This is a genomic window from Halapricum desulfuricans (assembly GCF_017094465.1).
Lineage (GTDB): Archaea > Halobacteriota > Halobacteria > Halobacteriales > Haloarculaceae > Halapricum.
In genome coordinates, this window is record NZ_CP064791.1 from 54,863 (window position 1) to 168,051 (window position 113,189).

General features: G+C 58.8%; 108 protein-coding genes, 4 tRNA genes and 3 rRNA genes (2 of these 115 running past the window's edge). 67 read left to right on the plus strand and 48 right to left on the minus strand.

Going from position 1 to position 113,189, the window contains the following annotated elements:
* Together HSEST_RS00300 and HSEST_RS00305 are read right to left on the minus strand one after the other, a co-directional pair.
* Positions 1–715 carry the 5' portion of an aldo/keto reductase gene (locus HSEST_RS00300; protein ID WP_229121583.1) on the minus strand. Its footprint begins 254 nt before the window's first position, so only the first 715 of its 969 coding nucleotides appear in the window; the start codon lies at positions 713–715; its stop codon lies off the left edge, out of view.
* Positions 716–773: 58 nt separating this feature from the next.
* Complete coding sequence (locus tag HSEST_RS00305) at positions 774–1,097, minus strand: hypothetical protein (RefSeq protein WP_229121584.1); 324 nt, start codon at positions 1,095–1,097, stop codon at positions 774–776.
* Positions 1,098–1,187: 90 nt separating this feature from the next.
* Here HSEST_RS00305 and HSEST_RS00310 point away from each other — a divergent pair, with 90 nt between their 5' ends.
* Positions 1,188–3,170, plus strand: coding sequence for a DUF460 domain-containing protein (locus HSEST_RS00310; protein WP_229121585.1), 1,983 nt, complete (start codon positions 1,188–1,190; stop codon positions 3,168–3,170).
* 4 nt (positions 3,171–3,174) lie between these two features.
* Here HSEST_RS00310 and uvrA read toward each other — a convergent pair whose 3' ends face one another.
* Positions 3,175–6,144 (minus strand): excinuclease ABC subunit UvrA, encoded by a 2,970-nt coding sequence (gene uvrA, locus HSEST_RS00315; protein ID WP_229121586.1) that lies wholly within the window; start codon positions 6,142–6,144, stop codon positions 3,175–3,177.
* A gap of 181 nt (positions 6,145–6,325) precedes the next feature.
* Here uvrA and HSEST_RS00320 point away from each other — a divergent pair, with 181 nt between their 5' ends.
* Complete coding sequence (locus HSEST_RS00320; protein ID WP_229121587.1) at positions 6,326–6,649, plus strand: transcription factor S; 324 nt, start codon at positions 6,326–6,328, stop codon at positions 6,647–6,649.
* Positions 6,650–6,790: 141 nt separating this feature from the next.
* Here the strand turns inward: HSEST_RS00320 and HSEST_RS00325 are convergent, their stop codons facing one another.
* Positions 6,791–7,408 (minus strand): YIP1 family protein, encoded by a 618-nt coding sequence (locus tag HSEST_RS00325; protein WP_229121588.1) that lies wholly within the window; start codon positions 7,406–7,408, stop codon positions 6,791–6,793.
* A 96-nt stretch (positions 7,409–7,504) separates the two neighbouring features.
* Between HSEST_RS00325 and HSEST_RS00330 the strand changes: the two genes are divergently transcribed.
* From HSEST_RS00330 to HSEST_RS00340, 3 genes are all read left to right on the plus strand, one after another.
* Positions 7,505–7,783 carry a hypothetical protein gene (locus HSEST_RS00330; protein ID WP_229121589.1) on the plus strand — a complete coding sequence of 93 codons (279 nt, stop codon included), beginning with the start codon at positions 7,505–7,507 and terminating at the stop codon, positions 7,781–7,783.
* Between the two features lie 66 nt (positions 7,784–7,849).
* Positions 7,850–8,095, plus strand: a complete 246-nt coding sequence (locus tag HSEST_RS00335; RefSeq protein ID WP_229121590.1) for a hypothetical protein — start codon at positions 7,850–7,852, stop codon at positions 8,093–8,095.
* Positions 8,092–8,682 (plus strand): stage II sporulation protein M, encoded by a 591-nt coding sequence (locus HSEST_RS00340; RefSeq protein WP_229121591.1) that lies wholly within the window; start codon positions 8,092–8,094, stop codon positions 8,680–8,682. The genes HSEST_RS00335 and HSEST_RS00340 overlap by 4 nt, the downstream gene beginning before the upstream one ends.
* A gap of 134 nt (positions 8,683–8,816) precedes the next feature.
* Here the strand turns inward: HSEST_RS00340 and HSEST_RS00345 are convergent, their stop codons facing one another.
* On the minus strand, positions 8,817–9,440 hold the full coding sequence (locus tag HSEST_RS00345) for a Yip1 family protein (protein WP_229121592.1): 624 nt from the start codon (positions 9,438–9,440) through the stop codon (positions 8,817–8,819).
* Between the two features lie 467 nt (positions 9,441–9,907).
* Between HSEST_RS00345 and HSEST_RS00350 the strand changes: the two genes are divergently transcribed.
* Positions 9,908–10,225, plus strand: a complete 318-nt coding sequence (locus HSEST_RS00350) for a hypothetical protein (protein ID WP_229121593.1) — start codon at positions 9,908–9,910, stop codon at positions 10,223–10,225.
* The gene (locus HSEST_RS00355; protein ID WP_229121594.1) at positions 10,226–10,741 is read left to right on the plus strand and encodes a stage II sporulation protein M; all 516 of its coding nucleotides are present in this window, start codon (positions 10,226–10,228) and stop codon (positions 10,739–10,741) included.
* Between the two features lie 213 nt (positions 10,742–10,954).
* On the opposite strand, the gene HSEST_RS00360 is transcribed toward HSEST_RS00355, so the two are convergent.
* Positions 10,955–11,431, minus strand: coding sequence for an FKBP-type peptidyl-prolyl cis-trans isomerase (locus HSEST_RS00360; RefSeq protein WP_229121595.1), 477 nt, complete (start codon positions 11,429–11,431; stop codon positions 10,955–10,957).
* Between the two features lie 151 nt (positions 11,432–11,582).
* Here HSEST_RS00360 and HSEST_RS00365 point away from each other — a divergent pair, with 151 nt between their 5' ends.
* Positions 11,583–13,934, plus strand: a complete 2,352-nt coding sequence (locus tag HSEST_RS00365; RefSeq protein WP_229123012.1) for a DEAD/DEAH box helicase — start codon at positions 11,583–11,585, stop codon at positions 13,932–13,934.
* Between the two features lie 336 nt (positions 13,935–14,270).
* Positions 14,271–14,507, plus strand: a complete 237-nt coding sequence (locus HSEST_RS00370) for a hypothetical protein (RefSeq protein ID WP_229121596.1) — start codon at positions 14,271–14,273, stop codon at positions 14,505–14,507.
* Between the two features lie 35 nt (positions 14,508–14,542).
* Here HSEST_RS00370 and HSEST_RS00375 read toward each other — a convergent pair whose 3' ends face one another.
* Positions 14,543–15,187 (minus strand): HAD family hydrolase, encoded by a 645-nt coding sequence (locus HSEST_RS00375; RefSeq protein ID WP_229121597.1) that lies wholly within the window; start codon positions 15,185–15,187, stop codon positions 14,543–14,545.
* 78 nt (positions 15,188–15,265) lie between these two features.
* On the opposite strand from HSEST_RS00375, the gene HSEST_RS00380 reads away from it, so the two are divergent.
* A complete protein-coding gene (locus HSEST_RS00380) occupies positions 15,266–16,009 on the plus strand; it encodes a topoisomerase DNA-binding C4 zinc finger domain-containing protein (RefSeq protein WP_229121598.1) in 744 nt (247 codons plus the stop codon).
* Positions 16,010–16,040: 31 nt separating this feature from the next.
* The gene (gene endA / locus HSEST_RS00385; protein ID WP_229121599.1) at positions 16,041–17,039 is read left to right on the plus strand and encodes a tRNA-intron lyase; all 999 of its coding nucleotides are present in this window, start codon (positions 16,041–16,043) and stop codon (positions 17,037–17,039) included.
* On the opposite strand, the gene HSEST_RS00390 is transcribed toward endA, so the two are convergent.
* The 3 genes from HSEST_RS00390 to HSEST_RS00400 are packed head-to-tail and all read right to left on the minus strand — an operon-like array spanning position 17,020 to position 19,098.
* On the minus strand, positions 17,020–17,802 hold the full coding sequence (locus HSEST_RS00390; protein WP_229121600.1) for an alpha/beta fold hydrolase: 783 nt from the start codon (positions 17,800–17,802) through the stop codon (positions 17,020–17,022). The two genes, endA and HSEST_RS00390, sit on opposite strands and share 20 nt — an antisense overlap.
* Before the next feature lie 39 nt (positions 17,803–17,841).
* A complete protein-coding gene (locus HSEST_RS00395; protein WP_229121601.1) occupies positions 17,842–18,894 on the minus strand; it encodes a quinone-dependent dihydroorotate dehydrogenase in 1,053 nt (350 codons plus the stop codon).
* 6 nt (positions 18,895–18,900) lie between these two features.
* Complete coding sequence (locus tag HSEST_RS00400) at positions 18,901–19,098, minus strand: hypothetical protein (protein WP_229121602.1); 198 nt, start codon at positions 19,096–19,098, stop codon at positions 18,901–18,903.
* Positions 19,099–19,335: 237 nt separating this feature from the next.
* Here HSEST_RS00400 and HSEST_RS00405 point away from each other — a divergent pair, with 237 nt between their 5' ends.
* From HSEST_RS00405 to HSEST_RS00435, 7 genes are all read left to right on the plus strand, one after another.
* Positions 19,336–19,647 (plus strand): non-histone chromosomal MC1 family protein, encoded by a 312-nt coding sequence (locus HSEST_RS00405; protein WP_229121603.1) that lies wholly within the window; start codon positions 19,336–19,338, stop codon positions 19,645–19,647.
* Between the two features lie 598 nt (positions 19,648–20,245).
* Positions 20,246–21,717 (plus strand): 16S ribosomal RNA (locus tag HSEST_RS00410).
* 94 nt (positions 21,718–21,811) lie between these two features.
* Positions 21,812–21,883, plus strand: a tRNA-Ala gene (locus tag HSEST_RS00415).
* Between the two features lie 306 nt (positions 21,884–22,189).
* Positions 22,190–25,109, plus strand: a 23S ribosomal RNA gene (locus HSEST_RS00420).
* A gap of 113 nt (positions 25,110–25,222) precedes the next feature.
* Positions 25,223–25,344: ribosomal RNA gene (gene rrf, locus HSEST_RS00425) — 5S ribosomal RNA — on the plus strand.
* The 16S, 23S and 5S rRNA genes sit together here with 2 tRNA genes alongside, the layout of an rRNA operon.
* Positions 25,345–25,450: 106 nt before the next feature.
* A tRNA-Cys gene (locus HSEST_RS00430) sits at positions 25,451–25,526 on the plus strand.
* A gap of 195 nt (positions 25,527–25,721) precedes the next feature.
* Positions 25,722–26,795: a hypothetical protein gene (locus HSEST_RS00435; protein WP_229121604.1), complete on the plus strand. Its 1,074-nt coding sequence runs from the start codon at positions 25,722–25,724 to the stop codon at positions 26,793–26,795.
* Positions 26,796–26,803: 8 nt separating this feature from the next.
* On the opposite strand, the gene HSEST_RS00440 is transcribed toward HSEST_RS00435, so the two are convergent.
* The 3 genes from HSEST_RS00440 to HSEST_RS00450 all read right to left on the minus strand — a co-directional run bounded on the left by HSEST_RS00440 (position 26,804) and on the right by HSEST_RS00450 (position 27,681).
* Positions 26,804–27,028 carry a hypothetical protein gene (locus tag HSEST_RS00440; RefSeq protein ID WP_229121605.1) on the minus strand — a complete coding sequence of 75 codons (225 nt, stop codon included), beginning with the start codon at positions 27,026–27,028 and terminating at the stop codon, positions 26,804–26,806.
* A 111-nt stretch (positions 27,029–27,139) separates the two neighbouring features.
* On the minus strand, positions 27,140–27,415 hold the full coding sequence (locus tag HSEST_RS00445; protein ID WP_418886522.1) for a hypothetical protein: 276 nt from the start codon (positions 27,413–27,415) through the stop codon (positions 27,140–27,142).
* 14 nt (positions 27,416–27,429) lie between these two features.
* Positions 27,430–27,681: a DUF7120 family protein gene (locus HSEST_RS00450; protein ID WP_229121606.1), complete on the minus strand. Its 252-nt coding sequence runs from the start codon at positions 27,679–27,681 to the stop codon at positions 27,430–27,432.
* A 112-nt stretch (positions 27,682–27,793) separates the two neighbouring features.
* On the opposite strand from HSEST_RS00450, the gene HSEST_RS00455 reads away from it, so the two are divergent.
* From HSEST_RS00455 to HSEST_RS00485, 7 genes are all read left to right on the plus strand, one after another.
* Positions 27,794–28,252 (plus strand): DUF5791 family protein, encoded by a 459-nt coding sequence (locus HSEST_RS00455; RefSeq protein ID WP_229121607.1) that lies wholly within the window; start codon positions 27,794–27,796, stop codon positions 28,250–28,252.
* The gene (locus HSEST_RS00460; RefSeq protein ID WP_229121608.1) at positions 28,249–29,133 is read left to right on the plus strand and encodes an SDR family oxidoreductase; all 885 of its coding nucleotides are present in this window, start codon (positions 28,249–28,251) and stop codon (positions 29,131–29,133) included. The genes HSEST_RS00455 and HSEST_RS00460 overlap by 4 nt, the downstream gene beginning before the upstream one ends.
* A 38-nt stretch (positions 29,134–29,171) precedes the next feature.
* Positions 29,172–30,155: an NAD-dependent epimerase/dehydratase family protein gene (locus HSEST_RS00465; RefSeq protein ID WP_229121609.1), complete on the plus strand. Its 984-nt coding sequence runs from the start codon at positions 29,172–29,174 to the stop codon at positions 30,153–30,155.
* A 152-nt stretch (positions 30,156–30,307) separates the two neighbouring features.
* Entirely contained in the window at positions 30,308–32,932 is a 2,625-nt protein-coding gene (locus tag HSEST_RS00470) for a glycoside hydrolase family 3 protein (protein ID WP_229121610.1), read from the plus strand.
* A 41-nt stretch (positions 32,933–32,973) separates the two neighbouring features.
* Entirely contained in the window at positions 32,974–34,032 is a 1,059-nt protein-coding gene (locus tag HSEST_RS00475; protein ID WP_229121611.1) for an NAD(P)-dependent glycerol-1-phosphate dehydrogenase, read from the plus strand.
* 187 nt (positions 34,033–34,219) lie between these two features.
* A complete protein-coding gene (locus tag HSEST_RS00480; protein ID WP_229121612.1) occupies positions 34,220–34,738 on the plus strand; it encodes a CNNM domain-containing protein in 519 nt (172 codons plus the stop codon).
* A 160-nt stretch (positions 34,739–34,898) separates the two neighbouring features.
* Positions 34,899–37,088, plus strand: a complete 2,190-nt coding sequence (locus HSEST_RS00485) for a CDC48 family AAA ATPase (protein ID WP_229121613.1) — start codon at positions 34,899–34,901, stop codon at positions 37,086–37,088.
* Positions 37,089–37,330: 242 nt separating this feature from the next.
* On the opposite strand, the gene HSEST_RS00490 is transcribed toward HSEST_RS00485, so the two are convergent.
* The 4 genes from HSEST_RS00490 to HSEST_RS00505 all read right to left on the minus strand — a co-directional run bounded on the left by HSEST_RS00490 (position 37,331) and on the right by HSEST_RS00505 (position 42,112).
* A tRNA-Leu gene (locus tag HSEST_RS00490) sits at positions 37,331–37,415 on the minus strand.
* A 285-nt stretch (positions 37,416–37,700) separates the two neighbouring features.
* Positions 37,701–39,551 carry a PAS domain S-box protein gene (locus tag HSEST_RS00495; protein ID WP_229121614.1) on the minus strand — a complete coding sequence of 617 codons (1,851 nt, stop codon included), beginning with the start codon at positions 39,549–39,551 and terminating at the stop codon, positions 37,701–37,703.
* Position 39,552: 1 nt separating this feature from the next.
* Positions 39,553–40,656: a sensor histidine kinase gene (locus tag HSEST_RS00500; RefSeq protein ID WP_229121615.1), complete on the minus strand. Its 1,104-nt coding sequence runs from the start codon at positions 40,654–40,656 to the stop codon at positions 39,553–39,555.
* Positions 40,649–42,112 carry an ATPase domain-containing protein gene (locus tag HSEST_RS00505; protein WP_229121616.1) on the minus strand — a complete coding sequence of 488 codons (1,464 nt, stop codon included), beginning with the start codon at positions 42,110–42,112 and terminating at the stop codon, positions 40,649–40,651. Before HSEST_RS00505 ends, HSEST_RS00500 begins: the two co-directional genes overlap by 8 nt.
* 139 nt (positions 42,113–42,251) lie before the next feature.
* On the opposite strand from HSEST_RS00505, the gene HSEST_RS00510 reads away from it, so the two are divergent.
* Positions 42,252–42,560, plus strand: a complete 309-nt coding sequence (locus HSEST_RS00510; RefSeq protein WP_229121617.1) for a transcription initiation factor IIB family protein — start codon at positions 42,252–42,254, stop codon at positions 42,558–42,560.
* Here HSEST_RS00510 and HSEST_RS00515 read toward each other — a convergent pair whose 3' ends face one another.
* On the minus strand, positions 42,561–43,052 hold the full coding sequence (locus HSEST_RS00515) for a phosphopantetheine adenylyltransferase (protein WP_229121618.1): 492 nt from the start codon (positions 43,050–43,052) through the stop codon (positions 42,561–42,563).
* Positions 43,053–43,176: 124 nt separating this feature from the next.
* On the opposite strand from HSEST_RS00515, the gene HSEST_RS00520 reads away from it, so the two are divergent.
* Positions 43,177–43,845, plus strand: coding sequence for a DUF7095 family protein (locus HSEST_RS00520; RefSeq protein ID WP_229121619.1), 669 nt, complete (start codon positions 43,177–43,179; stop codon positions 43,843–43,845).
* Here the strand turns inward: HSEST_RS00520 and HSEST_RS00525 are convergent, their stop codons facing one another.
* Positions 43,846–44,631: a class I SAM-dependent methyltransferase gene (locus HSEST_RS00525; RefSeq protein WP_418886523.1), complete on the minus strand. Its 786-nt coding sequence runs from the start codon at positions 44,629–44,631 to the stop codon at positions 43,846–43,848.
* Positions 44,632–44,682: 51 nt separating this feature from the next.
* Positions 44,683–45,516, minus strand: coding sequence for a deoxyribonuclease IV (locus HSEST_RS00530; RefSeq protein ID WP_229121620.1), 834 nt, complete (start codon positions 45,514–45,516; stop codon positions 44,683–44,685).
* An 87-nt stretch (positions 45,517–45,603) separates the two neighbouring features.
* On the opposite strand from HSEST_RS00530, the gene HSEST_RS00535 reads away from it, so the two are divergent.
* Together HSEST_RS00535 and HSEST_RS00540 are read left to right on the plus strand one after the other, a co-directional pair.
* Positions 45,604–46,008 (plus strand): DUF192 domain-containing protein, encoded by a 405-nt coding sequence (locus HSEST_RS00535; RefSeq protein WP_229121621.1) that lies wholly within the window; start codon positions 45,604–45,606, stop codon positions 46,006–46,008.
* Positions 46,009–46,138: 130 nt separating this feature from the next.
* On the plus strand, positions 46,139–47,695 hold the full coding sequence (locus HSEST_RS00540) for a (R)-citramalate synthase (RefSeq protein WP_229121622.1): 1,557 nt from the start codon (positions 46,139–46,141) through the stop codon (positions 47,693–47,695).
* A gap of 228 nt (positions 47,696–47,923) precedes the next feature.
* Here the strand turns inward: HSEST_RS00540 and HSEST_RS00545 are convergent, their stop codons facing one another.
* The 4 genes from HSEST_RS00545 to HSEST_RS00560 form a co-directional block, all read right to left on the minus strand.
* Positions 47,924–48,589 (minus strand): MBL fold metallo-hydrolase, encoded by a 666-nt coding sequence (locus HSEST_RS00545; RefSeq protein WP_229121623.1) that lies wholly within the window; start codon positions 48,587–48,589, stop codon positions 47,924–47,926.
* A 31-nt stretch (positions 48,590–48,620) separates the two neighbouring features.
* A complete protein-coding gene (locus tag HSEST_RS00550; protein WP_229121624.1) occupies positions 48,621–49,439 on the minus strand; it encodes an aldo/keto reductase in 819 nt (272 codons plus the stop codon).
* 69 nt (positions 49,440–49,508) lie between these two features.
* Positions 49,509–50,135: a MogA/MoaB family molybdenum cofactor biosynthesis protein gene (locus HSEST_RS00555; protein WP_229121625.1), complete on the minus strand. Its 627-nt coding sequence runs from the start codon at positions 50,133–50,135 to the stop codon at positions 49,509–49,511.
* Positions 50,136–50,178: 43 nt separating this feature from the next.
* Positions 50,179–50,997, minus strand: a complete 819-nt coding sequence (locus HSEST_RS00560) for an amidohydrolase family protein (RefSeq protein ID WP_229121626.1) — start codon at positions 50,995–50,997, stop codon at positions 50,179–50,181.
* A 191-nt stretch (positions 50,998–51,188) separates the two neighbouring features.
* Between HSEST_RS00560 and thsA the strand changes: the two genes are divergently transcribed.
* Both thsA and HSEST_RS00570 read left to right on the plus strand, forming a co-directional pair.
* Complete coding sequence (thsA, locus tag HSEST_RS00565) at positions 51,189–52,742, plus strand: thermosome subunit alpha (RefSeq protein ID WP_229122955.1); 1,554 nt, start codon at positions 51,189–51,191, stop codon at positions 52,740–52,742.
* Between the two features lie 156 nt (positions 52,743–52,898).
* On the plus strand, positions 52,899–55,028 hold the full coding sequence (locus HSEST_RS00570; RefSeq protein ID WP_229121627.1) for a CHAT domain-containing protein: 2,130 nt from the start codon (positions 52,899–52,901) through the stop codon (positions 55,026–55,028).
* Here HSEST_RS00570 and HSEST_RS00575 read toward each other — a convergent pair.
* A complete protein-coding gene (locus tag HSEST_RS00575) occupies positions 55,025–55,165 on the minus strand; it encodes a DUF7503 family protein (protein WP_229121628.1) in 141 nt (46 codons plus the stop codon). The genes HSEST_RS00570 and HSEST_RS00575 overlap by 4 nt on opposite strands.
* A 252-nt stretch (positions 55,166–55,417) precedes the next feature.
* Here HSEST_RS00575 and HSEST_RS00580 point away from each other — a divergent pair, with 252 nt between their 5' ends.
* Together HSEST_RS00580 and HSEST_RS00585 are read left to right on the plus strand one after the other, a co-directional pair.
* Complete coding sequence (locus tag HSEST_RS00580) at positions 55,418–56,014, plus strand: DUF7504 family protein (protein ID WP_229121629.1); 597 nt, start codon at positions 55,418–55,420, stop codon at positions 56,012–56,014.
* An 85-nt stretch (positions 56,015–56,099) separates the two neighbouring features.
* A complete protein-coding gene (locus HSEST_RS00585; RefSeq protein ID WP_229121630.1) occupies positions 56,100–56,621 on the plus strand; it encodes a hypothetical protein in 522 nt (173 codons plus the stop codon).
* A 45-nt stretch (positions 56,622–56,666) separates the two neighbouring features.
* Here HSEST_RS00585 and HSEST_RS00590 read toward each other — a convergent pair whose 3' ends face one another.
* Entirely contained in the window at positions 56,667–57,437 is a 771-nt protein-coding gene (locus HSEST_RS00590) for an SAM hydrolase/SAM-dependent halogenase family protein (RefSeq protein ID WP_229121631.1), read from the minus strand.
* 72 nt (positions 57,438–57,509) lie between these two features.
* The gene (locus HSEST_RS00595) at positions 57,510–58,067 is read right to left on the minus strand and encodes a nicotinamide-nucleotide adenylyltransferase (protein ID WP_229122956.1); all 558 of its coding nucleotides are present in this window, start codon (positions 58,065–58,067) and stop codon (positions 57,510–57,512) included.
* A gap of 206 nt (positions 58,068–58,273) precedes the next feature.
* Between HSEST_RS00595 and lonB the strand changes: the two genes are divergently transcribed.
* On the plus strand, positions 58,274–60,454 hold the full coding sequence (lonB, locus tag HSEST_RS00600) for an ATP-dependent protease LonB (protein ID WP_229121632.1): 2,181 nt from the start codon (positions 58,274–58,276) through the stop codon (positions 60,452–60,454).
* A complete protein-coding gene (locus tag HSEST_RS00605) occupies positions 60,455–61,231 on the plus strand; it encodes a CPBP family intramembrane glutamic endopeptidase (RefSeq protein ID WP_229121633.1) in 777 nt (258 codons plus the stop codon).
* Positions 61,232–61,246: 15 nt separating this feature from the next.
* Here the strand turns inward: HSEST_RS00605 and HSEST_RS00610 are convergent, their stop codons facing one another.
* On the minus strand, positions 61,247–61,708 hold the full coding sequence (locus HSEST_RS00610; protein ID WP_229121634.1) for an MGMT family protein: 462 nt from the start codon (positions 61,706–61,708) through the stop codon (positions 61,247–61,249).
* A 48-nt stretch (positions 61,709–61,756) separates the two neighbouring features.
* Positions 61,757–61,978 carry a DUF4260 family protein gene (locus tag HSEST_RS00615; protein ID WP_229121635.1) on the minus strand — a complete coding sequence of 74 codons (222 nt, stop codon included), beginning with the start codon at positions 61,976–61,978 and terminating at the stop codon, positions 61,757–61,759.
* A 78-nt stretch (positions 61,979–62,056) separates the two neighbouring features.
* Here HSEST_RS00615 and hmgA point away from each other — a divergent pair, with 78 nt between their 5' ends.
* Positions 62,057–63,268: a hydroxymethylglutaryl-CoA reductase (NADPH) gene (gene hmgA, locus HSEST_RS00620; protein WP_229121636.1), complete on the plus strand. Its 1,212-nt coding sequence runs from the start codon at positions 62,057–62,059 to the stop codon at positions 63,266–63,268.
* A gap of 22 nt (positions 63,269–63,290) precedes the next feature.
* Complete coding sequence (locus HSEST_RS14485; protein WP_267491898.1) at positions 63,291–63,422, plus strand: hypothetical protein; 132 nt, start codon at positions 63,291–63,293, stop codon at positions 63,420–63,422.
* A gap of 26 nt (positions 63,423–63,448) precedes the next feature.
* Here the strand turns inward: HSEST_RS14485 and HSEST_RS00625 are convergent, their stop codons facing one another.
* Positions 63,449–65,254 (minus strand): ABC1 kinase family protein, encoded by a 1,806-nt coding sequence (locus HSEST_RS00625; protein WP_229121637.1) that lies wholly within the window; start codon positions 65,252–65,254, stop codon positions 63,449–63,451.
* 238 nt (positions 65,255–65,492) lie between these two features.
* On the opposite strand from HSEST_RS00625, the gene HSEST_RS00630 reads away from it, so the two are divergent.
* The 11 genes from HSEST_RS00630 to HSEST_RS00680 all read left to right on the plus strand — a co-directional run bounded on the left by HSEST_RS00630 (position 65,493) and on the right by HSEST_RS00680 (position 75,653).
* Complete coding sequence (locus HSEST_RS00630; RefSeq protein WP_229121638.1) at positions 65,493–66,827, plus strand: FG-GAP repeat protein; 1,335 nt, start codon at positions 65,493–65,495, stop codon at positions 66,825–66,827.
* A gap of 159 nt (positions 66,828–66,986) precedes the next feature.
* Positions 66,987–67,511: an amino acid-binding protein gene (locus HSEST_RS00635; RefSeq protein WP_229121639.1), complete on the plus strand. Its 525-nt coding sequence runs from the start codon at positions 66,987–66,989 to the stop codon at positions 67,509–67,511.
* Positions 67,511–68,467, plus strand: coding sequence for a homoserine dehydrogenase (locus tag HSEST_RS00640; RefSeq protein WP_229121640.1), 957 nt, complete (start codon positions 67,511–67,513; stop codon positions 68,465–68,467). The genes HSEST_RS00635 and HSEST_RS00640 overlap by 1 nt, the downstream gene beginning before the upstream one ends.
* A gap of 101 nt (positions 68,468–68,568) precedes the next feature.
* Complete coding sequence (locus HSEST_RS00645) at positions 68,569–69,096, plus strand: amino acid-binding protein (protein WP_229121641.1); 528 nt, start codon at positions 68,569–68,571, stop codon at positions 69,094–69,096.
* Complete coding sequence (locus HSEST_RS00650; RefSeq protein ID WP_229121642.1) at positions 69,096–70,055, plus strand: homoserine dehydrogenase; 960 nt, start codon at positions 69,096–69,098, stop codon at positions 70,053–70,055. Before HSEST_RS00645 ends, HSEST_RS00650 begins: the two co-directional genes overlap by 1 nt.
* A 114-nt stretch (positions 70,056–70,169) precedes the next feature.
* Positions 70,170–71,441: a translation elongation factor EF-1 subunit alpha gene (gene tuf, locus HSEST_RS00655; RefSeq protein WP_229121643.1), complete on the plus strand. Its 1,272-nt coding sequence runs from the start codon at positions 70,170–70,172 to the stop codon at positions 71,439–71,441.
* Complete coding sequence (gene rpsJ, locus HSEST_RS00660) at positions 71,438–71,749, plus strand: 30S ribosomal protein S10 (protein WP_229122957.1); 312 nt, start codon at positions 71,438–71,440, stop codon at positions 71,747–71,749. Before tuf ends, rpsJ begins: the two co-directional genes overlap by 4 nt.
* A gap of 99 nt (positions 71,750–71,848) precedes the next feature.
* Positions 71,849–71,920: transfer RNA gene (locus HSEST_RS00665), tRNA-Ala, on the plus strand.
* A gap of 732 nt (positions 71,921–72,652) precedes the next feature.
* Positions 72,653–73,087, plus strand: a complete 435-nt coding sequence (locus tag HSEST_RS00670) for a type IV pilin (RefSeq protein WP_229121644.1) — start codon at positions 72,653–72,655, stop codon at positions 73,085–73,087.
* 319 nt (positions 73,088–73,406) lie between these two features.
* Complete coding sequence (locus HSEST_RS00675; RefSeq protein WP_229121645.1) at positions 73,407–74,273, plus strand: amidohydrolase family protein; 867 nt, start codon at positions 73,407–73,409, stop codon at positions 74,271–74,273.
* A 366-nt stretch (positions 74,274–74,639) separates the two neighbouring features.
* On the plus strand, positions 74,640–75,653 hold the full coding sequence (locus HSEST_RS00680; protein ID WP_418886524.1) for a tyrosine-type recombinase/integrase: 1,014 nt from the start codon (positions 74,640–74,642) through the stop codon (positions 75,651–75,653).
* Positions 75,654–76,186: 533 nt separating this feature from the next.
* Here HSEST_RS00680 and HSEST_RS00685 read toward each other — a convergent pair.
* Positions 76,187–77,191 carry a beta-ribofuranosylaminobenzene 5'-phosphate synthase family protein gene (locus HSEST_RS00685; RefSeq protein WP_229121647.1) on the minus strand — a complete coding sequence of 335 codons (1,005 nt, stop codon included), beginning with the start codon at positions 77,189–77,191 and terminating at the stop codon, positions 76,187–76,189.
* Here HSEST_RS00685 and HSEST_RS00690 point away from each other — a divergent pair, their 5' ends adjacent.
* Entirely contained in the window at positions 77,192–77,950 is a 759-nt protein-coding gene (locus HSEST_RS00690) for a non-canonical purine NTP pyrophosphatase (RefSeq protein WP_229121648.1), read from the plus strand. It begins immediately after the preceding gene.
* Positions 77,947–78,498 (plus strand): AAA family ATPase, encoded by a 552-nt coding sequence (locus HSEST_RS00695; protein ID WP_229121649.1) that lies wholly within the window; start codon positions 77,947–77,949, stop codon positions 78,496–78,498. The genes HSEST_RS00690 and HSEST_RS00695 overlap by 4 nt, the downstream gene beginning before the upstream one ends.
* On the opposite strand, the gene HSEST_RS00700 is transcribed toward HSEST_RS00695, so the two are convergent.
* The 6 genes from HSEST_RS00700 to HSEST_RS00720 all read right to left on the minus strand — a co-directional run bounded on the left by HSEST_RS00700 (position 78,495) and on the right by HSEST_RS00720 (position 85,277).
* Positions 78,495–80,282, minus strand: coding sequence for an Eco57I restriction-modification methylase domain-containing protein (locus tag HSEST_RS00700; RefSeq protein WP_229121650.1), 1,788 nt, complete (start codon positions 80,280–80,282; stop codon positions 78,495–78,497). The genes HSEST_RS00695 and HSEST_RS00700 overlap by 4 nt on opposite strands.
* 10 nt (positions 80,283–80,292) lie before the next feature.
* Positions 80,293–81,018, minus strand: coding sequence for a hypothetical protein (locus HSEST_RS00705; RefSeq protein WP_229121651.1), 726 nt, complete (start codon positions 81,016–81,018; stop codon positions 80,293–80,295).
* Positions 81,019–81,341: 323 nt separating this feature from the next.
* Positions 81,342–82,466, minus strand: a complete 1,125-nt coding sequence (locus HSEST_RS00710) for a tyrosine-type recombinase/integrase (protein WP_229121652.1) — start codon at positions 82,464–82,466, stop codon at positions 81,342–81,344.
* 5 nt (positions 82,467–82,471) lie between these two features.
* Positions 82,472–83,374: a hypothetical protein gene (locus tag HSEST_RS00715; protein ID WP_229121653.1), complete on the minus strand. Its 903-nt coding sequence runs from the start codon at positions 83,372–83,374 to the stop codon at positions 82,472–82,474.
* 198 nt (positions 83,375–83,572) lie between these two features.
* The gene (locus tag HSEST_RS14610; protein ID WP_418886525.1) at positions 83,573–83,884 is read right to left on the minus strand and encodes a HalOD1 output domain-containing protein; all 312 of its coding nucleotides are present in this window, start codon (positions 83,882–83,884) and stop codon (positions 83,573–83,575) included.
* Positions 83,885–84,071: 187 nt separating this feature from the next.
* The gene (locus HSEST_RS00720) at positions 84,072–85,277 is read right to left on the minus strand and encodes a hypothetical protein (RefSeq protein WP_229121654.1); all 1,206 of its coding nucleotides are present in this window, start codon (positions 85,275–85,277) and stop codon (positions 84,072–84,074) included.
* Between the two features lie 359 nt (positions 85,278–85,636).
* Between HSEST_RS00720 and HSEST_RS00725 the strand changes: the two genes are divergently transcribed.
* Positions 85,637–87,079, plus strand: a complete 1,443-nt coding sequence (locus HSEST_RS00725) for a recombinase family protein (protein ID WP_229121655.1) — start codon at positions 85,637–85,639, stop codon at positions 87,077–87,079.
* Here the strand turns inward: HSEST_RS00725 and HSEST_RS00730 are convergent.
* From HSEST_RS00730 to HSEST_RS00745, 4 genes are all read right to left on the minus strand, one after another.
* Positions 87,059–87,817, minus strand: coding sequence for a hypothetical protein (locus tag HSEST_RS00730; protein ID WP_229121656.1), 759 nt, complete (start codon positions 87,815–87,817; stop codon positions 87,059–87,061). The two genes, HSEST_RS00725 and HSEST_RS00730, sit on opposite strands and share 21 nt — an antisense overlap.
* Complete coding sequence (locus HSEST_RS00735) at positions 87,804–88,112, minus strand: recombinase family protein (RefSeq protein WP_229121657.1); 309 nt, start codon at positions 88,110–88,112, stop codon at positions 87,804–87,806. Before HSEST_RS00735 ends, HSEST_RS00730 begins: the two co-directional genes overlap by 14 nt.
* Positions 88,113–88,200: 88 nt before the next feature.
* Entirely contained in the window at positions 88,201–88,749 is a 549-nt protein-coding gene (locus HSEST_RS00740; protein WP_229121658.1) for a recombinase family protein, read from the minus strand.
* The gene (locus tag HSEST_RS00745) at positions 88,746–89,918 is read right to left on the minus strand and encodes a CRISPR-associated protein Cas4 (protein WP_229121659.1); all 1,173 of its coding nucleotides are present in this window, start codon (positions 89,916–89,918) and stop codon (positions 88,746–88,748) included. The genes HSEST_RS00740 and HSEST_RS00745 overlap by 4 nt, the downstream gene beginning before the upstream one ends.
* Positions 89,919–90,080: 162 nt before the next feature.
* Here HSEST_RS00745 and HSEST_RS00750 point away from each other — a divergent pair, with 162 nt between their 5' ends.
* Genes HSEST_RS00750 through queC form a run of 4 tightly spaced genes read left to right on the plus strand, consistent with a single transcriptional unit; the run spans position 90,081 to position 92,657 of the window.
* Complete coding sequence (locus tag HSEST_RS00750; RefSeq protein ID WP_229121660.1) at positions 90,081–90,545, plus strand: 6-pyruvoyl trahydropterin synthase family protein; 465 nt, start codon at positions 90,081–90,083, stop codon at positions 90,543–90,545.
* Positions 90,545–91,321 carry a 7-carboxy-7-deazaguanine synthase QueE gene (locus HSEST_RS00755; RefSeq protein WP_229121661.1) on the plus strand — a complete coding sequence of 259 codons (777 nt, stop codon included), beginning with the start codon at positions 90,545–90,547 and terminating at the stop codon, positions 91,319–91,321. Before HSEST_RS00750 ends, HSEST_RS00755 begins: the two co-directional genes overlap by 1 nt.
* 2 nt (positions 91,322–91,323) lie before the next feature.
* The gene (gene folE / locus HSEST_RS00760) at positions 91,324–91,965 is read left to right on the plus strand and encodes a GTP cyclohydrolase I (protein WP_229121662.1); all 642 of its coding nucleotides are present in this window, start codon (positions 91,324–91,326) and stop codon (positions 91,963–91,965) included.
* On the plus strand, positions 91,962–92,657 hold the full coding sequence (gene queC / locus HSEST_RS00765; protein ID WP_229121663.1) for a 7-cyano-7-deazaguanine synthase QueC: 696 nt from the start codon (positions 91,962–91,964) through the stop codon (positions 92,655–92,657). Before folE ends, queC begins: the two co-directional genes overlap by 4 nt.
* 36 nt (positions 92,658–92,693) lie before the next feature.
* On the opposite strand, the gene HSEST_RS00770 is transcribed toward queC, so the two are convergent.
* Positions 92,694–93,077, minus strand: a complete 384-nt coding sequence (locus tag HSEST_RS00770; protein WP_229121664.1) for a DUF7344 domain-containing protein — start codon at positions 93,075–93,077, stop codon at positions 92,694–92,696.
* A 184-nt stretch (positions 93,078–93,261) separates the two neighbouring features.
* Here HSEST_RS00770 and HSEST_RS00775 point away from each other — a divergent pair, with 184 nt between their 5' ends.
* The 4 genes from HSEST_RS00775 to HSEST_RS00790 are packed head-to-tail and all read left to right on the plus strand — an operon-like array spanning position 93,262 to position 96,830.
* Positions 93,262–93,525: a winged-helix domain-containing protein gene (locus HSEST_RS00775; protein ID WP_418886526.1), complete on the plus strand. Its 264-nt coding sequence runs from the start codon at positions 93,262–93,264 to the stop codon at positions 93,523–93,525.
* Between the two features lie 52 nt (positions 93,526–93,577).
* Positions 93,578–94,033 carry a DUF6884 domain-containing protein gene (locus tag HSEST_RS00780; protein ID WP_229121666.1) on the plus strand — a complete coding sequence of 152 codons (456 nt, stop codon included), beginning with the start codon at positions 93,578–93,580 and terminating at the stop codon, positions 94,031–94,033.
* Complete coding sequence (locus HSEST_RS00785) at positions 94,033–95,271, plus strand: tRNA-guanine transglycosylase (protein ID WP_229121667.1); 1,239 nt, start codon at positions 94,033–94,035, stop codon at positions 95,269–95,271. Before HSEST_RS00780 ends, HSEST_RS00785 begins: the two co-directional genes overlap by 1 nt.
* A complete protein-coding gene (locus tag HSEST_RS00790; RefSeq protein WP_229121668.1) occupies positions 95,268–96,830 on the plus strand; it encodes an ATP-binding protein in 1,563 nt (520 codons plus the stop codon). Before HSEST_RS00785 ends, HSEST_RS00790 begins: the two co-directional genes overlap by 4 nt.
* A gap of 134 nt (positions 96,831–96,964) precedes the next feature.
* Here HSEST_RS00790 and HSEST_RS00795 read toward each other — a convergent pair whose 3' ends face one another.
* Both HSEST_RS00795 and HSEST_RS00800 read right to left on the minus strand, forming a co-directional pair.
* A complete protein-coding gene (locus tag HSEST_RS00795; RefSeq protein ID WP_229121669.1) occupies positions 96,965–98,086 on the minus strand; it encodes an endonuclease/exonuclease/phosphatase family protein in 1,122 nt (373 codons plus the stop codon).
* 90 nt (positions 98,087–98,176) lie between these two features.
* Positions 98,177–100,189 (minus strand): DUF5591 domain-containing protein, encoded by a 2,013-nt coding sequence (locus HSEST_RS00800; protein WP_267491899.1) that lies wholly within the window; start codon positions 100,187–100,189, stop codon positions 98,177–98,179.
* A 532-nt stretch (positions 100,190–100,721) separates the two neighbouring features.
* Here HSEST_RS00800 and HSEST_RS14615 point away from each other — a divergent pair.
* Together HSEST_RS14615 and HSEST_RS00805 are read left to right on the plus strand one after the other, a co-directional pair.
* Positions 100,722–101,477 carry a transcription initiation factor IIB gene (locus tag HSEST_RS14615; protein WP_418886527.1) on the plus strand — a complete coding sequence of 252 codons (756 nt, stop codon included), beginning with the start codon at positions 100,722–100,724 and terminating at the stop codon, positions 101,475–101,477.
* A gap of 373 nt (positions 101,478–101,850) precedes the next feature.
* The gene (locus tag HSEST_RS00805; protein WP_229121671.1) at positions 101,851–102,894 is read left to right on the plus strand and encodes a homing endonuclease associated repeat-containing protein; all 1,044 of its coding nucleotides are present in this window, start codon (positions 101,851–101,853) and stop codon (positions 102,892–102,894) included.
* Between the two features lie 200 nt (positions 102,895–103,094).
* Here HSEST_RS00805 and HSEST_RS00810 read toward each other — a convergent pair whose 3' ends face one another.
* The gene (locus tag HSEST_RS00810; protein WP_229121672.1) at positions 103,095–104,378 is read right to left on the minus strand and encodes a PD-(D/E)XK nuclease family protein; all 1,284 of its coding nucleotides are present in this window, start codon (positions 104,376–104,378) and stop codon (positions 103,095–103,097) included.
* 156 nt (positions 104,379–104,534) lie between these two features.
* Here HSEST_RS00810 and HSEST_RS00815 point away from each other — a divergent pair, with 156 nt between their 5' ends.
* Complete coding sequence (locus HSEST_RS00815) at positions 104,535–105,209, plus strand: hypothetical protein (RefSeq protein WP_229121673.1); 675 nt, start codon at positions 104,535–104,537, stop codon at positions 105,207–105,209.
* A gap of 49 nt (positions 105,210–105,258) precedes the next feature.
* Here the strand turns inward: HSEST_RS00815 and HSEST_RS00820 are convergent, their stop codons facing one another.
* Together HSEST_RS00820 and HSEST_RS00825 are read right to left on the minus strand one after the other, a co-directional pair.
* Positions 105,259–105,657: a hypothetical protein gene (locus HSEST_RS00820; RefSeq protein WP_229121674.1), complete on the minus strand. Its 399-nt coding sequence runs from the start codon at positions 105,655–105,657 to the stop codon at positions 105,259–105,261.
* 61 nt (positions 105,658–105,718) lie between these two features.
* Positions 105,719–106,288 carry a hypothetical protein gene (locus HSEST_RS00825; RefSeq protein WP_229121675.1) on the minus strand — a complete coding sequence of 190 codons (570 nt, stop codon included), beginning with the start codon at positions 106,286–106,288 and terminating at the stop codon, positions 105,719–105,721.
* Between the two features lie 231 nt (positions 106,289–106,519).
* Here HSEST_RS00825 and HSEST_RS00830 point away from each other — a divergent pair, with 231 nt between their 5' ends.
* The gene (locus HSEST_RS00830; protein WP_229121676.1) at positions 106,520–107,536 is read left to right on the plus strand and encodes a hypothetical protein; all 1,017 of its coding nucleotides are present in this window, start codon (positions 106,520–106,522) and stop codon (positions 107,534–107,536) included.
* Between the two features lie 2 nt (positions 107,537–107,538).
* Positions 107,539–108,042: a hypothetical protein gene (locus HSEST_RS00835; protein WP_229121677.1), complete on the plus strand. Its 504-nt coding sequence runs from the start codon at positions 107,539–107,541 to the stop codon at positions 108,040–108,042.
* Positions 108,043–108,298: 256 nt separating this feature from the next.
* Here the strand turns inward: HSEST_RS00835 and HSEST_RS00840 are convergent, their stop codons facing one another.
* Positions 108,299–108,778 carry a hypothetical protein gene (locus HSEST_RS00840; RefSeq protein WP_229121678.1) on the minus strand — a complete coding sequence of 160 codons (480 nt, stop codon included), beginning with the start codon at positions 108,776–108,778 and terminating at the stop codon, positions 108,299–108,301.
* 124 nt (positions 108,779–108,902) lie between these two features.
* Here HSEST_RS00840 and HSEST_RS00845 point away from each other — a divergent pair, with 124 nt between their 5' ends.
* The 3 genes from HSEST_RS00845 to HSEST_RS00850 all read left to right on the plus strand — a co-directional run.
* Positions 108,903–109,538: a vWA domain-containing protein gene (locus tag HSEST_RS00845; protein ID WP_229121679.1), complete on the plus strand. Its 636-nt coding sequence runs from the start codon at positions 108,903–108,905 to the stop codon at positions 109,536–109,538.
* Positions 109,539–109,646: 108 nt separating this feature from the next.
* A complete protein-coding gene (locus HSEST_RS14620) occupies positions 109,647–110,621 on the plus strand; it encodes a transcription initiation factor IIB (protein ID WP_418886528.1) in 975 nt (324 codons plus the stop codon).
* Positions 110,622–110,855: 234 nt separating this feature from the next.
* Positions 110,856–113,189, plus strand: the beginning of a protein-coding gene (locus HSEST_RS00850) for a DEAD/DEAH box helicase (protein WP_229121680.1). It continues 2,370 nt past the right edge of the window; only the first 2,334 of its 4,704 coding nucleotides appear in the window; its start codon is at positions 110,856–110,858; the stop codon falls past the right edge of the window.

A 113,189-nucleotide genomic window follows, 5' to 3' on the forward strand; every position in this document is an offset into this window, starting at 1 on the left:
GACGACCGATCGAACTCTCGTGTTCGCCCCGCGTGGTCTCCTCGAACTCCTCGTGTGGCCGGGTCAGAAAGCCCGCTCCGAGCGGACTCCAGGGCATGACGCCGATCCCCTCGCGGTCGCAGAGCGGGAGCATCTCGCGTTCCTCCTCCCGGTAGACGAGGTTGTAGAGGTTCTGCATCGTGGCGAACCGCTCCAGGCCGAGCCGATCGCTGGTGTGTAGCGCCTCGGCGAACTGGTAGGCCCACATCGACGAGGCCCCGACGTGTCGGACCTGCCCGCGGCGGACGGTATCGTCGAGCGTTCGTAGCGTCTGCTCGATGGGCGTGTCGTAGTCCCAGCGGTGGATCTGATAGAGATCGATCGTCTCCATCCCCAGGCGGTCCAGCGAGTTCGACAGCTCCTGTTCGATCGCCTTCCGGGAGAGCCCCTGTGAGTTCGGGTTGCCCTCGTCCATCTCGCCGAAGACCTTCGTGGCCACGACCTGTTCGTCGCGGTCGTACTCCGCAAGCACGTCCCCGAGAATCTCCTCGCTCTCACCGTTCGAGTAGACGTTTGCGGTATCGAAGAAGTTGATTCCCAGATCGATCGCGCGCTCGATGAGTTCGCGGCTTTCCTCGTCGTCGAGCATCCACTCGTCGCTCGACCCGAAACTCATGCACCCGAGGGCGATTTGACTCACTGTGATTCCGGTCGATCCGAGCGTGGTGTACTCCATGACCCGTCGTTGTTCTCCCCGTAGCCACTAAGCGTTACTGGCGCCGGGACGATCCACGTTACCGCTGACGCTGCCAGCCGTCGGCGGCCTCGAGCTGTGGCTCAACGGACTCGATGTCGGTCTGTATTGCACCGTAAAACCGCTGGCGGCCCACCGGCGTCCGAACGCGCAGTACCACGGTGTAGTCGGTCACCTCGAAGACCGACAGCGACCAGGTGCCGTCGACGTAGGTCCACTCGCCCCGACGTATTGATTCGTCCTCGGACACGATTCGCTCGCCGAGCTGGCAACTCAGTCGAGTCAGCGGTGAGAGATCGAACGGGACGACCGCCGGCAGCTCCGCACCGGCCGTGGTGTCGTCCGGTGTGCTGCGAAGGGACATACCGAATTGTTCGCCGTCGACTCCCAAAAACCGTGCTGGTTTCCGGCACGCGCAAGGGGTTTATGTCGATTCAGGCCCCTACGAACAGCCGTGAGCACGCGAACAGGTGCCCTCGACGCGCTCGTGTTCGGGGTGGACGTCCAGAGCGGCGATATCCGCGGGGACGCCCCTTCCTATGCGCTCGTGATCTTCGACGGCGAGTCCATCGAGCGCGACGTCGTCTCCCACCGGAAGCTCCGGCGGCTGATCGACGACGAGCGGCCGGGGATCGTCGCCACGGACAACATGTACGAACTGGCCAGCGACAAGGACGCGCTGATCCGGTTTCTGGGACAGCTCCCCTCTGAGACGAAACTCGTGCAGGTCACCGGTGACGAACAGCCCGAACCCCTCTCGCGTGTCGCCAAGCGCCACGGCGTCCCCTACGACAAGCAGCCGATGGCCGAGGCCGAGGCCGCCGCCCGGCTGGCGGCTTCGAACGTCGGCTACGAGGTCTCGGCGTTCACCGACACGACCGAGGTCAAGGTCGCCCGGGGGCGCTCGACCGGCGGCGGTGGCGGCTTCTCGGAAGACCGCTACACCCGCCGGATCCACGGCGCGGTCAAGACGACTGCCCGCGAGGTCGAGTCCGAACTCGATTCGGCGGGGCTCGAGTACGAGAAGGACGTCACCGAGAAGTACGGCGGCTACGCCAACGCCGTCTTCGAGGTCGAGGGACGGCCGGCCGAGATCCCCGTTTCCGAGCACCGTAGCGGCGACACCCGGATCGAGATCGAACGGATGCGACGCGACGGCATCGAGTTCCGGCCGCTGGCAAAGCGCCGCGATCACGTGCTGGTCGGCGTCGATCCCGGCACGACGACGGCCGTCGCGATCGTCGGCCTCGACGGCTCGGTGCTGGACGTCTACTCGACGCGGACCGACGATACCGCCGCCGTCACGGAGTGGATCGTCGAGCGCGGCCGCCCGGTCGTCGTCGCCGCGGACGTGACGCCGATGCCAAACACCGTCGAGAAACTGCGACGGAGCTTCGACGCTGCGGCCTGGGTCCCGGATTCCGATCTGCCGGTCGACGAGAAACAGCACCGCACTCGCGAACTCGCCTACGACAACGACCACGAACGCGACGCGCTGGCGGCGGCCCTGTCGGCCTACGACGACCACGAGGACCAGATCGACCGGATCGCGACGAAAGTCCCGCCCGAACGGGAGGTCGGCCCGGTCGTCGCCGACGTCGTCGCCGGCGACCACTCCGTCGAGAGCGCGCTGGCCGCCCGCGAGGACGACGAGGGCGACGACGCCGACACCGAATCGAGTCACGATCCACGCGAACTGACTGCCGAGGAAAAGAAGATCAAGCGGCTCGAGGCACGCGTCGAACGACTCGAATCCCACACCGAGGACCTCAAAGACACGATCGCCACGAAAGACGAGCAACTCGACGAATACGAGCGGAAACTGAAAGCGGCCCGCAGCGAGCAGCGGACCGAGGCGCGCAAGCGGCGGGAAGTCACCCGGCTCGAACGGGAGAACGACCGCCTGGAGCGAGAACTCGGCGACGAGCGCGAGCGCGTCGAGGAACTGGAGGGGAAACTCGAACGGCTGAAGGCCCTCTGGAAGCTCGATCACTCGAACTTCGCGGATGTCTCCGAGAAACGGGAAGGGCTGGTCCCGGTCAAGATCGTCGAGAAGTTCACTACGGAGGCGATCGTCGACGCCGACGAGCGGTTCGGCCTCGCGAGCGGCGACGTGATCATGTTCCGGGACGCAACCGGTGCGGGCCGCTCGACCGCCGAGCGTCTCGCCGAGATCGAACCCCGGCTGGTGTTGCGCCAGGGCGGGCTCTCCGATGCGTCCGACGAGGTACTGTTCAACGAGCGGGTTCCGGTCGCTGACGCCGAGAAGGTGACTGTCCAGGAGGTGGACGAACTCGCCGTCGCTCGCGAGCGCGAGGTCGAGGCCGCGATCGAGCAGTGGGACGACTGGGTCGACGACCGCAAGCGCGAGCGCAACCAGCAGATGGTCGACCGCCTCATCAGCGAACACCGGGCGTCCGACCGCGGCGAGAGTTGAGGTGTCAGTCGTCGTCGGCGACTGGCTGTGCGATCTCCCGATCCGCGCGCGGTCCCTGCAACTCGATGTCCGGCAGTAGATCACGCAGGTACTCGCCGGTGTATGAGTCCTCATCGCGGGCCACCTCTTCGGGCGTGCCGGTCGTGACGACCTCGCCGCCGTTCTCGCCGCCCTCGGGGCCGAGGTCGATGATGTGGTCGGCGTTCTTCACCAGATCGAGTTCGTGCTCGATCACGACGACGGTGTTGCCGTCCTCGGCAAGCCGATGCAACACGTCGATGAGCTTGCGCTCGTCCTCGGGATGCAGGCCAGTCGTCGGTTCGTCGAGCAGGTACAGCGTCTCACCGGAGTCTTTCTTGCCGAGTTCTTCGGCGAGCTTGATCCGCTGGGCCTCGCCGCCTGAGAGGGTCGTCGAGGGCTGACCCAGCCGCATGTAGCCCAGCCCGACGTCCTTCAGCAGCTTCAGCCGCCGTCGGATGCCCGAGTGACTCTCGAAGAACTCGTGGGCCTCCTCGACGCTCATCTCCAGCACGTCCGAGATGGTCTTGTCCTTGTAGGTCACGTCGAGGGTCTCGTCGTTGTAGCGGTCGCCGCCACACTCCTCGCAGGGTACGTAGACGTCGCTGAGGAAGTTCATGTCGATCTTGACCTGCCCCTGTCCGCCGCAGGCCTCACATCTGCCCCCCTTGACGTTGAAGGAGAACCGACCCTTCTCGTAGCCCCGCTGTTTCGAGAGCTTGGTCTCGGCGAACAGCTCGCGGATGTGATCGAAGACGTTCGTGTAGGTCGCGGGGTTCGAGCGGGGCGTGCGCCCGATGGGCGACTGGTCGATCAGTCGGACGGTCTCGATCTCGTCGAGCCCCTCGATGTCGTCGTGCTCGCCGGGGTTGACGTCGGTGTCGTTCATCCGCCGGACGAGGCCCTTGTAGAGGATCTCGTGCATCAGCGTGGACTTGCCCGATCCGGAGACGCCCGTGATTGCGGTGAAGGTTCCGAGCGGGATCTCCACGTCCAGGTCCGTGAGATTGTGCTGGCGAGCGCCGCGAATCGTGACCGTCTCGTCGCCCTCCCGGCGGGTCTCGGGCACCGGGATCGACCGCTCGCCGGCGATGTACTCGCCGGTGACGCTCTCGGCTGTGTCGATCACGTCCTCGACCGAGCCGTTGGCGACGACCTCGCCGCCGCGCTTGCCCGGGCCGGGGCCCATATCGATGATGTTGTCCGCCCGGTGCCAGGTCTCCTCGTCGTGCTCGACGACGAGCAGGGTGTTTCCGAGATCCCGAAGTTCCTCCAGCGTGTCCAGCAGGCGGTCGTTGTCCCGCTGGTGCAGGCCGATCGACGGCTCGTCCAGCACGTACAGCACACCCACCAGTCCCGATCCGATCTGGGTGGCCAGCCGGATGCGCTGGCTCTCGCCTCCGGAGAGCGTCGCGGCCTCCCGGTCGAGGGTGAGATAGTCCAACCCGACCTCCTCCATGAACCCCAGCCGAGCGCGGATCTCCTTGAGGATCTCCTCGGCGATCTTCGTGTCGCGCTCGTCGAGATCGGCTTCCAGGCCCTCGAAGTGCGCTACGGCGTCGCCGATCGACATCTGATTCACTTCGGTGATGGAGACCCCGTTCACGAGCACCGCCCGGGATTCGGCTTTCAGTCGCGTCCCCTCACACGCCGGGCACGTGGTGGTCGCCATGTACTCCTCGATGTGCTCGCGGGCCCGGTCGGAGTCGGTCTCGACGTGGCGACGCTCCAGATTGGGGATGACGCCCTCGAAGCGCTCGGTCTTCTCGCGGGTGCCGTTCTTGGTCGTCCACTGGAAGTGGACCCGGTCGTCGGTGCCCCAGAGGAACTGCCGGCGAACCGACTCGTCCAGTTCCTCGAAGGGCGTCTCGACGGAGACGCCGAAGTGCTCGGCGACGTTGTCGATCTGTCGCGAATAGTAGGTCCGGTTGTAGCTCCAGGGCTCGAAGACGTCTTTGAGTGGCTTTTCGGGATCGGTCACGACCAGATCGGGGTCGACCTCCTTGGTCTCGCCGATCCCCTCACACTCCGGGCAGGCCCCGTGCGGGGAGTTGAACGAGAAGCTCCGGGTCTCGATCTCGGAGATGTCGATCCCGCAGTGCGTGCACGCCAGATCCTCCGAAAATTCGACTTCGAGGCGATCGCGATCGCTGTGGTCGGGGCTGTCGCCGGCACCGGCTAGATCTCCGGTCGATCTCGCCGTCGCTCCACCCAGCTCCACGTCTTCGGGCGGATCCGGCAGGATGACCTTGAGGATGCCGCCGCTCTCTTCGAGGGCGGTCTCGACGGAGTCGGTGATCCGCGAGCGGGCGTCGGGCGCGACTTTCACCCGGTCGACGATCACGTCGATCGTGTGGTCGTAGTTCTCGTCCAGTTCTGGCCTGTTCATCGTGAGGTCGTACTCCTCGCCGTCGACCTCGACGCGGGCGTATCCCTCGCCCACGAGGTCGTCGAACCGATCCTCGAAGGCCCCCTTCTGGTCGCGGACGATCGGCGCGGCCAGTTTGGCCTTCGTCCCTTCGGGGAGTTCGAGGATCCGACTGACCATGTTCTGGGCCGATTGCTCGCCGACCTCCCGGCCACACTCCGGACAGTGGGGCACGCCGACTCGTGCATAGAGGAGTCGCAGATAATCGTGTAGTTCAGTGACGGTCCCCACGGTCGAACGGGGGTTGTTGGCGGCGTTCTTCTGGTCGATGCTGATCGCCGGCGAGAGCCCTTCGACGTTTTCGACCTGCGGTTTGTCCATCTGGCCCAGGAAGTTCCGGGCGTAGGCCGACAGCGATTCGATATATCGACGCTGGCCCTCGGCGTAGACTGTCTCGAAGGCGAGCGAGGACTTGCCCGACCCAGAGAGGCCGGTGACGACTGTCAACTCCTCGCGCGGGATCTCGACGTCGACGTCCTTGAGGTTGTGTTCCTCGGCGCCGCGGACCTCGATGACGTCCTTGCTCATTCATCCCGTCTCACGGGAGCGACCACTGAAACCCTGTCGGTCCCGTTGGCGCCGCGGCTCGCGGGATCGACGGCACCGCCACTCGCAGGTCGACTCTGGCCGCACACACCCATGTCGGCTCTCCCGAAACGGACTGACCAGTAGCACTTAACATATCGCCGGCGCCAACAGTTCGGCACGGATGCAGTTCTGTGACGAATGCGGCTCGATGATGCACGCCGATGGCGACGTGATGGTCTGTTCGTCCTGCGGGCACGAACAGCGACGCGACGAGGGCGCCGCCGAACAGTTCGTCTCGACGGAGTCCCAGAGCACCGACGACGTCATCGAAACCGAGGAGGGCGCGAATTTCGAGGGCAAGCCCACCGCCGAGGACGTCGTCTGCGAGGAGTGTGGCCACACGAAAGCCTGGTACACGATCAAACAGACCGGCTCCGCGGACGAGCCGCCGACGCGATTCTTCAAATGCCAGGAGTGTGGCCACCGCTGGCGCGAATACAATTGAGCTCGCAATCGTCATTTTCGGGGATGCGGCTATGGAATCCGATCCTTGGCATCGAAAGTTTTCGCGTTATCGAGCCGCATGCGCCGCCATATGCCTATTCTCACACCGCTAATACAGGAATGCGGGTATCTAGGCGGCGTACTACACGAGATGAGTGAGTTCCCAAACGACCGATGCGAGCGTCGGGATGGCGGCGACCAGCGCGCTCCGTCGCAGGCCCACGTCCGTCGCGTGTTTCAGGGCAAACGCCCAGAGGAAGCCGCGCCAGCAGATGAAACCGACGCTGACGACTCGTATGACCTGGATGGCTGGATGCTGGTTCATTGCCTTTATCTGGGCACGGAGCGCGCCGGATGTCACCGCCTCGGGCACGGTGAAGACGGCGTAGATGGCGAGGAAGCTCGCGACGCCCGCAAACGCAAGCGGGAGGAAGCCGAATCCGGTGAGGAAGAAAATCGTGCGGAACTCGCTGTCGCTGCCGAGCCGCCGAGTGAGCGTGAAAAAGAGGATACTGAAGAGGATCCAGATTACGAAAATCGTGAGTGCAGACGTGAACACGCCGAATGCGCCGCCGATCGCGTAAAACACGGTGAGTGGGCCGTCAGTGCCCGATATGAGTTGGAGGAATACGTATGCGGGGCCGAGGACCGTCGCGAACGCGGTGGCCAACACGACGAGCGTCGCCCGCCGCATTTCGAGCTCGTTCGCCTGTCGTTCGAAGAAGGTATCGGGATCACGGAGGAGGTGCGTCACCCACATATAATGCAATTCTCTCTAAGCAATATAAAATAATTCTGATTTTGAGGATATAGTCAGATTTAACTAATAGTACTATATATAGTTTAGTGTAGCAGTATGACAAAGACTACTACCGAGTACGACAACCGTACCGTCCTCACGGCATTTGCCGTTGGAACCACGCTGTTGGCGCTCTTCGCGACTGCCACGCCTATGAGCGCCGGCGCGTACCTCATCTACCAGGGGAGCACCGCTAGCGGTGCTGCTGCTGCCGGTGGCGGCCTTGCGTCTATCGGTGGCGCAGTTACCGCCTACGGGACGGCGGGATCCGTTAGCACGACTGCCGCTATCGGATTGGGTATGACCGGCGCCGGCGGCGCCGTGGCCCTCGCGTAACCGCCTGCTTTCGCGTCCCGAGCCGTCGGGGCGTCGAACCACTACCAACTCGATTTACATACACGTATGCTCTCAAAACTCGTCGTTGCCTGTGCCGGAGCGCTCCCCCTGGTTGTGTTTTTCTCCGGGGTCTACGAAGAACCAACGCAGCGCATCGCAATTGTAACTGCGAACGTCGGCTTGCTTGTCGGCGTCTTTGTCGCCTATACGAGCGAGGCGGGCGTGCCGTTGCCGTTACGCGTCGCGCTCTACAGCATCGTGGTGCTGTCGCTCGTGTACCATCTCGGGGCCGCCGTCGCGTTGCGGCGATGAGTCACCGTGTCCGGTCGGCGCTCGCTGCACACCGCGACGAATTGGTCGCAGCGACGGCGGTCTACGCGGGGACGTTCCTGCTCGGGTTCGTGGCGTACGTCGCGTTCGGGACGCGAGTCGATGTCGCGGGCTACGAGTCGTCGGTCGCGTCGGCGTCCGCGGCTGCGGGTGTGGGACAGTTCACGTTCCTGCACATACTTGGGAACAACGCAGTCGTCGTCGGCGTGTCCGCGGCTGGCGGTCTCGCGCTCGGTGTTCCGACGCTCGTAAACACGCTTTTCAATGGCTTCGTAATGGGCGTGCTTGGGGGCGTCGTCGCCACCGCGGCGTCACCGGACGTGGCGCTCGCGGCGGTGTTGCCTCACGTCATCGTCGAGGTTCCGGCGTTCCTGCTGGCTGCTGCAGCGGGGTTCAAGCTCCCGCGGGCACTCGGCTCGTACCTAGTTGGGAACACCGAGTACATACTTGACCGGCGGACGGTGCGAGACTCGGCTGTGGTCGCGGTGACTGCCGTCGCGCTCGTGGTCGTCGCCGCCGTGGTGGAGGTCGTCATCACTCCCTGGGTGGTCAATCTCGTCGTGTCCTGACACCCGAACCCGGACCGTCGTGGACTAACACTTCACTACTGTTTTTGAAGTCTGAACGCCCACCAACAGGCTTCTTTGCGACCACGCGCAAACGCGGGGTGGCGCTAGTACTCTTCGAGTGGTCAGCGGCCATTTCAAACGATGTTCCAGAGTGACCAACTAATTGAGACAGCTACTGGGCCAGCGACGGTGATAATTGCTTCTCTGGAGGACAGGCCGCGAATACTCTTTACCGCGTAGAACCAGAGGAATCCCTGCCACACCGCGAAGGGCACTCCAAGGACGTTGGCGAGTACCAGCCAGGGGTTACTTTCTGTCGCCTGAATCGCTTGGGTAAGACCTTCTCCAACTGGTCGTAGTGGGACTTGCGAGAATACGTAGATCGCTGATACGGAACCGATGAAGGCGCCAATACCCGATGGGATGAATCCCCAGCCAATGGCTGCCAAAAGGTCACGGAAGTCCCCATTGCCGCCAAATGGCATCGAATGGAAATAGAATGTCCCTGCAAATGCGAACCAGACCAGGAATGTACCGAAGATCCCCTCAAACAACGTCACTAACCCACCGAGGATAGCGAAGGCTCTCACGGCACCTGGAAACGTATCAATGAATTGTGTGAACGCATAGACGGATCCGAGTATACTTGCGAGAGCAGTCGCCAAGACTATGCCGAACGACCACTTGAGATCCGTCGCCCGTTGATCGTTCTTATAAAACTTACTAGGTGATACTATTACTAACTGAGTACTTCTCATATATTCAGTAACTACTAAAAGATTCTTACTTAACTTCTACGGTATATAGTATATCAATACTTTTTTTAATGCCTTGTCTATTAGAATTCGATGCGGTCAACACAACTATGAACGTGAGCGCACGATTCGAACAGGATTGGGGTATCGCCCTTCTGACAGCCCTCTCTGTCCTAGCAATCCTTCTGTCGGCAGTAGCGGGGCCTCCCGCAGCATACGCTTACAATGAGTATGTCGGTGACGGAGGCGATACTCAGACACGTAATGACGGTGGTGCTTTTATGGGCGGCGCCGCCGCCCTCGGTACCAGTGGGACTGCGATGATCGCAGCCGGTAAGTTCACGGGTTCAACTGCCCTCGCATACGGTGGGGCTACTATCGCCACCGGTGGCGCCGGTTTTGCCCTCTTTGGTGGCGGACTCCTTGCATAGCAATATAACCATCTAAAAATTTATTTATAATTATAAATAATGAATAACAGCACAAATAATATTGGCATCGTGCGGGAAATCACCGCTATTGCAGTGACGATAGTCTATATCGCTGGTGCATACATTTGGTACAAGGATCTTGTCGTGGCCGCGTCACTGGCTGGTGCTGGTGCGGTTATGTCTGGTATTGCCGGCGGATTCATTGCGCTTCTCGTACTACGGCCCGGATTATTTGATGATATCTCAGACGAAAACAACACACGCTTCAGCCCTACCTTAGAAAGGGTTGGTCTTACGATGGGTCTTCTCACTGGTCTGGTCGGTTTCGGCGGTATTATCATCGCGTCCTTCATATAGATGAAGGATAGACTTCGACTCTTGGCCGCCTCTTCCAGTACGACGGTTTTCGGTGTGATTGCCGGTCTTCTCGCAACGAGCGTCTCACGATTGACTGGGATGGAGACATTCGACTACTCGCTATACTTTCTCCCTTCGGATCCGTCCTTTTTTGGTATTCTCTCGAACAATCTTGTTGTCTACGCGACGACTGTTTTGGGTTTTGGGCTCGTAACGCTCGCCAATCTATTTCTGGCTGGGATACCGCTCGGTGTCGAACTTGTCCACAATGATTTCGTCTGGTTGATTATTCCACACGGTATCTTCGAGTTTCCTGCACTCTGGTTTGCCGGTGCGGCTGGACTTCGCATACCCTCCGACCTGGCTCGGTATCTCCAACGCGAGACGGATCGCGTCCTCACCCCGTCGGGTATTCGAATGGTCGTCCGCTATGCCCTTCTCTCGTTGGTTCTATTCGGCGTGGCTGGCCTCGTTGAAACCACCGTTACACGATGGCTCGCTGAATGGGCTACCTGACCGTCCTGACATCCGACCTACGACACGATCGTTTAGCTACTGAGCTTTGCACATTCCACGCCAGAACAGAGCACCATACAGGGCGAATTGCTCGCTGATATTTTCCTTTCGTTTGTTGGTTTACTCATTGATCATGTCTCTGCTGCGCTCTATTCATTTCCATCTCCGAAATACCCTCACCTATTGTCACTTCTCAACCACACATTGCACCGTTCACCCACGAACCTCGACGATTTCGACCTCGAAGGTCAGCGTCTCGCCCGCGAGCTGGTGGTTGAAATCGATCTCGACACTGTCTTCTTTGACGGCAGTCACGTCGCCGTGCAGTCCGTTCTGGGCCTGGACGTGCAATCCGACTGCCGGCTGCTGGCCGACCATCCCCTTGAACGTCTCGGCGTCGTACTCTCTGACGCGGTCTGACTGGTGTTCGCCGTAGGCCTCCTCTGGCGGAACGGTCACGGTCTCGGTGTCGCCTTCGCTCATCCCGATCAGCGCTTCGTCTAACCCCTCGATTATCTCACCCTCGCCGGCGGTAAACGACAGCGCTGCGTATTCTTCGGGCTCGATGTCGGCGGGCTGAGCCAGCCCTGCCTCGATAGCGACCTCGCGTCGGGACGTGTCGAAGATCGTTCCGTCGTCGAGGCGACCGACGTACTCGATGGTCACGCCGTCGCCGGGCTCGATTGGCATACCCGTGGGTGGGAGAGTCCCGAATATAAATCCTGCCGGTCGTTCCCGGTTTTCGCCGTCCGCGTTCCCGCTGGGCCGGTCGCTCCGTAAGCACTATGCCGTCAGACACCCCGGTTCCGGTGTGGCCTCCTACGTAGATGGCGAGACGGAAATCCCCGTTTCGGATGTGCTTCCGGACTTTGCCGACGCCTTCCCCTTCGAGCGGTTCAACCGGATGCAGACCGAGACGCTTCCGGCCCTGCTGGAGCGCGATGACAACGTCGTCGTGAGCGCGCCGACCGCCAGCGGCAAGACGGCCGTCGCCGAGGTCGCGATCTCCGAGACGCTCCGGACGGGCGGTACCGCGCTGTTTATCGCCCCGCTCCGTGCGCTCACCAACGAGAAGGAGCGCGAGTGGGAACGCTTCGAGGAGTTGGGCTACTCGGTGTACGTCGTCACCGGCGAGCGCGATCTCAACCCCCGACGGGCCGAGCGCGCGGACGTGCTCGTGATGACTCCCGAGAAGGCCGATTCCGCCACGCGCAAGCACGACACCCCGCGGTACTCCTTCGTGACCGACATCGACACCTGCGTCATCGACGAGGTGCACCTGCTGGATTCCGAGCGACGCGGGTCGGTCCTGGAGGTGACGATCTCGCGATTCCGGCGGCTCTGTGACCCCCGGATCGTCGCGCTGTCGGCGACGATGCCCAACATCGAGGACGTGGCTGACTGGCTCGACGCCCCGCCGGAGACGACCTTCGAGTTCGGCGAGGAGTACCGCCCGGTCCCGCTCAACGCCGACGTCAAGACCTACACGCACGGCGACAACGCCTTTGCCGACAAGTACCGGCGGCTCTATCGTGCGATGGACCTCGTCGAACCGCATCTCGACGACGAGGGCCAGGCGCTGGTTTTTGTCTCTTCCCGCCAGGACACCGTCCAGGCCGCGAAGAAAGCACGCGACGAGCTGGTCGAACGCGATATTCCGATGGGCGCTCGCGGCGACTACGACTTTCACAACGACGCCGCCGAGTTGAGCAACGACACGCTTCGCCAGTCCGTTCTAGACGGCGTTGCGTTCCATCACGCCGGTCTCTCCCGGGCGGACAAGAATCGCGTCGAGCGGTGGTTCCGCGAGGGGAAGATCCAGTTGCTCTTCTCGACGTCGACGCTCGCCTGGGGCGTGAACCTGCCCGCACGGTGTGTCGTGATCCGAGACACCAAGTATCACGACCCGCTCGAAGGCGAGGTCGATATGAGTCCCCTTGACGTCCTCCAGATGCTCGGGCGAGCGGGCCGGCCCGGCTACGACGACACGGGGTACGCCTGGGTCGTCGCCGATCGGAGCGAGGCCGACAAGTACCGACGCTTGCTCCGGGACGGCAAGGACATCGAATCCCGGCTGGCTGAGGACCTCCCCTCCCATCTCAACGCCGAGATCGCGATGGGAACGATCGACGATCTCGATGACGTACTCTCGTGGCTGGAGACGACCTTCTATCACGTTCGAGCCGAGAGCGCTCCGGCACAATACGACGACGCCGCGAACCTCCGGGAACACGCCTCGACGACGCTGCGCGGCCTGGTCGATCGTGGCTTCGTCGAGATGGACGACGACCTGACCGTCGACGCGACGGCGCTGGGTCGGCTCGCATCGAAGTTCTACCTCCGGCTCGACACCGCTCGATCGTTCGCAGATCTCGCCGAGGACGCCGACGATCTGACCGACGACGGTGTTCTCAGGGCTGTCGCACAGGCTGATGCCTTCGATAGCGTCTCGGCCCGCCAGGACGAGGAAGACGCCGTCGATGCGGTGCTGGGCGGCCGCGCCGACGCGCTCGACCCCGGCCCGCGGAAGGTGTACGCGATCCTCCGTTCGGGCATGAACGGGACGGTCCCTTCGAAACTGAAAAGCGATTCCTGGATCATTCGCCAGAACGCGCTTCGCCTGCTGGCGGCGCTTCGCGCGTTCCTCGATCGGTTCGCGGACGCCAGCGCGGCGAACCTGGCCCGCCGGGTCGAGGCCCGCGTCGAACACGGCCTCAGCGAGGATGCGGTCGCGCTCACGGCGATCGACGGAGTCGGCTCCGGCCGGGCGAAGACGCTTGCGGCCGCCGGTTTCGCGACACCGGTAGACGTACTCGACGCCGACCGCGGGACCCTCACCGCTGCCGGATTGAGTGAGAGCGTCGCCGAACGGGTCCAGGAGCGCGCCCGGGATCTCCCGAAGGTTGTCGTCGAGTGGGGGTCGTTCCCGGAGACGATCGCCCGCGGCGAGAACAGTATGCAGGAGGTGACGGTTCGAAACGTCGCCGGCGGCGCTCGTGCCGGCGTCCGGGTCACGGTCAACGGTGTCGAGATGACCGCGACGGACTGCTATCTCGGCGAGACGACGCTCCCCGTCGGGGTCTTCGGTGGCGACGCCGACGAACTCACGTTCCGGGTCGAGATTGCCCACCCCGAACTCCCGCTGGAACCGGTCGTCGAGACTCGATCCGTTACAGTAATGAACCGCGTATAGTTCTGGTTCGATCTCTCTGTCTGGACTGGTGCTCCCGTTCCTGGCCGATGTCTGTGCCTCCCTGCGACCGCTCACAGCGGACGACCGACGTGGAATTACTTACAACGGCCAATAGCAGGCGGCTTTCGAACGCATTCCTCATCGACTTTTGCTGAAACGCTCTCAGATACCTCGATAAAATGTCTCGGCCGATTTAATAGCATTTTGGCCCTTTGTCAACCTATGACATACCGTCAAGGGCGCCTGAGAAGGCCGATTTTACTCGCGTAAAATGGCGCTAACGGTCGGCTCCCTATATGTGGTGGTGGCACGTATGGATCGACAGGTGTCCCCGCGATGTCAAACGCGTCCCCTAGCAGTCGTCGAGAATCGCTCGGATTGGGTCTGGCGACCGTCAGAGCAACGATCGCCCCGACGGTCCGGTTCGTCGGCTTCTGGACAGCTGTCGTCTTACCGTTCGTGTATATCCCCCTCCTGTTCGCTGGTCTGGACGGTGCGACGATGAACGCGTTCGTTGCCCTCCTCGTCGCACACGTCGTCTCGCTGCTGGTCGGCCGCGAGTACGGCCAATGACGCTTCCGTCTTCTCGGTCTGATTGATCTGACTGGTCACTCGAACTGGTCGAACAGGACCCGCCGCAAGTGCTCGGGGTCCGAGACGACGGTGTCCACGATCTCGGGGTCGATCCCGTCGTGGACGCCGGTGTAGCCGATACATCTGAGCCCGGCAGCCTTCGCGGCTTTCCCCCCGGTCGTCGAGTCCTCGACGGCGACGCTCGTATCCGGGTCCGCGTCGAGCGCTTCGAGCGCCCGCAGGTAGACATCCGGTGCTGGTTTCCCGCTGTCGACGTCTTCGGCACTGGCGACCGCATCGAAGCGCCCCCCGAGTTCGAAGCGATCGAGTACGATATCGATCCACGCGTGCGGTGACGAGGTCACGAGTCCGACGCTGATACCGTCCGCCTGTAGCTCCGACACCAGCGACTCGAACCCGTCCATGAGGGTCACGCGCTCCCCGTAGAGTTCCGCTGCGAGCGTCTCGAACAGCTCGGCGTGACGATCGCTGTCGACGGCCACCTCGTAGTTGTCCGCCAGGTATCCGTAGATCTCCCTGTAGTTCATGCCCATGACTTCCTCCGGATCGACGTCCTGCCCCGGGACAACTTCCGGGAAGAGGTGCTCGGATTCGAGTTGCGGCCAGTACCGCTCCGAGTCGACGACGACCCCGTCCATGTCGAACAGCACTGCGTTCATACTTCCTGTTGAGTGGCCGGCGAGAAATCGATGGCGATCCCCCGAGGGTTTAAATTCGAAGTCGACGCCACCCGCGGTATGCACGACGCGATCACCGTCACGACCGGAGAGTGTACGAGCACGTTCGATGGCAACCGCGTTCGCGCCCACCGCCAGCGCGGTCGGATGACCGTGCTGGTCAAACCCGATAACACCGTGCTGGTCCACGACGCCGACGGCTACCAGCCGGTCGCGTGGCTCACTCGCGCGGAATCGGTCACTATCGAGACCGACCGGATCGAGGCCCGCGACGGCGACCAACACCTCCGGGTCGACGTTCACGAGGAGTACGCACGCGGCCAGTACCCCGCCAGCGCGGCCGGGCGGCCGGTCGGGGACTGTCCGGACTGTGCGGGGACGCTCGTCCGCACTGCGGACGGCGTGTCCTGTACCGGCTGTTCGGTACGATTCGGCCTGCCCGGCGACGCGACCGTCATCGACGAGCGGTGTGACTGTGGACTTCCGCTCATGCGCGTCGAACGCGGGCACGTGTTCGAGATTTGCCTCGATCGGGAGTGTGAATCGATGGACGCGGTCGTCAAGCGTGCCTTCGACCGCGAGTGGGAGTGTCCGAACTGCGGTGGTGACCTCCGTATCCTCCGGCGCAGCGGTCTGCTGGTCGGCTGTGAGAACTACCCCGACTGCGACACCGGCTTTGCGTTCCCGTCCGGAACGGTCGTCGGCGAGTGTGCCTGCGGACTGCCGCTTTTCGACACCGACGGTGGACGGCGCTGTCTGGATGCGACGTGCGATACTGCCGAATTGACCCCGGGCGGACCGTAGCCTCTTTGCGCGTGAGCGGGCTGGATTGCACATGGAACTCACTCTCGACGGATCGACCGTTCGGGGCGGCCGACAGGCGCGCGAGCGGTTCTACGACTCGCGCGGGTACGGGCGCGTCGTCGACGGCGACCTGGCGCTCGCCCCGGTTGAGGCCGCGCACATCCTCTACCGCGGCGATATCGAGGCGATCCGGGACGCCGACTCGGGCGACCGGCTGGACTTTCGGGACCTCCTGTCTTCGGATCTCGTCTCCGAGATCGACGTGCTCGTCTACAAGGACCTGCGCGATCGCGGCTTCTACCTCTCTCCGACCGACGAGGCCGGCGTCGACTTTCTCGTCTATCCTCGCGGCAACGGCCCCTGGGACGATACTGTCGCCTACCGGGTTCGGGCGATCGGCGAACGAACCGACGTTCCCGCTCGGTCGCTGGGCGAGGTCGTCCTCGCCGTCGTCGACGAGGAGTCCGCTATCACCTATCTCGATACCGAACGTCCCGATATCGGGGGTTCGACGCGCGTCGATCCCCCCCGCGATGTCCCAGGCGATCTGCTTGAGGACCGCGTGCTCGTCTGGGACCCGCCGACGGCGCTGTACGAGCGCGGGTTCTACGGCCAACCGCTCGGCGAAGACGGAGCGCCGTTGCAGCTGTCGCTGCTCGAGGCCGCCTTCCTCGCCGGCCGGGGCGTGTTGACGATCGACGAGCGGACGCTCCTCGAACGTGGACGCGAGGTCGAAGGAGACCGCTTCGATCGCCGTCTCGCCGTCTATCGCGCGCTCCGCGATCGGAACGTCGTTCCGAAGACCGGCTACAAGTTCGGCGCCGACTTCCGGACGTACGCCGACGTCGAACACGTCGATGAACTCGGGCACTCGGAGTTGCTCGTTCGTGTCCTCCCGGCCGATCACGCGTTCTCCCCGCGTGATCTCGCGCTCGACGTCCGGCTGGCTCACGGCGTCCGCAAGCGGATGGTGTTCGCACTTGTCGGTGACGACATCGAGTGGCTCTCTGTCACCCGGCTGACGCCCTGAGTGGTGTTTTCGCCTGCCTGAACCACGGGACAGTCACGTTCGCCAGCCGTCGGTGGGCAACGGCGTACGTCGTCCCCGAGGGTTCGTCGCCAGGTTGGCCCGTGTAGCTCCCGAACTGCGTGTGGTTCACCCCCTCTAACTCCCTGATCGTCGCGCTGGCCGGCAGGTTCCCCTTGCTGTTCTCGTAGCTGTTCCAGTCGAGCACCGTATCCTGTTTCCCGACTACGCTTAACGCTCGGAGACCGCTATCGCTGATCGACCGGTCACAGTACGACCCGAACAGGACGACTCCCGTGACCTGCTCCGGGTTTTCGTCCGCATATCGACAGGCCATCGCGCCACCCAGCGAGTGGCCCCCGACGTACCACTGTTCGACGTCGTGCTGTCCGATGACGTCCGCCGCTGCACCCTGCTCGAGGACCGCGAGGTTCAGCGGCATCTTCGTGATCACGACCGTGACGTTTGCCTCGGTAACTAGTGGTGATAGCGACGAGAGATACGCGTCGGGATGGACGCGTGCGCCCGGATAGAACACCAGTCCAACCTCCGACGTTCCGCTTGCGGGACTGAGAACGTAGTCGCCACCCCGCTGTTCGAAGTCGATCCGGTCGTCCGCCTGGGCGGCCTGGATGCTTGCCTCGCTCCCGTGAAACGGCGTCCCGAAATACAGTAAGACGCCAAGTATTGCCAGCAACACGACGACGAGCGTCCAGACAGCCAGGCGTTCGCGGTTCCGCGCCAGCCACGTGCGTACCCGTCCCATCGTCTCTAGGTGGTGGCGATACCGACCTAACGGTACTGGTTACAGATCAGCTCCGACAGCTTCGCTGACACTGTCGAACCCGTCACGTTCGAGCAGCGTCGCCAGACCCTGGTTTATCTCCCGGGCGACAGTCGGGCCACGGAAGATGAACGCCGTGTACAATTGCACCATACTCGCGCCCGCGCGTATCTTCCGGTAGGCGTCCGCAGCGGTGAACACCCCACCCACGCCGATGACCGGTACGTCGGTCCGCTCGGCGACGAACCGAACCGCCTCCGTCGCGGTCTCCTCGATCGGCTTCCCTGACAGTCCCCCCTCTTCGACGCGACCCGGACTGTTGAGACTGTCCGGCCGCTCCGTTGAGGTGTTCGTCGCGATCACGCCCTCGAGGTCGTACTGCGCGACGAGCTCCAGCGTCTCTTCGAGTGCGGGCTCGGGAAGGTCCGGCGAGAGTTTCACTAACAGCGGACTCGCTCCGGCATCCCGGAGCTCGTCGAGAATCGCCTCTAGCGTGTCACGGTTCTGCAGATCCCGGAACCCTTCGGAGTTCGGGCAGGAGACGTTCACGACGAAAAAGTCCCCGCCCTCCGCGACCTGCTCGTAGGCGTACCGATAGTCCGCGGGTGCCTCTTCGGCCGGCGTCCGCTCGTTTTTCGCGAGGTTCACACCGACCGGGCATCCCACGTTGGCCGATCGAAGACGCTTGCCGACGACATCGGCCCCTTCGTTGTTCAATCCCATCCGGTTGACGATCCCTTCGTCTTCGACCAGCCGAAACACCCGGGGACGCGGGTTCCCGGACTGTGGCTCAGCGGTCACTCCACCGACTTCGACGTGTCCGAACCCCAGCCCCCGAAGCGTCCGTGGCACTTCCGCGTTCTTGTCGAAGCCCGCGGCGACTCCGACCGGGTTGGGGAACTCCTGCCCGAACGCCTCGACCCGTAGCCGCTCGTCCTCGACGGCGAATCCCCGCTTTAACAGTCCCGGTAGCGGCGTTCGCTCCGCCATCGCCATCCCCCTGTGGGCGACCGAGTGAGCCGTCTCCGGGGGCAATCGAAACAACAGCGGTCTGACGCGTTCATAGAGGCTCATTTCGACTCAGAAATCGTGTTCGACATCCTCCTGATCGGCTTTCTGGATGATAATCTTGTTGTCCCGCACTCTGACGAAGACCTCGTCGCCGATCTCCATACCTGCGACGGCGAGCTCGTCCTCGTGGAGGTTGATGTGGACGTTGTGATACTCCCCGTCCTCGTCTTTTGCACCACTCGGGCTGAGCTTCTTCTTTCGCACCATCGCGCTATCTTGTCTCGTCCATCGCCGCAGGACATACTTAAGTCTACCGTGCCCCGATTCCGGTGCGTCTCGCAGTTCAACTGCGCGCGAGGTATAACTCCACTCTCTCATACCGCTTTTCCGGCAGATTTCACCACCACGTCCGCGATCGCTTATAAATGAACCGAGAGACGGGACCGGATTTTGGGGTATATTTATAATGAGTCATGTGCTGATTCCACACGGAGTGGTCAAACCATGGCACCCGACCAAGACAAGCGAAACTTCGCACTCCGAGAATCGGACGGGACAGAATCCAGCGTCTTCTCAGGGAGCACACCTCGACAGGCTGCGCTGAAGGCAGCTCGACGGCTCGACCCTGCCTCCAGCGAAGAGGTAGCCGATCCCACGGAACTGCGACTGCGAGAAAAGGGGACCAAGAAAGTCCACATCTATGAAGGCTGGGCCTGGGACGAACAGGCACCCGAGGACAAGCCCGACTGGATGCCAAGCGAGATCACGAAGGGGAACGTCTCGAAGCAGGGCGTCGAACACCTCGACGAGATCTAGACTGCAAACACTCTTTCGTGCGTTCGTGCGTGCAGACGACCCCTGTCGTTGGTGAGTGCCATCTGCCATCCCCCGTTGGAAATTAACACGGGGGTTCTTCATCTCGTTGTCCTGTGTAATCGCATGACGAAGTGGCTCCGCTTCGACGGCCTTAAGTAAAACCCTCTCTTCGAATCGAATGCACAGTGGCGCAGGGCAGACGCCCGCCCCGCTGGGCCACTCATCGCTCGCTCCCCGGCTGATCCGGGTGGCGAGTTGAGTTCGCCGCCCCTCCGGGGGCGATCCGACGCCCTTAAGTGTAACAGGGTGCTCGGATGTGACGCGAACGTGGCCTGGCCGGGGCCGTCGATGTCCGGCCACACTGGACCCTGACCGAACCTGGTTCGAAGGGCTTAATACCCTTCCCGGGTAACGTACGGGTCCGAAGGAAATGAGGATCTCACCCCTGCGGTCCGCCGTACAGATGGGATCTGATGTTAGCCTTGGTAGTTCGGTGACACCCGATCGGGGTGTCGTCGAACGTGACTCAATGCGATAGCAACACACCCCATCTGGGTGTGTTTCCCGCCTAACCCCCTGGCCCTCTGGGCCAGGATACATTCCGGTTGATCCTGCCGGAGGCCATTGCTATCGGAGTCCGATTTAGCCATGCTAGTCGCACGGGTTTAGACCCGTGGCAGATAGCTCAGTAACACGTGGCCAAACTACCCTATGGACCGGAATAACCTCGGGAAACTGAGGCTAATTCCGGATACAGCTCTCATGCTGGAGTGCAGAGAGCTCGAAACGTCCCGGCGCCATAGGATGTGGCTGCGGCCGATTAGGTAGACGGTGGGGTAACGGCCCACCGTGCCAATAATCGGTACGGGTTGTGAGAGCAAGAGCCCGGAGACGGTATCTGAGACAAGATACCGGGCCCTACGGGGCGCAGCAGGCGCGAAACCTTTACACTGCACGACAGTGCGATAAGGGGACTCCGAGTGCGAGGGCATATAGTCCTCGCTTTTCTGTACCGTAGGGAGGTACAGGAACAAGTGCTGGGCAAGACCGGTGCCAGCCGCCGCGGTAATACCGGCAGCACGAGTGATGGCCGATCTTATTGGGCCTAAAGCGTCCGTAGCTGGCCAGACAAGTCCGTTGGGAAATCGACGTGCCTAACGCGTCGGCGTCCAGCGGAAACTGTCTGGCTTGGGACCGGAAGACCCGAGGGGTACGTCCAGGGTAGGAGTGAAATCCCGTAATCCTGGACGGACCACCGGTGGCGAAAGCGCCTCGGGAAGACGGATCCGACAGTGAGGGACGAAAGCTGGGGTCTCGAACCGGATTAGATACCCGGGTAGTCCCAGCTGTAAACGATGTCCGCTAGGTGTGGCGCAGGCTACGAGCCTGCGCTGTGCCGTAGGGAAGCCGTGAAGCGGACCGCCTGGGAAGTACGTCTGCAAGGATGAAACTTAAAGGAATTGGCGGGGGAGCACTACAACCGGAGGAGCCTGCGGTTTAATTGGACTCAACGCCGGACATCTCACCGGCACCGACAGTGTGCAGTGAAGGTCAGTTTGATGAGCTTACTGGAGCCACTGAGAGGAGGTGCATGGCCGCCGTCAGCTCGTACCGTGAGGCGTCCTGTTAAGTCAGGCAACGAGCGAGACCCGCACCCTTAGTTGCCAGCAGCATCTTGCGATGGCTGGGTACACTAGGGGGACTGCCGCTGCCAAAGCGGAGGAAGGAACGGGCAACGGTAGGTCAGTATGCCCCGAATGTGCCGGGCGACACGCGGGCTACAATGGCCGAGACAGTGGGATGCCATCCCGAGAGGGAGCGCTAATCCCCTAAACTCGGTCGTAGTTCGGATTGAGGGCTGAAACCCGCCCTCATGAAGCTGGATTCGGTAGTAATCGCGTGTCAGAAGCGCGCGGTGAATACGTCCCTGCTCCTTGCACACACCGCCCGTCAAAGCACCCGAGTGGGGTCCGGATGAGGCCATCATGCGATGGTCAAATCTGGGCTCCGCAAGGGGGCTTAAGTCGTAACAAGGTAGCCGTAGGGGAATCTGCGGCTGGATCACCTCCTAACGATCGGGACTGGGGCGTCGCCCCAGCCCACCTCGAGTCCGTTCGCGACAGGCCGATCGGGCACCTACGAACTACCAAGGCTAACATTCGCCGGGCCCATAGCTCAGCGGCAGAGCGCCGCCTTTGCAAGGCGGAGGCCCTGGGTTCAAATCCCAGTGGGTCCATATCTCGTGGCCAATCCGAACCGTTCCCCTTAAGTGGGTGACGGTGTTCGGACTGGTCACGGACGACCGATGCACCACCCCGCGGCAAGCGTGGGTGGGAAGGGTTGATGCACGCACCGTCTTACCACCTCGGGCGTGTATATGACACCGTGTGTACGTGCGATCCAGGCGTCCACTGGACTCGTTTCATCGAGTTACAGTGACGTTGCAACTGCTCTGCAGTTGCAAACGTTGTAGTCGTTGACTCGACTACACACCGTCGCAACTGCTTTGCAGTTGCACACATCGCAACTCATTCGAGTTGCACACAAGTTGGCTACTATGCCAGCTGGTGGATAGCTCGGCTCGGAAGCCGATGAAGGACGTGCCAAGCTGCGATAAGCCTGAGGGAGCCGCACGGAGGCGAAGAACTCAGGATTTCCGAATGGGAACTCCTCACCGCAATTGCTTCGCGCAATGGGGAACGCCGGGAACTGAAACATCTCAGTACCGGCAGGAAGAGAAAACGAACGTGATGTCGTTAGTAACCGCGAGTGAACGCGACGCAGTCCAAACCGAATCCTTCGGGATATGTGGTGTTTTGGGCTGGTCATCATCGACCGAACGTCTTCGAGAAGTCTCCTGGAATGGAGCGTGATACAGGGTGACAACCCCGTATCGAAGTCAAGTACGTCGTGCGCCAGTTCCTGAGTATCGGGGGTTGGAAATCCCTCGTGAATTTGGCAGGCATCGTCTGTCAAGACTAAATACTCTCCGAGACCGATAGTGAACAAGTAGCGTGAGCGAACGCTGAAAAGCACCCTCAGAAGGGAGGTGCAATAGGGCTTGAAATCAGTTGGCGATGGAGCGACGGGGCATACAAGGTCCCGTGACGAATGACCCGGGTGCGAACCCGCAGTAAGACTCACGGGAAGCCGATGTTCCGTCGTGCGTTTTGAAAAACGAGCCAGGGAGTGTGTTTGTTTGGCGAGCCTAACCGGTGTATCCGGGGAGGCATAGGGAAACCAACATGGCCGCAGCATTGCCAGGGCCGCCGTCTTCAAGGGCGGGGAGTCAAACGAACACGACCCGAATCCGGACGATCTACTCCTGGGCAAGGTGAAGCGTGCCGAAAGGTACGTGGAAGCCTGTTAGCGTTGGTGTCCTACAATACCCTCGCGTGATCTAGGAGTAGGGGTGAAAGGCCCATCGAGTCCGGCAACAGCTGGTTCCAACCGAAACATGTCGAAGCATGACCTCCGCTGAGGTAGTCCGTGGGGTAGAGCGACCGATTGCCGTGTCCGCCCTCGAGAGAGGTCGGCTCGGCTGTCAAACTCCGAACCTACGGACGCCGTCGACGCGGGGAGTCCGGTGCGCGGGGTAAGCCTGTGTACCATAAGGGGAACAACCCAGCGTTTGGTTAAGGTCCCCAAGTGTGGATTAAGTGTAATCCTCTGAAGGTGGTCTCAAGCCCTAGACAGCCGGGAGGTGAGCTTAGAAGCAGCTACCCTCTAAGAAAAGCGTAACAGCTTACCGGCCGAGGTTTGAGGCGCCCAAAATGATCGGGACTCAAATCCACCACCGAGACCAAACCACGCCCGTCACAGGGCGATTGCGTAGGTTGGCGCTCCGATTGGATGGAAGCAGGGGTGAGAACTCCTGTGGACCGATCGGTGACGAAAATCCTGGCCATAGTAGCAGCGAAAGTCGGGTGAGAATCCTGACGGCCGAAAGGGCAAGGGTTCCTCGGCACTGTTCGTCAGCCGAGGGTTAGCCGATCCTAAGATCCGTCGCAATTCGAGCGGATCGAACGGGAAACTGGTTAATATTCCAGTGCCACTATACACTCAAAGCCGACGCCTCGGGGTAGACCGAACCGGGCTTTCGCCCGGTCGAATCGTCCAAGCTCGTGGAAGCCGTAACGGCACGAAGCGGGCGAACGGCGAGATAGGGAAACTCGGTTCAACCTGGGGCCCGTGAAAAGGCAAGTATAGTGTTCGTACCCAGCACCGACACAGGTGCCCTGGCGGAGAAAGCCCAGGCCTGTCGGGAGCAACCGGCGTTAGGGAATTCGGCAATTTGGCCCCGTAAGTTCGCGATAAGGGGTACCTGCCTCGGGAAGAGGCAGGTCGCAGTGACTTGGAGGCTCGGACTGTCTAGTAACAACATAGGTGACCGCAAATCCGTAAGGACTCGTACGGTCACTGAATCCTGCCCAGTGCGGGTATCTGAACACCTAGTACAATAGGACGAAGGACCCGTCAACGGCGGGGGTAACTATGACCCTCTTAAGGTAGCGTAGTACCTTGTCGCTTCAGTAGCGACTCGCATGAATGGATTAACCAGAGCCTCGCTGTCCCAACGCTGGGCCCGGTGAACTGTACATTCCAGTGCGGAGTCTGGAGACCCCCAAGGGGAAGCGAAGACCCTATGGAGCTTTACTGCAGGCTGTCGCTGAGACGTGGCCGCTAGTGTGCAGGATAGGTAGGAGCCGTGACGCAGGCACCCGCGCTAGCGGGCCGCCGAGGCAACACTGAAATACTACCCACTAGTGGCTGCGACTCTCACTCCTGGCGGAGGACACCGGTAGCCGGGCAGTTTGACTGGGGCGGTACGCGCTCGAAAAGATATCGAGCGCGCCCTAAGACCATCTCATCCGGGTCGGAGATCCGGAGAAGAGCGCAAGAGCATAAGATGGTTTGACAGTGTTCTTCCCAACGAGGAACGCTGACGTGAAAGCGTGGTCTAGCGAACTCATTAGCCCGCCCGATGCGGGCAATGAATGACAGAAAAGCTACCCTAGGGATAACAGAGTCGTCACTCGCAAGAGCACATATCGACCGAGTGGCTTGCTACCTCGATGTCGGTTCCCTCCATCCTGCCCGTGCAGAAGCGGGCAAGGGTGAGGTTGTTCGCCTATTAAAGGAGGTCGTGAGCTGGGTTTAGACCGTCGTGAGACAGGTCGGCTGCTATCTATTGGGGGTGTCATGGTATCTGACGGGAACGCCCGTATAGTACGAGAGGAACTACGGGTGGTCGCCACTGGTGTACCGGTCGTTCGAGAGAGCGCTGCCGGGCAGCCACGCGACATGGGGTAAGAGCTGAACGCATCTAAGCTCGAAACCCACCTGGAAAAGAGATACCGCCGAGGCTGCTCGTAGAAGACGAGATCGATAGACTCGGGGTGTGCGCGTCGAGGCAACGAGACGTTGAGCCCGCGAGCACTAACAGCCAAAGCCACCATTCATACGCACTGTGGCTCGACGAAACGAGTCCAGGCGCAATCTGGATCGCACGTACACACGGTGGAAACCAACCGACTATGGTACGATGTCGCGGTTCGAGTCCGCGAGTCGGCGTTAAGGCGGCCACAGCGGCGGGGCAACTCCCGTACCCATCCCGAACACGGAAGATAAGCCCGCCTGCGTTCCGGGGAGTACTGGAGTGCGCGAGCCTCTGGGAAATCCGGTTCGCCGCCTGCCATTCATACTTCTTCACCCTCACACAGCACCCGCTGTGTGGGGGTTCCGTATTTTGTACGATCGAAAGCGCTACGCTTAAGCGGAACAGTCGGCAACAGTCACTTGCGCCAAGGTGGCAGAGTCTGGCCGAACGCGTCCGCCTGCAGAGCGGATCATCGCCGGTTCAAATCCGGCCCTTGGCTTATTTTGTGAACAGATCGAGTTCGGCTCTTTGACTTCGATTCGTAGATCGATGCATCGACTCCGACTACTGTGTTCCATTGGCGGCTAACGAAGAAGAAATAATTGCCGGTAACGGCTAAGACTGTCGTTTTCGGCGAAATTGCCGATCGGAAGAACGGCAACGATTATACGTCATCCCGTCCCATCGACACGGTATGCAACGACGCGCCGCAGCGGCGTATTTTGTCCTCTTCGTAGTCGTTAGTGCAGGTGCCTATGCATACGTCGGGATGGCGGATCGGCCGCAGGTCCATCTCGCTGGCGAGAGCTACACGGAGGGAGATACATTCACAGCAGGGGATCGCACGTACACAGTTTCGTCGTTGAGCGATGCGTCAGGGGAGCTGACATGGACGGATCCGGACGCGACCGAGACGGCGACGCTTGAACACAACTCGACGGTTTCCTGGCGTACCGTCGCGTGGGCTGACCAGTCCATCGAAACGGTAACGCTGCTCAATGGATCGACAGTCACGTTCAATGACCGTGCGTCTCAGGTCGTACTGAACGCCTCGACCGATCCGCCGACACTTCGTGTCGAGGCGGTCGACAACCGCTCGGTCAATACGACGTTCGAGCGAGGTGGGGCGATCACGATTGAACACGACGATCAGTATGTTCCCGGTGGAACGATAACTGAAATCACCGCGACGGAGGCAACGGTTTCCTGGGGGCCGGAGTATCGTGTCGTCATTCCCAACGAGACAGATCCAACGTCAGCAGCACTCGTCCAGCAGCAAAACGTCACCCGCCTACTGCTGACCGACAGCACTGTCGCTGACTCGCTGGGCGCATACCCGAACGGGACGCAGTACGTGCAGTATCGCAACAATACGCGGCAATCACTCGATGCGTATCTCCCGACGCCGGAGACGAAGTCGCTGGTCGAAGGTGAGACGCTTCAGTACATGGGGAACGAGACGACGATTGGAAATATCACGTCGTCGGGTGTCCCCTTGAATAGGACGGTATCTCAGACGATCAGCGTCGGACTCACGGAGGGTGAGCCGGTCAATCTCAACGGGGAGTCGTACTTCATCCATTTCCCCGACTCGGGGACTGTCCAGCTCGCGCCGAACACGACCGAGACACACGAGTCATATCGGAGTGCACAGTCGGAGATCGACAACTACGAGCAGCGCAAGGCAGGGCTGTGGGGGGTCGTTCTCGTCAGTGCCTTCGCTGCGGTCCTGCTAGTCGGGCTAGCGTATCTCCCGAACAAGGACTAACTCGCGGCTCACTGGCGAGTCAACCAGACCAGTCCGACGCCAATGGCCATCGTTCCCAGGACGCCGAGGAGTTGCAGGACCGATACCGCTATATCGCCGTTCGTTTGCCAGGGCATGCCGGCAATCGTTCCCAGCCCCATCAATACGAGTAACACGCCCGTGAGCGTGCCGAACAGCTCGAGTCTGTCAGACGGCCGCTTGAGTAATCCGCTGAACCGTTCGTCGGTGCTCATACGTCACTTCTCACGGCTCAGCGTGGTAAAGTATCCGGTTTGAAACGGGACCCGGATCCGGCTTGGCGGATCGTATGGTGTCCTGGATCGCTGCATGTGGTCCTGTTGCGATCAGACTGCGTCGGGTCGGATCCGAAACCGCTCGTAGCCGCCGTGGGACAGCTCGAGCGCCCCGAGCCACCAGTTCCAGCGCTCGACGAGCGAATACTCCGACGGCGCATCGCGAAGGTTCGCGACGATACGGTCAGCTGTTAACTCGTGATCGAGGTCTGATTCGATCTGCCCGGCATCGGCCAGATCACGCGCCTGCCTGGCGACGACGTGTGCTGGCCGGTCGCCGGCGTCGAACTCCGCTTTCAGTTGCGTTTCGAGCGTATCCGGGTCCACGCGTGTCACGTCCGTCAGAAGGTGTAGCCGTCGTCGCGAGGTTCGTCCTGCATTGCCGGATCCTGTTGGTCCTCGACAGTCTGAGAGAACATGTCCTCCTCGGCGGCCCCTGGGGTCGTCTCTTCCTCTTCGACGTCGTAGGCGGAGACGCCCATCGTCAACAACTCCTCGACGGCCTGATCGCGGTTGACGAACTCCCCCTGCTCGATGAGTCGCTCGATGTCGTTCTCGATCCGATCCGGTAACGACACTTCGATTTTTGGCATACGTGTCGGTCTAGTTCGGATATGTATAAATCCACGGGGGGATGGGGGCTCCGTGACATCTTCTCACTTGTCAATAGCTACCGACTTGTATCTTCACTTCGTAGGTCGGTGCATGTTGACCGGACACTTCCCGGATGCCGGCGAGCGCGCGCCCGAGGAGTTGCTCGCGGCGTACCTGGAGATCGTCGGCGACGTGATCGAGGAGCGAGGCAAGAACACTGTCATAACTGAGACGGCCCTCTCAGGAGACACAGTCGATGCGATCGCTAGGTCTCCACCGGCGGGCGCTGGGACGACTGTTCCTGACGGCACCGGCGAACTTACCCTCACGGACGCGGCGTCGGTGCTCGCACTGTCCCCGGAGTTCCCTGATGCCGAGACCATCGCTGCCGAAGCCAGGGACATCCTGCTGATGGGGATGACGACTGCCGTGATGGATGTCGACGCTATCGCAGCGCGGCTCGGCGGCGATCTCGATCCGAAGACGATCCAGCAGAAAGTCGAAGGTCGCCATTCGATCACCCTCGAAGAGTACGCGCGTATCCAGCAGCTGCTGGAGGCCAACACGTGACTCGCGTCGTGATTCTCGGATGCGGCTACGTCGGTTGTGAACTGGCCCGGCAGCTGCAACCCGATTATGAGGTCGTTGGCGTTCGCCGCTCGGAGGCGGGACTCCGGACCGTCGAGGACACCGGGGCGACGGCCGTGAAAGCCGACGTTACCGAAGCGGAGACGCTCGCTGCCGTCCCGGATGCCGACTGGGTGGTCTTCGCAGCCTCCAGCGGCGGCCGCGACGCCGACGCCGCCCGCGAAACGTACGTCGAGGGGCTCCGAACGGCGGTCGATCACTTCTGTGACCGGGGGACAGTCCCGGATCGGATCGTCTACACATCCAGTACCGGTGTTTATGGCGACCGTGACGGCGACTGGGTCGACGAGGGGACGCCGATCGATCCCGAAACGGAGCGCGGGCAGGTCCTGATGGAGGCCGAACAGATCGCTCGCCAGCGTCCGATCGACGACACGGACGGCACGGTCGCTCGGTTCGCCGGCCTGTACGGCCCTGACCGATACCGCCTCGATCGGTATCTCGACGGCCCGGTCACTGAAGGCCATTTGAACATGGTCCATCGCGACGACGCCGCCGGTGCCGTCCGGTTCCTGCTGGACGGCGATCACGCTCGCCGTGACGTGGTCAACGTCGTCGACGACGAACCCGTCTCGAAGTGGGACTTCGCCGACTGGCTGGCCCGACAGTGTGACGAACCGGCTCCGGCCAAACAGACCATCGCGGAGCGACTGGACGACCCAGACCTTTCGGATGCGGCCCGCAACTGGATCGGCGCGGACAAGCGAGTCAGTAACACGAAACTGCGGGAACTGGGATACGACTTCGAGTACTCCACCTATCGGGCGGGGTATCGCGACGCGATCGAGACGCAGTGTGGATAGCGCCCAACAGTTTTGGGCCCTCGCCCGCACGTGCGGGTATGCCAACGGTGCTGTGTATCGGCGGGACGCGCTTTATCGGCCGGGCGACCGTTTCCGAGTTTCGGGAGCACGGATACGATGTGATACTCTGCAATCGCGGTCGCCATTCGAACCCGTTTGTCGACGACCCTGCGATCGAACACGTCACGTGCGATCGCCGTAACGACGAGCAGTTGCGGGTCGTCGCAGACAGCGTCGATCCCGACGTTGTCCTGGATTTGGTCGCGTATTATCCCCGCGATGTCCGGGTCGCGACTGACGTCTTCGACACTGTCGACGCGTACGTCTTCGTTTCCAGTGGCGATGCCTACGGCGAACATCGGGTCCCCAAACGCGAGGGCGAGGCCGCCCTGGAACCGTGCACGACGGAGGAGGCGACCGACGACACGCCAGAGACCTACGGCAAGCGCAAGGCGGAGGGCGATCGGGAGGTCTTCGCCGCCGCCGAGGGGGGCGTCCGGGCGATGAGCGTCCGTCCGACGATCGTCTATGGGCCCCACGACTACACCGGACGACTGGATTACTGGCTCGCTCGAGTCGACAATCATGACCGGGTCGTCGTCCCCGGTGACGGCACGTCGTTGCACCAGCTTGCGTACGTCGGTGACGTGGCCAGCGCGCTCCGGGTCGTCGCCGAGGAGGGGCAGGCCGGCGAGGCCTACAACGTCGGCGATCGCCACGCCCCCGCGATGGCGGAACTGCTGGAACTGCTCGCGGCAGCCTGTGATAGGGATGTCGAGACGGTCTACGCCGGAGCTCGCGAGCTCGCACCCGATCTCCGTCTCGACGACTTTCCGCTGTACAACGACCAGCCACACCTCCTCTCGACCGAGAAGCTCCGCGGTCTGGGCTGGGAGTGGACGCCACATGCGACGGCGCTGGAGGCGACCGTGGCCGAACACCGCGAGAGCGACCGGAACGGGAGCGATCGCGGCCCCCGTCGGGACGTCGAGGAGGACATCATCGACCGACTGGGCATGTGAACCGCACGGAACTCCGGGACAGTGTCAGACCGGGACGACTCACAACTCCCGCATAGAACCGTCGAAGGAGGATCCTAAGATCGATCCCAGGCGATGAGATCCCCAGAAAACACCAATTAATTAATAGGAATCCGTCCGCGCTCACATTTGCGATGCACGAATCCGACGACACGGTCCGAGACGACAGCGGACAGTCACGACGGACGTTCATGAAAGCGACAGGCGCGGCGACCGTTGCAGGGGCGATCGGTGTTGGCGCGGACAGCGTTGTCGCGCAGGGGCAGACGATCAACGAGCTACTCTCGGAGATGACCGTCGCCGAGAAGGCCGGCCAGATGATGCAGCCCGCGATCGGCTCGTTCGATACGACCACGGAGGATCCGTTCGCCCAGGTCGATACGATCGGTGACCTCTTCTCGGAACTCGGGACGGGGTCAGTACTCGCCGGGGGATCGAGTCCGCCGACACTCTACCCGGAAGAACTCGTCGCGTCGATCAACGACCTCCAAGAGTACAACATCGAGAACTCGCCGCACGGCATCCCGTTTTTCTTCGGGATCGACGGCGTTCACGGCGCTGCGTACGTCGACGGCGCGACAGCCCTCCCGCAGCGGATCAACATGGGTGCGACGCGAGATCCGGAACTGATCGAGGATGCCGAAGAGCACACCTCGGACGTGATCGCAGCGACCGGCTGCCACGAGACGTTCGCCCCGACGATCGAACTCCAGCGTGATCCGCGGTGGGGGCGGTTCTTCGAGGGTATTAGCGAGTCGTCGAAGGTCCTCGCCGACATCTCACGTGCGCGAAACCGGGCGCTGGAAACCAACGACCGCGTGACTGCGACGCCGAAACACTTCGCCGGCTACGAGGTTCCCGCCAACGGTAACGACCGAGCGGCTGCCAACACGTCGATGCGTGACCTCCGGGAGACGCTGCTCCCGCCGTTCGAGGTCACCCTCGAGGAGGGCGGCGGCATGGTCATGGTCAACAGTGGCTCCGTCAACGGCGTTCCGGCCCACGCGTCACACTGGCTGCTGACTACCTTCCTCCGGGAGGAGTACGGTTTCGAGGGCGTGACACTCTCCGACTGGAACGATCTCTACCGGATGATCGACATCCACGAGATGTTCCCCGACAACGAGGACGGCAAGCGGATGGCGGTCGAGACGGCCATCGAAGCCGGCGTCGACATGGTGATGCTCGGAGGCGGCGGCGTCTCGCCGGCCCAGTTCGTCACCTTCGTCGAAGAGTTGGTCGAGGGCGGCGACCTCTCGGAGGACCGCATCGACGAGGCCGTTCGCCGGATCCTCGAGCTCAAGCGCGATTTGGGTCTGTTCGAAGACCCCTACACGGACGAGTCCCGGGTCACCGACCTGGTCGGCAACGACGAGTCGGTTCGGACCTCCACGCAGCTCGCTCGCGAGTCGATGGTGCTGCTCAAAAACGAATCCGTGACTGAGGGCGGCGAGCCGGCGTTGCCGCTCTCGGGCGACGAGAACCTGCTGGTTACCGGCCCCGGAGTCAATCCCAACGGACTCGAGAACCGGATCCTGATGCAACACGGCGGCTGGACGCTCGGCTGGCAAGGCATCGAGGGCGGTGGACTCTCCGAGGATGGACCTCGGCCGGCCGGGAAAACGATGATGGACGTCCTGGAGGAGCGTCTCTCCTCGGAGCAGCTCACCCACGTCCCGACGACCTTCGACCGCTCGCAGTGGTGGGCACAACCCAGCCTCACCGACCACGAGCAGGCCGAACCGACGGAAGACTGGCGGTATCCGGCCTACCAGTTCACCGACGAGCAACGGAGCGCCGTCGAGGACGCGGCCCCGGACGCCGACGCCGTGGTCGTCGTCGTCGGCGAGGCTCCGCACAACGAGGGCTTCGGCGACCGTGATTACCTCCGCCTCCCGGAAACACAGCGAGAGATCGTCCGGACGGTCGTCGAGAACACGAGCGACGATACCCCGATTATCGGGGTCGAGTACGCGGGCAGCCCCCGCGGTGGACAGCGGACCTTCCAGCACATGGACGCGGTACTGTTCGCCGGTCAGCCGGCTACCGGCGGCGGTACCGCTGTCGTCGAGACGCTGCTGGGCGAGCACAACCCCTCGGGGAGACTCAGCTTTTCCTGGCCCCGGGAGGTCGGCGACATCTCGGTCGCTCACAATTCCTGGCCCGGGAACCTCGACGACCCGCTCTACCCGTACGGACACGGACTCTCGTACACTACCTTCGAGTACTCGAGTCTCTCGGTGACGCCCCCGACCGTCGGCAAGCCCACTCCCGAGAGCGACCGGCCGGTCCGGGTCTCCGTCGACGTGACCAACACCGGCGACGTGGCAGGCGATCACATCGTCGAGGTGTACAACACCCAGTCCTACGGATCGGTCATGCACCGCGATCGCCGGGTGGTCGGCTACGAACGCGCCGCCACGATCGAGCCGGGGGAAACAAGGACTGTCGAGGTCGACATCGATCTGGCCGCGCTGGAAGTCATCCCAGGCGACGTCCCCGGGTTCGGCCCCCGGGCCATCGAGGCCGGCGAGTACGAATTGACCGTCGGCGACCTGACGACCACGCTGACCGTCGAGAACGCTGGCAGGGTTACGAGCGCCCGTCACGTCCCCGGGCGGTTCGACATCGACGGCGACGGCGAACTCACAGTCTCCGACGTGATGGATATCTACCGGCTCATCGAGGGCCGGGAGAGAGGCCGCGGCAACGCTTCCGAAAAGAGCCGTGGTACGGGCCGCGAGGGGCGCAGTCGCTGAACGGGCGGCAAGGTTTTTACGCGGGCCGTTGATTCTCCGATATGTTTCAGAAGTCGATCTGGATTCGGCTGCCCCGGAACGTCCTCGTGGGTCACGGCGTTCTCGAGGACACCGTCAAAGCGGTCGAGGAGCTACACCTGGCCGGACGGCCACTGATCGTCACCGGCCCGACGCCGAAAGAGGTCGCCGGCGATCGCGTCATCGAACTGTTCGAGGCGGCCGGACGCGACCCCGAGACCGTCATCGTCGAGGACGCTAGCTTCGCGGCGGTCGAACGCGTCATCGACGCGGCCGACGACGCGGACGCGGGCTTTCTGGTCGGGGTCGGCGGCGGCAAACCGATCGACATCGCGAAGATGGCCGCCGACCACCGCAACCAGGGGTTCGTCTCGGTGCCGACCGCCGCCAGCCACGACGGGATCGTCTCCGGTCGCGGCTCGGTCCCCGAAAAGGACACCCGCCACAGCGTCGCCGCCGAACCGCCGCTGGCGGTCGTCGCCGACACCGAAATCATCGCCGACGCCCCCTGGCGACTCACAACTGCTGGCTGTGCCGACATCATCTCGAACTACACGGCCGTCCGCGACTGGCATCTCGCACGCCGGCTGCAGAACGTGGAGTACTCCGAGTACGCGGGTGCGCTGTCACAGATGACCGCCGAGATGCTCGTCGAGAACGCCGACTCGATCAAGCCCGGACTCGAGGAATCCGCCTGGGTCGTGGTCAAGGCGCTGGTCTCTTCGGGTGTCGCTATGTCGATCGCGGGCACGTCCCGGCCGGCGTCCGGGGCCGAACACCTCTTTTCCCATCGGCTCGATCGACTCGTCCCGGACGCGGCACTGCACGGTCATCAGGTCGGTGTCGGCTCGATCATCACCGCGTATCTCCAGGACGGCGAGCAGGGTATGTGGCGTGACATCCGGGACGCCCTCGAACGGATCGGCGCGCCGACGACCGCCGAGGGACTCGGCATCGACGAGGCGACCGTGATCGAAGCGCTGACGAGTGCTCACGAGATTCGCGATCGGTACACGATCCTCGGCAACGGCATGAACGAGGAAGCCGCGCGGGAAGCCGCGCGTGTGACCGGCGTGATCTGATACTGTCGTCCGCCTGGACTGAGCATCCCGACGAGACGCCGTCCAGTGAATTTCTTCCGGATCAGCCTTTTCAGCGCGCACGACGCTTGCTCCTCTTCGCTGACGACGCTGTGAACCCGTCGCTCAGTGAAACTGTTGGCTGTCGGCCGGCGCCGACATTCTTACGCTTGCCGACCAACGATGTCGTATGAGCACGTATTCGATCTTGGTGCCGTCGCTCCTCGCAGTCGGAATCCTGTTGTTGTTGAGTGCGTTTTTTTCAAGCAGTGAGTCGGCGATCTTCTCGCTTCCCGACGACTGGATGCGGACCGCTGATACGGGCGGTTTGGAGGAAAGCCACACACTTCAACAGCTCCGCGCGGACCCGCATCGACTCCTCGTCACACTTCTGGTCGGAAACAACCTTGTCAACGTCGCTATCACCAGCATCGTCACACTCCTCGTCGCACGGTTCGTCCCTCCCGGCTTCACCGTCGTGATAGCAACCCTCTGCGTGAGCGTTCTCATTCTTGTCTTCGGGGAAATCGTGCCCAAGTCCTACGGGCTCGGCCACGCACAGTCGTGGAGCCTCCGCGTTGCCCGCCCAATCTCCTACGTCGAGCGCGTACTCGGTCCGTTGGTTGCGCTGTTTGATATCGTCACGCGGTGGCTGACGACATTCGTCGGTGGCGATCAACACATCGAGAAACCCTACGTCGACGATTGATTTCGAATCACGGCGAGCGACGAGACGGCCGATCCCCGTCTCGCCACAGTGCTCTCTCCCGCTAGACGGCTGTTTCCCGTCCGTGACTCGTGTAATCACAACCCATCTCACGATAAAAAATGATGCTTTGAAACAATAGCGTGTCCCATCTCTTCGGGAGATGAGACTGATTGTCAAACCCCTCGACAGACAAAGCGCGGGTCAGGGTATCGCAGTGCTCGATCACGAGGCGATGACGGAGTTAGGCGTTGAAAGTGGTGATTTCGTCACGATCCGAGGCGAGACGGGAACTGCGGTCGTTCGTGTCCGACCGGGGCGTGCGGGCAAGCAGCAACGCGGTATCGTTGGCATCGACGGCCAGACGAGAAAGTCTACCGGCGCGCGGATCGATCAGCTTGCACGGGTCGAACAGGCCGACGTGGCGCCTGCAGACGCGCTCTCGATCGCACTCCCCCAGGGGCTTCAGATCCGCGGAGACATGGCGTCGTATCTACGCGACAAGATCGTCAACCGTGCAGTCCAGGCCGGACAGACCATCCCGCTTGCGCTCGGGTTCGGATCGCTCATGAGCCGTTCCGGACGCCAGATTCCGATCCGAATCGTGGATACGAACCCCGACGGCACTGTCATCATCACACAGTCGACAGATATTACGATCGTCGAACAGTCCGTCGAGGAAACTGATATTGGCCAGAGTGGCGACGTGGCCGACAGTTCCGAACCCCTCGGAATCACTTACGAGGACGTCGGCGGGCTCGACGACGAACTGGATCAGGTTCGGGAGATGATCGAGTTACCGATGTCCCATCCCGAACTGTTCCAGGCACTCGGCATCGAGCCACCACAGGGCGTATTGCTCCATGGTCCGCCCGGCACTGGGAAGACACTGATCGCCAAGGCGGTCGCCAACGAAATCGACGCCAACTTCCAGAATATCTCCGGGCCGGAGATCATGTCGAAGTACCACGGTGAAAGCGAAGAGCGCCTGCGTGAGGTCTTCGACGAGGCCGGGGAAAACGAACCCGCGATCATCTTCATCGACGAGATCGACTCCATCGCCCCCAAGCGAGACGAGACGCAGGGCGACGTCGAGCGACGCGTCGTTGCACAGTTGCTCTCGCTGATGGACGGTCTCGAAGATCGGGGGCAGGTGACCGTCATTGGGACGACGAATCGTGTGGATGCAGTCGATACCGCACTCCGGCGAGGGGGTCGGTTCGACCGCGAGATCGAAATCGGCGTGCCGGACACCCGTGGTCGGACGGAAATCCTCCAGATCCACACCCGTGAGATGCCTATCGGCGAGTCGGTCGATCTCGAACAGTACGCCGATAACACCCACGGCTTCGTTGGCGCGGATCTCGAAAGCCTGGTCCGCGAGGCGGCGATGAATGCACTCCGACGCGTCCGCCCCGATCTCGATCTCGAAGGCGACGAAATCGATGCCGAAACGCTCGAAACGCTCGAAGTAACCGAGACAGACTTTCGGGCGGCGCTCCGGGAGATCGAACCGAGCGCACTCCGCGAGGTCTTCGTCGAGACGCCCGACGTTACCTGGGAGGACGTCGGCGGACTCTCAGAAACCAAAGCCCGACTGCAGGAAGCCGTCCAATGGCCACTCGCGTATCCCGACGCGTACAGACAGGTCGATCTCCAGTCGACGAAGGGGATTCTACTGCACGGACCGCCCGGCACCGGGAAGACATTGCTCGCGAAGGCTGTCGCGAACGAGTCCCAGTCCAATTTTATTTCGGTGAAAGGGCCCGAACTGTTCGACAAGTACGTCGGGGAAAGCGAGAAGGGGGTCCGCGAGGTCTTCGAGAAGGCCCGCTCGAACGCGCCGACGGTGATCTTCTTCGACGAGATCGACGCCATCGCAAGCAAGCGCGGTAGCAGTGGTGACAATCAGGTCGGCGAACGCGTTGTCTCACAGCTGTTGACGGAACTCGACGGGCTGGAGGAGCTAGAGGACGTGGTCGTGATCGCAGCGACGAACCGCCCCGACCTCATCGACGACGCCCTGACTCGCGCGGGCCGGATCGAGCGCAAAATAGAGGTCGGGGCGCCCGACGAGGAAACGAGGCGTGAAATACTGGACATCCACACCCGAAACCGGCCGCTGGCCGACGACGTCGATCTCGATGGATTCGCGGCCGAAACGGACGGACTCGTGGGTGCAGATCTGGCAGCGTTGTGTCGGGAGGCGGCGACGGCGGCCGTTCGCGAGCACGTCCGGGCTCTGTCCGGGGATGAACCGACGGATGTCGAAGACATCGTCCTCACACAGGCACACTTTGCGGCAGCACTCGAAGAGATCAACCCCGGGGCGAACGCCGAAGTAGCGGAGTAGAACCACGGGCCGACTGCCGGATCGGCGTACTCGGCACATGTTCTCCCTGCACCGTACCGTGCGATCAGGCCCGAGCTACATATCACGACCCTCGCTCAGTCGCTACGCTCCTTCGCTCAGTGCGCGGGACCGGATTCGAACCTCGCCGAGACGGTCGGTCTCGCTTCGCTCGACCGCTGCGACTCGTCTGGTTCGAATCCGTATTGCGCCATACACGGCTCTCACGTTCGTTCGAGCCGGTATGCGCGGGACCGGATTCGAACCGGCGGACCCCTACGGGACAGCGTCCTAAGCGCTGCGCCTTTGGCCTGGCTCGGCAACCCGCGCGCACCTCTTACTTCCGGAGAACCGATTAAGAACGTATCGCTTCGAACCTGGTCAGGAGATGACCAGCGGCTTCTTGTTCGATCCTGCGAGCGGATCGTCTCCCGTACCGCGGCAGGCTCCGCAGGTCGTACCGTTTCGCGTTCCGGTCCCACCACACTCCGGACAATTGCCGGTTTCCCCAGACATCACTGGCATATACGTTCTGATTTTGCTTTAATCACGCGGTATCTAGATAATCTTTCAAAATGAGGGTGGCTTGTCCTATCTCATCGCGTGCTTCCGGCGTTACGCTTTCGAGAGTTGCATGGTGACGATTGATCCGCGTGGCTCGTTGTCTTCGACTGTCAGGGTCCCGACGGAGTGTTCGACCAGCAGGTGGACGAGCCAGAGCCCGAACCCTCGCCCGTGATACAGGGGTTGCATTTCTTCTCCTTCAGTCAGGATCCGCTGTTCGATCTCCGGGATTCCGGGGCCGTCGTCTGCCACGCGTATCCGAACCGTTTCTCCGTCGCATTCGAGTCGGACTGTCACGGACGGCACGTCCTGGTCTGAGTGCACGATGGCGTTCTTGACGAGTTCTTCGATGACCCTCTCGAACGGGTTGACCGCGAACGCGGTCCGTTCGTCGGGAACGTCGACCGAGATATCCGCATCTGGATACTGCTCGCGAAGTTCCGCCACGGTCGTGGTAACGAGCGGGACGATATCGCGCGATCTCGGCTGGGGATTGTCAGCCAGAAACTTCGTGACGTCCCGTTCCTTGTCCGTCGTCTGGATGAGTCGGTTCCCACTCTCGACGATCGTCGTTGCGTGCTCGATCGGTTCGCCGTTGGCTGTCGCCTGTATTTGCTCGGCACGTCCCAGGATGACGTTCATCTCGTTGTGCAGGTTGTGTCGGAGGACGCGGTCGATCATTTTGAGTTGCTGCAACCGGTCCTGGCGCTCCGAGATATCCCTGATGACTCCGATATGACCGATCAAATTTCCCTCCGCATCGCTGAGATCGGAGACGTTCGTCTCTCCGGGGAAGGTGTATCCGAACTTCGTCTCGTAGGTCACCGTCTTGGTGAACTTCCGACCGTCGGTGTGGTGGTTGATCTCCGTCCCCATCTCGTCGAATTCGGCTTCGTCTGCATAGAGGAAGCTCGTCGGCTTGCCTTCGATCTCTTCCAGGGTGTACCCGAAGGTCTCGACGAAGCCGGCATTACACTCGATGATCCGGCGGTCCGTGTCTGCGACCAGGATAGCGTCCTGGATGCTGGCGAACAGCGATTCGTAGCGTTCGCGACTCGCCTGCAACTGCTGTTGGCGTTCCTTGTGCTCGGTGATGTCTGTCTGGATCGCGACGAACTCCTCGATGTCGCCGTCCGGACCGGGCACCGGTGCGATCGTCTGGTTTGCGTGGTATCGCTCGCCGTTCTTGCGCTCGTTGGTCACTTCCTCTTCCCAGACGCCGCCTGATTGGATCGTCTCCCACAGCTCCTCGAAGTACTCCTCGGGCATCTCCCCCGAGTTGAGAATCCTCGGCGTCTCACCGACGGCCTCGTCTTCGGTGTAGCCCGTGATGCGCTCGAACGCGGGGTTGACGTACGTGATCGTGCCGTCAGTATCGGTCATGTAGATGGCGTGGCCGGCGGCGGTAACCGCGCGCCTGAACCGGCGAAGCTTTCGCTCTCGATTCGCCAGCGTGCGCGTCTGGCCCCGCATTCGAAGCAGCGACTCGATGCGCCAGCGCAACTCGAACTGGCGAACCGGTAGCGACAACATCTCGTCGAAGGTCTGTTGGACCAGCGTATCCGGCAACTGCCCGGACTCGTCTTGAAGAAACTCGGGGTCATCCTCCGGCAACAAGAGGAGATACGGCAACAACACCGGCTGTTCGGACTGCTTGCGTTCTCTGAGTGCCTCGTAGTTCTGCCTGAGGCCACCTCGATCGACGATACAGAGATCGAACGCTCCCTCTCCGATCGATGTCGGCTGGCGGACGATTTCGAACTCCTCGACAGAGTCGAGCCACTCGGCGAGCAACTGCTCGTTGCCCGCGTCGGCGACCAGCGGATAGACCCGAGCCGGATCGTGATATTTGGGATCATCGCCGAAGAGCTCCCCCGTCGTGTCCGGGTTGTGTTCGACCATCTCACTCACCTGTCCCGACCGTCGAGTGATCTATCGTTTCGAGTTCGACACAGAATACCGATCCCCTCGGGTCGTTGTCCTCGACCCAGACCTCACCGCCGTACAGATCTATTAGCGTCGAGACCAGATACAGTCCCATCCCAGTCCCCGAACTCTCCATCCCCTTCATTTCGTCGTCGAAGATGTCATCTCCGAGTGTCTCCGGCACCCCCGGACCGTTGTCTTCGATTCGGACCTGGACGTGACTGTCGAGTTCGCGTACCGTTATCGACACGACTGGTTCGTCTGCATCGTTGTGCTGGACTGCGTTGTTGATGAGGTTCCGGAACACAGACGAGAGCAACTCGTTTGCGGCGACAGTCGCATACGGTGGCGACTCCGGGGGTTCGATGGTCGCTTCGTCGAACGCGTTCTGTCGCTTCTCGGCTTCGTCGACAAGTACCCGGGTGAGTGCTGTCGGTTCGAGTTCGGGCTCCGCGTCGGAACTCATGGTCTTGGCGATGTCGCCGGCGGCAGTCGTCAACTCGACGATGTGCTCGGCGGACGACTCGATCCGGTCGAACTCCGGGGTCAGTTCTTCACTTGCCTGTCCGGCGACGTACTCGAGCCACCCGAGCACGACCGTCATATCGTTGCGAATGTCGTGTCGAAGCACTCGATTTAGGATTTCGAGCTGTTCTCGCTGGCGGGTAAGCGTCTCGGATTGGCTGCGCAGTTCCAACAGGGTGTCGACCTGATCCGCCAGTTCGTACTCTTCAACGGGCATCCGAAGCGTCCCGTCGACGAGATCCCACAACGCCGGACGTTCCTGACGCAGCTCTTTGTGAACCGATGCAGCCTGCCCGTCAGGGACAACCAGGAGGACGGGCACGATCGTCGATGTCTCCTCTTTCCGTGCCGTCAGCGTCGCGGCTTCCCGTTCGAGCATCTCGCTGTCGAGAATACAGAGATCGAACGTCGCCGTGTCCGGCCCCCCTTCGGCCAACTCGTACCGGTCGTGATCGCTAATCCAGTCGGTGAGTACGCGGCGATTCCCGCTGTCGGCCACGAGCGCGAGCAGGCTCGTTCTGTCGCCGCGCTGGCGTCCCGGACTCTGATCAACCATCTGTCTCGCCGGTCGATTCCGGATCGGCCCATTCGGGCGTGCCCGTGAGCACACCTTGCAGGTTCTCGAGCGGATCACCGACGCTGATACCGTATTCGGTAAACTCCAGCCGGCGGAGCGTGCGCTCGAAGTCGCTCGTCCGCATCTTGAGCACGCCGATGACCTTCTCCAATCTCCCACGCGACTCGACGTGCCGTATGAACACGATGTTGTCCGCGAGATTGCTCATCTGCTCTTCGGTCGCCCGGAACTGTCCGGTGATGTCGTGGACCTCGTTGGTCACGATCGTAGTGACTCCCATCTGGCGCAGGTAGCGACCGATCTCGATCAGGTTCGTTGTCGGCTTTTCGCCGTGCCCGCGAAGGCTCTGTTTGAACCCCTGAGCCCCGTCGATGAGGACGACTTCCACGCCGTCCTCTTCGACCCCTTTCTGGACCTTGTTTGTGAGTTCGTTCACGGTATACTCTCGGGGTTGGACCTCGACGATGTCGAGCACGTCCTGTTCGATCATCTCGGCGATCGGCATGTTCAGGGCCTCTGCGCGCTGGAGTAGCGTTCGCCGGGACTCCTCGAAGGAGAAGATGATTGACTGTGTCCCACGTCCAGCGGCTTCCTGGATGAACTGCATACTGGTGGTCGTCTTCCCCGCACCAGTGGGACCGCTGAAGAACGTGACTGTCCCCCGATCGAGACCACCGTCGAGCAGCTGGTCCAGTTCGGGCACCCCCGAGGAGACCGTCTCCTGTGGGAAGTCGATCTGCGTCTTCGGCACTTCGAGCCGCGGCCACACGTCGACGCCCGACTCGGTGATCTCGTAGGCATGTGGTCCCCGCTGGGAGGTGGGCCCTCTGAATTTCGTTATTTCGACCGTCCACAGTTCCGAGGTTCGTTCGAGATTGATAACGGCGTCCGTCAGAAACTGCAGGTCCGTGTCCGAGAGGTCGTCTGCCGCCTGTGAGGTCATCAGAACGGTTGCACCGGTCGATTTGAGGAAGTCGAGCAATCCCAGTATCTGGGTCCGGAACTGGTGGTCGTCGGTCGTGAGGAACCGAAATTCGGTGATCGGGTCGATGAGTACCCGGTCCGGCTGCAACTCCTCGACGGTTTCGCGGACTTCACTGACTAGCGACGGCTGCTCGGCTTCCGCCGAGGAAAACAGGGAATAGGTCCCGTCCTCCGTGAACCGCGTTTCGTCCGGTGAGAGTTCGAGAAATCGGAGCGTCTCCGAGTTCAGCCCGAAGTGCTCGGCCGTTCGCTTCACGTACTCGGTGGGTTCTCCGAGGTTGATGTACAGGCTGTCTTCGTCGTCGCCCGCTGCCAGAAAGTGCAGTCCGAAGATCGTCTTGCCGGCACCTGGCGGCCCCCGCACGATCACGTTCTGTCGCTTCAGGAGACCCCCGTCGAGGATCGCATCGAGCCCCCCGATCCCCGTCGACAGTCGATCTTCTGTTGTCATACTGTATATTGGGCCTCCGCAAATAAAGCGTTGTGCACATATTATTCAATCTAATGAATCCGGAAAGAATAGTCGATCGGCGCGGTTGAGATAGCTCTTCAGGGATGGGTTTTTGCGCGTCCCGTCCCAACGACGGTGCGTGTATCGCGCCCGCGACGCCGTCGAGAACGAGGAGTGGATCGCCGCCATCGAGGAGGCCAGCGAGCGGCTGGATCTCGGCACGGAAGCGCGCTCCCGGGCGGCCGATCTGTTCCTGACTAACACGCCGGATTCGGAGCGATCGAAGCGAGCCGTCCTCGCGGCCAGCGTGTACGTCGCGGCGCTGACCACGGGCGAACAGCGCTCGCAGAGTTCGGTCGCGGACGCGACTGGCGTCTCCCGACTGGCGATTCAGACCCGCTGGAAGGAGATCCTCGAATCGGCCGGCTTCGACGCGCCGGAGTGGTAGCTACTCCTCGATCGGCTTGCGTCCGTCGCGATCGGGCGTGCGGTTCCCGTGTTCGTCGATCTCCCCGCGGACGATCCGCGTGCTGGAGATGACGTCGCCGTCCTCGGCGTAGACGTGGTCGACGACCTCGATCTCAAGTGGCTCGTGGCCGCGCTCGCGGCGGATCTCGTTGATCCGGCGACCGCCGGTCTCGGTCTCGGGCGAGACGACGAGCGCGTCGAACTGCGGTTCCGTCGCGATGCCAGTCGGCTCGGCCAGCTCCCGAATCTCGAACTCCCGGTCGTACGATTCGGCGTAGGACTGTAGTTCCGCCCGGAGATCGTCCCGTCGTCGATCGAAACTGCGGACGTACCGATCCTCTTGGCGGGTGCGCGGCGCCAGTTCGTCGCTCGTGAGTCCGACGGTGACATCGCCCAGCTCGAACGCGCGTTCGAACAACGCCCGGTGGCCGTCGTGGATCGGATCGAACGTCCCGCCCAGCGCGACCTTCATATCACGGTCCAGGTTTGCTCCCGGTAAAGTGGCTTCGCTTCCGTCGATCCGTCCGCATCGTCGATCATGAGGGACTGTCACGATCGCGGCAACTGTTTTGCGTTTCGCGCCCTGAGCACAGTCGATGTCGGAGTTCGCACGCGAGGCGGCTATCGACCGCGTCGAGGCGATCGTCGAGACGGTCGCCTCCGAGACGATGCCCGTTCCGGTCCGGGAGGTGTGGGTCTACGGCGATATCGCGCTGGGGCTCGATCCCGTCGATCGACTCGACGTCTACGTCACGAAGGATCTGCTGTTCGGCCGGGACGAGGCGGCCGCTGAGCGCTTCCGAGACGCTCATGGCGTCGAGGGCATCGGCCGGACGGTCCGGGCCGAGTGGGCCGAGCAACACCCCGAGTACGTCCGAGCCAACTCCAGCGGTCACGTCGCCCCCGAGAAGTGTCTGGCCGCCCACTTGCTCGAGGCCGACGAACCGGTCCACCTGGAGGTGTGCAACGCCTCGTTCGAGGACAACGTTACCCAGCGCCTGGAGGGTGCGACGGCCCGCGGCGAGTACGAGCAGATCCTCGATCCGCGCGGGGTCTGCCTCTGGGTTAGCGACGGCGAGGGCAACAGCCGGCGGAGCGACGACGCCCTCGAGAAACTTTGCGGCGGCGAACTGGCCTTCCCGACGCTGTCGGAGTCGCTGTCGATGCTCGGACTCGACGACGGGGAGGCCACTGAAGCCGCCGAGGCCGTCCGGGCCTACCGCCAGCGCCAGGACGGCCGCTCGGTCCGTGGCGACGTGGTGTGATCAGACGCGACCCACAGTCACGTAGAACGGGACGACCTCCCGGCGGCGATACGCGCGCTCGCCCATCTGCTCGATGACGTCTCGCCCCATCGCACGCCATTCCTCGCGGAGCCGTTCGTAGGCCTCGGGTGAGTCGCCGGCGACGATCTCGGCGCGGTCGTCCGCGAGCCCGTCGCCGGTCGCCTTTCGCCGGGCGTCTTCCAGGGCCTGCTCGGAGTAGGGCGGCTCGACCGTCCGCTCGTGGTCGTACCGGCTCGTTCTGACACCCTCGAGTCCCGCGCTCTCGAAGTGCTCGCTGACGGCCGCCCCGAGCGTGACGTCGGTGTCGACGCCGTCGAGATACTGTTCGCGGGCGCGGCGGGCCAGCGACGGTTCGGCCGCGACTGTCGATTCGACCGTGACGGCCCCGTTGTCGGGTTCGATGGCGGCGACGCGATCCGAGGAGACCCGCGCGAGCTCTTCGACCGCGGCCGCGGGGTCGGGCAGGTTGATCAACAGCGCCTGACAGACGACCAGATCGAAGCTATCGTCCTCGAAGGGGAGTCGCGTGGCGTCACCGAGGACGGCCGGCGGTTCGAGATGAGCGAGGAGCCCGATATCGGCGTCACAGCCGACGACGGTGCCTGGGGTCTCCTCCCGGAGGACGCGCGTGAGTTCGCCGGTCCCACAGCCGACGTCGAGCACCCGCTCGCGGGTCTGTAGGGCCAGATCCGCAAGCGCCTCGCGGCTGTCGGCCCACATCCCCTCGCGGGTGGCTTCGAGGTACTCGGCGCTGAACTGGCGCACGGCCACGCTTGCGGGTCCGGAACAAAAAGCCGGCCGATCCGTCGGGACGGTCTATTTCTCCCCGCGCAGTTCGCGGGCACGCTCGACGTTCCAGGCGAAGCCCCGCCCGTCCTCGGTCGGGGTCTCCAGCACGAACGGGATGTCCCCGAGGGCGTCGTGAGAGACGACCGCCTCGATCCCGTCCTCGCCGATTGCACCTTCTCCAAGGTGGGCGTGTTCGTCCTTGTTCGTGCCACAGGCGTGTTTGGAGTCGTTGAGGTGGATACAGGCGAGGTTCTCCAGCCCGACCGCGCCGTCGAACTCCGTGATCGTCTCCCTGACGGCCTCGGGCGTCGAGAGGTCATAGCCCGCGGCGAACATGTGGGCGGTGTCCAGACAGACCTCCAGATCCTGCTCGGAGCGTTCGAGGACGGCCGCGAGATGTTCGAACTCCCCCCCGAGTTTCGTCCCGCTGCCGGCGTCGCTCTCGATCAGGACCGTCACGTCGTCGGGGATATCCAGTTCGTCCAGTGCGCTGGCGGCGTTGTCCAGCCCGCCCTCGACGCCCGCGCCCGTGTGCGCACCGAGGTGGACGTTGACGTACTCGATCCCCAACTTCGCGGCGGCTTCGACCTCTTTCTGCATCGAGTCGATCGATTTCGCCCGGAGGTCGTCTTTGGGCGTACAGAGGTTGACCAGATACGAGGAGTGGATGACCCACGGACCGACGCCTTCCTCGTCGGTTCGCTCGCGGAATGTCCGGGCCTCCTCGTCGCCGACGTTGGGGTCCTGCCAGACCTGCGGGGAGTGGCTGAAGATCTGCCCGCAGTTGCCGCCGTATTCGAGTTGCTCCTCGACGGCGTTGTCGACGCCGCCAGCGATAGAGGTGTGGGCTCCGATAAGCATACACTACCGGAGGGCGGGATCGACCAAAGGGGCTTCGAAGCCGGCGACGCCGACAGCGTTTTGCCCCCGGTCGTCGATACCCCTGCCATGCGTCTGGTCCACGAGGGCGACGAGGAGTCGGCCGTTCTCGCCAGTGACGTCGAGATCGCCGAGGGCTTCGTTCAGACCTCCAAGGGGCTGATGTTCCGGTCGTCGATCCCTGAGGAGTACGCGCTGGTCTTCGAGTTCGACGAGCCCGAGGGACTGTTCCCGGCTCTCGTCGAGGCGCTGCCGTACCTGGAGAACAGTGCCGTCGCGCGGCGATTCGTCCACATGCTGTTCGTCCGGATGCCGCTGGACGTGCTCTGGCTGCAGGGCCAGGAAGTCGTTCACGTCAAGACCCTGCGGCCCTGGATCGGGATCGGGATGGGCAACGCCGACCGGATCGTCGAACTCCCGGCCGGAACGGTCGACGAGATTGAGGTGGGCGATACGGTTCGACTGGAAACGTAGGTGACGACTCTGTCGAACCCAACAGCTTAATGAACGATCACCGCATACGGAGCGAGTACGATGTCGGATTCCCACGACACGGAGGATAGAGGAAGTCGCCACACGGCGGCTGGCCGCGAAATTCTACCCCATGACTGACGGCTCCGGTGACAGATCGAGGCTGTTTGGCACCAGCCTCGGTTCGTCGTCCGGACGACTCGAAGACGTACAGCTTCTCGATACGACGCTGCGTGACGGCGAGCAAGCCCCGGGTGTCTCGCTCACGCCCGAGGAAAAAGCCCGGATCGCCCAGTCGCTGGACGCGGCGGGCATTGACGTAATCGAGGCCGGCAGTGCGGTCACCGGGCCGGGCGAGCGCGAGACCATCTCCCGGGTGACCGATCTCGACCTGGACGCGACGGTCACCAGCTTCGCCCGCGGCGTCGAGAGCGACATCGACCTCGCGCTGGACTGTGGGGTCGACGGGATCAATCTCGTCGTGCCAGCCAGCGATCAGCACATCGAGGACAAGGTCGGAACCAGCCATCAGGCAAACGTCGATCAGACCGTCCAGCTGGTCGAGTACGCCAACGACCACGGGCTGTGGGTCGAGGTGATCGGCGAGGACGGTTCCCGCGCGGATCTGGAGTACCTCGAAGCGCTGATGGGTGCGGCGCTCGACGCCGGTGCGGACCGGGTCTGTTACGCCGACACCGTCGGCCACGCGACGCCGGACCGGACGATCGAGGCCGTCTCCCGCCTCGCCGAACTGGGCCCGACGAGCACGCACACTCACGACGACCTGGGCCTGGCGGTCACGAACGTCATGGCCTCACTGGCGGCCGGTGCGGATCTCGTCCATGGGACGATCAACGGCATCGGCGAACGTGCCGGCAACGTCGCCCTCGAAGAGGTGGCCATCGCCCTGGATCACGGCTACGGGATCGAGACGATGGACCTCACGCAGGTCTACGACCTGGCGCAGTTGATCGCCTCCAAGACCGGCATTCCGCTCGCACCGAACAAGGCCGTCGTCGGCGAGAACGCCTTCACTCACGAGAGCGGCATCCACACCGACGGCACCCTGAAAGACGAATCGATGTACGAGCCGTACCCGCCGGAGAAGGTCGGTCGGGAGCGTCGCCTGGCGCTTGGCAAACACGCCGGTCGCGCGGGCGTCGAGGCGACTCTGAACGAGCACGGGATCGACGTCTCGGAGGACGAACTGAACGAGATCGTCACCAGAGTCAAGGAGATCGGCGACCGCGGCAAGCGCGTCACCGACGCCGATCTGCTGACGATCACCGAAGACGTCCAGGACCGCGAGCGCGAGCGCCGCGTCGAGTTGCTCGATCTCACTGCCGTCTCCGGGTCGTCGGTACCGACCGCGAGCATCCGGCTGCAGGTCGACGGCGAGGTACGCGAGGAGGCTGCGACCGGGACCGGCCCGGTCGACGCCGCGATGAAGGCCGCCGAGGCCGCGCTCAGCCACACCGCCGACGCGCAACTGGAGTCCTATCACGTCGACGCGATCACTGGCGGTCACGATGCGGTCGTCACCGTCGAGGTCGAGATGTCCCGCGGTGACGACCACGTCACCGTCACCGCGAGCGAGGCCGACATCACTCGGGCCTCGATCGAGGCGATGGTCAATGCGATGGACAGACTGGTGGCCGGTGAAGACGACACCGTCATCGCTGACGACTAGCTACCACTTTTTCCCGCTCGGGTGCGCTCACTACGTTCGCACACCACTCGCGGCAAAAACTTGGGGAAAAACCCTGCTGGCTCGGCCCTCTGCCTCGCCAGCAGTGAAACGGCTCGCTCAGCAAGACTCGCCTCGCTCGACTTCGAAAACCCTCGTTATCGCTGCTCACTTTCCGAGGTTGCCGCAGATCTCTCGACACCCGCTGCATATCCGCACGGAAACCGTCTCTCACAACCGACCGGCCAGTTCCCGCAGTCGGTCGTGTCCCGCCCGGTTGAACGGGATGCCGTGTCCCATCGCGAGTGCCTCGACCGCCGGAAGTTCGCTGGCCAGTTCCTCGATGCTCGATCGGACCTGCCCGACGTCATCGCTCACCAGCCAGGGTGAGGCCACCAGATTGCCGTCCGATTCCCGGACCAGATCACCGACGAACGCGACCGACAGCGCTTCGCTGACGTAGGCGACGTGACCAGGCGTGTGGCCGGGAGTGTGGTGGATCGTGAACGACCCGATCGTATCGCCGTCGCCGACCGACTGGACCGGGCCGTCGGGTGTGGGGCAGAACGGGGCCGCGAGCCGCTGGGTGAACCCTTTTCGGGTGCGCCAGTTCGGTGTCCGGTCACCGGCGACCAGCGGGGCGTCGATCGCGCCGGCGTAGACGGGCGCGTCGATCCGGTTCAACGTGCCGACGTGGTCGACGTCGTAATGCGTCACCAGCACGCGATCGATGTCCTCGAAGACGTATCCGAGTTCCCTGAGCTCGCGCGCGAGCGGCCGGCGGGAGATGGGTGTCCCGGCGTCGATCAGTGTCACCGTCCCGTCGTCTTCGGCCAGGTAGGCGTTGACACCGCGGAGATCGAACCACCAGACGTCGTCGAGAAGCTCCGTCACCATACGCGGGCGTACTCGTGCCAGCCCCGAAAAGTCACACCATCGAGCGCAGGTAGGCCGCAGCCGTCCGGAGTTTCGACGGCTGGCGGATCTCGCGCATCTCGGCGTCGGTCAACTCGAAGTCGAACACGTCGAGATTCGCCTCGATGTGTTCGCGGCTGGTCGCCTTGGGGATCGTGACGACGCCGTCCTGCTGGAGCAACCACCGCAACGCGACCTGTGCCGGGGACTTGTCGTAGGCCGTCCCGATCCGTTCGAGAATCGGATCGTTCAGCACGCTCCCCCGAGCGAGCGGACTGTATGCCGTCAGGAGCACGTCGTGGACGCGACAGTAGTCCAGCAGTTTCCGCTGGTCCCAGTAGGGGTGATACTGCACCTGATCGGTGAGAATCGGCACGTCGCTGACCTCGCGGGCGCGTTTGAGTTTCTCGACGCCGAAGTTGCTCACGCCGACGTGGCGGACCAGCCCCTCCTCAACGAGGTCGGCCATCGCCCGCAGCGTCTGCTCGTGGTCGGCCCGCGTGAGGTAGTTCGGCTGGTGAATCAACAGCAGGTCGACGTAGCCGGTCCCCAGCTTGTCGAGACTCTCGCGGGTCGAATCGACCACGCGCTGGTAGGTCCGGTTGCGGGTGTCCAGTTTCGTCGTCAGGAAGATTTCCTCGCGATCGACGTCGGCGGCGGCGATGCCCTCGCCGACTTCCGCCTCGTTGCCGTAGGCCTGTGCGGTGTCGATGTGTCGATACCCCACTTCCAGGGCCGTCTCGACAGCGGTGGTGCAGTCCCGGCCGGTGAGTTGCCACGTCCCCAGGCCGAGCGCCGGTACCTCGACACCCCGGGCTGTCTCGTATTTCATGCGCTGATGTACGGTCCCGGGGGTCAAAATCCCCGGGTCTTCGGTACCTCCCGATGGTATTCGAAGCTGTCACGCCTGTCCGGCCAGTCCCGAGAGATGGCCGACGACCTCGACGATGATCTCCTCGGTCCCCAGCCGGACGGCGCTCTCGCTCCCGGGCAGACAGAACACGGGGACGCCGTCGGCGATGCCGGCGGTCGCGCGCGTCGCGATCGCTCGCGTCCCGATCTCCTCGTAGGAGAGCCGTCGGAACAGCTCGCCGAAGCCCGGCAGGCGCTTCTCGAAGAGTGGCTCGACCGCCTCAACGGTCACGTCGTCGGGCGTGACGCCCGTCCCGCCGGTCGTCACGACGGCGTCGACGTCCGAGCGGCCGACGAACCGGTCGACCGTCCCCTGGACGTTGTCGTAGGCGTCCTGCACCACGTCCCGCGTGACGATCTCGTGGCCCTCGCTTTCGAGGACGGCGACGATCACGTCTCCGGCCGTGTCCTCGGCTCGCGTCCGCGTCGAAGAGACAGTCAGCACCGCGACCCCAAGTGTATCCAGGTCGTGCGCGTGATGATCGTGATGGCCGTGGCCGTCGTCCCCAGACTGCTCGTGCGCGTGGCCGAGGTCGTTGTGCTCGGCACCTCCGGACTGGTCGTGTGTGTGCTGATCGTGGTCGCCTTCGGCGACAGTGTCGTCGTTGCCGGTCATACCCACGCTTCGAACGCGCGAGAGAAAAGCTTCCGCGAAAGCGTCAGAACGATCGCGGCGCGAGCTCTTCGAGGACCCGCCCGGCGTTGTTCGAGAAGGCCTTCCGCATCGCGTCTTCGGGCACGTCGAGCGTCAGGATCTCCATAATCGCGACGTTTGGATGCGAATCGGGCGCGCCGCTGCCGAAGAGGACGCGGTCCGGGTGCTCCATCAACGCCCGCTCCAGCGGCTCCCGAAAGCGGACGAAACTCGTATCGAGGTAACACCGATCGTACGCTTCGAGCAGGTCGATCGTCCGCTCCATCGACTCCCGATCGAGGGGGTAGCCCCCGAAACTCGCGACGATCGTCGTGATGTCCTCGGAAAGCAGCGTCTCGGCGAGCGCGTCCGGCGGAAACGCAGTGCCGGCGTGGACGAGTACGGGGAGTTCGACCTCCGCGAGCGCTTCGAGGACCTCCCCGTCCGGGAGCCCGTCGCGGGCCGGATGGACGACGAACCCCGCGAAACGATCGTCGTAGGCGTACTGCTCGATGTCCGCCGGAGCGGTGTGTTCTTCCGCCCGGGACGCCGTGAGGTTCCGCAGCTTTGAGCCGGCCCCGGTCCCGGGATCGAGCGCACCACTGATCCGCGCCAGCGGCACGAGCGGGCGCTCGACGCTCATCCGGGCGACGGCGTTGTTGGCCTTGAGATAGTCCCTGTCTCGCTCCGGGGGGTAGACGACCGACCGTACGATCCCCGCCTGATGCATCTCCCGTTCGAGCCGCTCGGGACCGCCGATCCCTCCTCGTGGCCGACGCTCCGCGTCCGGCTCCAGACGGGCGTTGACGTCTACGATCCGAAACCCGTGCTCCAGCTCGAGCATCTCTTCAGTGATGGAACGCACGAAGTATTAATACCCCTGTCCGTCGGCCCCATCTCGTCGTTCTACCCCCATCCAGTCCCCGTTGGTCGGCCGCGCCGTCGCCTCTGTATCACCGAACTCGATAGATTTATATAGAACCGCTAACGACCAATTAACCGAGGAATACAATCATGTCTAGTGGCCAGCGACGCATGGGCGGACAGCCCCTTTTCATCCTTGAGGAAGATACGGAGCGGACAAAAGGGGAAGACGCACAGAGTTCGAACATCTCGGCCGGGAAGGCCGTCAGCGAAGCCGTCCGGACCACGCTCGGTCCGCGCGGGATGGACAAGATGCTCGTCTCCGACGACGGCGACGTCGTCATCACCAACGACGGCGCGACCATCCTGGGCGAGATGGACATCGAGCACCCGGCGGCCCAGATGATCGTCGAGGTCGCCGAGAGCCAGGAAGAGGACGTCGGCGACGGGACGACCACGGCCTCGGTACTCGCGGGCGAACTGCTCTCGAAGGCGGAAAGCCTGCTTGACGACGACGTTCACCCGACGACGATTGTCGAGGGCTATCACGAGGCGGCCGGCCTCGCCCAGGACGCCATCGACGACGAGGTCATCGCGACGGATCTCGACGACGACCAGCTGCTGAAAGTCGCAAAATCCAGTATGACCGGCAAGGGGACCGGCGACATCGCCGGCGACGTGCTGGCCGAGATTGTCGTCGATGCGGTTCGTGCCGTCGACGGTGACGACGGCGTCGACCGCGACGCGATCTCGCTGCAGACCCATATCGGCGCCGCCTCTTCGGCGACGGAACTCGTCGAGGGCGTCGTCGTCGACGAGGAGCCGGCCCACGAGAACATGCCGCGCACCGTCGAGGACGGCGCCGTCGCCATCATCGACGGGGCCATCGAACTGCAGGACAGCAACGTCGACGCCGAGTACAACGTCACCAACGTCGACCAGCTCAACGCCGCGCTCGACGCCGAAGAAGAGGAGCTGCGCGGCTACGCCGAGACGATCGTCGATCTCGGCGCCGAGATCGTCTTCACGACCGACGACATCGACGACCGCGTGCAGGCCTACCTCGCAAAGGAAGGTATCCTCGCCTTCGAGGGCCTCTCCAGCGACGATCTGGCGTCGATCCGCTCCACGAGCGGCGCGACCCGGGTTAGCGGCGTCAACGCGCTCGAATCCGACGACCTGGGGACGGCCTCCGTCAGCGTCGAGTCCTACGGCGAGGACGAACTCGCCTTCGTTGAGGGGCCGGAAGCCGAGACCGTGACGGTCTTCGCTCGCGGCAGCACCGAGCACGTCCTTGATGAGGTCGAGCGCTCGCTGATGGACGCGCTGGACGTCGTGACGGCCGCGCTCGACAAGGGCGGCGTCGTCCCCGGTGCCGGCGCGACTGAAATCGCCGTCGCGGCACACCTCCGCGATCACGCCGCGTCTATCGAGGGCCGCAAGCAGCTCGCCGTCGAGGCCTTTGCCGACGCCGTCGACGTCCTGCCGCGCACCCTCGCGGAGAACACCGGCATGGATCCGATCGACGCGCTGGTCGATCTCCGCGCGGCCTACGACGGTGGCGACACCGCCGGCGTCATCTCCGAGGGCCAGACCGGTTCGGTCAAAGACCCGCTTGAGTACGGCGTGCTGGACCCCGCTGCGGTCAAACACGAGGCCGTCCACAGCGCGACCGAGGCCGCGACGATGATCGTCCGCATCGACGACGTCATCTCCTCGAGCTAATCCTCGGGCGTCTCTTTCTTGCAGCGATCGACTGAGTAGTCGGTCCCCGTTCCGGACCTGCTGCCGTACAGGCAGAACGTTTTTATCTGTGAATCTAGATATTTACAACGAGTTACCGCCCGCTGTACAGTCCCAGCAGCGCGAGCGAACAAATGTATGGGTTCTAATGAACCGCCGTTTCAGCCGCAGTTCGAACCCCTCAGAGCACCGCCGGGTATCCGACTCGTCGATCGGATCGACGGCGGCGAATTCACACTACTCACGCCGGACGCGTTCGATCCGATCCCCCGCGAGACGGATGTTTTCCCCGTTCCCGTCGACGGTGCGGTCGAAGCGAGCGTCGAGGAGTTGCGGACGCCGTATCTCGTCGGTGTGTGGGTCCGTGACGAGGACTTCGACCTCGTCGAGCAGGTGACTGGCGGCGAACAAGCGTCGCTGGGGCCGGGTCGATACGTCGTCGAGTTCTCGTCCGTCCAGTTGAAGGTGTATCTGTACGTCGAGGGGCGGTTCGACATCGACACGACGGACGACGCGGTGACGTTCTCGATGGGGAGCGCGACGGACGTACTGATCGGTGTTCGATCGTACCACGAGCGGCCGGCCCGAACGATCACGACGACCGAGAAGCCGCGCGATGTCATGCGCGCGATCTCACAGTTTCGGGCTGCCCTGAAGACGACGAGCCCGGAGCGATCGTTCCCGACGCTACGGGGACATCCACCGCTGGTCGAACTGGGCGAAGAGCTGTCGGTCCCAGCCAGCGCGGACGTTGCTCCGCCGTCGATGTCCATCGAACTTCCACTGCGGTGGGATCGGATACTCCCCGTCGGATCGCTCGCGTACTACCTCGACGCCGAGGTCGTTCCGGGGACGGAACCGCGCCTCGTCGCCGGTGGCGACCACGTCCCCCTGCTCGGCGAACACGGGTTCGAAGCGCGCGTCGCACGGATTCTCAAGCACGTCTTCACGCTGGACGCGATCACGCGGACCGAGGGACTGTACGACGTCGAGCTTCACGAGCGGTCCCTGGTCGAGGATCGGATCAGCCACGATTTCGGCGAGCTGTACGAGATGCCGCTCGCGGATCGCGTTCGGGCGTATCTCGATATTCCGTTCGAGGTCGTCGAACCGGCGACGCCCGAGTGGAAGCTCACGGCCGACATCGAGCCGGACGCGTCGAACGTCCCGGTGCTCCCGTTCGTGGCGCAGGACCTGGCCGTCGTCAGGGTGCCCACGAACGACGACATCGAGTCGCGGATCGTGGAGGAACCGTCACCCGACGTCGAGCGGTTCTTCCGGGACGAGCCGGTGCTGGTGCGTGGCAGTACCCGCCCGGTCCGATCGAGCGAAGAGCCGGAGCATAGCGCAGCGTCCGACCGGGTCTTCCGCCCGGAGTCGACTGACAGCCTGATGCAGACGTTCGTCGGCGACGGGATTCCGATGGGCGCGACGAAGATGACGCCCGAAGCGTTCCGCCGGCGGCTCGACTACGAACCCGCGGAGTCCGGCCGGATCCGCGTCGACATCGTGAACAACGAGGCGACGATGAGCGACGAGTCGAGCGTCTCGGACGTCTACGGGGCCCGCGAGTGGGTCGAGTTCGACGTCACGATCCACGAGGAATTGACCAAGGCCGAACTCGCCGACGTACTCCAACAGGAGACCGACTTCTTCCACTACATCGGCCACGTCGAAGACGACGGCTTCCGGTGCTCGGACGGGCTCCTCGACGCCCGGAACCTCGCTTCGGTCGATGTCGGCGCGTTCCTGCTTAACGCCTGCAACTCCTACGAGCAGGGTCGGGCGCTCGTCGACAGCGGAGCGCTCGGCGGCATCGTCACCCTGGCGACGATCCCGAACCCGACGGCGACGCGGATCGGCAAGCACCTCGCGCGAATGCTGAACACCGGATTCTCGATCGCAACTGCGCGGTCACTGCTGGAGAAAGACGAACAACTCGCAAGTCGATATATGGTGGTCGGTGACGGGCACTCGAACGTCGTGGAGAGTAAATCTGGGGGACCTCTATTATATGAAATAACTTTTGTATCTGATAGCGGAATGAAGATGGACATCAGAGGATATCCTTCATCTCAACACTCAGTGGGCGGTCTTAGAAATTGGAATATTAAAATTCCTGTCACAAGCTGTATTAGCCCGATATATCTTAAAGATATTAAAATCGGAAAGGATATATTTGAAAAAATATCTGACCTAGACCAGTATCCGATTTTATATGAGGATAACCTACTGTGGAGCGATGAAATCGATCTCAGTCGATTTTAGGGGCCGTACGTGACGTTTGCAGCACCGGCCGCTGCTGCCCCAGCCTGCGTCAGCAACAGGAGCGTGGTGAACAGGACGCCGATCATTTTCGGATGCTCTGCGAGGAACGCCTTGACCTCCGATTCTGGGTGGCTCATAGCCACCTGCAAATTTTTTCCAGGGATGAAAGTAGATTTCTAAATACATCTTATAACTACATATTTAATGTAACTATTTTTAATGTCAAACATATAATCGCACTACTATAAATAGCCGCGAACCCGGGGAAACGGACCGATCACGCTGCTCATCTATTCGTCCTCCCGTAACTTACTTAATTGTTAGTATTGTAATGGATAGTAGATTGGAAATGAGAGGTCGCAACCGGTCTTATGAGGAGGGATGCTACTGTGAGCGATAACTCCTCTTCGGAGGTCGCGAGTCACGAATCGCCGTCGAACGTCCTCTGTGCGTGTCCTGCCGTCAGTTCGTCGAGAGGCGCTCACTGCCGGAATCTGTTGACCCGGGAGGGGACACCCGGAACGGTCATCGGCGTCACAGTCGCGACGTCGCCCGGCGAACGCCTGGCCGAATGGCGCGACGCGATCGACCCCTCGGCCACGCAGTTGTCCTTCGTCGACGTCACTCACGGCGGTCGCTCCGCGGCGATGTCGTCCGACGGTCTCGGCGACTGGGACCGGACGCCCGCTGATGTCGTCGAAATCGAGGAGATGGACCTCCGTCGACTCGGGACCGAAATCACGTCGCAACTGCAACAGGCGTCCGAGACTCCTGTCGTCCTCTGTTTCGACTCGCTGACTGACGTTCTCCAGTTCGAGTCCCAGGAACGGATCCATCGATTCCTGAACGTTCTCACGGCCCGTGTCGAGGAAACTGGTGCGTACGCACACTACCACATCGACTCGGACGGGCACGCCGATCGAACGTTCGAAACGCTGGCACCGGTTTTCGACGAGACCGTCTCGGCTGGGGCCGAATGGGGATAAGGCAGTTCGTCCCCGCCGCTCTCGCTCTCCTATCCCTGACTTTTCCCGGTCGATTTTTCACCCTGCCGTCGGTACCACGGATACGATGACTGCCGCGCCCGATGTCGTGTTGGTCAGTTCCTCCGACGAGAAACAGCGGCGCCTGATCACGAACGCGCTCAGAGATCGGCTGCCGGTTCGAACCGCCACGGGTGCCGAAACGACCGCCGCGAGTCTCGACGCCTCGATCGCTGTCGTCGTCGTCGACGCCACCACCGTCGACCTCTCCGTGGGTGCGCTCGATACGGACGACGAGCGTACGTTCCATCAGGTGCTGTGGCTTGACCGCTCCGCGGAGACGACTGCCGAGCAGGTCGATGCTGTTCTCGACCGGGATGCGTCGGGCGAAGCGATTCGGACCACCGTCGAGCGGTTACAGCTTCGCGCTCGGTACGACTGGCTACTCACCACGTTCTACGAACTCGCCGCTGTCGGGGAGAGCACGGACACTGCATCGGACACCGCACACGACCGCGAACAGGAACTCGAAGCGATCAAACGCGAACTCGACCGGGTCGCGGCGCAACTCGACGACAGCGATGCGTTCGACATCGCACTCGACGAGTGACCAACGACTCCATGCGGTTTTGCTGCGAGCGCGCTTTCGTGACAGCTACTGACCGCCGCCCGTCCAGCGCAGTCGAACCCGCGATCCGGGGCTGACCGAGAACCGTTCGTCCCCTCGACCCCGATTGACGGCCAGTTCGACGTTGCCGTGGCTGCCGACCGTCACGAGACGGCTCCCCGCTTCGACTGCGGCGTAGGTCTGACGAGCCGGTGCCCATACGCCGTTGACAGTCACGTCCGAGCCGAACCGCTCGGCGAGGTACTCGCCGGGCACGTTCGTGATCGCGTTCCCGAAGCCGTCAACGACCAGCACTTCGCCGGCGACTCCGTCCGCACGCTCGGTCGGTTCCGGGAATCGCAAGTCGACGTATTCCGAGACGTGTGCGAATCGCTCGCCGGTCTCGAAGGCGTCGACGCCCATCTCGTGGATGGTCGCCGCCGCCGGCGCGAACACGTCCCGGCCGTGGAAGGTCGTGCTACCGGGGTCGTCGTAGTCGATCTCGAAGACCGAAACGTCATCTGCGAGTTGCCGGGCGGCCGGCAGGAGCACGCCGTTGTCCGGGCCGACGAGGACGTGCTCGCCGGCGCGAACCGCGACCGCAGCCCGTTCGGTCCCGACACCGGGGTCGACCACGACGCAGTGTACCGCCGGCGGGAAGTACGGCAGGACCTCCCGGAGCCAGAAGGCCGCGGCCTCGACGTCCTGCCGCGGGAAGTCGTGGGCGATATCGACGATCCGGGCGTCGCTGTGCCGGAGGATCGTGCCTTTCATCGCCGCCGGATACGGCGATCCGAAGTCGGAACTCAGTGTGATCATTGCCAGTCCGTAGGAACGCTCGCGGCTTAGCTGTGCAGGTGCCGTGTCGCCCGGACGCGTGGGGCGTCGTGATCACTCGCTGTCGACGTGTGCGGCTTCCCAGCGCTCGGCGACGTCGTCCTGTGCGACGGTGTTGAGCCGCTGGACGCCGTTGATCTCTTCGATCACGTCGACGACGGGGTCGGGCACGCGGCCGCGCCAGGGGTCGCCGCCGATAATGCTCTCGCGGATGTCGGTCCCCTCCAGGCGCTCGCGGTCGAACATCGGGGACTGGTTGACCTCGATGCCGCTCTCCTCGAACAACTGGATGACTAGCGGGTTGTTCGAGTAGACGACGTCGAAGTCGGGGCACATGCTCTCGACGTGGCTGACCCAGACGGCGTTGCGTTCGATGTCTTCGATCGGGACGACGTAGGTGACCAGGCCGTGCTCTCGCTCGAACTCTCTGACTGCCTTGGTGAGCATCATGATCCGTTCGCCCGCCGTGAACGGGTTCTTGACCGTATGCGAGACGTCCGCGCTCCCGATGCCGAGCACGAGTTCGTCGACTTTCTCGGCGATGTGCTCGATCATCGTGTGGTGGCCGTTGTGGTACGGCTGGAAGCGACCGATATAGAACCCGCGAGTCATGACTTTGCTGAATACGTCGGTGCGACGTTTCATAAACTCCCCGAGTCGCTCGGACGGCCCGCAAACACTTTCATCCGGTGATGAGATGGGAGAATATTGGCGTTTCGGCCGCTCTTCTCTGTCGGCGTTGGAGACGGCTCGTTCGTCCGAGGGGAGAAAGTATATCAGTCGACAGACCTTGACCATTGGTGACAGCAACGACTAGAATGAACGAACACACAGACACTGACGACGTCCCCGACGAAGACGGCGCGGCGGCCGACAGCGAGTCGGAACGTGCCGTCGACGACGAGGCCGAGGAGTCGCCCCCTCGGACGGGACGCGACGAGACCGTCGAATCGACCGCCGACGAGGTCGAGACAGGCGAGGAGACGGCGGCGGATCCGACTGCCGATGCTGCCGACGGCGACGCCGAATCCGATCCCCGCTCGGATGGTGACGACTCCGTGACCGATCTCGGCAGCGACGTCACCGTCGAGGGCGAGGAGGCGACAGTCGCGGAGGACGACGAGAACCTGCTGGGTGGTCTCGACGTCGAGACGACAGAGGAGATCGAGGTGCCCGACCGCCTGGTCGATCAGGTCATCGGGCAGGACCACGCCCGGGATATCGTCAAGAAGGCGGCCAAGCAGCGCCGTCACGTGATGATGATCGGCTCGCCCGGGACGGGCAAGTCGATGCTCGCGAAGGCGATGAGCCAGCTGTTGCCCAAGGAGGATCTGCAGGACGTTCTCGTCTATCACAATCCTGACGACGGCAACGAGCCGAAGGTTCGGACGGTGCCCGCCGGCAAGGGTGAACAGATCGTCGACGCCCACAAGGAGGAAGCCCGCAAGCGCAACCAGATGCGGTCGTTCCTGATGTGGATCATCATCATCGCCATCTTCGGCTACGCGCTGTTTTTCGCCCGGAGCATCCTGCTGGGCATTCTCGCGGCCGGGATCGTCTTCCTCGTCTTCCGCTATATGAACCGCGGATCCGACGCGATGATTCCGAACCTGCTGGTCAACAACGCCAACCAGCAGATCGCCCCCTTCGAGGACGCGACCGGCGCTCACGCCGGGGCACTGCTGGGCGATGTCCGCCACGACCCCTTCCAGTCCGGTGGCATGGAGACGCCCAGTCACGACCGCGTCGAGGCCGGTGCGATCCACAAGGCCAACAAAGGCGTGCTGTTCATCGACGAGATGAACACGCTCGACATCCGGTCCCAGCAGAAGCTGATGACCGCGATCCAGGAGGGCGAGTTCTCGATCACGGGCCAGTCCGAGCGCTCCTCGGGTGCGATGGTCCAGACCGAGCCCGTCCCGACGGACTTCATCATGGTTGCAGCGGGCAACCTCGACGCCATGGAGAACATGCACCCCGCCCTGCGCTCTCGGATCAAAGGCTACGGGTACGAGGTGTACATGGACGACACCATCGAGGACGAACCGGAGATGCGCCGCAAGTACGCTCGGTTCGTCGCCCAGGAAGTCGAGAAGGACGGCCGCCTGCCCCACTTCACACAGGAGGCCGTCGAGGAGATCATCCTCGAAGCCCGCCGGCGCGCCGGCCGGAAGGGTCATCTCACTCTCAAGCTGCGTGACCTCGGCGGGTTGGTCCGCGTTGCGGGCGACATTGCCCGCGCAGAGGACAAGGACTTCACCGAGCGCGGGGACGTGCTGCAGGCGAAACGCCGCTCCCGTTCGATCGAACAGCAGTTGGCGGACAACTACATCGAACGCCGCAAGGACTACGAGTTGACCGTCAACAAAGGCGACGTGGTCGGTCGCGTCAACGGCCTCGCGGTTATGGGCGAGGACAGCGGGATCGTGATGCCCGTCATGGCCGAAGTGACGCCCAGCCAGGGCCCCGGCGAAGTGATCGCGACCGGGAAACTCCAGGAGATCGCGGAGGAGGCCGTCCAGAACGTTTCGGCGATCATCAAGAAGTTCTCCGACGAGGACATCTCCCAGAAGGACATCCACATCCAGTTCGTCCAGTCCTACGAGGGCGTCGAAGGCGACTCCGCATCGGTCACCGTGGCGACGGCCGTGATTTCGGCGCTGGAGGACATTCCCATCGAACAGGACGTGGCCATGACCGGGTCGCTCTCCGTGCGCGGGGACGTGCTGCCGGTCGGCGGCGTCACCCACAAGATCGAGGCCGCGGCCAAGTCCGGGATCGACCGGGTGATCATCCCCGCGGCCAACGAGCAGGACGTGATGATCGAGGACGAGTACAAGGACCAGATCGAGATCATCCCCGTCCAGCACCTCTCGGAGGTCCTGGAGGTCGCGCTGGCGGGCGAACCCGAGAAGGACTCGCTGGTCGATCGCCTGCGTTCGATCACCGGCCAGGCGCTGGATCGCCAGGTCGGTCCCGGATCGCCCAGCCCCCAGTAGATGGCTGCACCCCAGTGGGCCGCCTTCGTCGGGCTCACTGGACTCGTTGTGACGGCGTTTCTCGTTCTCGCGTGGCTCTCCGCCGGAGCGGTTCGTGACCCGCCGACGATCGACTGGCGGTTCACGCCGGTCGGCGTCGATCCGGGCGTCCAGTCGCGACCCGTGGTCCACACGAGGATGCTCCATCCCCAGCTGGAGAGTATCTCGACGGCGTCGCTACTGGCCAACGTCGCGGTCACGCAGGGACTGTTCGCCGTCGTACTCGTCGGTGGTGCTGTTGCCTTTTCGATTCCGCCCCGAGCCTTCGGCCTCGGTGCCGGGGTCACGAGCGGGCGGGCCCTGCTGTTGGGACTCGCACTCGGGGCCGGACTCTGGGTGGCAAACGAGGCCAGCGCCCGCGCGCTCGACGTGGCGGGTATCGAGTACGACGAACGTCTCAGGGCGATGCTCGCCCCCGACTCGCTCGCCGGCTGGGTCGTCCTGCTCGGCGTCGCGCTGCCGACGATCGCCGCTGTCGAAGAGTTACTCTTTCGGGCGGCGGCGATCGGCGTCGTCGCGGCCGGCTTCGACCTGTCACCGTGGCCCCTGGTCGTCGGCTCCTCGGTCGCCTTCGGGTTGGGGCACGGCGCGCAGGGCCGGGCCGGAATCGCCGTGACCGCCATGCTCGGAACTGTTCTTGCGAGCGCGTTCGTCCTCTCGGGGAGTCTCCTGGTAGTCGTCGTCGCGCACTACCTGGTCAACGCGCTGGAACTCGTCGTTCACGAGGGACTCGCGTGACTCCGGCAACCCACCTCACAGCCCCTCGATCCGCCGGAGCTGATCGACGACGCCGCTCGGGGCAGCCGACGGCCCGTCGCGCACCCGGTGGTCCGGGAGCAACAGCGGCGCTGGATTCTCCCCGAGGGCCGTGCGGACGGTCTCCCGGTCGTTCGCCTCCTCCGGATCGAGTCCCGGCGTCATCCGCGCCAGTTGCTCGACACTCACGTCCTCGCCGTAGGGGACCTCTCGGAGCGTCTCTAGCACTGATCGACGATCGGTCGGGACGGTGAGTGCGACCGTGACGTCCGCGAAGTCGTCGCGCTCGCCTCCCAGGTAGGCCTCGATCCGATCCAGCAGCGGGTGGTCGCTCCCGGCCTGCTCGTCCGGCGATTCGGGGAACGAGAGCGCGAGGATGCGCTCCCCCGCGACGCCGATCTGGACGTGGCGGTCGAGAACGTCCGATTCGCGTGCGTAGATCCCGGCAGCGTCGTTCATGTCGGAACTGTCGGTCGTCACCGACTTGAAGGCTCCGCGCTCGCACTCTCACTCGTGGTCGACGAACGCGGAGACTGGCGCGGGCTGGATCGAGAGGTGGGTATCTTTGAATCCGCTCGAATACTTCAGCCCGTAGCCGACCATCGCCAGATCGGGAGCGAGCGCGAGGACGACGAGCAGCCACAGTGGCCCGTCGAGAACGAAGAACGCGGCGAGTGCACTGACGAAGACGGTCACGCCCTCCAGTCGCAGGTAGGTTCGCGGCTCCATGGCGAAACGTCGGCGCTCTCCCGGAAAGATCCATCGCCGAAAGCAACGTTTAGGGTCGCGGGACTGCCATCTGTTGGCATGCCAAGCGCAGCAGACCTCGCCGAGCGCGTCAGGGAGGGCGACCTCCGGCTGTACGAACTCGAAGATCATGCCGACGCCGACACGGCGGCCGCGGCCCGCCGACAGCTCCTCGCGGAGGAAGTCGGGGCCGACCTGGAGACGGTCGGGGACTACTCGTTCCCGGGCGAACGCGCCGAGCCCAACATCGAGAACATGATCGGCGCGGCCCAGATCCCGATGGGCGTCGCCGGTCCACTCCCCATCGACGGCTCGGCGGCCGCGGACGACTTCTACGTTCCGCTCGCGACGACGGAAGGGGCACTCGTCGCCAGCGTCAACCGCGGGATGGGCGCCATCCGCAACGCCGGCGGTGCCAACGCCGAGGTCCTGAAGTACGGGATCACCCGCGCGCCCGTCTTCTCGGTCGCGGACGTCACAGAGGCCGCCGAGGTTGTCGAGTGGGTCGAGGACAACGAGGACCTCATCGAAGAGGTCGCTGAGGAGACCGACCCACACATCGAGTACCAGGACGTCACGCCCTACGTCGTCGGCGACAACGTCTTCCTCCGGTTCGATTTCGACACCGGCGACGCGATGGGGATGAACATGGTGACCATCGCCAGCCGGTCGGTCGCCGAGACGATCGAGGCAGAGACGCCGGCCTCGCTGGTCGCGGTCTCGGGCAACCTCTGTACCGACAAAAAGCCCGCCGCGATCAACGCCGTCGAGGGCCGCGGGTACACGGTCGCCGCCGACGTCGTCATCCCGAGAGCCGTCGTCGAGGACCGCTTCGGGACCACGCCCGAAGCCATCGCCGAGGTCAACACCCGAAAGAATCTGGTCGGCAGCGCCAAGGCCGCCAGTCTGGGGTTCAACGCTCACGTCGCTAACGTCGTCGGCGCGGCCTTCCTCGCGCTGGGTCAGGACGAAGCCCACGTCGTCGACGGCTCGAACGCGATCACGAGCGTCGAGGCCCGCGAGGACGGCCTTTACGCCTCTGTGACTTTCTCCTCGCTGCCGGTCGGCACCGTCGGCGGCGGAACCGGCCTGCCGACCCAGTCCGAGGCGCTCGAGGTGCTCGGCCTCGCCGGCGGTGGCGACCCCGTCGGGACGAACGGCGACGCGCTGGCGGAGGTCATCGCCGCGGCGGGACTCGCCGGCGAACTCTCGCTGCTCGGCGCGCTCGCCGGCCGACACCTCGCCAGCGCCCACGAGGAACACGGACGGTAGGCGAGGGCCAGGATAGCCCGCCATGACTCACGACACGCCCGGCGACGACACCGACGACTTGCGGTGGTGCGAGCACTGCCAGCTTTCGGTCGAGCCGGTTGCGGGTGATTCAGGGCCCGAGTGTCCGGCCTGTGGTGCCAGTCTCAACGAGTAATCTCGGCTCAAATCCGATGACCCCAGTCACTTACCGCGTCCCTGCTCGCCTTTGCCCTGTCTTCGTCCCTGGAGGCTGCGCTGGGCCATCGCGGTCCCAGCCTGGACGTCCCGGTGCGGTCCCGTCGTCCGAAACGAGCGCTTCGTGAGCACGCCGAGCAGCAACGCCGCGCCGCCGGCCACGACCGCCCACAATCCGCTGCCGACGCCGTACAGCCCTGCGGTGGCGACGACGGCGGCGCCGGTCGCGCTCCCGAACACGACCTGGCGGGCCAGGCGACTGAACACGCCGTTCTCTGACTCGATGTCCATCGACGTGCGGAGCGCGCCGCGCTCTGCTCGATCCAGTGCTGCGTCGAGCTGTCCCGGAACCCGGCGCACGCCCCGTTCGAACTCGACTACGCGCGAGCGTACTTCCCCGCGAACCCGGTCCGCGGTCCCGGTCTCGGTCGCCCGATCGGCGACGTACTCCTTGAGGACGTCGATGAAATCGAAATCGGGATCGAGCGTCCGACAGACCCCTTCGAGGACGCTCGAAACCCGGACGACGAGCGCGAGGTCCTGGGGGAGACGCATCGGCATCTCCTGCATCCTCCCCTGGAACTGCTCGAAGAGCTCGGCCACCCGATACTGGCTGATGTCCTCGCCGCGGAAACTGTCCAGCACGAGCTCGAACCCCTCGGCCATCAGCTGTCGGTCTGCAGCTGGATCGAGTGCACCCATCGCGACGAACGCGTCGATCATCCGATCGACGTCGTCCTCGGCGACGGCGACGTAGAACTCGAACAACTGCTCGCGAGTCTGCTCGCCCAGTCGCCCCGCCATCCCGAAGTCGTAGAAGACGATCGTTCCGTCCTCCTGGACGGCGAGGTTGCCCGGATGAGGGTCGGCGTGAAAGAGCCCGTGCTCGACGATCATTCGCATGTATGCGTTTTCCAGCCGTTCGACCAGCGCCGACCGGTCGATCCCCCTTCGATCGAGCGCGTCCAGGTCGGTGATCTTGACGCCCTCGACGTACTCCATGACGAGCACGCGATCGGTCGAATACTCGCTTTCCACGTCCGGCAGGCGGATCTTCGGATCGTCGGCGAAGTTCTCGGCGATCCGTTCGAGCGTCTGGGCCTCCAGTTGGTAATTCATCTCCCGGCGGATCGAGGTCGCAAATTCCTCAGTGATGTTCTCTAGGGTGAACTGCTGGGACGGGGACGAAAACCGGGCCAGTATGGGAACGAGTACCGACAGCACCCGGATGTCGGCTTCGACCCGCCGCCTGATTCCCGGCCGCAGGACCTTCACTGCCACCCGGTCGCCATCGAGTCGCGCGGTGTAGACTTGCCCGAGACTCGCGCCGCTGATCGGCTCGCGGTCGAACGACTCGAACACGGATTCGACGTCGCCGATTTCCTCGTCCAGCAGCGGTTCGATGTCGTCCCAGGGATCGGGCGGGACCCGGTCCTGCAGTCGGGACAGCACGTCCACGTACGCCCCCGGGAGCACGTCCGGGCGCGTCGAGAGCAACTGTCCGAGCTTGATGAACGTCGGGCCCAGCGAGACGAACGCCGAAAGCAGGAACTCGGCGCGTTCGCGGCGCTGGTCCTCGGTGACATCGCGCCCGCCACCGAACAGTAGGAAGCGCCGACGGTCGCGCCACCACTTGATCGCCAGCGGCAGGAACGTCTTGACGACGATCAGCAGCCGCCACAGCGCGCGCAACCGAACCCCGAATCCGACGGACTTGCCGTCGCTCGCGGGCGGCCCCTGCCCGCTGGTACGGGCCGCCCGAGAGCCGGCCACTGATTCCGGACCGGATCCGTCTGGTGAGCCGTTGTCCATCGCTTTGGAGGTTACACGGGCCCGCCGGCCTTGTAGGTTGGCTCTGGCGGTTGATCGACTGATACGACTATTAGTCCGTCTCACTGTCGCCAGTAGCTGATTGTCGCCGGACTCCCGCTGTAGACCAGGTCGTTGCTCGGAACGCTGTGCGAGCATCTCGGCTGAGACCGCAAGCCCTACTCTCGCTTGAGATCTTATTTATCGGTGGATTCTTATATTTTATTCCCAATATAATATCATGGATCAGAAGAGACGGCGAGTCCTTCGGATCGCGGGAATGACGGGTGCTTTCGCTATTGCTGGCTGTAGTTCCAACGGATCTGACGACGATCTTGATAGCGGTGGAACCACGCCTCTCGCGTCGTCCGAGACATCGACGGAAACGCCGTCTCCAACTAGACATCCAACGCGAGAGTGGAAACTCGTCGTTAGCGACGGAGATTACGGTGACTTTATCGGGCAGTCCGTTGCGGTGGATGGCGATACTGCTGTCGTTGGGGCCCCAGAGGATAACAACCAGAACGGGGATACTGCCGGCTCGGCGTACGTGTTCTCCCGTGATAGCGACGGGTGGACTCAGCAGGTAAAACTCATCGCTGACGATGGCAACAGCCAAGATCGGTTCGGGAAGTCTGTCGCAATGGATGGCGACACAGCCGTTGTTGGGGCCATCGGGGATGAGGATCCGAATGGGCCGGGTGGGGGTTCGGCGTACGTGTTCACTCGTGATGGCGATAGGTGGATTCAGCAGGCGAAACTCGTTCCTGATGACGGCGGCAAGACAGACTATTTCGGATTTTCCATCGCCATAGACGGTGACACCGTCGTTCTCGGGGCCTTTGCAGATAACGATCCGAACGGTTCCAGGGCTGGCTCGGCGTACGTGTTCACCCGTGATGGTGGTAAGTGGGCCCAGCAGGCGAAGCTCGTCGCTAACGACGGTGACAGTGGTGACGGATTTGGGTGGTCTGTCGCGGTGGACGGCGACACTATCGTTGTCGGAGGCAATCAAATCCAGATTTCGCCCGAGCCTGGTGCGAACTCGGCGTACGTGTTTGCCCGTGATGGTGACACATGGACCCAGCGGGCGAAACTCACTGCCGACGACAGTGACGACGGAGATCGGTTTGGGGAATCCGTCGCGGTGGATGGCGACCTTGCCATTGTTGGGGAAAGTCAAACTAATCGTGCAAATGAGCCTGGATCCGGCTCTGCGTACGTGTTCGCTCGTGATGGCAGCAGGTGGACTCAGCAGGCGAAACTCACTGCTGACGACGGTGCTAGTGGTGATGGATTCGGGTGGTCCGTCGCAATGGACGCCGGGACGGCTGTTATCGGGGCCATCCGGGACGACTTGAAAATGAAAAGAGACGTTTCTGGCTCTGCGTACGTGTTCGCCCGTGATGGCGGCAAGTGGACCCAGCAGGCGAAACTTACTGCTGATGACGGTGACACCGGTAAAGGATTCGGGTGGTCTGTCGCAATTGATGACAATATGGCTGTTGTCGGGACTAACCAGGTCTTGAGCGAGGGATTGGATTGGCACGTATCAGCATATATCTTTGATTTATAATCCGTCTGTCATTCAGTGGTGAAAGGCATTTATTTCACCGGTAAGTCACGAGGCCCCGAAGTCGCTGCTCTCCCAGCGCTGCAGAGACGAAATTGACTTACAACCGCCGCTATCACACGAAACCAGTATGAGCGTTTCCGATATCGGGGTGAGCGGTCGATGAGCGATTCGCGAACCCAGTCGTATACGGTTCGGCTGGAACTCGCCGACGAACCCGGCGAGCTACTGGCCGCGCTGGAACCGATCGCCGACAACGGCGGTAATCTATTGTCGATCTTCCACGAGCGCGGGAACGTCTCCCCGCGCGGCCGCATTCCGGTCGAGGTGGACCTGGAGGCGACGCCGGAGCGCTTCGAGACGATCGTCGAAGCGCTGCGCGAGGCCGGCGTCAACGTCGTCCAGGCGGGCCAGGAACGGTACAGCGAGGAACTGACGGTGGTTCTCGTGGGTCATCTCGTCGATACTGATCTTTCGGACACACTCTCGCAGCTACGGGATGAGAACGGTGCCGTTGCGGATGTGTCACTGTCCGCGCCGGAGGGCGCAGAGGGTGAATCGAGCGCCCGGGTTCGACTGAAGACCGATCAGGGGGCCGTCGAGGAGACGCTTCAGGCCGTCCGATCGGTCGCCGACCAGAAGGACTTGCGCGTGATCGAGCCGCTGGCAGCGGGAGGTGGTGTCTGATGCGTCTGGCGATCGTCGGGACCGGCACCGTCGGGAGTTCCGTCGCGGAACTCGCCGGAGAGTACGGACACACGGTGACCGCGATGGCGAACGTCGAGGCGGCGACGATCGACCCTGACGGGATCGACGTCGAAGCCGCGCTTGAGCGCCAGCACGAGGGTGAGCGCCACCTTGGCGAGGCCGACCCCGAGGATGCTCTCGACGCCGAATACGACGTGCTCGTGGAGGCGACGCCGGTCACGCTCGGCGACGCCCAGCCCGGGTTCGGCCACGTGACGGTCGCACTCGAACGGGACCGTCACGTCGTGCTGGCCAACAAGGGACCGGTCGCGGAACGCTACGGCGAGGTGATGGCCCTGGCCGAAGAGAGTGCTGGCGAGGTCCGGTTCGAGGCGACGGTCGGCGGCGCGATTCCGGTGCTGTCGACGATCGAAGACTACGGTCCGGGGACGATCACCGCGGCCCGGGGCGTGCTCAACGGGACCGCGAACTTCATCCTCTCACGGATGGCCAGTGCCGGGCTGGGCTACGAACACGTGCTGGCCGAGGCGCAGGATCTCGGCGTCGCGGAAACGGATCCCGCGTTCGACGTGGAAGGGACCGACGCGGCCCTGAAGTGTGTCATCCTGGCGAACGTCCTCACTGGGAGCGACCGCGAGTACACCCTCGAAGATGCGACCGTCGAGGGCATCAAAGACATTCCCGAGAGCGCGCTGGAGCTAGCCCAGGAAGACGGCCGAACGATCCGACTGATCGGCGAGGTCTCGGGCGGCGAGATCCGCGTCGGCCCGCGACTGGTGCCCGAACACAGTGAGCTCGCAGTCACCGGGACGACCAATATCGTCCAGCTGGAGACCGAAAACGCGGGGCGACTCAACCTCTCGGGTCGCGGCGCTGGCGGTCCGGAGACCGCGACAGCGATGCTGGCCGATGTCGGCCGACTCGACCCGCTGTAACGCCGATTGCGGCTCGCGCTGCCGCCCCGTCCCAACTTTCTTAGCACCGTCCGGCGTACGCCTGATACCATGAACCCGATCGCGAGCGCGGTGAGCGACCGATGAGCGAGACCCGAACCCAGGCGTACACGGTCCGGCTGGAACTGGATGACGAACCCGGCGAGCTGCTGGCCGCGCTGGAACCGATCGCCGACAACGGCGGTAATCTATTATCTATCTTTCACGAACGGGGCAACCTCACACCGCGGGGCCGCATCCCGGTCGAGGTGGATCTCGAGGCGACGCCCGAACGCTTCGAGACGATCGTCGAGGCACTGCGCGAAGCCGGCGTCAACGTCGTCCAGGCGGGCCAGGAACGGTACAGCGAGGAACTGACGGTAGTTCTCGTGGGTCACCTCGTTGATACTGACCTTTCGGATACGCTCTCACAATTGCGGGCGGAGACGGATAGCCGCGTCGCGGACCTGTCGCTGTCCGCCCCGCAAGGGGTCGACGACGAATCGAGCGCCCGGGTTCGACTGAAGACCGATCAGGGGGCCGTCGAGGAGACGCTTCAGGCCGTCCGATCGGTCGCCGATCAGAAAGACCTGCGCGTGATCGAACCGCTGGCGACCGGGGGTGGCGTCTGATGCGCCTCGCGATCGCAGGCGCGGGCGCAGTCGGGAGTTCCGTCGCGGAACTGGCCGGCGAATACGGACACACGGTGACCGCGATAACCGACTCGACGTCGGCCGCGACCGATCCCGACGGTCTCGATGTCGACGCTGTCCTCGAACGCAAGAACACTGAGGGGATCGTCGGGACGGCGGACCCAGTGGATGCCCTCGACGCCGACTACGACGTGCTCGTGGAAGCGACGCCGACGACGCTCGGCGACGCCCAGCCCGGGTTCGGCCACGTGACGGTCGCACTCGAACGGGACCGTCACGTCGTGCTGGCCAACAAGGGACCGGTCGCGGAACGCTACGGCGAGGTGATGGCCCTGGCCGAAGAGAGTGCTGGCGAGGTCCGGTTCGAGGCGACGGTCGGCGGCGCGATCCCGGTGCTGTCGACGATCGAGAACTACGGTCCGGGGACGATCACCGCGGCCCGGGGCGTGCTCAACGGGACCGCGAACTTCATCCTCTCGCGGATGGCCGGGGAGGGGCTGGATTACGAACACGTGCTGGCCGAGGCGCAGGATCTGGGTGTCGCGGAAGCCGATCCTGCCTTCGACGTGGAAGGCACCGACGCGGCGCTGAAATTCGTCATCCTGGCGAACGTCCTCGCGGCGGGCGACCGCGAGTACACCCTCGACGATGCGACCGTCGAGGGGATCGAGGCGATCCCGCCCAGTGCGCTGGAACTGGCCCGCGAAGACGGCCGGACCATTCGCCTGATCGGCGAGGTTTCGGGCGGCGAGATCCGTGTCGGACCACGGCTGGTGTCCGAACAGGCCGATCTCGCCCCGAGTGGCACCCGCAACATCGTTCAGCTGGAGACCGAAAACGCGGGACGGCTTAATCTCTCGGGCCGCGGCGCGGGCGGTCCGGAGACCGCGACGGCGGTACTGTCGGACGTTACGCAACTTGCCCCCCGCGCCCCGTGACAGCAGTTGCCAAAACGCAAGACGGCGACGGGACCGCTCCTGTGCCGTATCGAAACCGTTTTAATTGCTTCTGCCGAAGGTTTCCGATACAGCGCCTCTGCGCGTGAGATACCAATGAGCGACGACAAACCGCACCAGAACTTGGCCATCATCGGCCACGTTGACCACGGGAAGAGTACGATGGTTGGTCGGCTCCTGTACGAGACAGGATCCGTACCCGAGCACGTCATCGAACAGCACAAGGAAGAAGCAGAAGAGAAGGGCAAGGGCGGCTTCGAGTTCGCCTACGTCATGGACAACCTCGCCGAGGAGCGCGAGCGCGGGGTCACCATCGACATCGCCCACCAGGAGTTCGACACCGACGAGTACTACTTCACGATCGTCGACTGTCCGGGTCACCGCGACTTCGTGAAGAACATGATCACGGGCGCGAGCCAGGCCGACAACGCCGTGCTCGTGGTCGCCGCCGACGACGGCGTCCAGCCCCAGACTCAGGAGCACGTCTTCCTCTCGAAGACGCTGGGTATCGACGAGCTCATCGTCGCCGTGAACAAGATGGACCTCGTCGACTACAAGGAATCCTCCTACGACGAGGTCGTCGAAGAAGTCAAACAGCTCCTCAAGCAGGTCGCGTTCGACGCCGAGAAGGCGAAGTTCATCCCGACCTCCGCCTTCGAGGGCGACAACGTCTCCGAGACCTCGGACAACACGGACTGGTACGACGGCGAGACCCTGCTGGAGGCGCTCAACGCGCTGCCTGAGCCCCAGCCGCCGACGGACGCGCCGCTGCGACTGCCGATCCAGGACGTCTACACCATCTCCGGTATCGGGACCGTCCCCGTCGGACGGATCGAGACCGGGACGATGCAGCCCGGCGACAACGTTAGCTTCCAGCCCAGCGACGTCGGCGGCGAGGTCAAGACCGTCGAAATGCACCACGAGGAAGTCCCGAGCGCGGGCCCAGGTGACAACGTCGGGTTCAACGTTCGCGGCATCGGCAAGGACGACATCCGACGCGGTGACGTCTGTGGTCCGGCCGACGACCCGCCGACGGTCGCCGAGACCTTCCAGGCGCAGATTGTCGTCATGCAGCACCCGAGCGTGATCACTGCGGGTTACACGCCGGTCTTCCACGCCCACACCGCACAGGTCGCCTGTACGATCGAATCGATCGATCAGAAGATCGACCCCTCGTCCGGCGAGGTCGCCGAGGAGAACCCCGACTTCATCCAGTCGGGCGACGCGGCGGTCGTCACCGTCCGTCCGCAGAAACCGCTCAGCATCGAGCCGTCCAGCGAGATCCCCGAGCTCGGCTCCTTCGCCATCCGTGACATGGGTCAGACCATCGCGGCCGGCAAGGTCCTGAGCGTCGACGAGCGCGAATAATGCAGCAAGCACGCGTTCGGCTCGCGGGCACCAGTCCGGACGATCTGGACGACATCTGCGACGACGTCCGCGAGATCGCGAACAAGACCGGCGTCAAACTCAGCGGTCCCGTTCCGCTGCCGACCAAGACGCTGGAAGTGCCGGCCCGGAAGTCCCCTGACGGAGAGGGGACGGCCACCTGGGAGCACTGGGAGATGCGCGTCCACAAGCGGCTGATCGACATCGACGCCGACGAACGGGCGCTGCGCCAGCTGATGCGCATCCAGGTCCCCAACGACGTCTCCATCGAGATCGTCCTCGAGGACTGATCCGCGTCGACGGTTCACGCCTGGCACTGCCCGATCAGGGTCTCACGCGCAGGGGAATCGCATCATTCAAACACCTGCGCTTCGTGGGACGATATACGCGGGCCGGTAGATCAGTGGCAGATCGCTTCCTTCGCAAGGAAGAGGCCCGGGGTTCAAATCCCCGCCGGTCCACTCACCCTTTCGCTTCTCCTCGAATAAACGGTAATAGCGGCACAAGAGATCCGCCAGCACCGATCTTCTCTGGAGTCGAAATCGGGGTATCCGGGCCACGGCCCAAATCGATGCATTCGCATAGCCGTGTGCATCTCTTGGCGGTTTGCTTGCTGCTGTCTGCTTTGCGTCTGCGGGCATCGCCGGTTCACGTTCATTCGCTGCTTTTCGTCCCGGCAACTGGCCCCGGGTACTGTCGTATTGCCACGCTCACGCCGGACTCGCGCCCGGAGTACTGCACTCGCTCGCGAGCGCCCGGCTGCACGTCCGGGAGGATCACCCGCGTGACACGGAGTCCAGTTCTGTCGTCGCAGCTGAACGGCGGCAGATGTGTTTCGCGCAATCACTGGGCTCCAAACGGACTGGCAGCCGGTCGCCCCGTCCGCTGGAAACACTCTGCCGAAGTGTTTCTCGATATCCTGTCGTCGGGAACCTGCCAGTTACCCGGACGTCGAATTTCATTTCCGAGAATCAAAGCTCTCGAAACAGGTCAAATTCCACTCTGAGTGCTATTAAAACCACAAGAGGGCAATTCTTTCTATCTCGCTCATGAACAGCAACGCTGCACATACGCAGTCAATTTCATTTCTGAGAATCATCTTCTCGCTGCGAAAGTGGGAAATCGTCCGTAGTTTTTATGCTCCGTCCAGTGAACACCACTGACCACGCACGCTGACGCGTGCGGGACCAACAATGGACATCAAGAAATTCTTCACAGACGACGACGCCGTGAGTCCGGTTATCGGCGTGATCCTCATGGTCGCGATCACGGTGATTCTCGCGGCCGTCATCGCATCGTTCGTGCTCGGACTGGGCGACTCGACGAACACGACGCCGACCGCCGACTTCGATTTTGAATATAATAACAGTGGTGCAAACGAAGTGGTCATCACGCACAATACGGGTGACACAATCGACGCAGACCGCGTGACGGTCAAAGTGGATGGCACCGAAGTCGGCAGTGGTGGTTACAATTTCTCCTCAGGCAGTGGCTTCTCAGGTGATATCTCCTCCGGATCTTCAGTTAACGTAACAGGATTTTCCGGAGGAGAGCAAGTCACCGTCACGTGGAACTCTGAAGATCAGGAATCCTCGTCGACGCTCGGCGAGTACACAGTCCCGAACTAACGACCTCTAACATCCACCCCAACTTGGGTGGTCTACTCGTGACAACTCCCGATAGAGATATCCATATCAAATGGGGTTTCTCACATCGAGATCGTTCCGACGATCCTCCGGCGCTACTTCAGCGTGGGGTCCGTTCGCTGTAGCACTTTCTCACCCGTGCGGACGATCATCTGTGTCACTCTTACTCCGGGATGGAACGCTAACTCGATGAATACGGTTCATCGCTCAGTTGTTTCTACCAATTCGCAACCCCCGATACGCTAATTGTGAAAGAGGATCCTGCCACAGCTATACAAACCTGACCACCTACTGCAGTCGTATGCGCCTGGTCGATACACACACGCACGCTTGGGGGCCCGATACAGCCGACTTGCCCTGGCACAGTGCCGATCTCCCGCCGGAGTGGTCCGGCCCGTATCCCCACGCGGATCTCGTCGCCGACATGGATGCGGCCGAAGTCGACGAAGCGGTGTTGCAGCCGACGACGATCTACGGCCGCGACGAACGAGCCAACGAGTACACGCTCCGGACGATCGAGGCTCATCCCGAACGCCTGTGGGGCGTGGGTGTCATGGAGTATTTCCAGGACGAACCCGATCTCCGACAGGCTGTTCGCCGCGTGATCGGTCACGAACGGATGCTCGGGATTCGGTTCCACGCCGCCTTCGAGTACGGGGAGACGCCCGGTGAGATGGATCGACAGGCGGACTGGATCGCCGACGATGCGCTCGATCCGCTGTACGACGAGCTCGCCACGCAGGATGCGGCCGTGTTCGTCCTCGCGAAACCCGGGCAGTACTCTCTGCTCGCTGCGCTCGCAGCGGCCAATCCCGATGTCACGTTTGTCCTCGAACATATGGGCTGGCCTGACGAGGGGATGAGCCCCGACGAAGAGCCCTGGACCGATATCGAGACGCTGGCGGAGCGTGAGAACGTCTACGTCAAGGTAAGCTCGATTCCGAGGGCGTCGGGAGATGCCTGGCCTTACGAGGCTGCCGGGCTGTTTGTCCGGAAACTCCTGTCGTGGTTCGGTCCCGAGCGCCTCATGATCGGCTCGGATTACCCCTGGCTGGACGACTGGGCGTCCTATCGAGCGTGTCTCTCCTGGCCGGAAGCCGCCGAGTACCTCTCCGCTCGGGATCTGTCGTGGCTCTCCTATCGGACGTTCGAGACGCTTCGGGAGTGACACTGGCACCGCTCCCTACCGACTACCTGCGTTTTCTCGCCCCTCTCTTAGAATCGAATACCGGTTCTTCAGCTACTAAAGGGGTTATTATCGGCCGAATTTGATCGGCTCATAATCGGACAGAATTGTGATGGGCCCTGCCGGATTGTGAACCTCGCCGACGGCTCGCGGACGCTCGCCGCCGTCTGGTTCAAATCCTCGGGCAACACGATTCGCTCCTCACGTCCGTTCGTCGCAGAATCATGGGCCCTGCCGGGGAACATCCGCAGGATGCATGGCTATGAGCTAGCTATTCAGCCGCGTATCAGGTGCTGAGACGGCCGGTGAGAGAGAGCCCCTGTTTTCGAGCCTTCGGGAGACCGTAGAATGACAGACGAACTCGAACCACTGGCACCCAGCACAGGCAAGCAAATGTATCTCGACGAACGCCGCCACGAACTCACTGAGGCGACTATCCAGTCGCACGGCTATCGTCTCAAGCAGTTCGTGTTGTGGTGCGAGGATGATGGCATCGACAATCTGAACAACCTCTCCGGGCGCGACATCCACCGGTTTCGGGTCAAGCGCCGCGAAGAAGACGGCCTAGCGACGGCCAGTATGAAAGGTCAACTGGCGACGTTACGGATGTTCTTGCGATTCTGCGCGAGCATCGACGCGGTTACCCCGGGTCTCGACGAGAAGATCATCCTCCCGACGACCACCGCTGAGGATGCACGTGATGAGTTGATCACAGCTGACCGAGCTAATGAGATTCTCGACCATCTCCAACAGTATCGATACGCGACCTTGGAGCACGCGCTACTCGAAGTCCTGTGGCACACTGGACTGCGGGTCGGTGCTGCAACCGGGCTGGACGTATCTGACTACGACTCCGACGAACGATCTTTGGAGCTGAGTCACCGGCCAGATACCGGGACGACGCTGAAGAATCAGGGGAGTGGTGAACGCTTCGTGGCGCTGAGCGAGCGCGTCTGCGACGTCCTCGACGATTGGATCTCTGTGAATCATCCTGGCGCTGAGGACGATTACGGCCGCGATCCACTCTTTGCCACCCAGCGCTCACGACTGAGCAGGAATCGGGCCAGGTCGATCGCCTACCAGTACACACGACCCTGCGTATACAGCGATAGATGTCCGCACGACCGTGAGATCGAGGAGTGTGAAGCACGGCCAACCTCGCAGGCACACTCGTGTCCCTCAGCGCTGAGCCCCCATCCCTTTCGCCGCGGGGCGATAACCTACCATCTTCAAGAAGACACGCCGGAACCGGTCGTCCGTGACCGGATGGATGTTAGTATGGACGTGATCGACCGGCATTACGACCAACGGGCACCACAAGAGAAGTTGAGACAGCGGCGACAGTACCTGCCTGATCAATAGCTCAGGCCCGTTAGAAAGGATTGAGTGCTGAACTGGTGACCGTGTTGGAAATCCTCATCCAGTAACCGTTTTGGAAAGTCTTGATACAGGGCGCGTACCGGCCAATAAATTTAGTGAATGGAAAGTTGTGGAATTAACTGAGGGAGTTATTGGAGTGGTCTGCATAACATTTGAGCGTTCAATCAGGCTCCTGGGGCCATAGAGGCTACAAAATCGCTGGACGCGGACGTAGCTGGTTCGACTTGATGATCAGTGAACGTGCAAAGGTGGCGCTGACCACTCGAATAGCTCCCTCACCTGTATTCCGACCAAGGACCGATGAAGTGACTAGCATAGCGCGATCAGACATCTCGTGTCCAAATTTCGGATTTATTATATATTTGCTCTTGCGTAGCACATTGTTGATTACTTGCTGTCGTGCGATTCCTGTCTCCACTCCTGAAACTCTATCGGACCATAGAGATGTTCAACCCAGGGCCCGTCGGCTACCGCTACATGCAGTGACGGTATCAACCATCTTCTTCACAAGAACATTATCGATCTGTGAATTCTGCGCCAGTGGTCGAAGCTTCTGTGTCTATACTTTTCACCCCATCATACTCTATATCTATTGGATCTGGGGATATCACAAAAACAGCTGGTCCTAATGACGACATGCCAGCAGCGTATCCCATTTCTTGCAACTCATTAACTAAAGATAGTGAATCTGGTTGTCTCTTTATCTCTCTTTTTTTGAAACCAATGAACTGCATCGAATTTATTGCTTCTCGAAACAATATATAATCACCCTGTGCGATACTCGGAATCAATTTCATTAGTATTATATGTGAAAGTTTCTGCACCTCATCTATAGGAATAGGACATCCTTCTTCAAATACTGTGAGTTCGTCAGAACCATGAGCACCAACTGAATCTGGAAGGAATATCTTGATATGCCAATCTGGAAACTCTAACCTGGATAATACTGGTGGCGGTGGCACATCAGATGCTGCTGAGGGTAAGAATCCGCTCTTACTATCTAAACTATGACCTCCATCCAAAATGAATCCCCCTTCAGAGAATACTGCTGTACCAATACCTGATGTGCCACCACGTCCTACAACTTCAGCCATAGTCCTCGTAGACAATTTTTTGTCGTTGATCTCCGCTACAGCAAATCCTACGGCCAGAGAAAGTTGAGTCCCCCATCCCAGTCCTCTATGTGGCGGAATAGTTTGTCGTATTGTTATTTTAACTGGATCTAAACCGTATTCTTGAATAACCGCAGTTGCTGCTGTCTTCGCTCGCTCTCGCTTAGGCCCCTGTACTTGGAGAATATCGGATTCCTCAGCTTCTATCACAATACCAGGATATTTTAAACCGAGGCCTATCCCGCCATCCACACGGTTCGATTCACGGCTTAGATCAATTAACCCGAAGTGTAATCTGCATCCGGTTTCTATTTTCATGGCAAGTGACTTGACACGCTCCACAAAACGAGGGGAGAAATAATATATGTACTGCCCTGAAAGTGTGAGGCGTAAGAACCACATCCACATATGATTGATGATAATATACCTCTGCTATTGATAACTACTAGTAGTAGAAAGTTCGACCACTTGCGGTATTTATCTCACCATAACAATTTAACTCAAAATCATAATGTCGTGTTAGCGCAGGTTCCTTGGGAATACCAAGAGATTCAATCGGACAATATGGATCTGTTGTTATCTGAAGCTATCCAAAGAAAGATATTTGATGATATAAGAAATACCTTCTTTATGATTGAACAAACTTCGGTGTTCTTTGATGCGATGGATAGCAGGGGCCCTGGTCAATATTTCAAAAAGTGGTGGGACACTAAATCAGATGAGGATTTAAAATTGAAGTTCAGTCGAAATCCCGGCGCCACTATTGAGTCAGGATTAGCTCTTAATATTCCAGACCATGATCCTCTCATATTCACTAATACGCAGAAGGGGAAAATAAATATGGACGGGGAGATTAGAGAAGAGAATAAAAAGTACTCCTGGTTAAGTTCAGATGACTTTAATTTGTATTTCACTCCAAAAGGGTCTACAAAAGTTTATAACGAAATGAATATCAGTGAGTTTTTAGAATATGACTTTCGAAAACCGAATTTTGATCGAATCTGTGAACGGATTGGCGAGTATTCCTCTATAATAAGAAATAAAATCACTCCTGATAGTATACGTACTGTAGTGGAGTCCAATATTGAGAACGTCATATACAAAGATACCGACTCTTTCGGGGAATCTACTGGCGATCCTAAACAATCCAGCTTGAGTGATTTATGAGTAGATTGATTTTGTGTATAGTTGGACCCTCTTGTGCAGGAAAGACCACGAGTGCTGAATACATACAAGAAAGACGTGATACAGATCACTTTGAGGCAAGTGAGTTCGTCAAAAGCCGATATTCTAACTCTACTTTTTCTGGTTCTTTAATGGAGTTTGTAAAAACGGAGTTTGACAGGGAGGGCAAGGAGACCTTTGCTAGGCCCGTATGTGGGGAAATATCTGAGGCTGATGAAAGTGAGGCGATTATTTCGGGCTTCCGGACGAAACAGGAGGTGGACTTCATTAAGAAAAAGTTTTCTGATGTTCTTGTAGTTGGATTATATGCAAATAGTCTACTACGGTACCAACGAAAACTAAGACGGGATAATCCCGAATCAGAATACGAATATCAAGATTTCCTACAAAAAGACTTCATAGAATACAATTTTGGGATTATGGAAATGTTCGACAGTGAAGAAGACATTTTAATCGTGAACGAGGGAACACTCGATAATCTATATACTACGATAGATGAACAGATTCTAAGTAAAATAGATTCGAATTAGTTTATAAATGACTCTATTTGTTCGACTTCCTCACCATTCAAGCCCAGTATCTCATACATGATTGAGTTTACTTTTTCCCATCGCTTGTTGTCGTAGTTGTCTGCCAATTCGTCTGCTACGCTCGGATCAATTTCCGTTGGCAATATAACTTGTAAGTCAACTAGGTCTCTCTTCATTTGTCGCCAGAAACCAGAGTCCATTTCAGGCAGAGATGATTTCAGTATGAACTCAAATACACTACTATTTAATATGGCAGCCAAAGTCTTCAGATCACCATCATAGAAGATAGAGTAACAGGTGTTATGTGAGATCATCCTTTCTGCCACTGCAAATCGTGAGTGTGAAGTCAGATCAGGAGTGACAATTCTCCTTTCTGTTTCGAGGTTTGTTTTAATAGTATCGTGAGTTTCATACCACAACTTGCCTTTTTCTCTAACACAATACCTATCTTGGAGATCAGGACGATGATATTCCAAATATTCCTTTACCTGAGGATAGTCGTCTAAATCTATGACCTCACCATTGCTATTATATGGGTTAAAGATATACAAATCTTGATTTATTTCGCCCTTTCTGATATTCTTTCCTCTAATTAGTGGATAAACCACCTGATTAGACATTCTTTGAGCATCAGATTCATTTAGAATGAAAATATCATCGGCACCTGTAGCTATGCCCGCTCTGATTTGGATCCCCGTCTGTTTAATACGGGTCAAGTCCTTTCCTATCCGAGATCTCAGTTTCTGAATCTCTGGAGGCATAAATTGCCAGCTGTCTTCGCCAAGTTGGCTCTGTTCAATTTGAGCACAGTCACTGAATTCAGAGCGTCCTTGATCAGTATTGAGAGAACGTCGTAAATCGTTTAGTCGTTCACTTGTAGTTTCGCAGTAAGTTAGGTAATTGTTTTTCTGATAGTTGGGGAAGGAAGTGTCCTGTTTTTGTAGAATTGTTATACAGGGATATGCATTGACAACGGGGAACGGATCATTCTCTATTTTGACTATTTGATCTATATATGTCCTATTAGTAATTATCTCCCTAAGATTTTTACCATAATCTGATTGGTGGAACCTATCTGGCGTTACGAAGCCAAGGCTGCCACCTCTATCCAAGAGTTCAATAGCTCTTTCAAAGAAAAGTAGATAGATATCGTATTTTCCAATAGCAGAGTCATATTTTTCTCTGTAAATTTTGTCCTCTTCAGAGGAGATTTCATCATGTCTTATATATGGGGGATTCCCAACGATAATATCAAATTTGTCAGAGGCAATCTCTGTCCTCTTATTCAGAGAGTTGGTATGATAAACCGGTAGTGTTGAAATCGGATTTCTTGCGTCTGCTGATCTGATTTCTCTTTTCAGGGTGTCGAGAATTAGTTGGGAAGTTCGCCAAACTGCGAGTGAATTAATATCGTACCCGTATATATTGTTTTTAACTGTTGAAATGATCTGGCGGGCTCCCTCCGGACTATCTGGATCATAGCCTATCTTAATCAACCGGTTACGAAGCCTCCTGACTATTTCTTTTATAAAAGAACCGGTCCCGCAGGATAGGTCTGCAATCTTCACATGTTCAATTTCATTTTCAGCAGTATAGTCTACCGAATCCAGTATAAACTCAACAAGTGATTTCGGCGTGTATACATCTCCAACTCCTGAGATCGGGGTACCTTGGTAACCATCGATTTTTTCTATCTCAGAAGAGTCGTCCAAGATATCCGTAAGGAGGTCGTCACTAACAGAGAATGGCTGTAGTTGATCCGGATAATTCAATTCTTCTCTCATTTATTTCATATTAGTCGTTTTCGATAGATGGTTGTCGCCCGTCTTGCCACAGAGACTCGAAGTGCTGAGTGTAACTATCAACTAAGTCTCCGTCTGTTCGACCTAAAAAGGTTAGTGTGCTTCTGCTTGGTTCGCTTATAAAGTAGGGGCCAACAAAGGCTTTTGAATCGATCCTAAAGTAGTTTGCCGGCATAGCGTCGTAGTACCTGACTTCCAAAGTCTCAATTTCACGTTCATACAATCGCTGTGCGGATTCTCTTATTGTCGCCTGTAGATCGCCTCGCTCCTGATCTTCCTCACCATACCACTCACAGATGTCTGACTCAGGGTCTAACAATAGTAAACGAATCTCAACATCTAGTTGCCCAAGGCGATTCAAAATATCGCCTAGATCATTTTGAAATCTAGTCAAAGAAATAGCCTGTATATGTAACTTATCGTCACATTGCCGCATTAGCTGTTCGTACTGTTCTTTTTCTGCTCTTCCTCTCCCGCTCTGGATATCCAATACACCCCACCGGTCCACCAATTCATCAATGAAATCTTTTTCTTTATCAGACACATACATTTTATAGTCAATTGTTCTAATAATCCCGCCCCCAACAATTGCTATTCCTAATCCAGAAATTGGAGATTGCGGACCAATAAAGTACCAAATAACCACTCCAAATAAAATTATTGATGAGTTAGTTATTATAAATCTGCGCTTGGCTCTTTCCATCTGTTCTATATACATTACTTGTTAACCAAAAGAGGGAGATTCAAAAATCCAGCCATTTACCACTCGGTCGTCACATGCAGTACTTCCTGACCGACGTAATCGGTGGAATTGGATCGCAGAATTGGCCCGAGAAAGTATGTGGATATAGATGTGTACAACCCCAGATGGCGATCGCCGCCCGTCCATAGCGGGCGAGACCTATTAGGATTCAGTTAGGAGTGAAATCAAGCTATATTTAGCAATTTTCCACGGCCATTTGTGGTAAAAACATGATCATATGATGATTGGGCCTGAGAAGATTCACAAACCCTGTTTATACGGTAATTCCCACCGTTGTCTTAGTCCCCCCAGCACTTTCTGACGGCCTCTGCACGGTCTTCCTTGCGCTGGTGCTTCGTCCGTGGGTCATAGTGTTTCTTGATCACAGACACACTGACATCGAAGCGCTGGCTAGCAAGGTCCTGCCGCAATCCTCCGCTGAGATGATTGACGATCGCCCCACGCCGAATCGCATGAGGATAGTACGACAGAGGGCAGACGTCCGCGTCGGGATCACAGCTTCCATCACAGTCCGGTTTTTCCGGTCCATCAGGCTGCCAACGGCAACTGGTTGCTTTGTAGAGCCATCGGCGTAGCGTGGCTTTGCAAGCCCGGCCGTACTCTGTGGCGAACAGTGGCTGTCGGCCGTACTCGTCGGTGACATCCGGTCGCTCGTATTTGATAAAGTGTTCGAGTGCCTCGACGACTTCGTCTCTAAGTTCGATGTACCGTTCCCCGTCTCCAGGGGTGTCGTCGTCTTCAGAGCCGTTCTTCAGTCGGGTACCTGTGTCGGGTCGGTGAGCGATCCAGAGTTCGTTCTCCTCTGGATAGAAGTCACAGAGGTCGAGCGAGTGCCCGTCACCGAGTCGGAGGCCCCCGTTCCAGAACAGCTCTGTTGTCGTGTGAATCGCTGTTCCATAACGTCGTGACCGAAGTTTTTCGAGGATTGCTGTCGCTTCGTCTGCGGGTAGTGCCTCATCTCGAGCGTTCGGTGAGAGCCCAAGTTCGTCTTTGGAGAGGATATTGTATACAGCCTCATCGCAGAGCTGGCGGTCGTTTAACCAGTTAAGCCAGGTCCGGACGTTCTTCGTATATGTGTATATCGTGGCATCAGCGCTGAACGAGGCCTCAAGTCCATCGACGAATTCGTCTACTAGCTCCGTCGTAATCTGACCGGGATGATCAACATTGTGGGTTTCGGCGAATGTGATGAAAACCGGGATCGTGCGCTTGTATTGAGCGCGTGTCGCCGAACTCCGTTGTTGGCGACGACGCAAGAATCGGTCGTATAGGTTGGACAACGTTGGTTGGTTCGAGTGACTGGAGTCTGTGGATGCCGTTTCGATTCCGAAGGCATCGAGTATCTCCTCGACAGCCTGAGAGTCATCAACCCCGGACAGTGCCTCAACCAACGCGTCGGACATGAATATCACTCAATAATGCTCGCCATAGCGTACTTCCACACGTTCTCAGGACTAAGGGATGTCATTGTAGTAGTCGGTTCACACTCTGTATTAGCAAATTGATCAGAAATCTTCTCGTCCCCTCTGCTAAGTGACCGACGAATTGTTGAGGGCGCTGCACGCCCATGTGATGTGGTGAATAGCGGGGGCTCTTGTTCAGTGACTGAGTCACGATGATGCTCAATGTACTCTTTCAGGACCTGCTTGAGTTGATCGGACACCACCACTGTCCGCGTGTCAACTAACCCTATGGCAGCCACGAGATGTGTATCTGGAATCCCGATCTTGACTTCCTCGTTGGCTATGTCCAAATCAGCGATATTCAGGTCCAGTATTGGTCCAGGACAACCTCTTGTTTCGAGGATAGTTTCCACGTATGCGTGCGTTCGAGTTCCGTAACAGCTGTGGCGAAGATAGTCAACGTAACACTCGATCTTTTTCTCAAGACACGTTGGTTGCTTCCAATTAGTGGCCTTCGCCTCTACTCCGTGGAATCTGCCGGTACCTTCGTCCATATTTTCTTTGATTGACAATACTATTTTTGCTGTCACGAGCCGCGGATCGTCTTGGTCCAGATAGGAAATAAAATTCGCAATCGTGTCTATATGTCCAGAAACGGTATCGGCACTTGTAGAGCGCGTCGAGATATGTACGATGTAGCTTGATGCAAGCTCTACCAGATTTTCAACAGCTGAATTCTCCTGTGTCCAATCGACAAAAGCATTGACACGGCTGTGATGGGCGTGAAAAGTGTTTTTTGGAGCAGTATTTGCAACCCTGCTTAGGTACTCCTCTGCTTCTTGTTGCAGGCACGTGTGCGAATTTCCTTTTAGACGTGATCTCTTCGGGGGTCTACCTTGCATTCCCACACTGGCCCAGAAATACCGAAACCTGAACAGTAACAGGTGAGAAGGGGGCTTTCACTTGGCTTTTATTAGGGTCTATTGGTTTGGTGAAGTTTGGTTTCCAACCAGTAGACTACACATCTAGGGTGTGATAAAACGATTCACAAGGTGTTTCTCGGAGCACTAACTCGATGAATCAGCCGTTAGAACGTATATGTGTCTTTATCGGGTATCATCATTCGTCCCTCGGGCAATTCGAGCATTCTGAAGCGGGCAAACGAAGATAGTCCTGTCTGAGTGAACGAGTACGCGCAATCCAGCGTAAGCAAAGGTCACCGTCACGTCATGGGCGGGATCGTCGGTTATGAGTTCCTCTAATCCATCAATGTTAATGGCATCCGAGAGTGGCGGGACTGTTTCGACCGGTGTCTCCAACACTTCAGACACAGCCTCTATAATCGGCGTCGTTATCTCGTTCGGAGGCCGAGTCATGAAGTCACGTACGGCTATATCACGCTTTGTAATGCGGACCATTTCAGAAATCACTCACAAGCGCCATTCTGTGGACTATGCTTACCACAGCGCAATTCTCGATAACAGGCCCATTACCCCTCGATCGTTGACCGGTACTCCAACTGTATCGAACGATCCGTGTGCTGGGCATGCCAACTGTTCTATGACACCTTCTACACATCATCTAGACGTAATGTAATTCCTGTTCTCAAAGGATTTCCACCAGTGGTTCTGCACCTTGTTGTATTAAATCCCACTCTCTTTGACTTATTTTTCTATCTTTTAGTTTATCATCTTCGGGATTAATGCCGTAATCGTGGAGCCACTCAATATTATCATTTTCTCTGAAATAACACAGCAGATCGCCGTAATCCGTTGTCACCCAATACTGTTCAGTATTGTCCCATTTGACAATTGGGGCATGCTCGTAGACTGCTGTAACAGACCGCGATCTGTTCTTTCCATCTTTTGCTAATTTGTTAAGAGTCTCTGTCACATTTCCCTTGAAACTCGACTTATACAGGTCAATAGCTATTTCTCCTGAGTTTCGTTGTGATTTATTCCAGACCGATATCAGTATCTCCTCCGCATCCACCCCCGGCGCTGACGCTTCCCGAAGACTGTCCCACTCAGTGTCCAACTTGGTTCGAACCTTCTGTGCTTGATCTAAGGAGGTGTTGTCTAGAAGACCCTCCACAACAGATCTTATTGACTGTCTTTTGCCAACGTCATTCTCGTACATGTAGCGTTGAGCACGTGAACTCACCAAGCCAGAGAGAAGGTCACTATACGCAAGATCAAACTCACTCAGTACATCCGTGAGAACGTTGTTTTCCTTCTCTTTCACCCCACTTTCAAATGAGATGAAATAGTTATAGTGGTCCCGTTTTCTATTTTCGAGCCCCTCAAAAATCGCCTCTAAGTTCTTCCTCTCATCCAATTCTTGGCCAGACTCAGTTGCGCTGTGTGCAAGTATAAAGCCCCAGATAAGATCCAATACCTCCTCTCTATTCTGTGCAAAGTCAGACATCATCGCAATGACTAATCCCAGGTCATAGCCGAGTTTCGTTTCAGGTTGATTGATCTCCTCTGTCGATAATGTGACCTTCTTTTCTGAGAGGTGTCGAGCGAACCCTTCCGTCTCCAATATGCTATTCCAGATTTCACCGGTAGCATGAACCTCTCCCTGGTAATGGAGGAGAGCAATGTCGTTTAGCAACCACTGAAACCGTTCATCAAGAGATTCAAGACCATCCTCAATTCGGTCTTCTAATTCACTTTTCTTGTATGTGCTTGTATCCTCAGTGAGAATATATCTAACATCTTTCGTACTCAGACAATTAGCTTTGTTCGCAGATCGCTGATCTGCCTGCCTGAGAATACTCTGGAGTATGTGGGTTTCAAATCCAGCCATGGCTGAGGAAACTGCTGAATGCCTTATAAACTCCGTTGTAAAGGGGTGTTCTCTCCACAGCAATACCGGAGTTATCATCTGAGCGGCAAGTGATGGTCTCCGAAGCAATACGACAACTTGCAGAACGGTTCACGACACGTGGTAAACTGAACAGTACCGGATCTCAGGCACAAGCTCTGCTCTGTGCTTTCACCCTCCAGATGATCCAGGTAGCCATCGCTGCTTGCGAACGCACACGTGACCAATTGTCTGTCTACTCACTTGACTTGACTGGACAATTCGAAAAGAAAACTATCGCATCGCACAGTCGCTCTCCCTCACTCATACACCAAGGACTGTATGCAGTACATAAAGTAAGGATGGACAAGACACCCATAGGTGGTTTGTCCATCTCTATTATATGTGGTGCATATATTCTGTTAGTGGTCTGGGTGCGTCTACCAGACAACCTGGCGCTGTTGACCTGGACTCTTCCCCTCGGAAGCATCTACGGAACTGAGCTTGCAGACCCAAAATTTGGGCTACTCGCGAGAAGTAGCACAGATAAAAACGACAATAGTGCGCCACGTGACCACCAATTAGACGCGCAATACTCTGAGGTTGATCGAGTAGATGGAACGATCGAAAAAGAAGTTAGTGTAGTAGAGTCAGCCGCTACGATGGACCGAGAGGGGGTGAATGAGCTACTGAGGGCCGCACGCAAAGGAGAGATCAATATTCTCTCCGCTATGGAAGTAGACAGAATTACGCGAGCGCCTGTGTTTGAAGCTCATAAGTTTTACAATAAGCTACGGAACTTGGATTGCAAGATCTACGCTGGGTCAATAGGCTATGTAGACTGGGACGATATCAACGATGTACATAACCTATTGAACCAGACAGTATTTGCTCGGAAGTGGTTCCTGAGATTAAAGGAAGGAGCAAAAGGATCTGTTGAACAGAGTTTGTCAGAGGGAAAATACCCATTCGGTAATAGTAATACGCCGTTTGGTTTCCACACTGATTCCGACCACAATATCCATGTGAAAGAGAGTGAACGAGAGATCATCTACCGGGCGTTCAAAACGTTCTTGCGCACAAAAAATCGAAGTGAAACGCTCCGGAGAATAAATGAAAAACGAAGGAAAGAAGACGACGATGAACTCAGTGACACTAATCTGAAATCACTGCTTGAAAGCCGGCTGTGTGTCGGACAACTCGATTACAAAGGACACGTCGTCTCGACAAAACCAGAAATCCAGGTGGTGGACATAGAGACTTTCCGTCGAGCGCAAAACATCCTCCAACAACGTCGAGGTGGCGAGGATCACCCCGATTTTCCTCAGTTTATTAACCGTGCTGTAGACCGGTACGGGCTTGACTACCTCCACGACATCCTCGGTAGCCTCTCAGCCTGTCGAGAGTGTAACGGAGAGCTTAGTCCAAATGGTGGTGAGAAATTAATGGGACACTGGTTACAGACCTACGATTGCGATAGCTGTGGACACCAGGGACCTTTGTTGACCGAAAAGGAGATCCAAGAGCTTCACCAGACTGCGGCTCTCTCTTGCCCTAAGTGCCAGTCAGTAGAACGGTTCGACGTTAGTGAAGCTGACTGGAAGGAGAGGTATTGCTACAGTTGCGGAGTCTGTGGATTCGAATTCTATAGCGGAACAAGTCCTCACAAAATAAAACGCGGATTTGAGGATTCAGTCACTCGATTTGACATTGATCTGAGTCTGATGGAGAAACTGAATTCTGACGATTCTGATCCAGAGGAGAGCCGTAGACAAGAAACACTGTCAGGATTCGGGACTTCGTAGTTCGACAGATTGTCTCCAAAGCGTTTCTTTTGTCAAGCCGACTAGCTCCCCCATCTCGCGGTACGAGACTGAAGAATCAGTATCTTGTAAATCCAAGTACGCGGCCGCAGCTGCTACTCCTACTGGATTCCCTTTGGGCATCTCTTGTAGCTGTTCAATCCATGAATATGGGTCGAAAGCATCCAGGGGGAGGTCCAACTGTTTGTATATATACGGGAGGTAGTGAACAGGACGTGGTGGATCAAGTTCAATTTCGATATTATTAACCAATACTTTACAAGTCTCGTGTAGGGAAGAAGAGTCAATCTCGGCAGCAACGGCTACCTTCTTGTAGGGGCGATTCCGGTGTGAGAGACGACAAGATATCAGCACAGATGCCGCCGCAACGTGCCGAATACTTCGACCACTTAACAAGCCCTCGATCCATGCTTGAACAGCGATTTTACCCGAACGTCTTCTCTCGCTAGGTTCGACTAATAGTCGATCCCCAACCTCATCGACTGTTTCTAATAGACGGATCAGGTTCTCGTCAGAGGAGTCCCGGGCCACAACTTGTTTACTCCGATCGAGATCAGCTTCTGCTTGAATCGTGTTCTCAGTGTCGGCTCGATCGTTCTCTTCTACCTCCTCCGTTACTACAAAGCCACAGGTAGTACAGAATGGGGAGTTGGTCCCCGATGTGTTACTGATCACCTCTGCACCACACTTAGGACATTGCTTCATATCAGAATTCGTCATTAATATCCCCGTTACCCTGATACGCTTTCAAGACGCGCTCTGCTTTCCTCTCTTTCCGGTCACGTTTCATTCGCGGCTTGGAATTTTGGAACCGGTACCTGACTTGGGCAACGTCGTCAAATAACTGGTCTGGAATTATTCGGTACTCTGGAACCTCTTCTTCGAACTGAGCCACTTTGTACTTCCCAACGTAGATCTCGTTGGCCAGAATCACTCGTACTGCTTGGCGAGTCCAAGAATCTCCACTCTTTGTCGTAATGTCACGCTCATTTAGTCGAAAGGCAACCTCTGGCATAGACCGCTCGTCAAGATACAATTGAAATATTCGGTATACTAACTCGGCTTCAAGAGCGACGATCTCCAGCGTATCGTCACTTTGTAATTTATAGCCCAAGGGGGGGGTTCTCATTTGGCCATCGGTGGGTTTGTGCCAATCCATACATCCCCATCTTTGCTCGCTGACTAGTGAGGTCACTTTCGAGTTCCGCGGCTGACGCTAAATTTCTGAAATTAAAACGCCCGACGGGAGATGTGGTATCAATGTGTTCTGTGACACTGTGTAAAGCTACGCCCCACTCGTTGAGTCGTTCTTCAACATTAACAAGGTCAGTCAGTGACCGGCAGAACCGGTCCAATTTCCAGAATACTACGACGTCAATAACTTTCTCTTCAGCTCTCTGGAGCATCTGCTGAAATTGAGGACGTTCCGTATTTCGACCCGATTCAGCCTCGTCACTGAACACGTACTTGACAGTCCATCCTGCTGAGTCGCAACGTTCCCAGCATCGTCGAATTTGCTCATCAATTGAATAACCGAATCGTTGAGACGACGAAGAGGTTCTCACATAGATTGCAGCGTCCAACTCATCATTGCTGGCCTGATCTAACTCAGTCTCTGAGTCATCTGGTCTCACTGAGGGAATCGTACTCATGCCCCTTCACCTGTCACTCCCTTTTCTTCATTAGACGATCCGCGCTGTTCATGCGGTGAAATCTGGAGTTCCCTCAGGGAATCGTCTTCTGCACAGACCGGGCAAACCGGTCGTGACCTGCCAACTCTATCCTGTCTGCCAATAGAATCCCACTCAAAAGACGAAGCACAGCCTGGGCATTGAAACGTACAAACCCCGTACTCATCAGCTACGTCTGGATATTTTTCGGCCAAGACAGGCGTCAACAGAGCATCAGGGTTTGATTCTAAGTACCGAACAACCTTCTCACGCGGATAATCAGCGAAGTTGGGGAGGAACCCGTCCGTCCCGAGATCTTTGTGATTTGAGTCTCCTTTTCCACACCGCTCCCGGAACGAGCAGAATTTACATTCCCAATCATTCTCAGGTTCCGCAGGAGGCAGTTCCTCTGTAAGGCGGTAATGGGTGTGGTCAGCTGCCCACTCTAGGACTACGTCTTCCCAGAATTCTTCGTCGAATTCGACGTGAAATATCTTCACGTCCATTGTTTTCCTGCTCCCGTACATTACAACACCATCAGTCAGATCAACACCGAACTTCTCCGAGAGGCCCGCCATGTACGCGTGTAGTTGAGCACGATGCGATCGATTCGGTTCCGACGTATGCTCTACGGACGATTTCGTCTTGATCTCTGTCGGGAGGATCGGGGTGGCGTCTGCATCAACGATTAGTGGGTCTGTTTCTCCCTTGATCTGTAATTCGACCCCCTTAGTTTCCACTCGAAAGTCTACCCAGACAGAGTTCTGAACGTACGTGTCCGCATTAGTGATCGCGCGCTCCAAGAATGGGAACGCGAGATCTTCCTCGAACCGTGTCCCGAACCAGAAGATACCGTCTGGATCGGACGTTTCTTCGGGTGCGTTGCATTGCTGATAGACTACTTTCCGATGGCACTTGAGGAGCCTGCTCGGACTGTGTCGTTCGGAATCGGGAACAGATGCTGGGCCGTTGAAGAATGGAGTTCCGTTTTCGATGTTCTGTCGGTACTGTCGTTCACGATACCAGTCGCGGAATCGATCACCAGAGAGGGATGCGAGTAGTTGTTCGACCGATAATTGGGGAGAGGTGTTGGACCCTTCGCTATCATCGTTGGTCGAGTTTCGCGTGACACGCCCTTCTTTGTCTGCCATCGTAACTGACTGAAACGGTGCGTAGCGGCTTACTCAATCGTCGATTGATGCCTCACTCAGATCCAAATCTATGATGATGTCATGACGACAGATCCACTTCCCGGAATTCCACATTCACTCTGCTCCGGTTAGGTTTAAGTAGCACCCAGATAATATCGGAGTATGCCTGGGAGAGTCGGATCAAAGAAGCAGACACGCACCACGACAGATCGGATGCAGGAAGAACGAACGCTGGTCGTAGGTCGCGATCGTCCTATTCGGATCAGCAGTGGACACCGCATTCAACACCACGATGGGAAGTGTTCTCGGCCCCATGGCCACAACTACGAGATTGTCGTCGAGGTCACCGGTACTCTCAGTGAAGAAGGGTGGATTGTGGACAAAGGAGATATTACCTCGGTAATATCCAACTGGGATCACCGATTCCTTCTGGAGAAGGGAGATCCTCTTATCGGGGCGTTCGAAGAGAGTGGTGACAGTGACGCAGTTGTCGTGTTAGAACACCCGCCAACTGCCGAGGTGATGAGCATCGTTCTCGAAGAACGGATGCTCGAAGCGTTCCCAGAGAACGTCTCAGATGTGTCCGTCGAAGTGAGTGAAACGGGCGAACTCTGTGCGACATACTGATGCCAGTCAACGCTGATACCGACGCGCTCGACGACGAATCCTCTCCAGACAGCGACAATGCGCTCCCTATCAACGAGCTCTTCTACTCGTTACAGGGAGAGGGAAAGCTTGCGGGCGTGCCGACAGTCTTCGTCCGGACGAGTGGCTGCAACCTTCGGTGCTGGTTCTGCGACTCCTACCACACCTCCTGGGAACCCACCCACGCGTGGATGGATATCGACGACATCATCAGTGACATCGAGGACCATGACGCCAATCACGTCGTACTCACTGGCGGTGAGCCGATGATCCACGACGAATGCGTGGAACTATTGGACCGCCTCGGAGAACGAGGCTATCACACAACGGTCGAGACGAACGGCACCATCTATCGCGACGCGCATATCGACCTGGCCAGCATCAGCCCGAAACTTCAGAGCAGCACCCCAACTGCCGAATGCGATCCGAAAGGCGACGGTGACTGGGCTGAGCGACACGAAGAACGGCGGATCGACATTGACGCGATCGCCGAAATGGTTGATGCCTATTCGAGCCAGCTCAAGTTCGTTGTCACTGATCCCGAAGACATGGCCGAGATTGAAGACATGATCGCCAGGATTCGGGAGGCGACTGAGAAGCAAATCCAGGACGACGACGTCTTACTGATGCCTGAAGGAATGACCCGCGACGAGTTGGACGACACTCGAGAGACGGTCGCCGAACTCGCGATGGAGTACGGCTACCGCTACACCCCACGACTTCACGTGGACCTCTGGAACGACGCACCTGGTACCTGAACATGAGCGACGATACGCAACTCGACGACGTAACGACGGAGGAACCGTTTCCAGTGAACACGGACACCGACGCTGCCATCGACCACGAAAAAGCCCAGCAGGGCGTCAAGCTGCTGCTCGAGGCCATCGGTGAAGATCCTGAAGCCGATGGACTCACCGATACGTGGCAGCGCCGTGTGCCCGACATGCTCGAGACACTGAGCGAGGGGTCACGGCAACGCGAGAAGCCGACCATGCGGGCCTTCGAAGCGACAAACGACGATCTGGTCGTGAAAACTGGAATCCCCCTCTATAGTCTTTGCGAGCACCATATGCTCCCGTACAGGGGGACTGCGCATATCGCCTACCGCCCGGCTGGAGAGGTCGTCGGCCTCTCGAAATTGATCCGCTACGTTCGGTGGCAGTCCCGACGGCTCACGATGCAAGAGGAGCTGACCCAGGACATCGCTCACGGTCTCGCTGACGAGCTCGGAGCCGAGTCCGTGATGGTCGAAGTTTCGGCGACACACATGTGTGAGGCGATGCGCGGTATTGAGACGGAAACGACCACGACCACGCGAGCCACGGTCGGCTCGCCGACGAACGACGAGCGAGAGCGATTCCGCGACGCAATCGCGCGGACCGACAACGGTGAGACGCTATGAGTGACCAAGATAGAGCGGTAATTCTGGTATCGGGCGGCATGGACAGTGCGACGGCCGTCTACGAAGCGATCGACCGCGGTTACGAGCCGTACTTCCTGCACACGTCCTACGGGCAGAATACGGAGACCAAGGAACTCGAATGTGCACGCGCACTCGCCAAAGAAGTCGATGCGGCGGACTTTCTCCACGTCGAGACACAGCATCTCGCGACGATCGGCGATTCCAGTCTCACTGACGACGAGATGGACGTCGAAGAAGCCGACATGGACAGCGAAGAGATCCCCCGTTCGTACGTCCCATTCCGGAACTCGAACTTGCTCTCGATGGCCGTCTCTTACGCCGAAGCGCAGGATTGTTCGGCGATATTCATTGGCGCGCATAGCGAGGATTTCTCTGGGTATCCTGATTGTCGCCCAGAGTTCTTTGAGGCGTTCCAGCAGGTCATTGATGTCGGGACGAAACCGGACACCGAAATCGAACTCATTGCTCCGTTCGTCGAGTGGTCAAAGACCGATATCGCGGAGCGCGGACTCGAACTTGGGGTACCATATGAGCACACGTGGAGTTGCTACCGGGACGAGGCGCCAGCGTGCGGAACTTGTGACTCCTGTGCGTTCAGACTGCAAGCGTTCCAGAATCTGGGGGAACGTGACCCGATTGAATACGCAGAGCGCTCATCAAATGTGGAATAGCTCCACTGTCTTTTTTCTTGCCACCTCTGAATGATATCATGGCTTTTCATCTCCTGATAGTAGGGATGCGAAGACATCGACAGTTGGAGTATTAGTATTTATAAGGAGTGCTGCAAGGTCGAAGTTCGCTCCAGGCATCACTGTTTGTCGCTCTGAGTCATAGATTATGATCCCTGCCTCCGAAAGAGTCGGTAAATGTGTCTGCGAGAGTGCATTGTACGCGTTCCGGTACGACTCCCCTGTCGCTTGTCTTTCCGGAACTCCGAGTTCCATACTGGTCGTCTTCCGAGCCAGTTCGCGAGTAGTGACGATATCTTCAGTCGTATTTTCCAAAATCTCGATAACAAACCTACGTCGTGGTGCACGCAGAGCGTGGTACAGCGTAGAAAGCAAGTCTTCGAGTTCGTTGTCATCGGCCATCTGGGGCTCCCTCTGAAATTGGGGCCGATCTCCCAATACAGCGCTCCCCGTGGTCGACCTCAAGTAGCATGATACAGAATATAGATTCCAACCACAAAAATCTATGTTTGCCACCACAGTTTATACAGTCCACAGACAGGTTTCCACCTGCTGTTAGGTACCATATCGCTGTATTCCGCTGTAGATGCGACCACGTATAGACTGGATGACTCAAGCCGACGAGCGAATTCTGGAGTTTCTACGAGAGAAAGATATCGTCGCATCACCTGCGGTTATCGCAGCCAACATCGATTACACGGGAGAGTACATCTCTCGACGATGTCGAAAGCTTGCCAATGCTGGCCTTCTACAACGAGTTGATGCCTCAAATTATCGGGTTACCGAACTTGGAGAGCAGTTCTTACAAGGCGAAGTAGTAGCAGATGATATCTCACTCAGTGATGAATGAGTGGTAGGCTGTCGTCACAAGGTATAAGTCCCACCGATCAGTACAACGCTCCATGTCCACGCTGCTGGTTCAGTCATGCTCTAAATCCAAAAAATCGACTACTGAACCGGTCCAGGCTATCGATTTGTACTCTGGATACTTCTACAAAATAATCAAGAAGTCGAGACGTACTGGAGAGTTTGCGGAGGACATTGACATTGCAATCCTGTCAGCAAAGCATGGGCTCATCAGCCCAGACGAGCTGATTATGGAGTACGACCAGCGAATGTCGAAAGAGCGTGCAGAGGAACTAGCGGACGAGGTAACTGAAGAACTGCGCGAGTTGGTTATCGACGGCGGATATGAGCGAGTCGTGATTAATGCGGGGCAGACGTATCGCCACGCGTTGGACCCCGAGGAGATTCCAGCAGACGTTTCGTATATCTCTGGAGATGGGATCGGGACGAAGGGGCACGCTCTCAAGAAGTTTATTAATGGGAACGACTCCATCTTGCAGGAGGCCCCGTGATGTCACAAGTAACGAGACGATTTGATTTCGAGGTTGACGCCGTAGCTGGTGATGCACGTACGGGGACACTCCGAATCGGAAGTCAAGAGTTAGCAACGCCGAATCTCTTCCCGGTACTCAATTTCTACGGTGGCGGAACAGAACGAAGCGTGTTTGGTGGTGGTATCCACCGAACTATCAAGGAATTCATGATTGGTGCCGACAGAATCGGTGGCGGAGACTATTCTGAGTATTTCGACTGCACGATGACGTCAGTCGCGTCGCTAACGGACTACAACATCACCCACGAACGCTATCAGAGCTATCTCGATACACCGATCAAAGAACGCGAACTGTTCGAACCTTACAACGGTACGTTGTTCGTCGATTCTGGAGGGTTCAAATTCCTCGATGGGGGTGACATCGACGGGAGTGACTTCGAGGTCGATATCGATCAGGAAAAGATCTACGAGATTCAGAAAAAGATGGGTGCAGACATCATCCTGAACCTGGACCACCCGATTGCACCCGACGATTCACACGAGCAGCGGATGGAGAAAGCAGAGAAAACAGCACTCAACATCGCTGAGTTCCTCGACTTGTCTAGCGATTTTGACGGTGCTCGGTATCTCACCCTTCATGGATACAACTACTCGATGATGGACGCATTCCTCGAGAAAATCACGAGTATCGTCGATACGCGAGAGATTCACGAGGCTTTCGACGGCGTTGCACTTGGCAGCTTAGTCCCGAAGAAAGACAATCGAGAGCTCCTCATCCAGGCGGTAACGGATTGTCAAGAGGTGCTTCAGGACTGGGGGTTCGACGATATGCCTCTCCACGTGCTGGGGATCTCTAGCCGGGCAGTACCCCTCTTGGCTGCTCTCGGTGTGGATAGCTTCGACGCCTCGAGTTACCTCCACAATGCGATCAACGGGAAGTACTACAAATCGATGATGGAGAGCGTACCAATCTCCGAGGTCTCTTTCGAGAACTGTGATTGTCCTGTCTGTTCGTCAGAGCTCCATAGACAACGAATGCGAGGCGACGCAGAGTATCAGAAGGATATCTACGGGGCAGTCGCTGTACACAATCTCATCATTCAGAAACAGGAACTTGCGACCATTCGCGACCGTATTCGAGCAGAGGGAACCGCCCCTCTCAGAGAATACATCGAATCCACAGTGGCCAGAGATAAACAGACGCGGCAAGTCGCGCACAAAGTCGTCAATCAATCGCTCGGAGGGTACTTCCAATGAAGAAAGCACCAAAAGTCAACGAGGTAAACGAGTTCTTAGAGATTGCGAGCGACTTCGAGGATCCACTGGAAGTCATCCGTGAGTCACTCTCGAACTCGTACGACGCTGAAGCATCGGAAATCGAGATTACGATTCGAAGCCGACCGCAGGGGTCGGACATCATTATCGAAGACGACGGGAACGGAATGAACGAGCGCGACCTAGAATCGTTCTTTGACCTCGGTAATTCCCAGAAGACGGACTCTATCGGGTACAAGGGCCACGGCACCAAGATCTTCTACAAGAGTGATCGCATTGTGGTCAATACGGCCAAGAACGGGGTTAACCGCCGAGCGGTGATGGATAACCCTTGGGAGAAACTTAATCGGCAGGAACTCCCAGAATACGAATTGACTAAAGCAGATGTCAGGGATGAGAATCAGGGCACGCGTATCAAAATCACAAACTTCCGTTCTGGTGAGGGATTCGATCCCGAATCACTCACATATAACAAGATCCATCACTACCTGAAGTGGAAAACAATCGCTGGATCGACGGCCCATTTCTTCGAAGATAATCCCAGAGAGATGGACATCCGAGTAGACCTGGGTGAGGAGATCGATGATACGAGGGACGAACTCGTCACCACCAGTCGATTGGAATTCCCTGACGAGCAGCTAGAACCCAGTGACGACGAGTTCCCAGCAGAGCGGATGTGCAAACACTACGAGCCACGTGAGATTGAAGTCGAATACGATGGTGGAATGACGACAGTACAAATAGTCGGGATGGTTGGAGGGAAGGCTGCCAGAAACGAACTACCCACACACGGTCGTCATTCGGTGCAGTTCGGTGTCTGGTTCGCCAAGGATCACATCAAGGTGGAGCAGATCAACGAAACCATCTCTCACGACAACGAGTTCATTCACTTCTTCTTCATTGTCAACTGTCAGGATCTCGAATTATCTGCCAACCGGGAAACGATCCGGAATAAATCGAATCCAGTCTTCAGAGCAGTTCGTGACGAAGTAGAATTCTATATGTCCAAGGTAACTCAGGACCCTTGGTTCAAGAACTATCTCGAAATCCGGCGAGAGGGGAAACTCAAGCGTCGGGCCCGGACGCAGGAATCGTCCCTGCAAGATCGGCGAAAATCGGTTACTGAGCGCGAGCGATTTGAGCCATCTAACCGAGCTGAAGTCTTACTCGCGGTCGAACGAGCGTCTCAGCAGCAAGCCGGCTTCTCCTTGCAGGTCGAAGACTACCAGCCGGATGCTGACATCCAGGCTATCGTCCGGCATCAGGGTAAACTCCGGAATGCTGCGATTCACCACCAGCTTACAGAGCACTTCAAGAACGAGAGCCCGCTGGAACACATTGATCTTATCATCTATTGGGAGCAGGGAGATCCGACGAAGCTGAACGAAGTGGAGCGAACAGGATACATTGGCGGGGAAATCGAGATTGACCACGACAGTGGGTCCATCACGTACCAGCGCGACGGTGATTCCTCGTATATTGAGCTGTTGAGCTTGACTGACGTATTCAAACCCAAGACGAAGGCCATCGCAGACGATTGATTTGATAATCGTTCCACTCACGGTTCACAGTAGGTGGCATTCAGCCATCTAACGCCTTGGCGGATCTCTATTTCCCAACACACCACATAGCAAATTGCTCGTAAAGTAACTCCGGTGTTCTGCTTGTGTCGATATTACTCAATTTGCTGTTCAACACACCACTCGTATAGGTCTTCTTTGAGGTCCTCTGAAGTCTCACCGAACAATTTCCCGAGTCGCCACCCGAGGTTCTCCCAGGTGAGTTGACTCAACACTTCCTCGTTCAATTCTTTGCCATTGACGGCGTCGTTCCATCCTACTTTGAACCGTCCCCGCCGGTAGTTGGCATCTGGAGCGACTTTACGGACGTCTTCCTCGTAGGTTAGTGCCTCATATGACACAGGGGGGCTAGACGCTTCTACAGTCTGATCGTCATCGGCGGAGAACGTGCCACGGTCTATCTCTTTAACCTCCTCGTGTAGGCCTCCCTTTGGTGCGAAGACAACTTCGAGTGGCGTGTGGTCTGAGAGGTCGTCGTACTTGTGGAGATAAGATGCCTCAGTTGCGTGAAGTCGTTGGCTCGCGAAGACGTGATCAAATCGTCGTGGGAATTCATTCCCGTTATTCTCGGCAGTCCAACTATACGCATCATCACCATAGCCGTTGACTTCACGATAGACATCGGTAAGGTCGTGATCAGCTAGGTCTACCATGACACTGCGTTCGGCGTTGATCCAACTCTCGTCACTCCCCCATACCGTGACTTCTCCAGACTCGCTTTCTTTTTTCGGAGAATTGAAATCACCACAGAGGAACCGATATTCGGGCGGATCATCTACGGCGAGTCGATCGTAGAGTGCCTCGAACATCTCGGTCTTGACCTCGCCATATATGCTACCTGGGAGGACGTGGACAGTGTGGCCTTCTATTCGACCGAAGGGGGTGAAGAATTCCGCAGAGAGTGCTTGATGCTTATTCGGCATTTCAAAGGTTTCTGGCGGAAGCACTCTGAATGGCCACCGACTCGCAAACGCGCATCCTGAACTGTTGCCAGGGTCGTCAAAACGAAACTCATGGCTATGCGCGGTGTATTCGAAACCGTGGTTGCGGAGATATTGACGTGGACGACGACTCGTCTTTACACCGACTTCTTGTAACGCTACGATGTCTGGCGTACGTTCCTGAAGCGCTGTCATCTGCTCTTCGAACCGACTGATCGACGATCTCTCTACATTCCACGTAATGAGCCTCAACTGTTCGTCCTCAGGACTGGCCATGGAGCTTACGAGTAGTCGAGTACCTATAGAATTCATCCCGGCTCTCTAAAACTAGAGTACCAACCCGGGTTGTCGCTCACTAAATGAGCTCTATTCGGCGGTCGCAGCCAAGAAGTCGGTGAGCTCTTCGATGTTCTCGTTCCGGAAGAATTCAGTCAGTTGGAGAGCCTTCGGATCTCTTGGTAACACTTGACCGCGCCCATATTCTTCGAGCGCATCTTCGATTACCTGCCGATACGTTTTGCTCGTGACGTAGCCGACGATCTCGTCGTAGTTATCGCCGTGCTTTTCCAGATACCGAAGAACTCGATCAGTGACTAGCTCGATTTGCCGTTCATCTTCGCCTGCCAGAACATATTCGTATTCGAGGACTGGTTTCTCCTCTTCGAACTCTTCAGGGACCGGGCCGTACATTCCGGAGACCGTCACCTTGTGAATTCTGGACTTGTGCTTCCCGAGCTTGTCAGCTAATACTGAGTGGGTTCTCGACTCAGAGTACGGCTTTTGTTGGCTACAGGGGATCAAGAGACATACATCGCGATCAGCGGGCGGGGTGTACGATCGAGTGCTCACATCGAAGCTATGTGGACCATATTCGAGAGAGATGCTTCGAGTTTCGTCCGACTCGTCAACGCCACCATCCCAATCAGAGAGTTTCTTCTGATCGCTCCGGAGCTCTGTCCCAGGTAAGAGGTCGTAAGCACCGAGTTGTTCGATATCGTTCCGAAGACTCTTGTCACGTATCTGGGCTTGTTCGAGCCCTGTTTTGATTTGTTCGTGCTCCCGGGCGAAGTTGACGACGTACTCCAATAGGTTTCCTTCGTTGATATGCCTCCGAACGCGTTGGAGTTCGTCGTTGTACACTTCGAAGTTGTGCCGGGCAAGCAGCGCGTAGTAGTCGCTCTTGATTGGTTCGTCGTTATCTTTGCGCCTCTCTCGCTCGTCGTAGCTGAAATCTCTGTTCAGCACCGACTGCATCTCCTCATATGACGTATCGTATTCGCTATCTCCCTGACAGAGCAGACAGTGTTCCAGATTGCAGGGATAATCGGTTCCTTCGACTTCTAAATCGTCGAGGTGGATGTTCTCCCACGTTTCCGGATGGAGATACTTCCGAAACTTCGCCGATTGCATGTGGCTCGAGCAGTCGAAGGAATCGACGCCAAGCAGCGCCAGTAGTGATACCTGCTTTCCGCCGATTCCGAAGACGTGGAGTCCCATCTCGTCTGCACGATCTTCCGGAATCGCGTCTTTCGCACCCTGGACAATATCGACGAGTACATCGACGCTACTTCGGAGGGGAACTAGGGATCCGATAGCGAATCCGTCTGGCTGTGTCTCGACGTCGGCCTCAGCTAGACGCTCGATGAAAGTACCAACGTACCAGTTTACCGTCTCGTAATCGTGTCCGTGGAGAGCGACGTATACTCCTGGTTTGTCATCGCTATCAATCCAGTCATTGAGTGTGTGTAAAGGTATGTCGTTTTCTTCAAAATGAGTGATCAAATCGACCGGATTATCCAAAAGACGAAGACATTCAACCGCGCTATCGATGCTACGTTCCATCCGCTCGAACTTTTCTTCTTCGCGGAGCTTCGGAGGAATCGGATAGTCTAGCGTGGCAATGATATCGGCACCAAAATCGATCTGTAGGCCGAGAATACTCTTTGGATTTGTATACAATCCCCATTCGTTTTTAGTTCCACCTTCCTCAGGAGCTTCTCCGAAGGTGTTTGAATTCATCAATTTGAAACCGCCAGAATCGATGAACACGGGCGAATTAAGATCCGGGAAATCCTCATCATCCGCTTCTGCAAATCGCTCGTGAAATGTCTTATCACGCCAGAAGTTCTTCAAGTTTCCTGGAGAGACGCCGTAGTCGGAGAAACTCATCGCCTGGAACATGACGCCTTGCAGATGATCGCTTGCGATGAGACGATCTCGCATACGCCTCCAGACTCCTCCAGATTTGAGCGTGGTTCCGCCAATTAGATTGATCACAGGGAAGAGTGCAGGTGTCTCAACTGGCCCGTGTGGTACGGACATCTCTCCAATGCGTCCGTATCCATCGTCACCATGTTGCGTTACCCGGAAGGAAGCCATTAAGCACAGTTGGGTAGCAGGTTAGGTGGCAAAGGCTCTTCGCTTCCGCGATTGAGAGTTCGTTTATCGATTTATATACCACCGTCATCCTCGGTACTGTGAAGAGCGCTACACCGCTGTCACAGTGATCTGACCGCTTGCGGTGTCGTCTCACACAAACAATTAATAGGACCACACCAAAATTAGGAACACTTCGCCAGCGACGCTCCGTGCGTCGCACCGGGTCTGTTGGCATCGCCCACAACTAATAACCTGACGCGCACCGCCGCACTGAAGAGTGGCGTCGCTGGTTTCCTCGCCATCTTCCACAGTGGCGACCTTGTCCAGTGCCGGCTCCACGTAGTGAGCGGTGGCGTCGCCCACGGGTTCATTCCTCATGTCTGAACACGCCACACAGACCCATCACTCTCGTACGGTCCACAAACCCACCCCTCGTACAACGGAACCAACGGAGAAGGCGGCCTGTAGTGAGTGTGGGAAGACGACTGTCGGTGTAGACGCTGACGGTATCGAGTACTGCCAAGAGTGTGGAATGGTACTTGACGACCAACCGATCGAGCGCACCGAACCTAGCTGGACTCCTCGAGACGAGCGGCGGACTGGCCCATCTACGAGCCAGCTGTGGCTACAGAAGGGGACGACAATCGGGAAGGCGAAGGGGGTCTCGAATAGCGAAGTCGCGAAGCTCACCCACTACAACAACCGTCTCGCATACGACGAGAAGTCTCTCTTGAGAGGGCTCCGAGAAGTCCGGAGTTTAGCGGCAGCACTGGACGTTCCCTCTTCGACCGCGGAACAATCTGCATACCTCTATCGAAAAGCTGCGAATGCGAATCTTCTCCAGGGCCGATCTATGGACGCAATTGCAGCGACATGCGTGTATATCGCAGCTCGACGAAACGGGCCGCCGCTAACGTTCTCCGGAGTCGCTACTGTATCGCCCGTATCTGAGAGCGATATCTCGACCGCCTATCGGACTGTACTCAGCGAATTGGATCTCTCGATGCGGCCACCCGAGCCGCAAGAGTTCCTTCCTCGTATCGCCTCTCGTGTGGGGGTCTCTCATAGCGTCCAGCGTGAGGCTGCTCAAATTTTGGCAACGGCAACCGAAGCAGGTGCTCATATCGGGCAGAGCCCACCGGGTGTTGCCGGTGCGGCCGTGTACGGGGCAGCAAAACGAGCAGATCCCGATATCACACAGGATGACGTGGCTGACGTTGCGGGGGTCAGCCCAGTCACCCTTTCACGGCAGTGGCAAAATCTCAAAGATACCCTCGAGGACGACTAGACGTTTTCCGGGGGCTCCTGGACGCAAGTTCCTCAGAGCCAAATACCTAGCCTTGTTGAAAACCTCATCTTTTGACAAGTTTCAGCAGCCGTGCTGAACACAACGCGCATATCTCGTGGCCACCAATGAGTGAATCCACCAATACAGGGACTTGATTCAGGACCCCAACTTTTCGGAGGGGTGGCGGACTCTGCACTGTTTCGTGGATTACTGGATAAATGCCCCAAAACTCGGCTCAGAGGATTTTAAGCAATTGCTGAATGGCGTGGCGCAGAATAGATAACCAACCGCTAAAGACACATCACACCGCTCTCGCCTCAAAGACGTGACGGGGCGAGCCAGGACCCTCGTACGAATGCTTAAGCCCGACCCAGTGGTACCGCCTCATAAGCAACTGGTCTCCGTGCCCGACGACACCGTCGAGTGCCCTATTTGCGGCACGCCGGTCACGCCCAACGGACTCTGGAGCCACACGAGTAACACCCACTCCGACGACGACGTCCGCGCTGCGATGCTCGAAGTCCTCGCCGCGGTTGCCGACGATCTCGGGCACACTCCCACCACCAAGGACCTGGACGCATACCCGCGGGCCCCCAGTTACGCCAGCTACGGCAACTGGTTCGGATCCTACAACGACGCGCTGCGTGCCGCCAACCTCGAGGTCACCCGCACGTCCCACGGTCGGGATGCAACCGACGCCGAACTGCTAGAGCACCTGCGGGCGCTTACCGACGAGCTTGGCCACCCGCCGTCGAGCCAGTACATGGACCAGCACGGCCGGTACTCCGCGACCCTCTACAAGACCCGGTGGGGGAGCTGGTCGGACGCCCTCGCGGCCGCCGATGTCCCGACGCCGGGGTACAGCCGCGCGGAGCTGCGCGAGCACCTGCGCGACCTCGGCGATACCCTGTGCCGGCCGCCCTCGGCGCCGGAAGTGAACGCCGCCGACGGTCCGTACCATCGGGTGTACCAACAAGAGTTCGGTAGCTGGATCGAGGCGCTGCTGGCCGCCGGGTTCGACGTCGAGGACACCCGCGCGAACCACGGCGTCACAGACACGATCCACTCGCCTGGGGCGGGCGGTGGCGACGCCCAGGACACCATCGACTACGGGCCGGGGTTCGACGATGCAAAGAAGCGCGCGGTCCGCGAGCGTGACGGCCGGGAATGCCAGCGGTGCGGGCTCGACGAGGACACTCACCTGGCGGCGTTCGACCGGCGGCTGCCCGTTCACCACATCGAGCCGGCGCGCACCGTCGAGGACCCGCGGGAGCGCAATGATATGCCGAACCTCGTCACCGTCTGTGTGGCGTGCCATACGAAAATTGATACGGGGCACGCACCGAATCCAGACCCTGGCGGCGGGCAGACGGCTCAAACGAGGCTGGACGAATTCGGCGAGGAGGAGTCACAGTAGACGCCTACCGCGGGCGGCGAAATCTGCGTAGATCACCGGCTGCTGAATATATCCTCTATATCGTTCACGAGGTTACTGACGGTGATCGAGTAGTTTCTTGAGACCCTGCTGAATGCACAGAGCATATCAACCAGTTACCGCACAGGCTCCCCGTGGGCGACTGTTCGGAATAGCAGTTCGTTCTCGCTAGCTGGATGTACCTACCGTATCTCCTCTGTCTCGACGAACTTGTCGATTGACTCTCGCGTATCCATCAACGCCGCAACTGCGTCTCGGACAGCAGCAAAGACGCCCTTTCCATCCTGTTCAAACACCGGTATTTGCCGGGAATACATATGGTATCGACTCAGAGGCTGGTCCTCTGGCAGCAGCGTTCGGGTTCGTTGAAAACCAGCAGCCTGTAGAGACTCCCAGTGTCCATCCTGTTTGAGTTTGTCATGGAGTCGTTTTCGCTGCTGAGCACCGGATGTGGGGTTCTCCGGCGATGACTGGGTGTCTTGCTTGCTTATTTTGTAACGAAGAGTAACTTCGATTAGCGAGTCCGTTGATCGGTAGCCGTGTTCGGGGTCATGATCTGTCCCCCGTTTAAGTCGTTTATCACGCGCCAGTATTTCGAAGCGAATCCCTTCGTCTTCCCACCGGTGCTTACTGATACGGTAAATATCCGACCCCTTCTCAAACCGCGACTGAAGCGTTCGTGATGTCCACCCATCAGACGAACCGGAAGACAACTCATATTGTTCTCGTAGCCACTCGCGCAGTCGTTTGAACAACTGAATGCGGTCATCGATATGCGCTTCTGAATCATACGGAATCCCCAGCTGGTCAAGCTTCTCCCCATACTGGAGTGCTAGTCTTGAATCTGGTCCAAAATCTCGCTGGTCAAGGAGATCTTTATCTATTGCGCGCATCCAGTCTCGGAGACGGAGAGCATCGATATCTGACTCAACCTTCCCGACAAGGGTTGCCAGCCCGCGGTGAATATCGCTCCAGTACAAATTTGGATACGTGCTTTTTGGATTTATATTGTCCTGCGTGAGTAATATATAGTCCCAAGAATTGATGGCGTTTTTCTCGACCTGCTTCTGAAGATAGCGTGTCTGAGCGTCTATCTGTTTGTGCCTGAGAGAAGACTGGGTCTTTATTTCAAAAACGATCATACGCGTACCCGTCTCGATTAGAATATCCAGCTCTGTCTCGTCCGGCTTCCGGCTGAAGGCACTGACCGAATTAACTGTGGCTCCATCTATCTCCTCAATTGAGGACTGGGTCCCGCCGGCCACATCCAGGCAATGATTCAGAAAGGTCGCATCCAGACCGTGGCTTCCGTCGGGATCACACATCCATCTCAGAAATTTCGTGTGTGTCCGTTCATCCCCTGCTCTATCGATAATGTCGAACGTAGTTGTCCGTTCGGTAGTTGTCTGACGATAGAGACTCAATATCTCATCAATTTCGCCTTCAGTTAGTTCATCGGATCCCATCATTCCATGCAAATAGCCGGAGATGATAGTTCTTTCCCCGTGATATAGAAGACGTTCAGTGGATCCTGCATATAACCTCTATATTCAGCACGGCAATCGTATCGGAATCTGGGGCTTTCAACAGAGCCAAATACCTCAGATTCGGCGTTCCATATCATGAGCCAGCGGGTTTCAGAGCCTCAGATCAATATCCGTTACTGGGCAGCCCAGTACGAAGCGACTGCTGATGACGACGAGATTTACGACGATGCAATCGAGTCCAACTCAACGACGCTCGATCGGGCGCGCTCCCTCTGGGACTGGAAGGATTTGAGCCGTGGAGTTCCGTTCGAGCAGGTCGAACCGGTCCTCTCCACCCTCGAGTTCGATGAGTACCTAAAGAAACCCCCTGGAGATGCAGTCGCCTCACTCAGTTCGACGTTAGTCGAGAAGGGCGCCCTCGAAACAGAAACAGTAGTGGCCCCTGCTTTCATTTTACATCTGGCAGACAGCAGCTCTGAGGAGTACTCATCGAGGTTCCCAATCTTCGACGCTCGGTGCTGGAAGGCGTTCGTGTTCCTCACAAAACGCCGAGAGGGGGACGAAAAGTTGCCAGTCGGTGCGACGACGTCGGCGTCAAGATATGGTGAGTTCTGCCAATATTTCTCGCGGACCCTTCCCCAGGGCGTCTCTGGCCGTCAATATGAGAAGGCGCTGTTCAAGTTTGGCGGCTACATTGGCCGTCTCCCGGTCGAAACGATAGCGGAAATTAGCGAATATCTCACTGCCATCGAACGGAACATCCACGAGCAGATCGATACAGCAGGATTCGCACTCACCGACTCTCCGTAGATCTTCGCTGGTTCGTCTACATTCTCCTGTTCTGGTGATTGGAGCACCCCTACTTCACCGAGTATTTACGATCCTTGATCACCCTGAGCTTGTGTGGATTGAGATTTGCCTTCCCGGCGTACTCGGCTTGGAGCTCCCGGAAGCAAGCCATGAACAGGACTGCTTTCGGCGGAAACTCATTGAGAGACAGCACATCCATCTCCGCAGCCTGATCTGCGAGTGCCGGTTCTGAGTCAGTATACAGGTCTTCGATCGCTCTCAGATGCTCTTTTTCGTCCTTCGTCACCGTGGCCCCGACCTCGAGACCAGTGAGTGCTTCTGTCCACTGGATTATATCCGATTCTGGAGGAACTTCCGATAGTGCTTCCTGGATCCATCGATGCATGGCCTTTGAGTGGACACTATCGACTGCTTCTGTGATTCCTGAATACTTACCCGGACCTGACATAGCTGAACGAAGAGTGCCTTTCGTTAAATAACCGCCTCGGATACTGCTACCGCACAGCCCGTCATTGCTGTTTGTAGTACTCTTCCATAGCTGTACCACAGTCGCTACAAACCACTCGTGGCGGTGAGCTGGGAATAGCACTTGTTATTGCGGTGTTTTCGAGAGCATCCGCTTTGTTTCCGTGGTGGGTGATTCGACTTTCTGCTGTAGCGATCAGCATGAACTCACGGGGCAGCTTCGAGATAATCTCACGAGATCCCTCAGACAAGATGAGTGCGTTGTCGTGCCTGAGATCGCCTTCGCAGTTCGGGCAGACGTCCGGATCGATGTCGAATGCAGTGGTTGGAATTGCCTGCTTCGTTTCGAGTCGATCGCGCCTGCGTGTTGACGAATCGTACAGCGGCCGCTTCGGGTTACACCCGTATACTGTGGCGAATTCGTACCAATCGCCTACTTTCCAGGTGTAGGGGTAACTTGGAGTATCCTCTGTCACAACTACGTACCGAGAAACGTCTGCCGCGTCGGTTATCTCGATAACTTCTCCTGCCTCACTGTTCGTTCCCCACACGTCGCTGACAGCCGCAACGAATGAGTACTTCGTATTGTGGTTGATCGTTCCAAGTGCAGACATACTTTGTAGAGACATTGACTGTGCTCGCTGTCCTGAGGAAGAGCATGGTACTTCAATGGACAAACTACTGGAAAGACGAGAATCCATTTCCACGCTAATTGAATCAATGAATCAATCACACAGTCTACGAACTCACTACTGTGAATGGAGATACCGACAAAAACCTATTCTCGAAAGATAGTTCCCAGCATCGGGGGAGAATTTATCACTCACTCACCATATTTGTGCAATATGCCATCTGAGAAATTAGTACCGTATAAAATCGAACTGTACGAGAAATATGATCCAGAGCAAAAGTATGATTTATCGAATTTATCCAGCCATGATCCGAGTATCGGTTACGACCATATCATAGATGTAGTAGAAGACTTCTTGTCAAACTTGGAAGGCAGGAACTTGAGAGATCCTTCGGCTGAGAAGACCTTCATAGTTGAGGATTTCGAGAGGAACGGGAACGTTATAGATGGGTATATTTCGACAGGGAATTATGGATATGAATCCCTCATCAGAAATGTGGAAACAGGGGACCCAACCTATGAAAAGGACGAAATGGAAGCGGAGCAGCTTCCATTCTATTTCATGTTTTATTTACCGCAGACTGTCGAGGGAGAGCCATATCGAGGCGGAACGAGGCTAGTAATCATCTTAGAGCAAATTAACCGGATGGGAATCAAGGGCCAAGTAAAGAGTCGATTTGAACAATTCCTAACAACAAGTAGCGATGACACTACTGTCAAATTCAGACCAATATATACGGAAAGAATCTACGAGAAATTACTTGAGGCAGACTTTTTGAACAGGATTGACATTGACCTGAATAAGATTCCTGGCGATGATGAACGCCGATCAGAGTTGATTCACGGTATCGACTCAGGGGACACTAAGTCACAGACGATTGTATTACACCCTGATGACGACTTTGCGGATGGTTTGAGAGAAGTCGTTGGTAGACTAAAAGAAGAAGAAAGAGAGTTCGCAGAGGTTGTCTCTGAAGAAGTTGAAGAAGTACGTGCAAAAGTCGTGAATTCAGGGGGGCGACAAGAAACGATTCCGTTGATGAAAAATAAAGTAGCTATGCGGAGGGACCTCTCGGGAGATGAACTTCAGTACAGCAACGGCTTGCTCACAACTGGTTCTCTAAGGCGTGAAGCTGATGGCTTATTTACTGATTTGATGCACTCCGAGTTAGTAGAGTCACCAGAGTTTGGGGATGACATCCAACCCTTGGAATTTGACGATGAGATTTAAATATGATATTCAAGAACATTTTTAAAATAATAAAAAATCACTACGCCTCATTAGCTGAGGAAACTGGCTACAAACCCAAGCCGGCCGGAGCGATCCTAATTATTATATTTTTCTTATTACCGGCTGTCTTGGGTGCTGTATTAGGGTCTGCGGTTGTCATCTGGGAAGGATTCATATCTGCGTCAGCCCCTGTTCTGAGCGTTTTAACTGGATTTTCCATTAATACGCTAGTTCTATTGATGAGGTTTGACAATAAAAACTCTCACCAATATGATCAATCAACGGTAGAAAAGACCAAGGAATTTACACTTTATTCGATCTTGATTGGCGTACTCATCATAATCATTCTGGTGTTCGGATTTATCATTTCTAGAATCAATTTAGAGGCCCGGAGTTTCACTGTGATTGCAGTTTCTTCAATCACTTACGCATTTATCGCCCATTACTTCCTCACACTCCTTGTTATAACGCATAGGATGTTCTCGTTCACCAAGATTGTGGACTAATATACGATGGGGGGGGGTTGAATATCTAAGATCTAAAATCCGTGGTATCGGCCTGACAAAAGTTTTTATCTATCTCTGCATATCGCGCGTGGCTTCCGACAGAGTTACGGACTTTTCGACCTGCTCTGTCACATTGGCCGCTTGTGCCCATTCGATCTACGCTCTCGCTATCTCGGTGTGCAACATTCACGCTCTGTATCCAGCACAGCTGTGATATTGTGTAACTAATTGCGAATTTCAGCACAGTGGGCTCATATCAGCCTCGCTCCGCAACAGAGAGATACAACGCGTAGTTCCCTGTCAATTCACCAGTCTCACGATCTTCTGTCCGCTGGAGATTGATCTCGATCCGTGTCCGTGACCCTTCGAGTCGCTGAATCGGCTTCAACAGCCCTGCGACCGTTTCGACGAACTTTGGATCCCCTGTGATACGTATATTCGAGATTGACGTCGGGAACGTACTCCCCTCAAACCCGTTTGGCTTCGGCACGAACGCATTTCTGAGTTCGTGGGCAGTTGGCTCGTCCAAGTTGTTCAGCCACCTCATCGCGTCCTTTTTTCGCACAGACCCACTGTCGGTGGTTGGCAAATCGTCTAACTTTGCTGATCGCGGTGATGGAGTTCGTGGGTCGCTGGTGGTTGATTCGGTCTCTGCTTTCTCGGGCTCGCACGTCCGGCAGACCCAGTCTTCTTCAACCTTCACCATGGCGGAGCCACAGGAATCACAGAATTGCATCACAATACTCAGGACAACGATCTCACATAAGTGTTAGTCTGCAACCGCCTGCTGGCCTACGCGACCTATCTTGCCTATTTCCGATTTCACATTTATACCAGATGTTCGTCCACCGTTGAGTGCAATGGAGACCCACATTACCTTCGTCCTCGACTCGTCCGGCTCGATGTCGGCGATCGAAGACGACACGATTGGCGGGTTCAACTCGTTCCTCGACGATCAGCGAGATGAAGAGGGCACAGCCACTGTGTCGCTCTTCGATTTCAACACGGACATCGATCGCGTCTATCAGGGACAGCCGATTGCCGAGGCGCAGGAACTTACGAGCGAATCCTACACCCCCGGTGGGAGAACTGCACTCCACGATGCAATCTCGATGGCGATCGACGATACGATGAACTACATCACCTCGTTCGATCCCACCGAACGACCCGAGACTGTCGTGGTGGTCGTACTGACCGATGGAAAGGAGAACGCTTCCGAGACGCCCCAAGAGATGGTTCGGGCGCGTGTCGAGAAGTGCCGCGAAGACTTCGAGTGGGAATTCCTCTTCATCGGTGCGAATCAGAACGCCGCCTTGACTGCGAGTGAGATGGGGATGGACCAAGACAAGTCGCTGGACATGGCTCACAACGCAGAGGGCACGCGCGCAGCGTACGAGTCAACGTCTGAGCGAATCAGTGAGGCTCGCCGAGAAGGGAGTACAAGCGGCTTCGATGAGGCCGATCGCGATCGGCAGAACGACGCGGACGACACCTAGATCTATCTGTGCAGTAAGTCGGAGCCTGTTATCGATTTAAGTACGATCGTTCTCCTGGAGGTATTGAACGTAGCTCCGGACCCCTGATATCCGACCTTGTTGCACCGAATGCGATCACCAACGTCTGAGGACACGAGCGAAGACAACGGAGAGGACTCTTCCACAGATGGCGAACAGAGCCGAGTTTCCAGCTTCTCCGACGAGGAGTCTTCAGAGCGTTTTCGATCATACTCCGACCGCGAGCGTTCGTACGACCCTGACGACCTGCGCCCTGACGTCAACGGGCAATTCTCTCCCAGCGAAACGAGCGGCCGTGGTGCGGCCCCTGTATCTCGATACGAACGGCAGGACCGAGGCCTGTCCAGTGTCGTAGGTTCTGAGAACAGGGACGGATATGGTCAGACGCTGTCGAGCAGTCAGCGACAGCGCGCTGCACGTATTCGACGGTGGCAACAGCGCGTCCAGGTTTCCGGTACGACTGCCAGAAGCCAGCGGCAGGGACTGGACGAAATCCAGCGGATGGCGACAGCTCTGGGGATCAAAAAAGACGTCCGGCAGATGGCTTGCCGACTCTTCCGACAGTCAGTCGATGCAGGCCTTCTCCCGGGACGGGCTATCGAGAGTGTGGCCTCGGCCAGCCTGTACATCGCAGCGAGATCGGTTGGCTATCCTCGCTCATTCGATGAAATTGCCGCGGTGAGTCGCGTTGAGAGAAAGCGAATCATCAACGGCTACGAATCAGTACGAGATGAGTTCGGGTTGTCTCTCGCACCTGTGGATCCCCAATCCTATCTTCCGCGAGTCGCTTCGGAAGCAGGTGCCAGCCAGTCCGTTCAGCAGCGAGCTGCTGAGATCATACAGACTGCCCAGGAGAGCGATGGTAAGACCTCGTCTGTAATCGGCGGTATGAAGCCGACGAGTGTCGTTGCGTCTGCGCTCTTTGCTGCGAAGTCACTGGAAGGCGATTGCGTTACCCAGACGGAGATCGCTGATGCTGCGAACGTTCACGAATCGACGATCCGGAACAACTATAGACGTCTTCTTGAGCCATATCACGAACTCAACACAGACAAAGATACGTAGCCATCTGCGCTTTATTCTCAGAAGGGAGTCATTCGCGAATTATTGTCTTCCCATCCTCAAAACCTGTAATTCGGAGTGAGATTTATATAGGTAAGCGCTGCCGTGTTTAGTAGACAGCCGTACTGCAATCCGTGTAATTGCAGACCCCCCAAGACCCTGTTTATGCACGACCCCCAACACACCCTTAATGAAGCGGTTGATCGCGCGTCAGAGATCACCTGGTGGAACCGCCGGATGACAAAGCTGAACGAGATACCCAATCTCGATAATGCGTACGATTTTGTCGAAACTGATCTAGTCGAACGGAAAGGACCCTACCTTGAACTCGTGAAAGCGCCCCAGGCAGCGTCTGAACCAGCAAGCGAGTTTCTGGATTCTCTTGAGTATCACGACGATATCACCAACGCTGTCGTGTCGGAGTTGTTCGACGGTGACGACTCTGGAAGCCTGTATCAGCACCAAGCCGAGACAATTGAGGCGATTGAACGCACCAACAACGACACGATTCTATCCGTTCCGACAGCGACGGGGAAAACGGAATCATTCTTCTTCCCGATTCTCAACCACTGTCTCTCGACTGACGAAGAGGGGCTCAAGTCTCTGGTAATCTACCCGATGAAGACGCTGAGCGTCGATCAGCTCAATCGCTTCCTCACGTACCTCGACCACATCAATCGCGATCGTGATCCGAAAGACAGGATTACGATCGGGATCTGGGACGGCGACACTCCACACGACGTCGGATCGAAAGACTACGAGATCGAGGTTGACTCGTTCATTCGTGGCCTGGAGTGTCCCCGAACGAAGGAGAAACTTAGAGTTCGCTCTTCGACGACTGTGGGTACAGAGAAGACCGAGTATTCGTGGATCCGGGTTACTCGCGAGAGTATTCGCCAGGGTGTGGATATTCTCCTTACAAACCCTGAAGCGCTCGATTACATGCTCGTAAACGATTCGGCAGATACCCGTAGTATCCTCGGATCGAGGCCGGGCGAACATCCACTCAAGCACATCGTCTACGACGAAGCTCACGTCTGGAGTGGCATCTCGGGTGCAGCAATCTCACTGCTGACGAAACGCCTCAAACACTTCTATGGGAATCGGGATCCGCAGGTCACGATGGTTTCCGCAACCGTAGACAACCCGACTGAGTTGGCGTCCTCGCTCACTCATACCTCGGAAGACAATATCAACGCGGTAGACTTTACGAGTCGAGAGGTGCCTGTCAAAGGTACCCCAGACTTTACCAGATTTGATCCGTGTACACTTGACGAACTCGTCGAGACGATTGCGCGTACGACGCTTACAGCAGATTCGTCTGAGGAACTCCTCTCTCAAAACCCCAATCTGGAAGGCGCGCTGGGGACTCTCCGCGAGGTCAGTCTCGTTCAGGACACATCCGCCGGGCTATCCATTTCTGAGATCCATGCAGACTGGGTCTGTAGACCAGTTCAGCGTATCGTCGATCAACTAGTCACAGAAGGCGCGTACGACACTGAACGTGCCGTTCTCGATGACCAAGATGGTCTCGAACAAGTTGTCGAAGCTGTGGTGAAATCAGGCGGTTCGTCCAGTCAGTGGTACGAATTTGTGATCGACTCTGTGCCGGAAGTAGCAACGTTCGCTGCCTGGTTCGATACCGACACGACCGGGAGCGTCGGCTTCAAGAAACAGCCGCAGCTGATCGAATCCGTTGCACGAGAAGGCGCTGAAAACCCGCGAGAAATCCTCGAAACCGTCATGCACTTCGGCCGGATGGCTGGTATCGTCACAGAAAAATATCACGCGTTCCTCAAACCGCCGCTCAAAGTCCACTGGTGCCAGGACTGCCACCTCGTCTCTCGCTCCAATGCCTGCCGGGAGTGCGGAGAGGAAATCCCTGAACTCCAGTTTTGCCGGCGGTGTCACTATCCGTTCGTTGAACGGGGAGAATCCACTGAAGACGACGATGAAACGGACTTCGTTCCAATCGGGACGTCTGAGGTCGTCTCTCACTGCCCTGGCTGTGACAAGTACGTAAACCTGACTGATATCGAGGTGCCGACTTCGACGCTCCTCTCGTTCATGCTGACGGAGATCTGCCGGACTGCACCGTCGAAAAAGACACTCGTCTTCTCCGACTCGCACGCCTCGGCGGAGAGTGTCGGCGGCGAGATTATCGGCCAAGAATACGGGTTGATGGCGGAATCCCTCTACGTGAAGGAACTGCTGGATCACGACGGAGCCCACGATAACTACGAGATATTCAAAACGGTCTCTGAACAACTCCGAGAGGCGTACTATAACCCGCTGTTCCAGAACGAAATCGACGAGGACAGCGAGACGTACAACATCCTCCGTCAGCTTCGGAACGACATCTCACAAAACGCGTACCTCTCCAATTGTCGGCACCTTCTCGAAAGCGCCCTCGTCCTCCCGGAACCGCTTTATCAAGCAACGACGGACGATCTCGATCGTCGAGTTATCGCGACGGAGCTGTACAAACTCTTCGCGCTGGAACCGAGAGTCGGCTTCAGCAAGGAAACTGTCGATATCGAGGGGCTCACGCGTGAGAAGATCGTCAGCCGG

Excerpts from the sequence above, each read along its gene's own strand:
- HSEST_RS00780 (WP_229121666.1), top strand. The coding sequence starts at position 93,578 with ATGTCCACGCTGCTGGTTCAGTCATGCTCTAAATCCAAAAAATCGACT.
- HSEST_RS00740 (WP_229121658.1), bottom strand. The coding sequence starts at position 88,749 with ATGAGTACGATTCCCTCAGTGAGACCAGATGACTCAGAGACTGAGTTA.
- HSEST_RS00505 (WP_229121616.1), bottom strand. The coding sequence starts at position 42,112 with ATGACAACAGAAGATCGACTGTCGACGGGGATCGGGGGGCTCGATGCG.
- folE (WP_229121662.1), top strand. The coding sequence starts at position 91,324 with ATGAGCGACGATACGCAACTCGACGACGTAACGACGGAGGAACCGTTT.
- HSEST_RS00825 (WP_229121675.1), bottom strand. The coding sequence starts at position 106,288 with ATGTCTGCACTTGGAACGATCAACCACAATACGAAGTACTCATTCGTT.
- HSEST_RS00355 (WP_229121594.1), top strand. The coding sequence starts at position 10,226 with ATGAAGGATAGACTTCGACTCTTGGCCGCCTCTTCCAGTACGACGGTT.
- HSEST_RS00770 (WP_229121664.1), bottom strand. The coding sequence starts at position 93,077 with ATGGCCGATGACAACGAACTCGAAGACTTGCTTTCTACGCTGTACCAC.
- HSEST_RS00470 (WP_229121610.1), top strand. The coding sequence starts at position 30,308 with ATGCACGAATCCGACGACACGGTCCGAGACGACAGCGGACAGTCACGA.
- HSEST_RS00450 (WP_229121606.1), bottom strand. The coding sequence starts at position 27,681 with ATGCCAAAAATCGAAGTGTCGTTACCGGATCGGATCGAGAACGACATC.
- HSEST_RS00745 (WP_229121659.1), bottom strand. The coding sequence starts at position 89,918 with ATGGCAGACAAAGAAGGGCGTGTCACGCGAAACTCGACCAACGATGAT.
- HSEST_RS00645 (WP_229121641.1), top strand. The coding sequence starts at position 68,569 with ATGAGCGAGACCCGAACCCAGGCGTACACGGTCCGGCTGGAACTGGAT.
- thsA (WP_229122955.1), top strand. The coding sequence starts at position 51,189 with ATGGGCGGACAGCCCCTTTTCATCCTTGAGGAAGATACGGAGCGGACA.
- HSEST_RS00485 (WP_229121613.1), top strand. The coding sequence starts at position 34,899 with ATGAGACTGATTGTCAAACCCCTCGACAGACAAAGCGCGGGTCAGGGT.
- uvrA (WP_229121586.1), bottom strand. The coding sequence starts at position 6,144 with ATGAGCAAGGACGTCATCGAGGTCCGCGGCGCCGAGGAACACAACCTC.
- HSEST_RS00630 (WP_229121638.1), top strand. The coding sequence starts at position 65,493 with ATGGATCAGAAGAGACGGCGAGTCCTTCGGATCGCGGGAATGACGGGT.
- HSEST_RS00520 (WP_229121619.1), top strand. The coding sequence starts at position 43,177 with ATGTCGGAGTTCGCACGCGAGGCGGCTATCGACCGCGTCGAGGCGATC.
- HSEST_RS00495 (WP_229121614.1), bottom strand. The coding sequence starts at position 39,551 with ATGGTCGAACACAACCCGGACACGACGGGGGAGCTCTTCGGCGATGAT.
- HSEST_RS00465 (WP_229121609.1), top strand. The coding sequence starts at position 29,172 with ATGCCAACGGTGCTGTGTATCGGCGGGACGCGCTTTATCGGCCGGGCG.
- HSEST_RS00585 (WP_229121630.1), top strand. The coding sequence starts at position 56,100 with ATGACTGCCGCGCCCGATGTCGTGTTGGTCAGTTCCTCCGACGAGAAA.
- HSEST_RS00710 (WP_229121652.1), bottom strand. The coding sequence starts at position 82,466 with ATGTCCGACGCGTTGGTTGAGGCACTGTCCGGGGTTGATGACTCTCAG.
- HSEST_RS00500 (WP_229121615.1), bottom strand. The coding sequence starts at position 40,656 with ATGGTTGATCAGAGTCCGGGACGCCAGCGCGGCGACAGAACGAGCCTG.
- HSEST_RS00775 (WP_418886526.1), top strand. The coding sequence starts at position 93,262 with ATGCGACCACGTATAGACTGGATGACTCAAGCCGACGAGCGAATTCTG.
- HSEST_RS00480 (WP_229121612.1), top strand. The coding sequence starts at position 34,220 with ATGAGCACGTATTCGATCTTGGTGCCGTCGCTCCTCGCAGTCGGAATC.
- HSEST_RS00360 (WP_229121595.1), bottom strand. The coding sequence starts at position 11,431 with ATGCCAATCGAGCCCGGCGACGGCGTGACCATCGAGTACGTCGGTCGC.
- HSEST_RS00570 (WP_229121627.1), top strand. The coding sequence starts at position 52,899 with ATGGGTTCTAATGAACCGCCGTTTCAGCCGCAGTTCGAACCCCTCAGA.
- HSEST_RS00795 (WP_229121669.1), bottom strand. The coding sequence starts at position 98,086 with ATGGCCAGTCCTGAGGACGAACAGTTGAGGCTCATTACGTGGAATGTA.
- HSEST_RS00650 (WP_229121642.1), top strand. The coding sequence starts at position 69,096 with ATGCGCCTCGCGATCGCAGGCGCGGGCGCAGTCGGGAGTTCCGTCGCG.
- endA (WP_229121599.1), top strand. The coding sequence starts at position 16,041 with ATGGAACTCACTCTCGACGGATCGACCGTTCGGGGCGGCCGACAGGCG.
- HSEST_RS00670 (WP_229121644.1), top strand. The coding sequence starts at position 72,653 with ATGGACATCAAGAAATTCTTCACAGACGACGACGCCGTGAGTCCGGTT.
- HSEST_RS00400 (WP_229121602.1), bottom strand. The coding sequence starts at position 19,098 with ATGGTGCGAAAGAAGAAGCTCAGCCCGAGTGGTGCAAAAGACGAGGAC.
- HSEST_RS00690 (WP_229121648.1), top strand. The coding sequence starts at position 77,192 with ATGATTGATGATAATATACCTCTGCTATTGATAACTACTAGTAGTAGA.
- lonB (WP_229121632.1), top strand. The coding sequence starts at position 58,274 with ATGAACGAACACACAGACACTGACGACGTCCCCGACGAAGACGGCGCG.
- HSEST_RS00705 (WP_229121651.1), bottom strand. The coding sequence starts at position 81,018 with ATGTATATAGAACAGATGGAAAGAGCCAAGCGCAGATTTATAATAACT.
- HSEST_RS00815 (WP_229121673.1), top strand. The coding sequence starts at position 104,535 with ATGAGCCAGCGGGTTTCAGAGCCTCAGATCAATATCCGTTACTGGGCA.
- HSEST_RS00335 (WP_229121590.1), top strand. The coding sequence starts at position 7,850 with ATGCTCTCAAAACTCGTCGTTGCCTGTGCCGGAGCGCTCCCCCTGGTT.
- HSEST_RS00405 (WP_229121603.1), top strand. The coding sequence starts at position 19,336 with ATGGCACCCGACCAAGACAAGCGAAACTTCGCACTCCGAGAATCGGAC.
- tuf (WP_229121643.1), top strand. The coding sequence starts at position 70,170 with ATGAGCGACGACAAACCGCACCAGAACTTGGCCATCATCGGCCACGTT.
- queC (WP_229121663.1), top strand. The coding sequence starts at position 91,962 with ATGAGTGACCAAGATAGAGCGGTAATTCTGGTATCGGGCGGCATGGAC.
- HSEST_RS00835 (WP_229121677.1), top strand. The coding sequence starts at position 107,539 with ATGATATTCAAGAACATTTTTAAAATAATAAAAAATCACTACGCCTCA.
- HSEST_RS00725 (WP_229121655.1), top strand. The coding sequence starts at position 85,637 with ATGGACAAGACACCCATAGGTGGTTTGTCCATCTCTATTATATGTGGT.
- HSEST_RS14615 (WP_418886527.1), top strand. The coding sequence starts at position 100,722 with ATGGTACTTGACGACCAACCGATCGAGCGCACCGAACCTAGCTGGACT.
- HSEST_RS00380 (WP_229121598.1), top strand. The coding sequence starts at position 15,266 with ATGCACGACGCGATCACCGTCACGACCGGAGAGTGTACGAGCACGTTC.
- HSEST_RS00475 (WP_229121611.1), top strand. The coding sequence starts at position 32,974 with ATGTTTCAGAAGTCGATCTGGATTCGGCTGCCCCGGAACGTCCTCGTG.
- HSEST_RS00615 (WP_229121635.1), bottom strand. The coding sequence starts at position 61,978 with ATGGAGCCGCGAACCTACCTGCGACTGGAGGGCGTGACCGTCTTCGTC.
- HSEST_RS00700 (WP_229121650.1), bottom strand. The coding sequence starts at position 80,282 with ATGAGAGAAGAATTGAATTATCCGGATCAACTACAGCCATTCTCTGTT.
- HSEST_RS14485 (WP_267491898.1), top strand. The coding sequence starts at position 63,291 with ATGACTCACGACACGCCCGGCGACGACACCGACGACTTGCGGTGGTGC.
- HSEST_RS00575 (WP_229121628.1), bottom strand. The coding sequence starts at position 55,165 with ATGAGCCACCCAGAATCGGAGGTCAAGGCGTTCCTCGCAGAGCATCCG.
- HSEST_RS00605 (WP_229121633.1), top strand. The coding sequence starts at position 60,455 with ATGGCTGCACCCCAGTGGGCCGCCTTCGTCGGGCTCACTGGACTCGTT.
- HSEST_RS00610 (WP_229121634.1), bottom strand. The coding sequence starts at position 61,708 with ATGAACGACGCTGCCGGGATCTACGCACGCGAATCGGACGTTCTCGAC.
- HSEST_RS00320 (WP_229121587.1), top strand. The coding sequence starts at position 6,326 with ATGCAGTTCTGTGACGAATGCGGCTCGATGATGCACGCCGATGGCGAC.
- HSEST_RS00540 (WP_229121622.1), top strand. The coding sequence starts at position 46,139 with ATGACTGACGGCTCCGGTGACAGATCGAGGCTGTTTGGCACCAGCCTC.
- HSEST_RS00800 (WP_267491899.1), bottom strand. The coding sequence starts at position 100,189 with ATGGCTTCCTTCCGGGTAACGCAACATGGTGACGATGGATACGGACGC.
- HSEST_RS00345 (WP_229121592.1), bottom strand. The coding sequence starts at position 9,440 with ATGAGAAGTACTCAGTTAGTAATAGTATCACCTAGTAAGTTTTATAAG.
- HSEST_RS00455 (WP_229121607.1), top strand. The coding sequence starts at position 27,794 with ATGTTGACCGGACACTTCCCGGATGCCGGCGAGCGCGCGCCCGAGGAG.
- HSEST_RS00350 (WP_229121593.1), top strand. The coding sequence starts at position 9,908 with ATGAATAACAGCACAAATAATATTGGCATCGTGCGGGAAATCACCGCT.
- HSEST_RS00830 (WP_229121676.1), top strand. The coding sequence starts at position 106,520 with ATGCCATCTGAGAAATTAGTACCGTATAAAATCGAACTGTACGAGAAA.
- HSEST_RS00680 (WP_418886524.1), top strand. The coding sequence starts at position 74,640 with ATGACAGACGAACTCGAACCACTGGCACCCAGCACAGGCAAGCAAATG.
- HSEST_RS14610 (WP_418886525.1), bottom strand. The coding sequence starts at position 83,884 with ATGGTCCGCATTACAAAGCGTGATATAGCCGTACGTGACTTCATGACT.
- HSEST_RS00535 (WP_229121621.1), top strand. The coding sequence starts at position 45,604 with ATGCGTCTGGTCCACGAGGGCGACGAGGAGTCGGCCGTTCTCGCCAGT.
- HSEST_RS00370 (WP_229121596.1), top strand. The coding sequence starts at position 14,271 with ATGTCAAACGCGTCCCCTAGCAGTCGTCGAGAATCGCTCGGATTGGGT.
- HSEST_RS00555 (WP_229121625.1), bottom strand. The coding sequence starts at position 50,135 with ATGACCGGCAACGACGACACTGTCGCCGAAGGCGACCACGATCAGCAC.
- HSEST_RS00785 (WP_229121667.1), top strand. The coding sequence starts at position 94,033 with ATGTCACAAGTAACGAGACGATTTGATTTCGAGGTTGACGCCGTAGCT.
- HSEST_RS00625 (WP_229121637.1), bottom strand. The coding sequence starts at position 65,254 with ATGGACAACGGCTCACCAGACGGATCCGGTCCGGAATCAGTGGCCGGC.
- HSEST_RS00845 (WP_229121679.1), top strand. The coding sequence starts at position 108,903 with ATGGAGACCCACATTACCTTCGTCCTCGACTCGTCCGGCTCGATGTCG.
- HSEST_RS00840 (WP_229121678.1), bottom strand. The coding sequence starts at position 108,778 with ATGCAATTCTGTGATTCCTGTGGCTCCGCCATGGTGAAGGTTGAAGAA.
- HSEST_RS00590 (WP_229121631.1), bottom strand. The coding sequence starts at position 57,437 with ATGATCACACTGAGTTCCGACTTCGGATCGCCGTATCCGGCGGCGATG.
- HSEST_RS00560 (WP_229121626.1), bottom strand. The coding sequence starts at position 50,997 with ATGCTCGAGCTGGAGCACGGGTTTCGGATCGTAGACGTCAACGCCCGT.
- HSEST_RS00595 (WP_229122956.1), bottom strand. The coding sequence starts at position 58,067 with ATGACTCGCGGGTTCTATATCGGTCGCTTCCAGCCGTACCACAACGGC.
- HSEST_RS00810 (WP_229121672.1), bottom strand. The coding sequence starts at position 104,378 with ATGGGATCCGATGAACTAACTGAAGGCGAAATTGATGAGATATTGAGT.
- HSEST_RS00395 (WP_229121601.1), bottom strand. The coding sequence starts at position 18,894 with ATGAGCCTCTATGAACGCGTCAGACCGCTGTTGTTTCGATTGCCCCCG.
- HSEST_RS00325 (WP_229121588.1), bottom strand. The coding sequence starts at position 7,408 with ATGTGGGTGACGCACCTCCTCCGTGATCCCGATACCTTCTTCGAACGA.
- HSEST_RS00515 (WP_229121618.1), bottom strand. The coding sequence starts at position 43,052 with ATGAAGGTCGCGCTGGGCGGGACGTTCGATCCGATCCACGACGGCCAC.
- HSEST_RS00820 (WP_229121674.1), bottom strand. The coding sequence starts at position 105,657 with ATGTCAGGTCCGGGTAAGTATTCAGGAATCACAGAAGCAGTCGATAGT.
- HSEST_RS00790 (WP_229121668.1), top strand. The coding sequence starts at position 95,268 with ATGAAGAAAGCACCAAAAGTCAACGAGGTAAACGAGTTCTTAGAGATT.
- HSEST_RS00340 (WP_229121591.1), top strand. The coding sequence starts at position 8,092 with ATGAGTCACCGTGTCCGGTCGGCGCTCGCTGCACACCGCGACGAATTG.
- HSEST_RS00305 (WP_229121584.1), bottom strand. The coding sequence starts at position 1,097 with ATGTCCCTTCGCAGCACACCGGACGACACCACGGCCGGTGCGGAGCTG.
- HSEST_RS00735 (WP_229121657.1), bottom strand. The coding sequence starts at position 88,112 with ATGCCAGAGGTTGCCTTTCGACTAAATGAGCGTGACATTACGACAAAG.
- HSEST_RS00755 (WP_229121661.1), top strand. The coding sequence starts at position 90,545 with ATGCCAGTCAACGCTGATACCGACGCGCTCGACGACGAATCCTCTCCA.
- HSEST_RS00685 (WP_229121647.1), bottom strand. The coding sequence starts at position 77,191 with ATGTGGATGTGGTTCTTACGCCTCACACTTTCAGGGCAGTACATATAT.
- HSEST_RS00530 (WP_229121620.1), bottom strand. The coding sequence starts at position 45,516 with ATGCTTATCGGAGCCCACACCTCTATCGCTGGCGGCGTCGACAACGCC.
- HSEST_RS00675 (WP_229121645.1), top strand. The coding sequence starts at position 73,407 with ATGCGCCTGGTCGATACACACACGCACGCTTGGGGGCCCGATACAGCC.
- hmgA (WP_229121636.1), top strand. The coding sequence starts at position 62,057 with ATGCCAAGCGCAGCAGACCTCGCCGAGCGCGTCAGGGAGGGCGACCTC.
- HSEST_RS00640 (WP_229121640.1), top strand. The coding sequence starts at position 67,511 with ATGCGTCTGGCGATCGTCGGGACCGGCACCGTCGGGAGTTCCGTCGCG.
- HSEST_RS14620 (WP_418886528.1), top strand. The coding sequence starts at position 109,647 with ATGCGATCACCAACGTCTGAGGACACGAGCGAAGACAACGGAGAGGAC.
- HSEST_RS00695 (WP_229121649.1), top strand. The coding sequence starts at position 77,947 with ATGAGTAGATTGATTTTGTGTATAGTTGGACCCTCTTGTGCAGGAAAG.
- HSEST_RS00635 (WP_229121639.1), top strand. The coding sequence starts at position 66,987 with ATGAGCGATTCGCGAACCCAGTCGTATACGGTTCGGCTGGAACTCGCC.
- HSEST_RS00440 (WP_229121605.1), bottom strand. The coding sequence starts at position 27,028 with ATGAGCACCGACGAACGGTTCAGCGGATTACTCAAGCGGCCGTCTGAC.
- HSEST_RS00435 (WP_229121604.1), top strand. The coding sequence starts at position 25,722 with ATGCAACGACGCGCCGCAGCGGCGTATTTTGTCCTCTTCGTAGTCGTT.
- HSEST_RS00730 (WP_229121656.1), bottom strand. The coding sequence starts at position 87,817 with ATGACGAATTCTGATATGAAGCAATGTCCTAAGTGTGGTGCAGAGGTG.
- HSEST_RS00330 (WP_229121589.1), top strand. The coding sequence starts at position 7,505 with ATGACAAAGACTACTACCGAGTACGACAACCGTACCGTCCTCACGGCA.
- HSEST_RS00375 (WP_229121597.1), bottom strand. The coding sequence starts at position 15,187 with ATGAACGCAGTGCTGTTCGACATGGACGGGGTCGTCGTCGACTCGGAG.
- HSEST_RS00720 (WP_229121654.1), bottom strand. The coding sequence starts at position 85,277 with ATGGCTGGATTTGAAACCCACATACTCCAGAGTATTCTCAGGCAGGCA.
- HSEST_RS00390 (WP_229121600.1), bottom strand. The coding sequence starts at position 17,802 with ATGGGACGGGTACGCACGTGGCTGGCGCGGAACCGCGAACGCCTGGCT.
- HSEST_RS00750 (WP_229121660.1), top strand. The coding sequence starts at position 90,081 with ATGCCTGGGAGAGTCGGATCAAAGAAGCAGACACGCACCACGACAGAT.
- HSEST_RS00545 (WP_229121623.1), bottom strand. The coding sequence starts at position 48,589 with ATGGTGACGGAGCTTCTCGACGACGTCTGGTGGTTCGATCTCCGCGGT.
- HSEST_RS00550 (WP_229121624.1), bottom strand. The coding sequence starts at position 49,439 with ATGAAATACGAGACAGCCCGGGGTGTCGAGGTACCGGCGCTCGGCCTG.